The following is a 115343-nucleotide window of genomic DNA, read 5'->3' on the forward strand; positions in this document are numbered from 1 at the left end:
GGAGGCCCGATGAACCCCTATCTCTTCTCCACTTCCACGGAAGAGTTCGAGTCCCGGGTCAACGAGGTCATTAGGAACGTACGCTTCAAGATAAGAAGCAAGGCCGAGCTCCGAAGATGCGGCTGCCCCGTCTGCCAGGAAGCCCTCGAGAGGATGGTGGGCAAATGATCAACGACTCTCAAGCTCGAATCATGAAGAGGATCACCGACTTCAACGGCATCGGTCCCGTGGAGGCCTCCCGCATAGCCCTCGAGCTCAAGGATGACCCTACTATCGTAGAGGCTAGATGCAAGGCCATGGCAGACCTCGGCCTCCTGGAGATCTCGCAGAGCAACGGACATCAGTACTTCTCCGCCACCAAGCATGGTAGGGAAGTCCTCGAAGATCTTCACCAATGCGTCTGCGGCCGCTCCTTTGACAGCGAGCGCGGGCTCAACCGCCACAAGGCGTCCTGCCCCGAGCTCAAGGATGATCAAGACGAATCTCCACAGGAAGCGCCGCTTCAAGTGGAACCGGATCCTGTCCTTGAGCGTCCTCTCGCCGAGGCCTCCGGAGATCACTCCCTCGTCCGCATCGGACACCTCCTGGAGATCGCGAAGGAGCTCCATGAGGACCTGGGCTGCCGCATTGACCTGCACATCGACCTCCAGGACCTGAGCGTCTCCTATCTCAGGGAGGCCACCTCATGAGGTTCGAGGAGCTCATCGTCCGCGACAGGATCCTCCTACACCTCGGAAGGTTCTCCCATAAGCGGGACGAGTTCGTCGTCCCTGAGGATGTCACCCAGACTGGAATAGCCCGCACCGTCGGGAAGTCAAGGGCCCACGCGGCCCTGATGATCAAGGAGCTCAGGTCCATGGGGCTAGTCATGGAGCGCATGGCCCATGTCAAGGGCGGTAAGAGCCGCAGGAAGGCCTACTTCCCCACGATCAGGGGTGAGCAGCAGGTCAAGCTTCTCCAGGACAAGCTCACCGAGCCCGTCGAGTGGGGCATGATCTCCACCGTGATCGTCGCAAAGGACATCCTCACCAGCCGTCAGAGGCTCGAGCAGGTGGAGGAGGAGCTCAGGATCCTCAAGAGAAAGATCGCGATTCTGGAGGCTAGCAGCTAGAGGGGATGGGATGCACAATGACGACAGATACTTCTACGACGGACATCCTATTCGGGGGTGCTCCTGATGGCCTACCACAATCAGTGGCAGAGGGCCATGGGCGGCTACCTGAACGAGATGGCGCCATTCATCGGGGCCGAGACCAGGAGGCGTTACCGCATCTGGCTGAGCCAGGCCGGGGACCTCGTGGGATGGGTGAACCCGAAGCAGCTAACCCTCACGGACATGCGGAGGATAGAGTCGGAGATCCCTGGCACGCACAACACCAAGTCGGTGCGCTGTCATGTGGCCCGCAAGTTCCTCCGGTGGGCCGGGAACCTCGAAGCCCAGAAATGGAGGATCCTCTCCAAGCAGATGGCCAAGATGGACGGGGTCTTCCTGACCGAGCATCAGGTCGCCATGATCAGGGAGATCGCGAGAGGGTTGGGAACCCAGTTCGAGCTCATCTTCAGCCTGGGCGTGGACAACGGATTGAGGTCCGTGGACATGTCCCGTCTGAAGATCTCGAACGCCCAGCAGCTCCTCGCGAACGGATCCTCTATGATCATCGGGAAGGGGAGGAACGGCGGCAAACCGCGCCTCCTGACCCTGTCGGAGATGACATTCAGGCCCCTGACAGAATACATGAAGCACAGGGATCAGCTCCTGGACGCCTACCAGATGGAGTTCCAGGATCTCTTCTTGGACTTCAACCACATCACCAGGAGGGTCTACGCCCTGAAGCCGGAGAACATCCAGAGCAGGGTGATCATCATCTCCGAAGCCTCGGGGATCTACTTCAGGTCCCACGATCAGAGGAAGACCTTCGGGAACCGTCATTGGCGCATCGGGACGCCCCTCGAGACCATCGCGAGGATGATGGGGCACGAGTCGGTCGATCAGACCTTCAAGGCCTACATCGGAGTGCAGATCTCGGACATGCTCGAGGCGCAGAGAAAGTTGGCGAATCTTGCACCTCCTCGACCCGTCCAGATGTAGAGGATTGGGAAAAATCTTTTTCATAATTTCTGAAAACGATCAAGTCATTGGCGTTGTAAACTGGAGGTAGCAACTGATCTTATCTCATTTTGAAACTAACTGTGAGAGAGATGATACATAACAGTTTCAATCATCTCCCCACTGTATGTATTATATGGGTTTGGGAGATTTAGTATGGAAGGTGCACAAATGGCAGAGGAGAATCTGGAGGATCTGCCCGGTGTTGGGCCCGCGACCGCGGAGAAACTGAAGGAGGCTGGATATGATGACCTCATGGCACTTGCCGTGGAGTCTCCCAAGACCCTTGCCGAGGTCTGTGATATTGGTGAGAGTACAGCCGTCAAAATAATCGCCGCAGCGAAGAGGGCCGCGGATGTGGGCGGATTCGAGACCGGTGAGGAGATCATGGAGAGGAGGCAGAGCATCAATAAGCTCACCTCGGGTTCCAAGGCCTTTGACGAACTGATGGGAGGGGGATTCGAGACACAGTCCATCGTTGAGTTCTTCGGAGAGTTTGGCAGCGGAAAGACCCAGATATGCTTCCAGCTTGCTGTTAACGCCACCCTACCTGTGGAAAGGGGCGGGTTGGACGGTGAGGTCATTATAATCGATACGGAAAACACCTTCAGACCTGAGAGAATAGTTCAAATGTCTAGAGCCTTGGACGTCGACCCCCTTGAGACCCTCCAGAAGATACATGTTGCCAGAGCTTTCAATTCACATCACCAAACGCTGCTTGTGGATAAGGCCACGGAGCTTGCCAAGGAGAAGAACGTCCGCCTCCTGGTGGTTGACTCCCTGACTGCACACTTCAGGGCAGAGTATGTGGGGAGGGGTGCATTGGCCGAAAGGCAACAGAGCCTAAATAAGCACATGCATGATCTCCTGCGGTTCTCAGATCTAAATAACGCGGTGATAGCGGTAACGAATCAGGTGTCGGCAAAACCTGACGCTTTCTTTGGGGATCCAACTCGACCCATCGGTGGGCACGTGGTCGGACACACAGCGACATTCAGACTCTACCTTAGAAAGAGCAAGGCTGGCAAACGCATAGTCAGGCTCATCGACTCTCCTAACCTTCCAGAGGCTGAGGCAGTGATAACCGTTTTAGAAGATGGCGTGAGGGACTGAGATCGATCGATACCATGAGAAAGACCGTTTTCTTGTTTGAGTTGTCCGGTGAGCATCCTACACTGCCTACAGCTGAGGTGCTTGCCACAATAGGGACCGAGTGTAAGAAAAGTCGAAAAATATTGACTGCTCCAGGCCTGGTTGTCTCTGAATTCGACTCAGCTCGATTCCTCGATGTATCTAACCGTCTGGGACTTTGTCACCGAGCAGGAAGGTATTTGGGCTCCTGCAAGCCTGGAGAGGCTATCGAGTTCGCCACCAAGCTCGTATTGCCTGAGGGCTCCATATCTGTCAGGGCAAGGAATTTTCAAGGCAACATGAAATCATTGAGTCCCTCTGAACTCTCAAGAAAGGTCGGTGCGGTGCTAGCGAAGGAAAGGAAGGTGGACCTAATCAACCCAGATGTGGGGGTGAGAATGATCATCTCCGATGGAATCCACTTCTTCATCGAAGATCATGTGATAGACAGAACCCAGTTCGAGAGAAGAAAAGTGGGGTTGCGCCCTTTCTTCTCCCCAATCTCACTACATCCAAAATTTGCTAGGGCTCTGGTCAATCTAACTGGAGTAAGAAGGGGTGAAAGACTTCTGGATCCTTTCTGTGGCACTGGCGGGATACTAATTGAGGCTTCCTTGATAGGGGTCCGGGCCATAGGTTCCGACATATCTGAGGATATGGTAAGGGGATGTCAGGAGAACATGAAACACTTCGGAGCCGAATTCGAACGACTGGAGAGAGGGGATGTGGGCGACATCCATGAGATATTTGGGGAGGTGAAGTTCATAGCAACTGATCCGCCCTATGGAAGATCGACAACGACCATGAAGGAGGACATCGAGGATCTTTACCTCAGGATGATGGGGGCCTTCACCGAAGCCATGACACCATCTGGTGGATTGGGGCTGGTGCTTCCTAGAGCCTGCGTGGACCATCCTCCCGCACTCTTACTAGAGGAGAGTCACATGCAAAGGGTACATAGATCGCTTACCCGGCATTACTGCGTATTCAAACGAGTACCTCAATAGTGAAGAATTCTTGTTTAGATGTATCCTTAGTCTGGGATTCTAAAATGAGCGTGCGATTCGAAGGTGTAGCGTCAATGGCCACGTCAATGCGTAAAGTCACATTGGTATTGCCTTTATAGGGAAGATTGAAGTTCAATGCATTCGTTGCATTCTCAGCGCTACCATTGCTAAGGTAGACCACCGCACCCCAACCTGAGGGAACCTGTACAACGCTCATTGTGACATTAACATTAGTGTTTCCCGTGTTATTCACGCCCATATAGAAATAGACGCTATCTCCGGGATAAGCAGTGGTATTGTTTGCACCTTGGACGGATATATCGACCTGATAGTTTGGGGTGATCGTGAACATTGGCACTGGTACGAAAGATGTTAGCAGAATCACCAGTGCTATTGCGCCCACCACCTGACGCTTTGGTCCGATTTTGGAGATATCATTCAGAGGCGGGGGATGCCTCAACCCCAGGAACAGTATGATTATGGCAAAGAAGAGCCAACCGGGGAAGATAAGGCCCATAAGGAACAGGGCTCCGATGGTAATATAGCTCAAGTACCTGGCGTTGTCACCCAGAAGTGCCCTGGCGATGTGTCCTCCATCCAGCTGCCCTGATGGTAGCAGATTTATTGCGGTCACCAGGAAGCCGACCCAGGCAGCGAAACCGGTTGGATGGAGCGCAACATTGTCCGGAACGTGAATAAGATAGGTGAAGACCTCGAACAGCGGAGGGACCGAGAGTCCAATAGCCCCTAGTTCCCCAACCCCACCTATTTGGACATCTCCTTGGGCGGTGAGATAGAGGCCGATAATGGTCACGGGTATGGTCACTACTAGACCGGCAAGCGGTCCTGCTACTCCAATATCCAGAAGAGCTTTCCTATTGGGCATTGGATCCCTCATGGATATGAATGCCCCAAACGTGCCCAGCGGTGGGACTGATGGAATGAAGAAGGGCAGGGATGCATCTACCCCATGACGCTTGGACATGAGGTAGTGGGCCAACTCGTGGACCCCTAGTATCGCAAGGAGCGGAAATGCGAAGAACAGGGCTCCCCACGCAAAGGTTCCAGGATCGAAGAGCTCGACCTGCTGGTAATCAGACCACAGGAAAGCTCCGGCGAACACCGTAGAAGCGATCGTGGCGATCAACATTATCCAGTTCACCCATATGCTCCGGGTTCGCAATTCCGGGCGCTTTACTATCTGGATGACGTACTCCCCCGCAGTGCGATTCAGGACTGGGATGTACTTCTTCACCCCAAGCTCTTTCCTCATCTTCTCGAAGTCGCTGTCGAGAGTCTCCAAGACCGGGGATACGTAGAGCGTCATAGAATCGAAGCTTACCTTGACATCGTATATGGGGAAGTACTTCCCAACGACGCTCTTGATCACCTCGATCTCCTGTATATCACCGGGCTGGGCCATGCACGCCCCTATTGACCGTCTGTATTCTTAATGATTATGAATAAATTCTGGTCTTCCATGCGTAAAATGTAATAGGGAACATGTGAATCTGCGGGTGTGAATCCATACGTCCAGCTATTCCGCATCGGAAATTGCATCATAGGGGTCGTAGGACTCATTCTTGGGGCCTTCATAGCTGAGGGGCCCCAGTTCGTTGATCACGCTACGGAACTGGTACTGGCATCGGTAGTGGTTTTCACATTTATAGTTGGAGGAAACTCTCTAAACGACTATACGGATAGAGAGGTTGACAAGAAAGCGCATCCCGATCGCCCGATTCCCTCTGGCCGGATCTCTCCCCGAACCGCGCTGACGATTTCCGCTATCATGTTCACGATATCGTTCATATTCTCTCTTCCGCTGGACTGGATGTCCATATTGATTGTGTCATCAGCCATTGGGGTCATGATCCTGTACGAAACTTGGAGTAAGCGGGCGGGTCTTGCGGGGAATCTATCAATATCGTGGCTGACTGGCGCCCTCTTCTTGTTAGGAGGATCGGTCGTCGGAAGCCCTGAAAAGACCGTGATATTCGCCTCAATGGCCTTTCTAGCCACGCTGGGAAGGGAGATCGTCAAAGACATTGAGGATGTGGAAGCGGATTTCGACAGACGGACCCTACCCAAGCGGATCGGCAAGAAGTGGGCAGGGGCATTGGGCAGCCTGGCTTTCCTATTGGCGGTTGCCCTCAGCTTCGAACCTTTTATCTCGGGATATCTGAGCACTGGATATCTCACAATAGTTGTAATGGCAGATGCAATCTTTATATACTGCTCCATAGTTCATTTCCAGAACCCAACCAAGGGGCAAATGTGGGCTAAGTATGGAATGCTTGTCGCCCTAATTGCATTCCTCATCGGTAAGCTACACGTGATCTTAAGCGAGGGATTCGCATGAGAGTCAAGGAATACATCATGGACAGGATGGCCAAGGGTGCTCTGCATATGACGCTCATTGACCCCGCAAGCCAGCCACCAGAGAGATCAGGAGAAATCGCTAGAATTGCTGAGGACGTGGGAACCGATGCCATCATGGTTGGGGGATCCACTGGTGTGACTCAAGAAAACCTGGACAAGACCATTTTGGCCATCAAGAAAAAAGTCTCCATACCTGTCATTTACTTCCCTTCGGGAGCACACGCTATCTCACCTTACGCAGATGCGATTTACTTCATGAGCATACTCAACAGTCGCAATGTCAGGAACGTGATAAGGGAGCAGGTGGTCGGCGCACCAATTGTCAAGAAACTTGGACTGGAACCGATCTCCATGGGTTACCTGATCATAGAACCAGGCATGAAAGTGGGTGAAGTTGGAGATGCAGAGCTCATTCAAAGGAATGATATCGAGTCAGCGGTCGCCTATGGGCTTGCGACGCAATACCTGGGAATGGACCTGGTCTATCTGGAGGCGGGAAGCGGAGCTCCGGAGCCAGTCCCATTGGAGATGATTGCTGCATTGAAGGCTCAATTGTCAATCCCCTTGGTGGTCGGCGGAGGAATACGGCATCACACCACCGCTTCTGCGGTGAAGAAGGCTGGTGCGAATATTGTTGTCACAGGAACAGTCGTGGAGAACGGGGAGTTCAGGAAGTCCTTGGAGAAGATAGTGAAAGCTGTGAAGACCTGAGAACAATCCACATTTGTTCGATGACTCATATCATCTTCACCAGCATCTCGTGGATCCTGGTGTCCGCACAGAGTTCAGGATGAAAAGATAGCGCTAGAAGATTTTCTTGCCGGGACATGACAATTTTTCCGTTGTAGAAAGAATATGGTTCACAGCAACCCCATACACTCTCGATTGCTGGAGCCCTTATGAAGACAGCTGGGAAGGGGCTGTTCAGCCCCTTAACCTCCAGCATGGCCTCGAACGACTCTCTCTGCCGACCGAAGGCGTTCCTTGTGATCGACATATCCATCAGGCCAAGAAGCTGTGTACCGGTCTTTTCCACCAGTTCATCTCCTTTCCTCGAGAGAAGGACGCACCCAGCACATGTGCCCATTATTGGCACACCGGATTCACCCATCTCCACCAGTTCGTGGAAGAGTTCAAAGCGCTTAAGCAACTTAGATATTGTTGTGCTCTCTCCCCCAGGGAGGACGATGCATTCCACACCATTCAGGTCCTCTCTCTTTCGAACGGTTATGGCTTCGCCTACCAAACCGAGAGCGCTGAAGGCTCGGTTTAAAGCATCGACATGCTCCGGGAAAGCTCCCTGGACGGAGATGACTCCTGCCTTCATTGGACAACTGCAAAAGTGAACGCCATGAAGAACTTTTCGATGATATGGAGGAAAGGATAACTGTCAATCGTAGATTTCGCGCTTGTCCACGATCAGCTGTGATTTGGGCACATACTCCTCGCTACCAGGCTCGATCATCTCCACCACAGGCGCTTCAAGGAGATCATTCTCCAATCCAGATTGGATCTCATCCAAGGCCAAGATGGCCTCCTCAATCGAACGCTTTCCTTCCTCTAGGTCACCCAAGAACTCAATCCTGAATGTCAGCCTGTCTCGGAAATCGGCCTTCTCTATTATTGTCTGGTATCCCACCACACCAGAGACGCTGAGAATGGCCTCGTCGAAGAGCAGTGGATATACCTTCTCCCCGAATCCGATCTTGGTCTGCATGTCCCTCCTGCCCTGGACCTTTCCAATCTTGGCGATGGTCTCGAAACCGCACTCGCATGATGGTGGAATGAAACAGGAGATGTCATAGGTCCTGTAGCGTATGAGGGGAGTGGCTTGAGCATTGAGGCTGGTGAAGAGCAGTTCGCCCTCCTCTCGAGGAGCACAATGATCTCCTGTTTCTGGATCCACAATCTCGAAGAGGAGATCGGCCTCGTTCACGTGAAGACCGTCTTGGACGACGCATTCAATTGCGTTCGCTAAACCCATCTCAGTCATTCCATACTGGCTCAGCGCCTTGCATCCCCAGGCATGTTCGATCTCCCGCCTCATGCCCTCGGGTAGAGGCTCTGCCGATAGTATGATGGATTTGATACCCAGGGAACGAAGGTCATGATTATCCTTTGCTAGCATGGTAATTCTATAGATGAAGGAAGTAAGGCCGATCAGCATGGTCGTACCGTTCTCCCTCATCGTACTCATTTGCTCGTCGACATCGACCATGCTTGCTATTACTGATTTGAAGCCTGCGATCTTACATGCGGAGTCCAGCATGTATCCTGGATCCCATGATGCGATGGTCGGGAACATGATCTGGAGAGTATCCCTCTCGGTCATCCCGAAGGTCTTGAGAGCAGCAGAGATGGCATCTATTATCCTCAGCAGATCGTCCCTGGAGAAGAAAATTCTCTTCCTCTGGCCGGTGGTCCCTGTCGTTGTGAAAGGCCTGGCTACCTTCCCCTGGGGTATGCATAGAAAGTAAAATGGCTGTTCGGCAAGATCCTTGGGCTCCGTCATTGGTATCTTCTTCAGGTCCTCGAAGGTCCTGATCTCCTGGGGATCGATGGCGGCCTCCTTGAGCGTACGACCATAGTGAAGACTGTTCTCCCTCACATACTCCAATTGCTTTCTCAACCTGTAGAGCTGGTACTGCTCCAAATCATCCCGGGTAACTTTGTCCAGCTTCTTCTTGCCCAGAACATTGCGGAACTCAGAGGAGGAATTGAACTCCTTGATAACCTGCTGATGTATCCAGGCTTCAAGTGGGTTCTCTGATTCGCCGATCTTGCGGGAATCGAGTTTTCTCCTCGCTACCGCAATCTTGAGCTTCTTGATAGGTTGCAACTCTTTTCCGAACGCTAATCTGCCCTTTATGCTTTATTGAGAATCGATTAAACTCGGAAGAATTCTAGGATTTAAGCACCTTACCCATTTAAACAGACTAGAGTTCAATATGCATCGCAAGAGGAAGGTTCCTATTGCGAAGATTATTTCCCACGGTTTCGAATTCGGAGGATCATGGCAGAAACGGATTGGAAGGAGGTCTCCAACATGTTGAGGGACGCGGTGAGGATGGCAGCATGGCCCGTTGGAATAAAGATGCTCCCCGATGCGAAATCCCTGCATGATTTTCCCAATATCAAACTGCTCCAAAAGACTGCCCCCTGCCAGATGGCAGCCAGAGCCAGATATTATAGGGAGGATGGCATAGTTGCCGCTTCATCCAGAGCTATAAAATGTGTCTGGGGAGGTGCCTGCCTTGCACTCATCGATACACCAGAAAGGCTGAAGGATGGCCTACTATACCTCCCTTATGCCGATACCATGCAGGCTGCTCAGGAGCTTCATCGATCCATAGGCATGATGGGCGATGAGGGCAAGAAATACGGAAGCATGCTCATGGCTCCATTGGATCTCATGCCAGTCGATCCTGATGCCATAGTGATGTATATCACACCGGCACAGGCACTTCGTTTCATTGTGGCCTATCTCTACGAGACCGGGAAGGCGATAGAGCAGAAGATTACTGGGCAGGTTTCACTTTGCACCTCCATTGCGAAGGTCCTCAATGGATCAGAATTCTGTGTTGATATCCCTTGCATAGGAGACAGAGCCTACGGCGTCCTGCAGGAACAGGAGCTCGTCTTGACCATCTCTCCTCAGATAGTAGATCAATTGAAGATAGGCTTACTTGGCACCAAAATGTTAGGATCATATCCATTCAAGCCGTTTCTCAATTGGTCAGTAATACTGAGGCCAGATATGGAGACCATGGAGTTTGATTTCTAGCTCCTTTCGAGACGGAATGTGCGGTCTACGCAAGGATATAAATAGGTTGGTGCTTCTCAACGAATGGCAGGAAGGTAGGGCAATGGTATTGACACCCCACATGAAACAGGTTGGCGTTTCGAACAAACTCCTCAAGACGACAAAGAGGCTCGAGTGCCCCCGATGTGGAAGGGAATTTAGCCTTTTCCAGTCAAGAGCAATCGCCTGCAAGGGTTGTAAGTTTGCCACCACAAGCTGCAAGTTCGCCCGCTGCCCTCACTGCGATTACGAGTTCCCTCTGTCATCCTTATGGGTTGACTCCAAGGATAAGGAGAAGGTGCTCGCTAATTACATGAACACCGTCATCAAGAACTACCATGACAGCGTGGGGCAGAAGCCCTCACGATGATTTCTTAGCATATTTCTGAAATATCTCGTGGCGGTATAGGGTGTTCCCATTCCTAGAATTTATGTTGAACAAGCAGAATGGGATGAGCCTGCCATCAGGCGTCACGGTGTGTATACAGCACCTCTGAAGCCTCTCCGTTTCCACGTTCCAGACATCCTGGAAATGCATCATTGAGATAGTGAGATAATGAGTCTTAGCCCTCTTCAGGAAGCTCCCCCAGGAGTCGGGACCACCCTCGTCTCCCCCGCCGATTACCTCGTCCACGAACCTCCAGAGATCGGACATCTCCTCCCTTGTCTTTCGGGCGATCTTGTCAGTTGATGTTGGCGGGCCTAGAGCTTTACTTGTCATCGGGAATAGGGATCCGTCTTCCATCTGGAATGAGAGAGACTTTGAGTCACAGTGAACGTTGGCACATGAAGTTGGGATGAAGTTCTCTTTCCTGATCTCCCCTCCAGTCTGCTTCTCGATTTCCTCTACCAACTCGGGTATCAGGACATAGTCCTCGTCCCTTGGTGGGTGGGGATAACGCCCAAAGTAGCTGATGGGTTGGAAATGCACTCCCTTAATGGTTGGTATCCTTCCTTTTGCGAATTCGATGACTTCTCCAACCTTGTCGAGATTGAATTCGGGTGAGACCACTGTCACCAGGGTCACTCCCATATCCACCTTAGCGCAGTTGTCGAGGGCTTTTATCTTGATGTCCAGAAGGTCTTCGCCGCAAGTCTTCTGGTAAATCTCGGGGTCTAATCCATCGAACGAAAAGTAAAGGGCGTCTACTCCCGCGTCCTTTATCTCTTTCAGGAAATCGATATCATTTCCAATCCTCACCCCGTTGGTGTTGACCTCGATGTGATCGATCCCCATGTCCTTTGCCATTCGGACAATCTCAGGCAAATCATTCCTAATGGTAGGCTCTCCTCCACTTATCTGGATGCATATGGGATGATTCACTCGGTCAACGATTGTCTGACACATGCCCCTTATCTCATCCAAGGTTGGATGATAACGGTATCCCTCATTGGAGCGGGCGAAGCAGATCGGGCAGTTGAGGTTACAAGTGTTTGTAACCTCCAGAACAACCAAGCAGGTGTGCTGTTTGTGCATTCGACAGAGACCACATATCTGGGGACAATCGCCCTCTGCATCCACCGATATGCTCATTGGCTTCGAGGGGGTTCCCTCATATCGATAAAGATCCTTGTACTCCTCTACCCCTCTCCAGATAATGATCTTGAAGGTTCCGTGGTCTGGACATGTCTTGACCAGATACACCTTATCATCTTCCGCTATCTTCTCCGCCGGAATCGTTCTCAGGCACTCTGGACAGAGGCTCTTAGTCTCTCCGATGATCTCACTCATTGAACCCACCCGGATTTTCCCAAACAATCGTGTAGATGTAATTCAATGTTTCGCATGAACCATAGTTAGTAACGATGTATGATGACGCAATGAAAAAATTGGAGAAATGGCCGCTGAGCGGCCAAGTGTGTTTACGCCCTCTTCTTCTCGAATAGAGCCTCGACAACCGCCAAGGTGTTGGTGGCAAGGTACTCTTCAATAAAGACATCCTTACATTCTTTGCATATCAGCGCTGGTCCAACCCTACGAACGCCCATGTAGAACATCTCACAGTGCCCGTTCCAAGCAGTCTCTTTGCACTTGGCGCACTTGAATTCAGATTCATCCATGGTGTTGACGATTTTACCCATGTCCAATCGGGTACCATAGGCAGCCTGAAGAGCAGCGGCCCCATTGGAGACGGTGTAGACGGCGTAGATCGTAGACTCCCCGATCTTCTTTCTGGCCACGTTAATGCCAGCGCTGTTGACGAGCTTGTCATTGGAAGCCTCTGCCGAGGTGATTACCTCTGCTATTTCAGCCTCCTTGATGCCCCTTTGACCGAGGACTTCCTTCACTTCAGGAGATATTGCTACGTCCATCTTTTTCACCTCACCAGGTCCCGTAGGTTCCGTGGTCCCTCGCCGCCTGAACCATCGCATGCATGCACCCCGGTATTGTATATGGCGGACACTCGCAAGAATTGCCGAGTATGTATCCATTCGGGCTGTCACGCCCCTTTAGCAGTTGTGCCACTGATTGATCGTATACCGCCCTTGGGTTCGGGTTGATCATCAATTTGGTGTCAACCGACCCCATGACCGTCGCCCTTGTCCCGAATGTGTCCATCAGCAGGTCGGATGGGAAAACATCCTTACCCTTGTAGCCGATATGAACCACGGTAAAGGGAGACCAGACCAGCTCATCAGGGAAGACCTTGTAATCGGTCTCGTGGTTACCGCAGAAGTGATAGAACAACTGCGGACCCGCGCCTCCCCTGAACGACTTGTCCACGTAGTACCTCATTGTCTTAGCGGAGTACTTCCTCACGGACTCATCATCAAAGATGTCGTTGTTTGCTAGCACCGATCCTACGGTCAACATGGCAAACCCATACCTCTCGGCCATGGCTATTGCGCCATTCACCGACGTGTCGGCATAGATCTTGACCAGTTTCTCGGCCGCTTCGGGCTCGGTGAAGGTCCACATGATAAAGTTCTCCACACCACACAGTTCGCCAGGCGCTCCCACCATGTCGAACCCATATGAGATTGGGACAAGGGTTAACGGCAAGTTCTTCTGAACATAATCGTATATCTCGAAGAACATCGGAAGGGTCCATCCGTTCTTCAGATCATTTATGTCAGGAACCTCGAGCTTGTCAATCTCGGAAGGGTCTTTGATGATGGGTCCTGTCGAAATGGGCGGCAGAGTGTCCTTGTACTCAAGAGTAAGACCTAGCTCGGTAACCCACGGTAATGAGAAGAACCAGTGAGTAACGGGGAGTAGGTCGTACATCTGCGAGGCATACTGGACACAGTGGATTCCTAGCGTTGGCTTTTCGTAGAAGTCCCTTATCGTGTATCCCATTGACACGGCAGCGTGCGCAAGGATGATCGAGTCGACCGATATCCTATCGTAAGGACTGTCGACAAAGGGACTTGCGAATTGCTTGTTGGCCTTGGCGTGCCAGGCCATATCCATTCCTGGAAACAAGTCCGGATAGCCCATTATTTATCCCCATGCCTTACTGTCGTTAAATGTATATTAATTTTATTATTAGCAATTCGCAACATTGTTTCATATTGTAACAATAATTAACTTTATAATGAAAAATAATTGCATATATTTTTAATTCATTGAACAAAATAACTAAAAAATGTCAATTATAAATGTATAGCATATCCCTGTTAACTATAGTAAATATGGGTTATTTTCAGTAGTGTTAACATATGTTTAACATCCTTAACATTAACAAATGTTAGATGAGTATGAAAAAAAGTGAAAATGAGTTTTGAATAAGTGGTCAATCCTCTGATATGGGGTAACCGGCAGCCTCCCAGGCCTTTGTTCCTCCAAGGACTACATAGACGTCGACGCAGCCACTCATCTTCAGAATACTGGCAGCGAGAGTGCTCCTATATCCTACACTGCAGATGATTGCTATTGGATGATCCAAAGGTAGCTCATCAGATCTATCATTCAAATGTCCACAGTACAGATTGATGGCGCCTGGCACATGGCCCCCGGTGAAATCCTCTTCCGATCGCACATCGAGGACCTTGATATCTTCCTCTCTTTCGAGTTTAAATTTCAACTCACTGACGGTCAGCAGTCCGAGATGCTCCGTGGGGAAAGCACCTTCTACCCAGTTCTCGATTCCTTCTCTTAGGTATCCCTCGATATTGTCGAACCCCATCCTTCTAAAATAATCGATCACTCTTTCCAGATCGGTCCTTTCTTCAAGCACGAGTAGCAATTTTCGATCATAGGGGAGTATACATCCAGCGAATGAGGGAATACCTTCCCTCCACATACTATAAGATCCTTTGATATAGACACCTGAGAAGCTGGGCGGGGACCTGGTGTCTATGACAATCGCACCTTTGTTCATCTGTTCAAGGAACTCGACAGGGGAGAGTGGAACTAGATCAGGGAGAACGCTTACCAGTGAAGGGCCCTCGATGTTCATCTTCTCCATCATTCTGAAGTATTTGGGGTATTCGTGCCTCTCGTTCATCTTCATTTCAACGAAGGATCTGCGGTCCATCTGTAGAATGGGGTTTGTAGCTTTCTCAATACCCAGTGTGCTTATCTCCCTGGCACTGATGTTGCCACCACAGACTGAACCTGCTCCATGGGCGGGCGCCAGTATCACCCCATCCCCCAGAGGCAGCAGGCGGTCAAATACTGATTCATATAGAAGTGAGGCCATCTTCTCATCGTTTTCCTTTCCGTAGAAGTCTGTCCTCCCAGTATCACCAACGAATAATGCATCCCCCGAGAATAGAATCAAGGATTGGTCATTAATCCGGGGGTCCTTCACAAGATAAGACATGTGTTCAAGCGTGTGGCCGGGAGTATGGATGGCTTCCATTCTCAATGCCCCTAGTTTGAATTCCTGACCATCGGAGATTGGTTCACCAAATTTGAAATTGAGTTTGTCTCCGTGCAGTATCCGGGCACCACACTTGCTCGCCAGTTCTAACGATCCAGATACATAATCCTCGTTCCTATGGGTCTCGAAGATATACCTAATTCTCATCTCTTCCTTCTCGGAGATCTTGAGGTATGCATCGCAATCCCTTCTTGGATCAATGACCGCTGCTTCTCCTTTTGAGCCGATGAAATATGATAAGTGCGCTAATCCGTTGGATTTTATCTTTTCGAATATCAAGGGTAACCCTCAGCTGATAAAAAATGTGAGAAAAATGAATAATAAGTTTTCGCGTATCTCAAGACTCCCTGGGGTCAAGAACCCTGGAGCGTCCCTCCCCAGATTATCCATGCTAATGCTGATTTTGAGACCAGGCTGAGTATGATGTACCCTCGTTCACCGTATAGATAGTCTTTCCACTTTCCGACCTTCTTGTATTGGAGTATCATATTGAGAGGGAAAGTGCACCAGAAGATGAGCAGGACGATGATAAGGACATAAACGAAGGTGGGTATAGTGTCCAGGTTGACTGATATCGCTCCGATGAAATACATGATCACAATGATCCAGGGAATTGCTCCTGCAAAAGTTCCAAAGTAGAACGATGTCCAATCCGTCTTCTCTGTGGTCTGATTATGGAGTTCCATCAGTAGACCAAAGAGGTTCATGCTGGCATTAGCTGCTGCAATGGCAAGAAGGGCGGCAATATCGAATATCCCAGTTAACATGGCCAGTATCACTATCATCAGAGATGAAGTGAAAGCATACTCGTACCATCTTGCTGGGTTGATCCCACTGCTGACCTTGCGAACGTACCACTTGTATCCATAGGTCGCCACGGACAGGTGAGCGAAAGCAGTGATGAACAGAAACAACGCTATGGCCGGCCCAACTGGAATATTGACGATTGTCTCAGTTACCGGGGTTGCCCCCGTGAGTTCGTCAAATTTGAGAAAATTCGTCTGGATGGGCAAGGAGAAATCGTTGCTCAGAGCGAGCATCAACACTCCTTGTATCGCATGGATCACTCCCATAACGCCGTTGAAGTTCCTCAACTTCTTGTATTTGCGATCTTCATAATCCAATTCCGTTCTATCACCTTGTATTACTATATGGACCTTATTTGAGAGCTAATGGGACAAATATTTAACGCCCGGATTTTCTCAGTAATCATAGTAACATTTCTAAGAAAATATCTATTCTGGATGACCGAAAGCTCTGAAGAAAAAGACGATTCTTGACATTTTCCTATTCAAAGAATATTATCTAGGCTGAAATTATTCTTCATTGACCCTCCAATACGGGTTTTAGAAGGGTTTATTTTCGTTAGGATCCATATTGGGATATCATGTTCTTCTGGTACAAGGAAGCTGAAGAGGCAGAACCTGTGGCCGGGGTGAAAAGAAAGATGCTCTCATGTGGGGAGCGCGTCCAGATCATCGAATTCTTTCTCCCCAAAGGAGCGGCATTCCCCTTGCACACTCACCCTCATGAACAGACGGGATACATAGCTAGCGGAAAGCTCCATGTGAGGATAGGAAATGAGGAGGCTGACTTGGGTCCTGGAGACGGGTACTTCGTACCTTCCAATATGGAACACGGCACCATGGCAATAGAGAACTGCGTGAATATCGATGTGTTCTCTCCACCGCGTGATGAATATAGGGACAGGTAGTCTGTTTCAGGTCCATACGATCAAGGCCATCATCAGGAGAATTGTATGTGGGTAGGAGCCTCATGAGAGTTGAAACCAATCCTTGACAATCATTATTATCTAGTAAGATACTTGAATAATGGAGATTCGCAAATAGTTTGGTCAGATCCACATATAGCGTGGGGGATATACTTGGAAAAGATGGTCATAATAATCAATCATGCTGCTGACGACCCTGAGCAATGCATTCATCCTCTGATGATGGCGGTCAACGCCAGTTCAGCGGGTCTGCATCCAGTCGTAATTCTGCAATCAAATGCAGTTTCTTTGGCCAAGAGAGGCTTTGCCTCCACGATCGAAGAACCGGAATTCCCACCTGTGGATGCGCTGATGACCTCTTACATAACCAGCGGAGGCAGAATACTGGCATCAGGACCATCTCTGAAGAAGAGGAACATAATGACCGAGGAGCTTATTGATGGGGTCACGGTAACCAGCCCGGGAGCCATGGTCAGAGAAATTCAAGACGCCAAACATGTCCTGATATACTGATTAGTTCATTCTCCTAATCCGTCACTGGAGTGGTTAACGGACATCTTTTTACTATTCAAAACACCATTTTATAACTAATCCATTGGAGTCTTCCTCTTCAACTTGTACCCTACACCCTGGAAGATGGCAACTACCTTGTTTTCATCGTACACGATCACCTGGTAGACTGAGGTTGTATTGTTCTCCTCGATCCTTCTAGCAACTGCCTCCAGGCGACCTCTGGCAGGTTTCATATAATTGATGCTCGCCGATATCGCTACTTCGGGTTCTCCCGTCCTGTTAGCTGCAAGGGCAAATGCCTGATCTGCCAGTGAGAACAATGCCCCACCATGAGCGCTGCCCAGGGCATTCCTGTTACTCTCGGTATCCATCGCTATGCGGACCTCATTGTCGTCAATTGAAATCACCTCCATGTCCATCTTCTTCATGAACTGGCAGTTTAACATGGCGTGGAGTCTTTTATCGGGGTCCTCTGAAAAATCCCTGACTGCTGACATCATCTTCACCAAGCTGAGCTAGCTCTCATTAATCGGATAATATAAAGGATTTTCTCGAAAGAGGGTCGATTTAAATCTAAATGGCCTCCTAAGAATAGCGATTTAATTAAAAGATATGGATTCACTTCTGGAATGATCCCATTCCATCACTCGCGGATCATGGTCAGCAACATCTTGAATTTGGAAATAGCCTTGAGAGCATGGGGCTCATTCGCTGGCATGATAACCATTTCACCTTTCTCAAGCCTCATGGGATTACCTGAGATTGTGATCTCGACCTCACCATCCAGGATCTCTACCAGAGCATCGTATGGGGCGGTATGCTCGCTCAACCCTTGGCCCTCGTCGAAGGCAAAAGCAGTCACAGTTCCCACCTTCTTGTCTATGAGGGTTCGACTCACAACAGATGCTTTCTGGTACTCGACCAATTCCTCGAGAACCATCGCATTCCCCTTCATCTTCTCCTTTTCCTCATTCGCCATGTTGCATTCCTCATTGAATTGACCTTGCCACTCCTTGCAATAAAGATGACCAGTACCTTAGGTCATGATCTGGGAAATCAGCAGGGACAGATGGGAGCCCGGTTGAGAGTCTCAGTCCCCCAATGGTGTCTTCTACTACCCTTTGGTAAAATGCAGGACCTTGGGATATAATACTTGGTTTCGATGAGTGGGAACACTGAAGATGGTTGTATATGCAACGTTTATATACTAGTTGTATATACAACTATTCAAACCCTGGGTCGGTGTACGAGTGCAAGATATCGAGCTGTTAGGTAAGTATTTCTCAAGAATCTATAGATATTCTAAAAGCTACCAGGACAGGGAACTGCATCGCTTAGGAATAGGTAGCGGCCAGTTTGGTTTCATGATGGCCCTCCTACACACAGATGGAATCAGTCAGAGCAGGCTTTCGGTGATCTCTAAATTGGACAAGACCACCATAACAAGATCCATTAGGCCACTCATAGAAAATGGTTACGTGGTTAGGGAGAAGGACCCTGAGGACAGGAGGGGTTACAAGATCTTCCTTACGACGAAGGGCCGCTCAATTGCACCAGAGCTTATACAAATGCAATTGGATTTAGAAAGACAGTTGCTCAAGGACTTCACATCAGAGGATATTGAACTTCTTACTGGTTTCCTCAGAAGAATGAACGAGAATGCATTGATGCTCAAGTGAAAGAGGGATGGGGATAGTGGTCGATCGGCGCAACGGCAAGGCTGATAAAGGGAATAACACCAAAGGTATAGAGACCCTTCTTGGAGATCCAAAAAAGGCAGTCATCAAGCTTTCGATTCCAATGATCATTGCCATGTTGGTCCAGACCGCATACAACTTGGCCGACGCCATCTGGGTAGCAGGTTTGGGAGCCGATGCTCTAGCCGCAATCGGTTTTGTATTCCCCATATACTTCATGGCTATGGGACTGGCCAATGGTCTGGGAGTGGGAGGCGGATCGGCAATCTCACGGCGAATAGGTGCGGGGGACAAGAAGGGGGCGGATTCCACCGCGACCCATACAATCTTGATGATGCTGATAATGGCGGTCGCATTCACGATTCTCATGTTGATATTCTCTGATGATATCTACATCGCTATTGGCGCTGGAAGAACGGCAGGAATGGCTACCGAATACTCCAAGATATTGTTCGGTGGGAGCATAATAATATTCTTCAGCATCGTGGCCATGGCCATTCTTAGAAGCGAGGGAGACGCAAAGCGTCCCATGTACGCCATGGTCCTAGGTTCTGTATTGAACATCGTCCTAGACCCCATATTCATTTATGGTCTTGACATGGGAGTGGCAGGTGCGGCCTGGGCATCGGTGATATCGTTCGGAATCGCCTCATTGCTGCTTTTCTACTGGCTGATGATGGAGAGATCCACATTCGTTTCTTTCAGATTCAAAGGCTTCAGGTTCAAGGGCTTGGTGGTCAGGGATATTCTAAGAGTGGGGCTTCCGGCATCGGTACAGCAACTTTCAATGTCCGTGACCAGCTTCATCATGAACATAATCATACTTACTATAGCCACAACTGATGGTGTGGCCATCTACTCAACTGGATGGCGCATATTCTCAGTCGCGGTGGTCCCACTGATAGGTATCGCCTCCGCGGTCACTCCCATCAGTGGGGCGGCCTTCGGGGCCAAGACTTTCGAGAAGATCAGGACGACCCATATTTTCGCCACCAAGCTGGGCCTTCTAATCGAGGTGTGTACGGGAGCGATCATGTTCCTCTTCGCAGCTCAGATAGCCGCCGTCTTCACCCATTCTGAGAGCGCTGCTCATCTGGCACCGGACCTAATATTATTCATCCAGATATTGGCAATTTCAAACCCAACGGTAGCGTTGGGGATGCTCTCATCATCGGTGTTCCAAGGAGTAGGTAAAGGCACTTCATCACTGATCGCTACCGTGCTTCGCACTCTAATTCTAACGCTCCTGCTGGCATTCATTCTGGCGAATGTCCTTGGATTGGGACTGACGGGCATATGGCTTGGCATTGCTCTAGGTAACACCATCGGCTCGATCGTGGTGTTCACCTGGGTCCGCCATTACTACAACCACCTTATCAGGGATGGTGGCAAAGCTCGAGCTCTTGAAACGGCAGAGATATCTGACTAATGTATGAAGGGGGAACGTCGGGCAAACCCTATCTATCTAGGATTCGATAGTGGGGAGGATGATCACGATCAGGTATCAGGCCATTTTTCATCTGAACGAGGATGATATCGGGAAAGTCAATATGACCCTGTCTAACATAGAGAATCTCATTGATGATCTCGGGAGAACCAATGTAGAGGTGATCCTGGTGGCAAATGGAAACGGGGTCAAGGCATTCGCAAGAGAACCAGCCATCGCCCAACGGGTTGAGAAATTGAGAAAGCTTGGAGTCACATTCAAGGTCTGCGCGAACTCGTTAGCTGGCAGGGGGATGTCCAAGGATGATCTAATCGATCAGGTAGACATCGTCGGGTCTGGCATAGTGGAGATTGTCCGTAAACAGATAGAAGGTTGGGCGTACATCAAACCATGATGCGCTTCCATCGTGACTACTCCAGACTAATTGCCTCAGGGTCCTTTAGCCCCGATCCCGTTATCACTAACACCACTCTGTCATCAGCTCTCAGATTGATTTTTGGAAGCGCGGCGAGCGCGGCGGCCGATGATGGCTCGGCAAAAACACCCTCCTTACCCAGATCCTTCATGGCCTGGAGGATCTCATGATCATTAACCACGACGCCTCTTCCCTTTGAGGCCCTGATAGAATCTAGAGCAGTGTAGCCGTTGAAAGGAACCTTGACCTGGATGGCTGATGCAATCGTTTCCGGGTTCTCCGCTGGCACGATTTCTGATTCATTCTTCCATGCGTCCACAATGGGCGAGCAGGTACGAGCCTGCACGGCCACCATCCTAGGGAGATTTCCAATGACGCCCAGTTCTTTGAGCTCCCTGAACGCCTTGAAAATCGCTGTGAGATGTCCCCCGGTACCAGTTGGAACCACGATCCAATTGGGTACTCCCACCTGCTCGAATATCTCGAACCCTGTGGTCTTGAGCCCCTCGATGAAGTAGGGGTTGAGACCAGTGGAGGCAAGATAAGCTCCATTCTCCGTTTCCTCGATGGAACGATTGACTATATCCGAGAAATCACCCGGGATTCTGATAAGGTTCGCGTTGTACGCCTTCATCTGGAGTATCTTCTCGTTTGGAACATCATCAGGGATGAATATCTTGGCCTCCAGATTTGCGTAGGCGCTGTAGGCGGCGACGCTTGCCCCCATGTTGCCTGTTGACGCCACCGTGACGCTGCTGAATCCGTGTTTCACTGCGTCAGAGAGAACCACGGTCGTTCCCCGGTCCTTGAATGAACCAGTGGGGTTGTCTCCCTCTAGCTTCATGTAGATTGATTCCCGAACATCCCTTCTCCGGACCATTGGGGTATTCCCCTCGCCCATCGATACTGAACGCTTCACGGGAATCATGGACTGATATCTCCAGACTCCGTTACCCTCGGGTTCCCAGCTCCTGTCCTCGTAATCCACTAGAACCACACTGTCGCACTTTTCGCATTTATAACGGAAATCCCTGAAGACCTCTTCGCACCTGGGACAGTAGAACATGAAATCATCTCCCGATTTGTCCTAATGACAAGAGAGTATTGATTCAGCCTTTCATTATTTTGACTGTGCGACCTCAACTCTCGAAGCGGCTTTCTAATTTCGCTGCAGATTGTGACCGCCTAGCTGAATGTATGATGGGTTGTCATTGGACCCCAATAGAATCAAGGGATGATTGTTCACTCTACATATTCGGATGACCTTCTCCGATGGCGAACCTCATCTAGCGCTCTCGTCGTTCTCCATAAGGCCGAACACGTTGCCTTCGGGGTCCTGAAACATTGCTAACCATCCGACCCCGGGGATGGCCATCTTTGCCCGCAGTATCTTTCCCCCATTGGCCTCCACTCTCTCAATGAAGTCATCTATTCCAGGCACCTCAATGGTCAAGTAGATAGGGGGAAACATTTCACTCTTTCTGGAAAGGCCACCATCAATTCCTGATTCTCCTTCTCCCGTGGAGAACATCCAATAATCCATGGGTCCCTCCCACTTAACGAAGCTCCATCCGAATACCTTCTGGTAGAACTTTATGGCGCGATCAGGATCCTCAGCACTCATGTCGAAATGATTGACTCTTGCCATCTCGAACCCTCCAATTCTTCAATTCAAGACCAGGGGTAATAAGGATTATCACGGTCTGAGAATTGAACTTCACTTATCTTCTTGATCAATATTCTCGATGATTATTTCCGCAGTCCAGACGGCTGCTCTTCCCACGAGGACTGGGCATTTTTCCTTCTTATAGGCGATATCGTCAAAATCACAGTAGACCTCTCTGTCCCAAAGGTCATAATTCTTACCAAGGTGAGCTCTTTGAATCTCCCAGCAGACCACTGACCCATATTCTTCAACGAACCTTTCAGCAAGCTGCTTGCAGAGGCGGTAAGCGACCATCCTCTTTCTCCCTTTGTCCTTGAAATCACACCTTTCCCTACCAAAGAGCATCCCAATGGCCATTGAGCATCCGGTAAGAGCCCCGCAAGTACCCCAGGTGGTGAGACCAATCCCACCAGAAAGCCCACTAGCAGATCGAAAGGTAGCGTCATCCTTGATGTCAAAGACATCTTGAAGAGCCGCCAGAGTACTCTGTGCGCACCCTCTACATTCCTTCTCATATTCGAAAGCGAGCCGGTAAACTCTGTCCAAGATCTCGTCCTTTTCCATCAGTGGCCTTGAGTGCGAAACAGAAAGAAAAACCTATCGACCCTGCGAGATTTCCTGATTTATGAGATGTGATAATCGAGCGGAATGATATAATTAAAGATTCTTGCTTGGGTGAAATACCGGTGATGAATTTGGATGATTTTGAGAAGCTACTCAACTTGCCAGACGGGCAAATCCTCGGGAGATCGGGCAATTATGCGAAAATCGATAAGGTCAGATTCTACTACGAGATTCATGGTAACGGCGAGCCGCTCGTTCTGATGCACGGTGCATGGGCTACCATCGAATCGCTTGCTTTCCAGGTGGGCCCCCTTTCCGAGCGGTTCAAAGTCATACTGGTCGAGAGGAGGGGTCACGGAAGGACTCCCGACACTCCGGGTAAGTTCACATACATGCAGGGCGCTGAGGACATGAAGAGCGTCATGGAGCATCTAGGTGTCAGGCGCGCCCACATTGTTGGCTGGAGTGATGGAGGGGTGATAGGACTCCTTATGGCCCGTCATTACTCAAAGTGCGTGAGCAGATTTGTTTGTATAAGCGGCAGCTACCACTATAGAGGGTATACCCGAGCATTCGCCAGGAGTTTTGAAGACTCCACCTCAGAATCACTGGACCCAAGGATTGGCCAGGTCTACAGGTGGACGTCCCCCGATGGGCCGGAGCACTTTCCCATAGTGTTTGAGAAGATAAAGGGGATGTCGAGTTCGCATCCTCGGTACCCAAAGAGGGAACTGGAGACGATCCGGGTCCCCACTCTGATCATGTCAGGTGACGCTGATATTGTAAGTCTCGAGCACTCCGTGAATTTCTTCAAGGGGTTGCCTTGTGCTCAGCTTTCGATCGTGCCCGGCACAACACATATGCTTCCCATGGAGAGACCGGGTCTTGTCAATTCCCAGATCGCCCAGTTCTTGGAAGCTGAAAGCATTGAGAGGGCAAGTGGGGATATATTCATAAATTAAGATAAAAGGATGCGTTGGAGGTATCGGACTAGAACTTCTAATCGAGACCACCATACGATCTGACATGCTCCCATGCACTCTTGAGCCGTGGGGGTGTTCTCTCATCTTTATATATCGCGGGGTCAGATCTTCCGAAAAACTCTCGATCTTCGCCGATTGGACAGACCTTTATGCAAATGCCACATGGTGATGTGGACTTCTTGTGAAGGGAGTCGCTCCAAGCTGTGCATCTATCCTTAATGGTGAGAGCTTGAGGATAATACCCCTCGATGAGAGCTTTGGTAGGACATGACTCCACACACCTCATGCATCTGATGCAGAGTTCCTTCTCCATAATTGGATCAGAGGGAAGCTCTGCCGAGGTCAACACCGAGACAAACCTCACCCTTGGTCCATATTCCTTCGTGAGCAACATGTTGTTGATACCGAAAGTCCCGAGTCCGGCTAGAAGTGCAGCATGACGATGGGAAAAGAAAGCAATAGGATTATGCTTGAGAACCTCCAGACTACCGTATCCATCCCTTGGTATCCAGATTGAAGGATGTCCCCTTTCATTCAACATGTTGGATAGAAGGTAACCCTGTTGGTCAAGAATGGAGTTGACCGTCCTGTAGAGCTCGTGATAGTGTATGGATGGAGTGGTCTCCAGGATCGGAAGCGTTATGGGCAATCCTAGAACGATCACGGATCGAGCCTCAGGTAAGATGGATTCTGGATAGAATTCCTCCGGCATCCAGGGCAAGAATGGTGGGTCCTCCCAGCGATCGACCGAGGCGACACCCATAATAGGAATATCTAATCTAACGCACCTGGCCTTGATTTCGCTCTTGAGATGAGAATCCATTGTAATATGAGAATGTCACAGTGAATGATATATTTGTTGAGTTATGGATTCATGAATAACAGATCAGAACACTCAAGTCCTTGGCAATATTGATGATGTTGGAATTGACTCAAATACTAGCTAGATTGAAGAAGTATGTAATTTTATCAAATGAATTAATGGAGGTGCGGGGGGAGGGATTCGAACCCACGGACTCCTATGAGACAGGATGTCTCAGACGGAAAATGATCCGCTCTTAAGTCCTGCGCCTTTGGCCAAGCTTGGCTACCCCCGCAGTTTGTGCGATGATTGAAGGCAGGATATTTCACCTTTTCCGAAATCATTCTCTGCTACTACGCTTGGAAAGCAACTTATCTAGCCTCGAAGAGAGTACATCCTCTAGATTCGGGTGTCCAATCTCGCTGAGCTCGTACCTCACCCTGACAACGGGCTTGTTCACGTCGATCACCCTGCGGAGGTCAATAGGTGTTCCAGAGACCACCACATCACAATCGGCCCGGTTGATGGTTTCCTCCAGATCCTTCACCTGGTCCCTACCATAGCCCATCGCGGGAAGAACCTTTTCCATATGAGGATACTTTCTGAATGCGTTGAGTATGGAATCGACCGCGAAGGGACGAGGGTCGATTATCTCTGACGCACCGAAGTTCTCTGCCGCGAAGGTCCCCGCTCCATACTTCATCTCGCCATGGGTGACGGTCGGTCCGTCCTCTACAACGAGTACGCGCTTCCCCCGGATAAGCTCAGGTTCATCAACGTACATGGTGGATGCTGCCTCGATGACGATCGCAGAGGGATTCAAACTCTCGATGTTGTTCCAAACAGTCAGGATATTATGCCGGTCGGCTGTTTGGATCTTGTTGATTATGACCACATCGGCCATCCTGAGATTGGTCTCCCCTGGGTGATAATTCACCTCATGCCCTGGCCTGTGTGGGTCAGCCACCACGATGTGGAGATCTGATCTATAGAAGGGTGTGTCATTGTTCCCACCATCCCATATGATGATGTCAGCCTCCTTCTCCGCTTCCCGGAGTATCCTTTCATAGTCCACTCCAGCATAAACGATGATGCCCTTGTCAATGAGCGGTTCGTACTCCTCTCTCTCCTCTATGGTGCATTCGTGATAATCGAGGTCTTCAGGGCTTGCAAACCTCTGAACTGCCTGCTTCACCAGATTTCCATATGGCATCGGGTGCCTTACGGCTACTACCTTGAGACCTCGTTTTCCCAGGATATCGCTTATCTTCCTGGAGGTCTGGCTCTTCCCGCTTCCGGTTCTGACAGCACAAACAGATATCACCGGGACGCTCGACTTCAGTACGATCTTTGTATTGCCCATCAGCCTGAAATCCGCTCCACTGCAGAGGATCCAGGAAGCCTTGTGCATGAGCTCCAAATGAGAAATGTCGCTGTATGCGAAAACGACCTGCTCAACACGATGCTCCCTGATGAGACCAGGGAGATACTCCTCTGGAAATATCGGGATTCCCTTTGGATAGAGCCTTCCAGCAAGCTCTGCCGGATAGCATCGGCCCTCAATATTCGGTATTTGGGATGCGGTGAAGGCCACAACCTCATAGATCTCATTGTCCCTGAAGTAGGTGTTGAAGTTGTGAAAGTCCCTTCCTGCCGCCCCCATGATGATGACCTTGATCCTTACCATAGGTTCACCTCAATTCATTCGATGTCGATTTGGAGATTGAACTGTATTCTATTTCTCTTTTGGTACAGTCATGGGACTCGAATAGAACAATATTCTATTAAGGATGGATGACCATAGAATACGACTGACATCCGTGTCTATCGGCGAGATCATAGCTATTGAGAAGCTTACCTAGGCAACTGAACAGAATATGGAATATTGTCGACCTTTTTCCTAAAACGGCAGGAAGATTTGTTTACCCCGAAGACTATTCCCATGCCTATGAGCTACCGCATCCCCTCCGAAGAAGTACTGGCTGATGCGATAAGTGCTGTCCTTCGAAAGCGCCCGATGGTGGGCTCGCAGCGAAAACTCACCCGCCTTGTTATCAGGGAGCTGAAAAGCATCGATGAAGATTATACGGCTAGCGAGGAGAGGATCAGGAGGGTGGCGATAGACAGCGGAGCTGCCAAGATAGATATCCACTGCAGAGAAGGCGAGGAGAAGAGCAGGTATAGCAGATGTCCAGTATGCGGTTCTAAAATGCGGCGGATCAGGAACGAAACCATTTTCGGAGGGACGGTTACCCTTGGATACAAATGCACCCGATGCCCTTACTGGACGGGGCTGAAGCGCAGGGTTCCCGTGAGATATGTGTTCTATGGAGATGGTTACAAAAAGGTGGCGGAATACGAGAATACCGCCAAGATTGATGATTAAAGCTATTTCGCCCTCAATGCACCTCTTTTAAGAAGACAATCCCAGTTGTTAAATACAACGGCCAGGAATCTAATGTGCATGTGTGAATCAACAGTCTACCTCGATGAGGAAGGGGAGGTGACCGAGGTGATGCAGGACGTCACCCGGATAGTGATGGAGGGTTCCTCGGTCAGACTTACCAACATCATCGGTGAGCAGATTGTTCTGGAGAACATTCGCTTTAAGGAGGCAAACCTCCTGAGCCATGGCCTCGTTTTCGAGCGTGTGTAGATGGCTCTCAAGATCGCGGTATCTGGAAAAGGTGGGGTGGGTAAGACCACCGTTGCAGGGATCCTGGCGAGACTCATCGGTCGAGAAGGGAAGGACATTCTGGTCCTGGATGCGGATCCAGCATCGAACCTGGCCAGTGCTATTGGCATTCCCAACAGCGTGAGCTCCCAAATCACTCCTCTCTCCAAGATGCTAGATATGATCGAGGAGAGAACGGGTGTAAAGCCAGGCTCTGGATATGGAGGGATGTTCAAGATGAACCCAAAGGTGGATGACCTCGCTGAGAAATTCGCAATCGAGGGCAAGGACGGGGTTCAACTCCTTGTGTTAGGAACCATAAAGACCGGTGGTGAGGGTTGTTTCTGCCCTGAGAGCGCCCTCCTCAAGAGCCTCTTGAAACACCTTGTCCTGGAGGAGAATCAATATCTCATAATGGATATGGAGGCAGGGCTGGAGCATCTTGGAAGGGGAAGCTCCAAACACATGGATGTAATGATAATCGTGGTGGAGCCCGGAATGCGATCAGTGGATATCGCGGTCACCATCAAAGGTCTTGCCAAGGAGATAGGCATCAAGAATGTCCTGGCAGTCATCAATAAGGTTCACTCAAAGGAAGCATCAATCATAGTGAAGGAGCGACTCAGGGACAATGACATCCAGGTACTAGCAGTCATACCATTCAACACTGTGTTGGTGGAGGCTGATCTGAGAGGCATATCCCCCATGGATATCGAAGGAGCAGAGGATGTGGTCGCGGAGATATCGAAGATGCGAGGGACATTGGAGTCCCTTGAGGATTAAGCCTACCTGTTCAGAACACGCCTAGCCAAGAACCATCCTAGTAGGAGAAATGCTCCAGCAAAGACAACCAATCCCAGGATATCTACGGGCAGATCGTAGATGGGTTGAGGATCCTCAAACACCAGTTGCCGAATTCCATCCGCAGCCCAAGTAATTGGGTTCAGATTTGCCACGCTCCTCAACCAGTCGGGCATGAACGAGGTCGGGAAAAGTGCGGCTGACGCGAACATGATGGGCAGGTTGAGTAGATTTATCACGCCGATCAGAGTCTCCTGATTCTCGATGGTTAGAGCGATCGTGGTGAAGATGGCGGCGAACCCCAATGCGAGCAGAGCCAGTATCACGACCATCAATAGCAGTTCGATGATTCCAAAGCCAGAACCAAGTTCGAGCCCCACCAAACCGGGTATGAATGCAAAAGCCAAGGCGATTATGAAGATGATTAGCGACTGAATGAGCGCTCTTGTCACCGAAGACAGAACCCTTGACATTGGTATAATACCCCTCGGGATCGGGGCCACCTGAAGCTTGGTCAGGAAGCCGAACCTCCTATCCCATACCACAGACATACCGCTGAACATGCAGGTGAAGAGAACCATGACGCACAGCATGCCTATGGCCATGAACGAGAAGTAGTTGGGTGCGCCGGCAAAGAGATTCTGGACCATATCGGGAGGGATGCCCGGCCCCATCGCCAGCTCCTCCAACCTAAACGCTTGTCCGAACAGACCTAACCATACCAGAGGCATCATCATCGTCATGAAGACCTGTACCTTGACCCGATACCAGTGCTTTAGCTCCCTGACCGTCAAGGCCATGGTTTCTCTGAGCATCTCAGCGCCTCCTCCGAGACTGCATAGCTCTGGCCATTCTTTGACCGCGGTCCTGTACTGATGACTGCATGGCATCTCTTAGGGATCGGCCAGTGTACTCCATGAAGACCTGGTCCAGGTTGGGCTGGCTAATGTTCACGGACTTGACGGCCACTCCTTGATCCCATAGAATCTTGAGTACGCTGGGAGCCACGTTCTCTCCGCTTGTCACCTTTATCCTGTATTTCCCTTCCGAAAATTGGACCTCGATGACGCCCTCAAGACCAGAGATTGAGTCGGAGCCATCGACCTCGCTCTCGACACTGACCTCTATGACGTCACCACCCAGACTTGCCTTGAGTTGTCTAGGAGAATCCAGGGCCACGATCTTCCCGTGATCGATGATCGCTATCCGGTCGCAAAGGGAGTCCGCTTCCTCAAGATAGTGGGTGGTGAGGAAGATAGTCGTGTTGTGCTTTTTCTTTAGGTCCATGATGTGTTCCCACATAGCTGCTCGGGTCTGGACATCGAGCCCTAGTGTAGGTTCGTCCAGGAAGAGGACCTTGGGGTGATGTACCAATCCTTCTGCAAGTTCTAATCTCTTCCTCATCCCACCAGAGTAGGTCTTCACCATTCTATCCTCGGCGTCTGTAAGACCCACCAGGTCAAGGAGGCCTTCAACCCTCTTGATGAGTTCCTCTTTGGGAACCTTATAGAGATCGCCCTGGAGGATCATGTTTTCCCTCCCAGTGAGATCGTCGTCAACGGTGAGGTCCTGAGGTACAAGACCGATCACATTGCGGACATCGTGGGCTTCCTTCACTATGTCATGCCCTACCACCTTTGCGTTGCCAGAAGTTGGTTTGATCAAGGTCGTAAGCATGGAGATTGTTGTGGTCTTGCCCGCCCCGTTGGGCCCCAGGAAACCGAATATCTCGCCCTCATTCACTTCGAAGGAGATGTCATCGACCGCCCTTACGGAGCCGTTGTAGACCTTCACAAGATTCTTCACCTGGACTATTGCGACCATTTGACAATCTCCTTTAGGGGTGATGCGAAGGGAGAGTTTGCTTATAAGATTTTTCAGAGTGGGAATAAGCGAAAAGATAATTCCAATGAATGCTTAACGAAAACACACAAGCTTTATGGATGAGAACACCATTGAGCGAAAAGGTTGAAACATGAGGCTCTGGGACTTCGGTAGACTTCAGGGTAACAAGGTCAAGATCAGCGATAAGCTAGGGGGACCCCTGGGGCTGGTCGATGGAAGCCAGGTGTTCAGCACAGTTTTCAGGTACTCTTACAACGGATCGAAGAGTTATGAGATAGTATTATCCACATTCGGACCAGAGAACTATCGAACGATCTGCCAGGCTACATTCTACATGCTGGACGCCCCTGGAGCATGTGCCTCCATATCAAGATTCCTTGGAGAAAGGAACATCGACATACTTAACTCGGTATCGTTGAGCATGATCTCTGATGTCTGCATGGTATGGAAGATGCTTGTCGACCTCTCATATTACGGCGATGAGGAGGACCTCAAGGCCGAGTTCGAAAGATTGAAGGTGGAGGGCATTCCTCAACTCGAGAAGGTTGACGCCTTAGAGATAGAACCCTCTCGCATTTCTGACAGGTACACCAAGGGAGTCGCGCCTGCGAGCTCCTCAGTAAGAACGAAGGTGGTGCGCAAACTGACCAAGACCCCTTCGAGAATAAAGGACGGGTGGTACGAGATACCTCAAGACCATCTGGAGATGTTCGATGACCTTCGTGAAAACCAACCCCTGATGATGGTGGGCGATACGGATTCGTGGGTACTTTCAATTACATTTCTCAAGCCAGAGACCGAACTTGTCGAGATCGGTTTCGTTATACCGGACAGGCCAGGAGCCATTAATGAGATCACTGAGGAGTTGGCCAGACTTAATATCAATCTGGTTTCGGTGTATACCAAGGTGCTGGTCTACTACGAAAGAATGACGCTAGTGGTCGTCTCTGACATTAGTCGATGCCCCATGGAACTAGAGGATCTGAAGTCTTCCCTAGAGAGCTACATCTCCTCCCTGAGGGGCAGTTATGAACTCTCCTCCTTCGCAAAGATCGACTTCTAATATGAACTTCATAGACGATACTTCGCCATGTTAATTATTATTTATCGTCAAATGACGATTCCTGTTCTGTCAATTAGCACACCTGAAAATGTAAAAGTCATGCCTGGCAGGTTGAAATAAACCCTATGGGTAGGCCAGCTTTCAAGTTATTGGGCAGTTCATAGTATAATTCATACGAAGTTTCTATTAAATTTTCATGTTGCTTGAACAAGCATAATAATTCGAATACCTTTTTCGGAACCTACCAATCTTCGACAAAGAACGAGAGAGTTTAAGTATTACTCGCTCGATAGTCCTAAACGTGTTAAGTATTAACACACGTAAACATATTGCAGGCGAATCCCCATGAATGACGATGCCCCTGCCCCCGTTGATGAAGCACCCTTGCGAGAAGATCGGGTTTATTGGATTGATCCAGCTTACGGTAGGCAATCATGGTGTTTCGCCATTATAGATGGTGTCTTAGGGCCATTTGCTCATGTTTCCGATCGTGAAGTGTATATTTGGTGTGTATGAGGTATTCCCATGGAGGCTGAAGAGAAAGTTCGAACGAAGGATTTGGTGGGTAAAACCTGCGAGGAGAAGAGCTGTGATGAAGCGACCCAATCCGGATTGGCCATAGCCAAAGAGAAGGCCATAGAGACGGCATGGGACAGATTCGAGGAGATGCTCCCTCAGTGTGGTTTTGGGGAGCTTGGTATTTGTTGCCGCAACTGCCTGCAGGGTCCTTGCAGAATAGACCCCTTCGGAGGAAAGCCAGATAAAGGTATCTGCGGGGCGAGGGATTACACCATCGTTGCCAGGAATGTCATAAGGATGATTGCGGGGGGTGCAGCCGCTCACTCTGGTCACGGAAAGCACATAGCGGAGACCGTGGTCAAGATGCTGGAAGGAAGGGCACCAGCCTATAAGATCAAGGATGAGGAGAAGCTGATCAAGGTTGCCAAGAGGCTGGGAGTCGATACCGAAGGTAAGGATATCAACGATCTGGCATGGAAAGTGGTGGATCTTGCCCTTGAGGACTTTGGCCGGTACAAGCATGAGTACACCAAGTACACAATTTCAACTATCACAGAGGAAAGGATCAACCTTTGGAAGAGGTTGGGGGTAATGCCTGTGAATATTGAGCAGGCAATCAGCGACGTCATGCACCGCACGACCATGGGTTGCGATGCGGATCCCGTCCCAGTGCTTTTCGGGGGGATAAGGTGTGCGATAGCCGACCTGACAGGCGAGCAAATCTCAACGGACCTTTCAGACATTCTGTTCGGTACTCCCAGATTGGTGAAGACCTATGCAAATCTCGGTTGTTTAGACGCCAAGAAGATCAACATAGCCATCCATGGACACAACCCCGTTCTCAGCGATGTTCTCGTGGACGTCGCCAGAGAAATGGAAGATGAGGCAGTCAAATCTGGAGCCGAGGGGATCAACATAGTGGGGATCTGCTGCACTGGTAACGAGACCTTGATGAGAAAGGGAGTCCCCATGGCCTCCAACTTCGCTTCCCAGGAGCTGGTCCTTGCCACTGGAGTCGTCGATCTTATCGTTGCGGATTATCAGTGCATCATGCCATCATTATCGGAAATATGCTCCTGCATGCCCACCAGCGTGGTTACCACCATGTCCAACGTTCGCCTCCCTTACGACACGCACGTCCAGTTCCGGGAGGAGGATGCGGAGGTCAGCGCAAAGGCCATCATTAGACAGGCGATTAAAGCCTTCAAGGGAAGGGATCACAAACAGGTCAGCATACCGGATACAAAGAACGAGGTCATTGCCGGATTCAGCCTGGAGCAGATTGAAGAGCTATGCGGGAAATTCGATGAGGACGACCCACTGATGCACATCGTGGGCAAGATTAAAGATGGTACGATCAGAGGCATATGCCTGATGGCAGGATGCAACAACCAGACCGTGCAGCATGACTTTAACCATATCACAATCGCTGAGGAGCTTCTCAAGAACGATGTGTTGCTGATCGCCACCGGTTGTTCGGCCTCGGCATTCGCCAAGCGTGGACTGATGTCCTCTGATGCAACGGAAAGATACGCTGGTGAGGGGTTGAAATCCTTCATCAAGGAGCTTGGCGGGGCCAATGGAGTGGACCTTCCCCCAATCTGGCACATGGGATCCTGCGTTGACAACAGCAGAGCAGCAAATTTCGCAACCCAGCTGGCAAAGAGGCTTGGGGTGGACGTCCACGAGATCCCCTTCTCAGCATCCGCTCCTGAGGCTAACCACGAGAAGGCTGTGGCTATCGGTACATGGGCCGTGGCCATGGGATTGCCCGTTCATGTCGGGACCATCAATTACATCTACGGCTCATCGCTGGTCACCGAGGTTCTTGAGAACACCGCAAGGGATGTCTACGGAGGGTATTTCATCTTCGAGAGGAACCCCAAGAAAGCAGCGAAGAAGCTGCTCAACGTCCTCGAGTACAGAAGATGGATACTGGGCTTGGAGAACCACTACGTGAGGGAGACGAGACCCAAGATATCTCAGGAAAGGTTGTACGAGATGGCAATCGAGGGCGCCATCATTGCCGCGGGATATGCAGACCAACTGCTTGGCACGGCCATCGAGAAGTACGGTTACGATCAGGTCATCGAATACCCGGCCACCGGGTACGAGCTTCCTTCAATATATGCATGGGATGGAAGGGATGTTGGCACCCTGGGGGATCTGCCCGGAGCTCTAGGAGACGTTCGCAGCAAGGTGAAGAATGAGCCGTCATTCGAGAATGCGCTCATTGCTGGTGAGGTCACCATGATCTCTGCCGAGATCGTCGAGGCGCTCAAGTATATCGAGTCTGCCAATCCCTACGAGGGAACGCCATATTGCGGCTTCGTACCTGATCGCGTTCTCAGGGAGCTGGGAATAGCCTTTGTGGATGATACAATCCCGGGAGCTGCCGTGCTGGTAGGGACTGCCGAGGACCCAAAGGAACTGGTGAAAGTAGTTAGGGATTGTCAAAACAAGGGAATGCTGATAATCGCGACCTTCGACATCATCAGGCAGCTGAGGGACGAGAATATCCAGATGGGACTGGACATAATGCTTTACCCCGTTGGAGAGTTCACTCAGGCCATACACGGATTGAACTTCGCTATTAGGGCGGCACTATCCTTCGGCGGAGTGCAAAGAGGCGACAGAGAGAGGCTATATAAATACCTGTCAAAGAGGCCAAAGGTATTCGTGCTCCAGATGGGTCCCATGGACCACATCAAAGTTGCGGCGGAGTTCGCGGTGCTATTCAATGGTTCTCCCACTATCACCGACCAGGACATCGAGGAGATACCCGATAAGTTCGTGGTCGAAAAGGACTATGGGAAGCTCATCCAGAAGGCCATAGAGGTCAGAGACATTAAGGTCAAACTGTCCCCTGTTGACATTCCCGTAGCCTATGGACCTGCCTTCGAAGGCGAGACCGTTCGCCGACCCCAGACATATGTGGAGGCCGGAGGAGCGGCCAAGACATTGGCTTTCGAGCTGCTCAAGCTCCGCCCAGAAAGTGATGTGGAGGATGGACGAATCACCGTGATTGGGAAGGATGTCGATGAGATGGAAGAGGGATCCTCTACTCCGCTAGGCATTTTCGTGGAAGTCTACGGAAAGAAGATGCAGGAGGATTTCGAGTCAGTACTCGAGAGAAGGATCCATCAGTTCATCAATTTCGGAGAGGGTTGCTGGCACACGGGCCAGCGTAATATACTCTGGATAAGATTGAGCAAGAGTTCGGTGGCAGCTGGACTGAGGTTCAAGCATTTTGGTGATATCCTTATCACAAAGATCAAGGAGGATTTCGGTAACATCGTCTCCAGGGTGCAGGTGACCATAATCACCGAAGAGGAAGAGCTCAAGAAGAGACTCCCAGAGGCCTTGGAGACCTTCGAAGCTAGAGATGCCAGGATAGCGGGGCTTGTCGACGAATCGGTGGACATATTCTACACTTGCACGCTTTGTCAGAGCTTCGCTCCAGATCACGTCTGTGTGGTGACCCCTGAGAGGTTAGGATTATGCGGAGCCATAAACTGGATGGACGCCAAGGCCAGCAATGAGATCACTCCGACAGGGCCCAATCAGCCTATCATCAAGGGAGAGGTCATCGATGCGGAAAGGGGTCAGTGGAAGGGGGTCAACGATGCAGTGTTCGAGTTCTCCCACCACAAGCTCTCGGTGTTCAACGCCTACACCATGATGGAAGAGCCCATGACCTCCTGTGGTTGTTTCGAGTGCATAGTGGGCATGACGGCCGATATGCAGGGAGTCATAATCGTCAATAGGGAGTTCCCCGGAATGACCCCCATCGGAATGAAGTTCTCCACCCTCGCAGGTTCTGTTGGTGGAGGCAAGCAGACCCCAGGATTCATAGGGGTTGGAAGGAAATATATTACGAGCAAGAAGTTCATACCCGCGGATGGAGGCTTCTTCAGGATAGCCTGGATGCCCAAGGAACTCAAGGAGTCCCTCTTGAACGAACTCAAGGCCAGGGCGGAGGAGCTGGGAGCCCCAGACTTCGTAGACAAGATCGCGGACGAGACAATCTGTACGGATGCCGAGGGGCTCATGGAGTGGATGATGAAGGTAGATCACCCAGCACTCCAGATGCTTCCCCTCATCTCCTGAAAATCCTAAGGAGGATAGTTGATGGTAGTGCCCATACCCAAAGAGAAATGGTCAGGTAAAATCGGTGAGGTCAGGCTAGGCGCCACCGCCGAAGACGGAGGAAATAGGGAAAAGAACGCCATAGTGGGAGGGCAGACAGGGATGCCCTTCCTATCGTATGAGAATGAATATCCGAACCGCCCTGCTCTTGCAGGGGAGGTCGTCGACTCTCTCGAGCAATTCCCAGAGCTGGCGGTACAGGAGTTCGGAGATGCCGCGAAAGATCCAGTGGAGTGGGCAAAGAGATGGGTCGAGGAATACGGTGTGGACCTGATCTGTCTTCGACTTATCTCTACGAACCCCGAGGAAGAAGATACTTCGTCGGAGGAGGCGGCTCAACTCGTCAAGAGGATGCTTGAATCAGTACCGGTTCCTCTAGTAATCTATGGATGCGGCCATGAGGAGAAGGACGCCAAGACCATGGAATTGGTGAGCAACATCGGTGCTGGAGAGAGGTTGCTGTTGGGGCACGCCGAGGAGGATGCTTACAAATCCATATCCGCTGCGAGCATGGCCAATGGACACTCTATCATTGGCTTCTCGAATCTTGACATCAATCTGGCAAAGCAAATCAATATTCTACTCACTGATTTCGGCGTGAAGCTGGATGATATCGTAGCCGATCCATTGATGGCCGCACTGGGCATGGGTCTGGAGTATTCTTACTCCGTTAATGAGAGGATCCGATTGGCAGCCCTCATGGGCGATAACATGCTTCAGATCCCGATGATATGCGACGCCTCAGTGGCTTGGGAGGCAAGGGAAGCCACGGACGATAACCCAGCGTACGGGGATGTCAATGAAAGAGCGCTCTGGTGGGAGATCACCACTGGATTGGCAGCACTCATATCAGGCGCGGATATCCTCATATTGCGAAATCCAAGAGCGGTGGGGGTTATCAACGAACTGGTCGCCGATCTCATGGGAGGTGACTGAATTGCCGACGGCTATAGAGATATTCAAGCTGTTGCCCAAGACCAATTGTGGCGAATGTGGGTTCCCCACTTGCCTCGCCTTCGCCATGCAACTTGCAAACCAGAAGGTGAAGCTGGATGAATGCCCATATGTCTCAGATAACGCCAAAGCTTCCCTGGAGGCATCGGCGGCCCCCCCTATCAGATTGATCAAGATCGGAACAGGGGATGGTACCGTAGAGATCGGGGACGAGACCGAGCTGTTCAGGCACGAGAAGAAGTTCTTCCACCCTGTGGCCTATGCGCTCTCGGTTTCAGACTCACTCTCCGAGGATGATGTCAAGGCCAAGGTCGAGAAGGCCAATGCTCTGCAGTTCGAGAGGGTTGGCCAGATGATGATCATGGACATGGTGGCAATCAGAAATGACTCCGGAGATGCGGCCAAATTCGCTTCGGCAGTGGAGATTGCCTCATCTGCGACAGAGAAGCCGCTAATTCTGCTCTCCAATGATGCTGGAGCCATGAGTGATGCCGCCTCGAAGGTGGCTTCCAGGAAGCCGTTGCTCCACTGCGCGACTCATGAGAACGCTGAGGATATGGCCGCGGTGGCCAAGGAACTTACATGCCCCCTTGTGGTGAAGAGTGAGAACGGTCTGGATGGCCTTGCAGATCTTGTAGTAACTGTCAAAGGCTGCGGTGTGGAGGACATGGTACTGGACTTTTCCCCCAAATCGCTGAAAGATCTGCTTGAGAAGAACACCATCATCAGGAAGCACTCGGTCAAGAAGACGTTCAGAGGGTTGGGTTATCCCACGATGGTGGACACCTCAGGAAGCGATAAGGCACTGGCTATGGGGCTCATCGCCACCATGAAGTATGGGAGCATCGTGGTCTTCGACGAGCTTGCTCCGGAGCATGCTCTACCTCTGTACGTACTGAGGCAGAATATATTCACGGATCCGCAAGTACCAATTCAGGTGAAGCCAGATATCTACCCCATAAACAACCCGGGTGAGGACGCCCCGCTGATGTTCACCACGAACTTCTCACTGACATACTTCACTGTGATGGGCGACATAGAGAAGAGTAAGGTTCCAGTGTGGCTACAGGTCGTAGATACCGAAGGACTCTCGGTGATGACAGCCTTTGCGGCAGGCAAGCTCACTCCTGAGACCGTGGCTAAGGCATTGAGCGATTCGGACGCATATCAGAAATCCAAGAACGGAAAGATCATCATACCTGGAATGGTCACCAGAATGAGCGGGAAGCTTGAGGAGCTCACAGATCTCAAGGTGGTTGTTGGTCCGAGGGAGTCGAGCGGAATTCCCAAGCTGTTGAAATCGCTTTGATCCGGATCAGCGAAGCAGCAGTGCGAGTTCCCTAACGGCTCGCAGAGCCTTGCTGGTGCTATCGAGTGAGGTGAGGGGCTCACCTACAATGGTGAGTTCCTCCACCTGCCTATCGATAGGGATGTAGATAACATCACTGAAGCCCGCGGATCCGATGGCCTCCTTCAACGCCGGGGGGATATCCTTTGGAGCCCTGTTGACAATGAGGATATTCTTCCTTATCTCAATGTCCATGTTGGATGCCAGATCCCTGAGTCTCGCCGCTGTTTCGATGCCGATCTTTGTTGCGTCAGAGATCAACACCAGGGCATCCATTCTCCTCGTCGTTCTCCGTGAGAGATGTTCCATTCCAGCCTCGTTGTCGATGACCACGAGGCTGTAATCCTCCATCAGCTCATCCATGAATGTCCGAAGGATATTGTTGATATAGCAGTAGCAGCCAGGACCCTCAGAACGGCCCATGGTCAGAAGGTCGAAGCTATCTCCTTCTTGAAGAGCAAGCCCAATGTGATAGCGCACGTATTCCTGCTTGCTCATGCTGGCTGGAATCTCATCGGCGTTCTCCAACATCTTCTCGCGAAGGCCACCGATGGTGGTCCCAACATCTACCCCCAGCTTCTGTCCGAGGTTGGAATTAGGATCCGCATCCACCGCAAGGATCACCTCTCCAGAACGCTCATGGAGAACTCTCACCAACAAGGAAGATATGGTGGACTTTCCAACACCGCCCTTTCCCGCAATAGCGATGACGTAAGACACTACTGGCCCTCCAGTTTGAAGTGTTCCCTGAGGCGCTCAGAGACTTCGACCAGAGTGTGGAGCACCTTTTCTGATGTGTGCTCGTCCATTCCTCCCAACCCGCACTGTGGGGTAATCATCGAGCGGGTAACTAGAAGATCCTCGTCAATCCCTTTGTTCACAAGCGATTGAATGCACTGGATTCCAATTTGTGTGAGTGAATCTACCGTTTCCTCCAAGAAGGCCTCTTCCAGATTAGGAATCAACCCCCATGCCAATGCGCCTCCGCTGCTGAGAAATGAATCCACCTCCTTGGGGTAAAGAGATATTGTGTACCCGTACTCGTAGGCGTCAAGAGAGAGGATATCAACCTCTGTAGACATGATCGTTGGCCAGTCGGTGTTACCGCAGCAGTGGGTGGCCACTGTTCCTCTCAAGCCTTCGGCGACCTCGTCTATCCATCGTATGGCATCTTCTGGCTTGATGCTTGCGAAAGGGGTGCCCATGAGCGAGAGGGAGGGCTCATCTATGAAGATGATGGTCCTTTCACACTTCTCCCGAAGTTTCTCCTCCTGCCACCTGGCCATCATGTTCAAGCCTTTCCTAATGATCTCACAGTATGCGTCATCATAAAGTGCTGAGCGACCATCCTGATCGAATATCTGGAGTCCAGTGCTCACGGGTCCAGTCACCTGGCCTTTCAATGCCATTACGCCATCGGGGAGGTCCCTTGATAGGAGTTCAAAGAATCCAGCGAAGTAATCCCTGTTGTATGTGAATGCTTCGACGTTCTCGTTGATAACGTCTATGTAGAATGATTCGGGGTCATATTCTCTGAGATCAACAACGACCTTCTTCCGCTCGGAATCCACATTTACCCCTGGCAATGGATAGGCGTATTGGGCGTACATGTTCTCTTTGAATCCCCTTGCCGGTAGCTGAGGCCAGAAAGGAACTGCCCTTATCTCCTTGAGAATCAGGTCTACTGCCCTGGCTGGGTCAGAATGCGGTAATGAGCCTATACAGGTAGGAGTGAAATTCCAGGTCACGAGCTGCAACATCCGAATCTCGTCCTTTAAACCTTTTTGGAACTTTTGAAGACGATACATCGTACCAAAACGATGACTGATGGAAAAGTATTAATTCTCTATAACACGAGCGATTCTCTACTTAAGAGGGGGATAGAGGGGAAAGGAAATGCCTAGGTGCCCGTTCTGTGGGACCTTCATCTTCAAGGATGATTGGTCCGGCAGATGTCCGTGTGGGGAAGAACTTCCCGACAACATAAGCGAATATACGAGGGAGCGTTGCCCATTTTGGGCAACGTTCCCTTACCCAGTCAGTCCATCGGACTCGATTAACCTCGAAGAATGGGTCAGTACAAATATACATTGAATTCATCGATTGGCTGGGTCTTTTTCTAAATTGTTCGGATCATTATGATGGATAAACAAGTTATTATCGTCAATTGCCGTGTAACCTCGTCGATAGTCGTACGATAATTATTTAATCGATGCGGAACAGAAAGTCAGGTTTGTATGCCGAGATGTCCATTCTGCAAGGAATTCTCATACGGTGAAACCGGACCGTATATCTGCGGTTGTGGAGAGGCCCTCCCGGAGATGGTGTATAACTACCGGAGGGAGCGCTGTATCTGTGGAAAAACCGTCGAGTTCCAACCGATGGAGTTCAATCTCAACCAGATGTTTCCAGCATCTTTCTGACATTCGGAAACTTGCTGATGTCAGTGTGGGGAAGGAACAGCGAGGATGAGAACTCATCGAAGAAAGCTTGTGTCGTGCTCAGCTCGAAGTAGGTCATCCTCTCGTGTACCATGCTGGCTTCCCTCCTCTTCGTCTCTGAAAGAAGGGTAAGCCTGGCCCCAGCGAGGGCTCCATTACCCAGGAACACGAACTTGTCTTCTGGGAGATCGGGGAGCAATCCTATCACAGTTGCCTTCCCGATGTCCAAGTAATTTCCAAACCCACCGGCCACGAAGACCTGGCTAAGATCCTCGAAGGCAAGATCAACGCTCTTGAGGAGAACGCTGGCTGCGGCATAGACCGCGGCCTTGGTTCGGATGATGTTCTGAATGTCGTTGTCGGTGATTATGATGTCTCCTCTTCTTCCATCTGGGCAATCCGGGCTTCCGCCGTCAACCGCGGTCTCTTCTGCCCAGGCCACCACGAACTCAGAGCCTTCATCCCCCATTCGAACTCGAGGATTGTTCAGGTCCTGTATGCGTCCCTTCTTGTCAACCACTCTGTTCTTGAACATCTCAGCGATCAGGTCGATAAGCCCCGACCCGCAGATGCCGATAGGCTTTCCGCCTCCGATAGTGGTGTACTCAATTTCGCCTTGTTTGAGCTGAATGGAATCGATGGCTCCCATCATAGCTCTCATCCCATGAGCTACTTCTCCGCCTTCGAAAGCAGGCCCTGCGCTGCAGGAGCAGGCGACCATCCAATCTCTGTTTCCAAGAACGATCTCACCATTAGTACCCACGTCTATGAGCAAAGAGGTCTCCAGTGAAGTATGAAGTTCAGAAGCCAGAACGTCAGCTATTATGTCCCCTCCCACATAACTAGCCCTTCCGGGTACGAAGTAAACTGGGGCTTGAGGGAGTATCTCGATTCCAACATCGCCAGCTCGCAAGATCGGTGGAAGGTTGGTCAAAGGTACGTAGGGATCGTAGCGGATTCCTCGAGGGTCCAAACCAAGGAGTAGGTGGATCATTGTGGTATTCCCCGCCACAGAAATTGAGGAAATATCGTCCCCGGTCAGGTTGCATTCTTCTCGAGCTTTGATATCAACCTGGATCTTACTTATGAGTGCGTTTATTGTGTCCAGCACAAGGCGTTGGGGCCTTTCCACACTGCGATCTTCGCAGAAAGCGATTCGAGAAAGCACGTCCTCTCCGCAGACGATCTGCTTGTTGTAATCTGACGCCTGAGACAGAACCTCGCCATTGCGCATATCGATCAGAGCTGCCACGACTGTGGTGGTTCCTACGTCCACCGCAAGACCAAGTTCTCTCAGGCACTCACCGGGTCTGATGTCAATGAGATTGTGCTCCCCTTCTAGAACAACGGAGACATTCCAATCGGAGGACCTTATCACGTCTGGCAGCTTTCTCAGTACCTTCAGCTGGGCATCCAGTTCTCCATGGGCCAGCCCTAAAGATCGCTCGATTCTCTCCAGATCTCCAAGGTTGTCATCGAGAGTCGGACGAGGCAGATCTAGGTACTTCCAGCTCACTAGAGGAGAGAGGTCTGAAAGCTCGGCCACATGGAATGTTGTAAGAATCTTATGCTCCCCTACCTGGGCTTCATGGGGTACGAACACTATCAGATCACTCCTCACCTTGCTCTGGCAGGCGAGGCGGTAGCCGTTCTCCCAATCAAGGGGATTGATTAAGGAGGTGTCAGGGGAATCCACCGCTCCTTCAACGATGACCCGACATCTGCCACACTTTCCCTCGCCTCCGCAGACTGCGTTTATTGAAACCCCAGCCTTAACGGCCGAATCTAGCAATGTGGTCCCCTCCTCTACCTCGACCGTGGAGTTCTTGGGGAAGAAAGTAACTGAGTATAACATCCGGTTAAAATATGGATTCCTGAATATTGAATGTTGCCATTCAATTGACCGCTATTGAACGAACTGATTGAGGAGACTATTTATTCTAATTTAGTGAGAAGAACTCATGAGATTGGTCTTTCGATTTCGCAGACTTGGTCAGATCCTTCTCTTCCCTCATCTTCTTTTTTAGCTCAAATTTATTATCAAAGTGGTAAATGACAGGAGAGTAACAAACATTAAGAGATATGCAATCTCAAAGCCAGTATGATATGTGGGTCAAGTGGACTTGAGCTATGGATTGAGAAAGACTGACACGATTTGGAGGGCAGATGTGTGAAGGTGCTCCTGGTAGGATACAATGGTGCCAATAACACTGGTTCAGAAGCAAGACTCCTTGAGATAATCAAGGATGTGCAGGAAATCATGGGTCAAGATGTTCACATCACGGTCCCCACCCTGAACGAGGTGAACCTGAGAAGGTACTTGGAGGAAAAACCCGGCCTCAGTATCGAACCAGTGTCTCCAATTTACTTCTTCGATCTAAGAAGATTGGTCAAAGAGAATGATCTCATCATGCTGGTTGAGGGTAGCTGTTACATGGATACCTGGACATCTGTCTTGCTATGGGCATTCCTCTCAGCGTCCAAGTATGCCCACTCGTACGGAAAACCCTCGATGGCATATGCAGTTGATGCCGGAGAGTTATCAAAGGGAAACGAGAAAAGGGTAAAGAGGGATGCTAGCAAGACCTCGATGATAATAACCCGAACCAATGCGGCCGCACAGAGATTGCGGGATTGGGGGGTTACGGCCCCCATCGAGGCGACGGCCGATACTGCATTCTCTTTTCTTGTCGACGAGACCCCAAAGGATTATATCCCCTCGATCTGGCCGGAGGGAGAGACCGGAGCTGTAGGCATGTCCGTGGTTAATTTCTATCTCTGGCCAGTGGTGCTAAGACCGTACGGAAGGCGCCGTTTATGCTATCGCTGGCCGTATTACTACTCATACTCAAGAAAAAGACAGGAATCCACTGAAGCGCTGGCCAAAGGTTTCGCCAAGGAGGCAGACAGGGTCGTGGAGAGGTACGACAAATCGATAGCGCTAATAGCCATGGAGGCTCTGGACGAGCCACTGGCATTGGATGTTCATCGAAAAATGAAGAACCCAAAGCGGGCAAGGGTGTTCTCCTCTAACGGGTATGATTCATCAGAAATGACCTTTCTCCTCCGCAACCTCGACATGCTCATAACCTCCAGGTATCACGCGAGCGTGCTCTCATTGGCTTCCGGCGTTCCTCAGATCGCGGTTGGGCACGACCTAAGACTTTGGGACCTTTTCGGAGATCTGGGCATAAGGGAAAAGAGGTTTATTGGGAAGGATTCACCCAATCTCTGGCAATGGGTTTCAGAGAACGTTGATCATCTGATCTCCGACCCAGAAGAGGATGTCAGGGTTCTCCTATCTGGGAACAGGGAGCACCTGGAGAGGGCTAGAAAGAACAAGGAATTGCTCAGGGAATTCGCCATGAAGCATGGAATGGCGGTAAAATCATGAGTACAATCCTTCTGACCGGAGCATCCGGTTTCGTTGGAACCTGGATCACACGTTGGATCCTAGAGAACACTGACCATGACTTGATCGTACCGATAAGAGGAGAAGATCAGGGCCAAGCAACCGCCAGGCTTCGAAGGGCATGGTGGGATTGGCCGAATCTGAGAGAACGGCTGGCATCGAGGATCGAGATCATTCCTGGCGACATAACCAAGCGGGATCTCGGACTCTCCCCTCAGTATCTTACTCGCGCGAAGGAAGCGGATCGAGTGATTCACTGTGCGGCGACTGTTTGGTTCGATTGTCCTAGGGAAGAGATGGAAAGCACCAATGTATTGGGGACAAGAAATGTCATCGATCTGGCTAGAAAGATCCACTCAAAAGGAGGTCTGGAAAGATTCTCCCATGTTTCCACGGCTTACGTCGCCGGTAAGAGGATGGGTGATATTCTTGAAAAGGATCTCGACGATTCCCTGGGATTCAACAATGACTACGAGTGGAGCAAATTCCGAGCTGAGCAGATGGTGCATGACATCAGAGAGGAATTCCCAGTCACCATATTCCGTCCAGGAATGATTGTTGGCGATACGAAGAAGGGGATGATCAAGAACTTCAACACATTGTACATACCACTCAGACTTTATCTCAGTGGAAAGTTGAGGATACTGCCCGTTCGCAAGGGGCTGAGGGTCAACATGGTACCCGTCGACTACGTGGCAGATTCCATCGCCAGGATGACCTTCGATGCCGGGGCAGAGGGGGAGACCCTGCACCTCACACCCCCCACAAGTTCAATGCCCACTGCCCTGGAGTTCATAGAGGCGGTCCGGGAATGGGGAGAAGAGACCATCCATGAAAAGATGCCCGAGCCTGTTTTCCTCCGCATTCCCATGATCGGATGGAGCAGAGCGATGGGTACCTATCGATCACTCACGCCCTACCTGAACGAGAGAAGATCCTTCTTGAGGGACACGGCAGACCGATTGCTTGGGGGATACGATATCGAATGGAGGCCACTCCTGGAAAGGATGTTGGAGTACGCTACCTACTACGGATTCTTCCACCGCTCCGAGAGAACGGTGCACGAGCAGATCGTTTTCAGGATTGGCAGCCAATCAAGACCGGTGAGTTACCAGGACATAGAGAAAGGCAAGCCTATCCCCCGGGATACCATGCATCTCCGTTCCGATATCTTCAGGTGTGCTTCCGCAATCCGCTCATTGGGGATCGCTCCCGGCGATAAAGTGGCAATGGTCGGACTCAACAGCACTAGATTCCTGGTAGTAGATGCCGGAGTAGGCCTTACAGGAGCGGTCAGTGTTCCCTTGTACTATACTTCCCCAGCATCTGAGATCCAGGAGTTGCTTGAAGATAGTGGTGCGAAAATGATATTCGTTGGGGCGCCTCACCTCCTGAAGCAGGTGAAGGACTATGCTGGAGAACGGGATGTAATTAGTTTCGATGAGAGCCAACCGCCTATTGGTGTGAAGCCCTGGGATGATTTTCTAGCCCTAGGTTCCGAAGATTCAGTATCCTGTTTCGCGGGTCCAGACGATATTGCCACCCTTCGCTATACATCTAGCACAACAGGGAGGCCAAAAGGAGTGGAATTCACCCACTCTCAGCTCAGGTGGATGGCGGAGGCTGTGGTGTCCCTTTACTCATACCGAGACAGGATCAAACCTCTTTCCTATCTCTCATTCCTACCCATGAACCATGTCGTAGAGGGTGTATTGGGAAACTACTCTCCGTACTATGTACCCGCCCCATTGGAAATCTCGTTCCTGAGAGATTTCCACGACATTTCGAAAGCGCTTCCCATGGTCAGGCCCAGGATTTTCTTCTCAGTGCCAAGATTCTACGAGAAGGTCTTGGAGAGATTCGAGGAAAGCCCTCACGCCAGCAAATTCGCAGCTTCCAAAGGAATAATCAGGCGAATCAGAAAGAGGATGATCAGGCGAGCGCTCCTGCAAAGGGCGGGACTCGACCGAAGCGAACATCTGATAGTGGGGTCGGCTCCCACGAGCCGGGAGATGCTTATGAATTTCAGGGATCTAGGAATCGAAGTTCACGATGCCTACGGTCTAACCGAGGCGCCATTGATCACCATAAACAGAGAGGGGGCTAACAAGATTGGAACGGTAGGGCAGCCCATGCCCGAAACAGAGTTGAGGATCTCAGATGAAGGAGAGATCCAAGTTAAAGGACCACAGGTCATGGCGGGCTACCACGGGGAAGCCAAGAACCCGTTCATTGATGGATGGCTCAGGACTGGAGATCAGGGTTCAATTGACGAGGAGGGATATCTGAGGGTGACAGGAAGGCTGAAGGAGATCATGGTCACTTCTTACGGAAAGAACATCCAGCCACTGAAGGTAGAGACTATGCTGAAGTCGGTCTCTGGGGTTCGGGAAGCCCTTGTCATCGCCGATTCTAGACCGTTCTGCACTGCCCTTCTCTTTGTTGAGAATGCACCCGATGAGAAACTGAACTCGGAGATCGATGATCAGGTCAGAAGTATCAATACGAACCTCTCGCATCCTGAGAAGATCGTCAGATGGTCGATCCTGCCTTTCGACCTGTCTATAGACAACGGGGAGCTGACTGCCAATCTAAAGATGAAGAGGTCGGTCGTCGAGGAGAAATACAAGAACATCGTGAACTCCCTCTATTCTGGTGAGCCTGTTGGGAACATCCATGTGGGAGAAGCAGGTGGGATTGGATGATGCTGAGGTTGCTCTCCCTCTACGCTCCCAAACGAATTCTGTTGAGAGAGCTTAGGAAGGTGAGTGAGGCGACCTTAGGGGCTCTTGATTCCCTTGTCAAGGAAAATTGCCCTAATACGGCGGTCGAAGATCTTGAGACTTCGGGGATAGGACTCGAGTCCTTGAGAGAACAGATGGCGATCTTGCACGAGCAAAGGGTGAGCGAACTTTGCCACTGCATTGGGGAAGATGAGGGGGTGGCTCTTGGCAGGAGAGCCCTTTATCAGGTAGGGATTGGCCTTGGCGAAAAGGCGAGAAAACGACTTGGAGTGGGAGACTCTCTGAAAGACACTCTGCTAGCGGCAAGAATCATGTACAAGGTACTAGGCATAGAGTTCACCTTCAGACCCGAGGGGGATGGAGGTACCCTTTTTGTCAAGAGATGCGCACTATCGGACCATTACTCGGGACGCACTTGCCGTGTGCTAAGCGCAGCTGATGAGGGCGTGCTGAGAGGACTGAACCCACTATTGACCATGAGGTTTATGGAGACCATTCCAGATGGTGCAGAGGGATGCAAGGCAAAGATTATTATCGATGACTTGAGGTAATTGTGTCGATATGAGGGCAGTGGTTGTAGGCTCCGGCGCTGGAGGCGCTACGGCCGCCAGTGAACTAGCCAAAAATGGCATTGAGGTCGTTCTGCTAGAGGCAGGGAAACCATTCAAGCCCTTCACCAGAAAGGTCGGATGGTTCGACTCCATTAGGAGGGCGGGTCTTCTGGGCGGGGAGAGGTCATTTTCTAAATTGTTCCGATCTATGAACACCCAGAGGACCGAGAATGATATCCTCCTAGTCAGGGGGGTCACGCTGGGGGGATGCACCACCCTGTCGTGCGGCTGCATGGCAAGGGCAGAGAGGGGGCTGAAGGAGATCGGCCTGGACCTGACCCCAGAGTTCGAAGAGCTGGAATCAACGATGAATGTTACCACAATTCCTAGGGAGAGATGGAGTCCTGTCACTGGAGCGATGTACGATTCAGCAATGGACATGGGATTGGAACCGAACCTCACCCCGAAGGTGGTTGACCTGGGTAAGTGCGTGGCATGTGGGCTCTGCGAGATAGGATGTGCCTCGGGTGCTAAGTGGGATTCCCGTCGATTCCTGGAGGACATCGAGTCCAGAGGGGGAAGGATAATGACCGACATGCCCGTGAAGCGGTTGGTGATGGAGAATGAACGGGTCACAGGAGTGGAGGCGGGAAAGGGAAGATCCCAGTCTATTGTGAAGGGGGATGTGATCGTGCTGGCCGCTGGTGGAATAGGCACTGCACAGATCCTGGAGGCCTCCGGAATCCCCACCGAGGATAACCTATGGGTCGACTACGTGCTCACCCTTGGCGGGGTGCTGAAGAACGCCAATCAAATTAAGGAACAACCTATGGCCTGGTATCTTCAGAGGGACCGGTACATCTTGTCTCCTTACATGGACCTACTTTCACATTTCTACTATAAGTTGTGGAGACCGGTGCCCATAAGTGACAGGGTGGGCCTAATGATGAAGTTCGCAGACACCCCGGGAGGAAAGGTGCTCGCCGATGGTACGGTGCTGAAGGAGGTCATTGAGGAGGACAAGCTCATGATGGAAAGTGGAGTGGAGGAAGCCAGGGAAATCATGGAAAAGGCCGGGGTTTCGGGACCTTTCGTGGAAGGTCTTCTCAATGCTGGACACCTGGGAGGTACCGTTCCCCTGAGAAGGGATGATATCGATTTAATGAGACCTGGTCTTCTACCCGATGGGTTATGGATATCCGATCTATCTCTGGTCCCATCATCACAGGGCTTTCCAACAATGCTTACCACGGCGGCGATCTCCCTGAGGGTATCCAGGAAGATCCTGGCTCAGACGCTTCCTCGTTAGATCGGATGATCTCAGCCCAAGAATCTCCTGATACGTGCTGCGTCCAATACGCCCTCAGCGATACCTGATAGACTCCCAGCATTCAGCGAATCGAGGACCTTGCTGGTGATCATGGCGTGCTCATGGTCTACTGAGAATCTGTCCAACAACTCCCTCACTCTTGCTTGGAGATCTTCCGGGAGAATGTGGAGTGTGTTTGGATTGGCATAGCGCAACGCGTCCCCCAGGTCCTCATCGAAATGTACCCATGTATCATGAAGGAAATCCATGTCCTGTTGATTCAAAGCGTTGAGACCGAGTATTTCGGGAGGAATCCCTATGGAATAGAGGGCTGCGGTGAAGCGGATAGCTCTGGGAAGGGAGATTCCTCCGACGCTTCGGGAGTAACCGAATAGTCCGATGTGGAGCTTTCTTTTTCTCCGGCTTGGAATGAACTTGGCTACTTCATTGATAATGGGTGCCAACTGGATAATCTGCCTCTTGTACTCTTCTGAATACCTTTCTATGATGTTCAAACTTCTCTCTTCATCGATATCTGGCATTGGTCTTGTCCGGTGGTCAAGTATCTTGTCCACCGAACGCCGCACTTCTTCATGAGGATTGTCGTACTTGAATGCGGACTGCACGGTGAAGGTGTGGACGTAGGCGTACTCCTCCATGAGCCTGTCAACGGTCGAAGGGCGGAAGTTGCCTCTGAAAGGCGCCGACCCTATACCGATTATCGGAAGAATCTCTATTCCGGTCTCAAGGGACATCCTCTCCAGGCGCTTCAATGATATCCAATTCAGGAGAACGGCGCTGACCAGACCGTAATTCAGAGCCGGATCCGATCTTGCCAGGAACACGCGCTGATAATCGACATCCTTATCCTCCAGATATTTACGGGTGATCTCATGGGCGTTGAGCATGTTCTTCATGTCCTCGAAGAGCGGTATGACATTGATCTCCCCAGGACCGAATTTGCCTATCCACTCTGCGATAGTCATGCCACTGGGTTCGAATGATTTTGACTGCTTTCCTACCACGAAGTCGCGATAGTACTTGTAAACCCTGTCAATGCTCGGGGCAGAAGAGGCCATGGGCAGGATGACTTCGAATATAGGAGGCTCATCATCACCGTAAAAAGGCCGGGCAGTGTCGAAAGATCTTGGGATGCTCTCCAGTGTTTCAAGGAGGATCTTAGCCTCCCCCTTCTCCACCTCTGGATTTGGCACCCTTAGGGTGATGAAGACTTCCTTTCCGATCCTGTGCTCGGCGAAGAAATGTCCATACTTCGTGAGCAGCTTCTTTACCACGAAGTTGTCAACTTCCTTCCCTTCGCAATCCCACATCTGCTCGTCACAACCCAGATGGGAAAATGCATAGTAGGCTTCCTGGATCTCATCCTCCCCACCCAACTCCTGGCTCTCGGCGAAGAAAGGGGGTGCGACGTTATCCGGATGCTGTGTGCTCATGCATTTTGGAACCTTGCTCGTTTCAATGAACATCTGACCTCTCCTTCAAGATCAATTTTCATGATTCGTGAGATATACTATGAGAAATGATAAAGAAAAGGGTTTCTGAATCTGAACCCATCTCAATAGATTCGGAATTCAGATATTTGACTAGTGTCTGAACACCCTTGAACCGGTGAAGACCATTGCCATGCCGTGCTCGTTGGCGGCCTCTATGACCTCCTCGTCCCTTATGGATCCGCCAGGTTGGATGATGGCTGTGACACCAGCTTTGGCTGCCTCGTCAACTCCATCCCGGAAGGGGAAGAAGGCATCAGAAGCCATTACACTGCCTTTCGCCTCCCCTTTGGACTTGATTCCCGCAATCATGGATGAGTCCACTCGGCTCATCTGGCCCGCACCGATGCCCACCGCCCTCTCATCCTTGCAGAACACGATGGCGTTGGACCAGACGTGCTTGACGACCTTCCAGGCGAACAACATGGCCTTGATCTCTTCTTCAGTCGGCTTCCTATTGGTAACTACCTTCAGATTTTCCGGGGTGAGGTCCACATAGGATTTGGTCTGCATCAGCAGCCCTCCCTTCACACCCTTCATGGCAATGCCCGCAGAAGCCTCCTTGGCAATGGGAGCCATTGTCCGAAGCAAGCGTATGTTCTTCTTCTTGGTAAGTATCTCGAGAGCTTCATCCTCGTAGTTGGGGGCGACGACTGCCTCCACGAAATACTTAGAGATCTCCTTGGCCGTGGCAACATCTATGTCACGGTTGGTGCTGATCACACAACCGAAGGCTGCAACCGGGTCCACAGCGTAGGCGGTGACGAATGCATCGCTGATCTTGTCAGAGCTGGCGACGCCGCACGGATTGGTATGTTTCATGACCACCGCGGTGGGGCGGTCGAACTCCCGGGCGATGTCCATTGCTGCGTCCAAGTCGAGAATGTTGTTGTATGATAGTTCCTTTCCATGCAGTTTCTCCGCCCTGGAAACGCAGGTTCCAGAGCAGAATGGATCGGCATAGAAGGCCGCTTGTTGGTTGGGATTCTCTCCATACCTAAGTTCCTGGACCTTCTCGAAACCCAGTGAAATTGTGGAAGGAAATATCTGATCCGAGAAGTTCCTTTGCAGATACGTGGTTATCATCGCGTCGTAAAAGGCAGTTGTCTGGAACGCCTCCAGGAGCAGAGCCTGATGAGTCTCATTGCTGAGAGCCCCTCCAGATCTCTTCATCTCGTCCAAGATAGCTTCGTATTTTGATGGGTTGGTGACGACAGCCACTGATTGATAGTTCTTGGCGGCTGACCGTATCATGGTCGGCCCTCCGATATCTATGTTCTCGATGATGTCCTCAAAGGTGCTCCCTTCCTTCAGGACTGTCTCCTTGAAAGGGTAGAGGTTGATCACCACCATGTCTATGGTCTTTATATCCATAACAGCCAGAGCCTGCATGTGATCCGGAACATCCCTCCTGGCAAGCAGGCCTGCATGGACCTTCGGGTGCAGAGTCTTGACCCTTCCATCGAGCATCTCCGGAAATCCAGTGACCTCCGAGATTCCAATTGTACCAATCCCGCTCTGGTTGAGGAGCCTTGCTGTTCCCCCCGTGGAGATGATCTCCACTCCAAGCTCGTCCAAACCCTTAGCAAATTCGACTATTCCAAATTTGTCTGACACACTGATCAAGGCACGTTCAATTTTGCCCACAAACTTTCCCCCGAAATATTTGAAGAGGCATACAGATTAGAACAGTATACCGGTGCTATATGGGATAGCTGCAAATAAAGCTAATTGATTTTTTGGACATGGTTTCCATACCAATCCTGCGTCATTCAAGAAGAGAGCTTCGATATTCGGCATTTGTCGTTTACAATCGGTAATCAAGACATCTGGGAAGTGCAACAACCTTTTATTCGAGTTGGTTCCTTTCAGAGTTCAGGGAGATTATGCTTATCGTGAGCGAGAGGATTAACGGGCAGTTCGCCTCGGTGGGCCAGGCCATTGATCGAAGGGATGCGAAGATAATACAGGACCTTGCCCTCAAGCAGGTTGAGTGCGGGGCAAACTACCTCGACATCAACACGGGTCCTGGGAGGGACGATGCACCAGCCTGCATGGAATGGCTGGTGAAGACGGTCCAAGAGGTGGTGGACACACCTCTCTGCCTCGATTCCCCCGGTCCAAAGACAATGGAAGCTGGCCTCAAGGCCTGCGAGGGAAAGCCCATCATGAACAGCACCACTGCTGAAGTGAAGAAGATGGAGAGATTCTTCCCCCTGGCGGTTGAGTACGATGCTGATATTGTCTGTCTTACAATCAGTGAGAAGGGCATACCGAATGATTCTGACTCCAGGACCGAGCTGGCAATGCTGTTGATGACCACCGCAATGGAATATGGAGTGATGCCGGAGAAGATATTCCTCGATCCAGTCATACTACCGGTAGGCGCTGCTCAGGATCAGGGCAAGGTCGTCATCAGATCCATCCAGCAATTCCAGATTCTAAACGACCCCGCCCCCAGGACCATTGTGGGATTAAGCAACATCTCAAATATGGCGAAGGAGAGAAGTCTTCTCAACCGGAGCTTCCTTGCCATGCTTATGGGGACCGGATTGACTGCAGCCATAATGGACCCAGAGGACCGGGAACTGATGAAAATAGTCAAGGCGGGAGAGATCCTGCTGAATGAGAAGCTATACTGCGACGATTTCCTGATGAATCTGAGGGATTGAGATGGTTGAGTGTCCCAATGTGGATATAAATATGGGACAGTGCAACTGCAGCTATCCCTACTGCGACAGAAAGGGAAAGTGCTGCGAGTGCATCAGGTACCACCGCTCTCGCGGGGAGCTACCCGGATGCTACTTTCCGGATGATGTGGAGAGAACCTACGACAGGTCTATTGAGAGGTTCATAGAGTTGAATTCATGATCATTCGAGGATTACAACACGGGTCTGGGAAGCAGTCCCGCCCTTTCCACAATCTCCGGTAGCTTCTTCTCCCAAGCCACGGGCATGATGTGTACGCCGTGTACCCCCTCGATGGTCAGAAGATGATGTATCTGCTCCACACAGATACTTATGCCCTCCTCCTTGGGATCCTCGGCGCCCTTCATCCGATCGATCAGCTGGTCAGGGACGATCATTCCTGAGACTTTATTCTTCATGTAACGGGCAGCTCCCAGGGATTTCAGTGGGACCACTCCGGCCATGATGTGCACCTCTTCATGAAGCCCCCTGGACCTTGCCTCCTTCATATAGCGCTCGAACCGTTCCATATCAAATATGGCTTGAGTCTGTATGAAGTCAGCACCGGCCTTGACCTTCTTTGCGAGCCTGGTCACTCGGAATTCGAAAGGATCGGCAAAGGGATTGGCGGCGGCCCCTAGATACACCCTTGGAGCCTCTTTGATATCGGTATCGCCCCAGACCTTTGATTCATCCCTCATCCTTCTAAGCATCATCAATTGTTGGATTGAGTCCAGATCGTAAACGTTCTTTGATTCCGCCTGATTCCCGAATGTCTGATGATCCCCACTCAAACACAGCAGGTTTCGAACACCCAGTGCCGAAGCGCCCAATAGATCTGATTGCATGGCAATTCTATTGCGATCTCTGCATGTCATCTGCATAATGGGTTCCACACCTTCCTGAAGGCAGATCACGGATGATGCGAGAGAGCTCATTCGAACGATTGCGGTCTGGTTGTCAGTCAGATTAAAGGCATCGGCGAATCCCTTCAGGTGTCGGGCGTGCTCCTGAATGGAAGACGGGTTGCTGGACATGGGGGGGCCTATCTCTCCAGTCACCACGAACTCCCCTTTGTCGAAGAGCCTCTCGATGTTGCTTCCCGCCTTCATTCCAGACCCTCCTTCGCCCGCTTCTCATCTTCCGTAAGTAGAGCGTCCTCCCTCATGATCCGCCTTGGACCGCCGCTGCGACTGGGTATCCAGCTCTTGGGCGGTATGACATCCTCCATTAGCTTCAAACGATCCAGCCTCTTCAGGCTCTGATAAATCTGATCCCAGGCACAGGGTGTATCGGGATCCACCTCGCATCGGCCCTCTTGAGAACCTCCGCAAGGTCCATTCAGAAGGCTCTTGGCACATCTGGCAATGGGGCACACCCCGCCCGTGAGATGCAGGACACAGTCACCACAACCGCCGCATTTCTCGTTCCAGAGACCCTGTTCCTCTGGAGCTCCCATATTCGATGTGTTCAGCCCGGGAACGACCCTGGTATCCGGAAAGAGTTCCTGGACCGTCTGAGCGCCCACACCGCAGGCGAGTGAAAGAACGCAGTCCACTTCAGCAACAAGGGGTGCTATCTCCCTTACCCATTCCTTCTCGCACTGTCTCTCCAGGGTGACCTCGCCCACGGTCCAATTCAGCCCCTCGAGATCGGAGTGGATGCGGAGCGCCTCGCTCAGCACGCCGACTTCTTTCTCCCCTCCTGCCAGACAGATTGCCACGCAGGACCTGCAGCCAGCGACCAGTATTGAGCCATGTCCAGATAGGTTGTCCATTATCTCCTTCAGAGTCTTCTGTTCACCGATTATCATTGATCTCACCTTTCAGAGGGTTTGGTCCTAGTTCATTCACGCGTGCCGTCATCTCCTCCACGATGCGGGGGAATCGCCATCCTTGGTTTGAGGCGATGTTGAACATCTCAACCCTTCGTCCTTCAAGACCAAGAGCATCAAGAATATCCTTTGCCTGCTTCACCCGCTTGCGAGCCTCGTGGTTGCCGTTCACGAAGTTGCAGTTTCCCTCGAGGCATCCTGCCACGAAAACCGCGTCGGCTCCCTGTCTGAATGCTCTCAATATGTGCAGGACGTCGATCCTGCCTGAGCAGGGCAACCTTATGATCATCACTTGCGGCGAATAGCTTCTCCCTTGTCTTCCTGCTAGATCGGCCGAGGCATAGCCACAGTAGGAGCAGCAGAAGCCGACTATCCTGGCTTCTATCACCTTATCGCCCCCCCAGCCAGCACCTTTGTCTGGGAGGATAGTTGATCATCGGTGAAGCAGAAGAGCTGAATGGCCTTGCTGGGGCAAATGGCTACGCAGATTCCGCATCCTTGGCACTTGGGAACATCCACCTCTGCCTTGCCCGATTCGCCAATGAACGGGGCCGTATAAGGGCAGCTCCTGACGCAAGTAAGGCAGGCTGAGCATTTCTCTGGATCGATATCTGCTACTTCCCCCCCTCTCTGGATCCAATTGGACAACATGGCCACCGCACGGGACGCGGCGCTCCTGGCTTCAAGAACAACCTCCGATGGGAGCTTGTTGGAGATGCCCGAGCCACAAAGGAAGACCCCTTCCCTTATGCTGGCAGCCGGCTTCAGCTTGACCTGGGTGGGGATGAAGAACCCCTCTTGGTCAACGGGAGTACCGAACACCTTGGCTATCCTCGGAGTGGCCAATGGCCGGGTCACGGTATTGACGACTACCACATCCGCCTCCAGCGAGATTTTATCACCAAGATGCATGTCGTACACGGTGACCTTGCCAGGTCTATCTGGATCTACAAGTGGTTGATCATCTGTCCTGACGAACCTTACCCCCGCGGCCTGAGCTTTGATATAATCCAATTCCAAGAATCCAAAGGCAAGGATATCCCTTGCGATGATGGTGATCTCCGCTTCTGGCATGGCTTCCTTGATCTTTAAGGCGTTCTGGATGGCCTCTTTGTGAGTTATCCTTCCGGAGCTGGGTTTCTTGCCCTCATCCAAGGTGATCATTATGGTTCTCTCCGGGATGACACCTCGGTCCAAGAAGGTCTCTAGATCCCCCTGTGTGATCAATACATACCCGTTGACGATCGATGGAGGCTCCTCGTTGGCCTCCCACGCAATTATCGCCGCACCAAAGGAGATCTCCTCCATACCCTCAGGAGATCTGATTAGGGCACGGAATTCGCCAGGACTGCCCTGAAAAGCCTCTACTGATGCCTGAGGGTGAATGTTAACTAGTTGGCTTTCAAGGATCTTGTTCCTCATATCCTCCAGGCGGAATGGGTTGATCCCGTGGTAATTGAATGTGAGCCTCTCTGGTGGAAAGGGTGAGATGAAATGGATCCTGATACCCTCAGATATCAATTCGTCCGTCGCGACTATCGCGGACATGCCGTTTCCATACACCAATATCTCTTTACTCGGCGCCTTGATCCTCTCGTAAGGCGCTGGCACAAGGAGCGAACACTTGGCCACCGCTGCCTCGACCAGTTTGGCGGCTTTTTCTGTGGCCTCATCGTATCCATGTACCAAAGAGCATTGCTCCCTGATGTTGGCAATCTCCACCATATAGGGATTTATCCCCGCCCCCATGGCGATCGCCCTGAAGTGGTCCTCGACGACCTTGGGGCTGCAACCCGCGATGACGAACCTGTCAAGGTCCGCCTCGATGATCGTTCTTGAAATCGATTCATGACCTTCCCTTGAACACGAGAATTTCAGCGTCTGGCATTTTTCCACGGATGCAAGGCTGGATGTTCTTTTCTCGATCGATTCGATATCCAGCCTTCCTTGTATGGATCCTCCGCAGTGGCAGAGGAACACTCCCATCCTCCCTGTGGGCTCCTTCTCCTTCTTGGAGCGAGCCGATCTTGTCCTGGCCGATCTCCCGCTGCTAGACAATGTCACCAGCTCAAGGCTCGAATTGGAGGTCATTTCAATCCCTCCAGGAAGCTTGCCGCTTCCCCAGCGGCGGCCGTCCCCTCCATAGCGCTTTCCTCGATGTCCTTGGGTCCAGTGCAGCATCCTGAAGCGAAGATACCTAGCCTTGAGGTGAGGGATGGCCTCTCGCTGGAAGTCCAAAGGAAACCCGTGGGGGTTATGTCCAGGCCTAGCAATCCCGCCATTCTGTCAAGGCCATATGGAGGCCTTATGCCGATCGAGAGTATCACCAGGTCGAACTCCTCCTCTATCATATTCTCCGAGGGAAAAACGTACCTCACCTGGGGCTTGGCAGAATCTGATGAAATGATCTCTGCAGGCCTGGCCCTTACGACCCTCACCTTTTCGTCAATGGCCTCCCATGCAAAAATATCGTCCTCAACCAGCTCATAGGGCCGCCAGTCCATGATGAAGAAGGTGATCTCAGCCTGAGGATCGATCTCCCGGAGATTGGCGGCAATTCCTCTACTGTACTTGCAGCAGACCTTGGAGCAGTATTCAGCACCCAACCTCTGATCCCTGGAACCAACGCACTGGATGAAAGCCACTGTCCTCGGATTCTCACCATCAGCTGAAGGCAGCTTCCCCTCGAGGTTCATAAGCCTCTCCGCATCGAGGGATGTGATCACACCCGGCAGTTCGTCATATCTGTAGCGGGGTTCAAGGATTGGATCGAACGGTTCAAATCCCGTTGCAACAATAATTGTGCCCACTTCCATTCGTTTGGTCGATGGTTTCATACTGAGGTCGACTGCCCCATTTGAACAGGCGTCGAAGCATGCTGAGCAATCCTGATCGTTAAGACTCAGACAACGAGTGGGATCTATCATGTAGGTAAGCGGTACGCCCATGTCAGGGGGGCGTATCGCACTGCCATCCACCGGACAGCTTCCTATGCAGGCTCCGCAAGCGGTGCATTTGGCCTCGTCGATATATCTTGGCCTTCTATCGATGGTCACCCTGAACCGCCCTGGTTCGCCCGAGACATTCTTCAGGGTGGAATTTGGAAAAATCCTTATCCTCTGAGATTTGCCGACATTGTAGAGACTGTCAGTAACGAGGCAAACATCGCATCGGACGCATTTGTCGACGCCCTTGCAGGCCAGTTCTCTAGCCCTTCCACCAATTGCACCTTCACTATCGATGATGTTAACGAATATTCCTCTATCAGCAAGGCTTAGGGCTGCAGAAATGCCCGCAATCCCCGCTCCAATTACCAGAGCCTGTCTCAGTAGTAGTCTCCCCCCTCTTCCCGTCCATTGCCGCCTTAGAGTTCCCTGAGAGGTTAGAGATTGACAGGCGGTCAGGCGGGATACCTCAGGAGTATTAAATTCAATATCCAGCTCAGTATACAAATAGCTTATGAGAATCCAGGTCCGATATTTTGACTTCTTGTCTCAAGTGAAGCCGTTAATGGTTTAATGTCCTTTGTCCATGAATGGTTCAATGACCTATGTCGCCTTCACCGTGGATGTCGACCGGGATGCCAACATACCCTTACAAGGTAAGTTTGGGGGCGTCTCGAGACCGATCGGGGGAGATCACACCCCCAGGTTCTCGTCGTCAGCACGAGGTCTTGAACTCCTTGTCGATCTGTTGGACGAGATAGGGGTACGAGGGACGTTCTTCCTTGAGGCGAAGGCGGCATCCGAGATCTCCAAGGAGTTATCAATCAGGGATCTGCTGGCCAAACACGAGATTGCCTGCCATGGATTCGAGCATGAGGATCTTACGGGGAAGGATACGGGAATACCACTATCCAAGGATGATATCTATTTCATTTTGGAGAACGCGAACGACACCTTGGAGCAACTGACCGGTAGGAAGCCCATTGGGTTCAGAGCCCCATACCTGAATGTGGGTGAGGATGTCCTTGATGTGGTTCATGAGGTCGGATTCGAATACGACTCCTCCCTCACCAAGGATCTCTCGGATCATCCGGTCTCGCCTTGGCTTCTACCTAACGAACTGATTGAGGTGCCACTTGCCATCGGCAAGGATGTGCAAGGGAAGCGCATCTACTCATACCTCTGGGCCATGCACGAGGAAAAGAGGGTTCCGGGCGACTATATACGAATGATGGAGAGAGCTGGAGGAGGTTTTCTTGTCCTGGCAACCCACTCCTGGCATCTGGTGGAGACCTTCTTGAGAGGAAAGTTGGACTCCGAGCAGGTGAAGAGAGCCCTTGTTTCAGTCCGATCCGTGCTGGAAGGGGCTTTGGACCTAGAGTTGGAGTTCCTTTCGATTGAGGATTTCCTGATACGGCATATGGGGAGGGATTGATTTGACCGCCAAGAGAGGACTGACACCTATAAGTTACGGGACAGCTCTGAAAAAAGCGTGGGATAACATATGCCATCGCGATCCTTCCTTGATCTCGGAGATGGCGGATGCACCTCTTATCAAAGAAGACATTATCGTCCCTTTCCTCGGCAATAATTATCTCGTAAACTTGAAGAAAAGGAGAATAAACAGGGAGGGGAAACCGGTTCCACCATTCATCGCCGTGCTCATTCTGCACTATCTGGTAAGTTGTGGACCACAGACGCCTTCCGGGGAGTTCCTCACATTCAGGGAGATCCCCGGAGGTGAATTGTACTACCCAGCCTTCAAGAAAAGGGCAATCGATAGGATAACCGAGACATTCGGCAGCGAACCCCAAGAATTGTTGAAGGCCGGTGTGATCCTGGATGCCAGAAGACTGAGAATGGGGGATGCCTCCATTGAGGTTCGCGCCTTCCCAAAGATCTCGATCGCCATCGTGGTCTGGGAAGGTGATGAGGAGGTGTCATCCTCCGCCAACATTCTGTTCGACTCGATCGCTCTGGACATTCTACCTATGGAGGACCTGTCAGTGGTGGGAAATCTGGTCGCATCAATACTAGTGAAACAAATAGAAAGGGGTGAGACCCCTCCTGATGAGAGACCTGAGGTCCAGGGGAGGGGTTGAAAGATGGCCCCTGTGGGGAAGATGTTTAGAAGAGCCCCGTTATGTTGCCATTCTCATCGATGTCGATGTTCATGAAGGCGGGCTTTGTAGCTAGTCCAGGCATTGTGCTCATCTTGCCCAGCAAGGGATAGATGAATCCCGCTCCCACACTGGCCCGCACCTCTCTTATGGGCACGGTGAATCCCTTGGGCACTCCCTTCAGGTCAGGGTCATGACTTAGGCTTAGATGGGTCTTGGCCATGCACATGGGAAGTTTCCCGAACCCTGCCTTCTCGTAGGCGGAAATCTGCTTCTCGGCGAGCGGTTCGTAAGTCACCCCATCCGCCCCGTAGATCTCCGTGACTATGGTCTCTATCTTCTCCTTGATGGACAGATCCAATGGATACAGGAATTCGAAGTTGGAGGGCTTCTCGCACGCTTCGACCACTTTCTCCGCAAGGGCTCTAGCGCCCTTCCCCCCATCGGCCCAATGGGAGCTCTTAACAGCGTCCTCAGCCCCTTGTGATTGGGCGTATTTCCTGACCAGTTCCAGTTCTGCGTCGGTATCCGTCGCGAAGGCGTTGACTGCCACGACCACGGGAACGCCGAACTTCAGCGCATTGCGAATGTGGACTCCAAGGTTGCCCAGTCCCTTCTCCAGGAGATCCAGGTCCTCCTCGATATAGGCCTTGTCCAGGGGCATTCCTGGTTTGACCTGTGGACCGCCTCCGTGCATCTTCAATGCCCTCACGGTCGCAACCAGAACCACGCAGTTGGGAATGAGTCCAGAGTAGCGACACTTGATGTCAAAGAACTTCTCCATGCCGATGTCAGCACCGAACCCGCTCTCGGTGACGACGTAGTCACCCATCTTAAGCGCGATCTGGTCGGCAACGATGCTGCTGTTTCCATGTGCAATATTTGCGAATGGTCCAGCGTGAACGAAGGCTGGCTGTCCCTCCAGTGTCTGCATGAGGTTGGGCTTTATTGCATCTCTCAGTAGAACGGTCACCGCTCCGGCAACACCGATCCTCTCCAAGTTCACTGGATTGCCCTGCTTGTCCATTCCGATGACCACCCTGCCGATGCGCTGCCTCATGTCCTGAAGGCCAGTGGTAAGGGCTAGGATGGCCATTAGCTCACTGGCCACGGAGATGTCGAATCCGGTCTTCCTTGGGAAGACAGGGCTTGGCGAGCCGTCCTTGAGCTTGTCATCATTGAAGCCGACCTTGATCTCCCTTAGGCTTCGATCACAGACATCGACCACCCTGTTCCAAGTGATGGTGTCGACATCGATGTCTATGCGGTCCAATCCCCTCTTCTTGAGCTGCTCATCGGTCTGCCGGCTCTCATGAAAGAGTCGGGTGTCGATTGCAGCTGCAACAAGATTATGAGCCACGGTAATGGCGTGTATGTCGCCGGTCAGGTGGAGATTGAAGTCCTCCATTGATATTACCTGGCTGTATCCTCCTCCAGCGGCGCCTCCTTTGATATTGAAGGTTGGACCCATGCTGGGCTGCCTTATGCATAAGATCACATTCTTGCCCAGTTCGCTGCCCATGGCCTGCACCAGCCCGCAGGCTGTGGTGGTCTTCCCTTCGCCGAGCGGCGTGGGGGTGATCGCCGTAACGTCAATGTACTTGCCTTGAGGCCTGTCAGAGAATTTCTTCAGGACCTCCAGGGGCACCTTGGCCTTGTACCTCCCATAGTACTCCAGATCGTCCTCGGTCAGTCCTATCTTCTCAGCAATCTCAATTATTGGTCTAAGGTCCGCCTCTTGGGCTATCTCGAGATCCGATTTCATTGAAACCCCTTACCTGTTTGGACTCGACGAAAATGGACCTGCCAACCGGCCCGAGAGAATTGGTACCGGCTTTGGCCGCATCTTCAAATGGAATAACCTTTTCGTCCGTCCCTTGAGGGTGTTTAGAATACCCCGACCTATAAAATCATTATGCAATACAAATGCCACTCTGAATGCTGGAAAAAACGAAAAACATCCTCACAGCATCGAAGTCATTATTCTTAGTTACGAACCCTATCGATTTCCGCTTTAAATGGGTGAGAATACACCGATATCGGCAAAGGGTTAATAAAGGCGTGTTAATTATTGGCAATCTGGTGAATTGATGGTTGCGGAAATCATCAGTGGAAAGGATGTTTCCAGTGAGATCAAAGAGGAACTCAAGGGGCGAATAGCCTCTCTCAAGGAAAAAGGAGTCACCCCGGGACTAGTCGTGATCCTGGTAGGTGAGGATCCAGCTTCCCAGGTCTATGTGAGGATGAAGGGAAAGGCCTGTGAGGAGTTGGGCCTGTACTCAGACACCAAGCGGTTCCCGGAGGATCTGCCCGAGGATGAACTTCTAAAGCTCATTGACGAGTTGAACGAGGACCCAAGGGTACATGGAATCCTAGTGCAGCTTCCCCTTCCAAAGCATATCGACGAGAACAAGGTTCTTTTGAGGATCAAACCTGAGAAGGATGTGGACGGTTTCCATCCGGTGAATGTTGGAAAGATGCTCATAGGCGAGCCAGGCTTCCTTCCATGCACGCCCCATGGTGTGCAGGAACTTCTTACGCGAAGCGGGAATGATCCTGAGGGAAAACATGTGGTCATCGTGGGAAGAAGCAACATAGTTGGCAAGCCGGTTGCAGCCATTCTCATGCAGAAGAAGAAGGGAGCCAACGCTACCATCACTGTATGCCACTCCCGGACCAAGGACCTGCCAGCCATGTGCAGGCAGGCTGATATCCTGATTGCGGCCATGGGAGTTCCAAAGTTCATAAAGGAGAATATGGTCAAGGAAGGCGCAGTCGTCATCGATGTCGGCGTGAACCGTGTCGATGACCCTGAGGCAAAGAGGGGTTATCGACTTGTGGGTGACGTGGACTTCGAGCCCGTGGCAGCGAAGGCTTCTGCCATCACTCCTGTTCCAGGGGGTGTCGGTCCAATGACCATCGTGATGCTGATGATGAACACCATCATCTCAGCGGAGAACACTCTATCAGCCTGATATTGAAGGGATTCAGGAAGAGCTCTCGTGAGTGATTAAGGAGTGGTAACTATAACCAATAAACCATGTGATATAGTAGACCTTGCTGGTAAGGCCGGAGTGTACAAGTCGAAGCTAGGTCCAGGTAACTTGCTCCTCAGAGGTTTCATGGCTGGCCTATACATAGCAGTGGGCGGAGCTTTGGCCACGATTTGCTCTACAGGGGTTGCGGATTACCTTGGCCCGGGCATGGCAAAGGTCATCGCCGGTGCTGTCTTCCCCGTAGGGCTTATCGCCATCGTCCTCACTGGAATGGAATTGTTCACGGGTGACGCCATGCTGGTGCCCATGGCGGCCATGATGAAGAAAGTGAGCTGGAAGAAGGTTGGCTACATCTGGGGAATCGTATACGTGGGCAACTTCGTAGGATCCTTGTTCTGGGCCCTTATAATGGTCGTGGGTCCCCTACAAACCGGAACACTGCCCGAGGTGAGCGGGGCTGCGGTTTCCGACAGCGGCTTCGTTCTGAACGCCTTCGGCGTGAATGCGGTGAACATTGCGGCAGCAAAGACGCTCACCTACAAGGCTGCAGGTGGCATCATGGGGATGTCCTCCGTGCTCTTCGCGGCCATAGCCTGTAATCTGCTAGTGAACGTGGCCATATTGCTGGCCTTCTCCGCCAAGAACATGATCGGAAAGTTCTTTGGCATATGGTTTCCCATATTCGCATTCGTCGCCAGCGGATTCGAACACTGCGTCGCCAACATGTACTTCATACCAACTGGCATGATGGCACTGGGCCTTCATCCAGAGTACGTTCCACCTGCAGGTTCCCTGCTGGCCTATTACGGAGGCATCACGATGAGCGATTTCCTGGTGTGGAATCTGATACCAGTTACAATAGGGAACATCATAGGGGGACTGATCTTTGTAGGCGTGATCTACTTCTACTCGTTCAAAGGGGAACTGCCGACAACTTGCCCGGACGATTTACCGGGAGGTCCACCTGCCAACGGGAGCATCTGAATGGCTCAAGTCTCCTACCTTGCGATATTCACGGCGATCTTCTGGATCGCCCTTATCATCCTTATTTTCGCATTGGGAGGAGATCTGGCCTTCGTCCTCATGGCAGGTGGGATGCTGGCCATCCTGATCGCTCTTCCCTTCGGCATGTCGGCCCTGAACCGCTCGACCTTTCGCAAGGCGGCTGAGGAATATGGACCCTCTGCTGTTGATATACCAATCTCATCCATTGGTCAGACATTCAGTGGGAAAGTGGTACGGATAAAGGGAACCGTCAGTGGCATAGGAAGGCTCTGGCTCGCGAAGCCAAGGTACACGATCTCGGATGGCGAGAGGGATATCGAGGCAACCGCCATGTTCATGCCAAAGGCGAGTCTGAGGAAAGGTGACAAGGTGGAGGTCCTGGGAGTGATCAATCAGGGTCTTGTAGGCAAGGGAGAACTCACCATCTCAGTTCTCTCAATTGAAAAGAGCTGAGTGCCCTTAAAGTGGGTTCCAGCGCCACACCTTATATATATTTAATTCCTATTGCGACAATATGCAATACCAAAGGGGACGAAGGAGAGGAGCCCGCTGGATATCCCATATACCTATAGTGAGAGCCTTCGGGCCCCTAGATCAGCCACCAAGAGGAAGCGTTCAGCTCAAGTTCGAGGAGCTTGAGGCTCTTCGATTGGTGGACCTAGAGGGCATGGACCAGGAGCAAGCGGCGGTCACTATGGGCATCTCACGCAAGTCGCTGTGGCTTGATTTGAAGCGGGCTAGAGGTAAAGTGACTGAGGCCTTGGTCACGGGAATGATTATCCAGGTCGAGGGTGGAACTTACATGGTCCGAGGAAATCAAGCCTCAGGGCCAGAGCGAATGAGGATGCCGGGAAGAGTAAGAGGACCTCCAGCAGAGCAGAGATTTCCAGAGCAGAGGTGAGTTATCGCCCTTATATACCAAAGTGATACAGTGATAGGCGACTCTTTCATCCTCATATCTTTCTTCATGGATTGACTTGATCATTGGATCGATCGAACGATTTTCAAAATCCTGGGAGACATTACTCAACTCCTGATTCGTTCAGAAAAGCATTTATGGTGATTGCATAGTTCACCTGTTAGCAATGCTCCGCGAATGCAATACCCATGGCTACTTCAGAGGCGACACCTGCCCAATCTGTGGAGACAAAGGCAAGTTCCTCATGAACGAAGATGAGCTGGAAAGGATAGGGAGGACTATGGCCGGAGCCCTCAGACACTTCCCTGAGAACTTCGGTCTAGAGATGGATGACCAGGGCTTCGTCAATCTGAGAGACTTCGTTCGAGCGCTGCAGAGGCATCAGAGGAGATTCCATTGGGTCAGACCGCACCACATCATAGCGGTGATCGAGACCGACCCCAAGGGAAGATACCAAGTTAGCAACGAATCCATACGGGCAACCTATGGGCACTCGATCGAGCTGGATCTGAGGCTTCCCACGGACAACATCCCAGAGGAGCTTTACTATCCTACCACGCCAGAAGAGGCGGATATCATTCTGGAGACAGGTCTCAAGCCCTCAGACAGGAAGATGGTCCATCTTTCCAAGACCTATGGGGACGCGATGAACGCCGGCCGAGTGAGAACAGATGAACCCATAATATTGACAATCGACGTGGAAAGCGCAATGGCTGATGGTTACACTGTGGGAAGAGCTGGAAGGACCGTCTACCTTGCCAAGGAGATACCCGCCGAGTACCTGAGGAAGGCAGAGGAACCGGAAGAGGAAGAGATCATCTGAGGGATCAATTTCGATCATCCGGGCGATAGGTACTTTAAAACATAGGATGAGTTCTCACAGATGTTCGTAAGGGCAGACAGGCTCCTTGATGAATGGGACGATCAGGGAATCCATATAATCGGATACGCGTGGAGAGGTTTTGAACCAGTGGTGAGTCTGTACGAGCCAGGATCCGATAGGATTCTGGAAATGAAGCTGGACTCCTTGGATCTGATCCTTTCGAAGAAGAAGACCTGTGTTGGACGCTTCGAAGGGGGCACATATCATCCATGCCCTCAGAAAGCCGAGGTCAAGAACTTCAGCCAGTGCCGGAAATGTGCCTCATCGTGGATACCCATTCAGGAATGTGTTTTCGAGCCACGGTGTAGAGGTGAGCGCTGCGACTGCGACTTCTGCAGCAGGGGACATGTGGTCTACGCCGCTTTTATAGGAACGTCGATAAAGGTGGGTATGACAGGAGGTATGCGCCTGGAGATCAGGGGAATAGAACAGGGGGCCGATGCCATCGTGCCTTTGGTGGAATGCGAAAGCAGACTCGACGCCAGGAATATGGAGAACGAACTGGCCAAGAGGCTGGGGCTTACTCAGAGAGTACCCCAAAGATCGGCCTTGAAGGCTATTGCCATTCCAGCTGATAAGGCTCATGTCATCCGCAAGTATCGGGAGATCTTGGAAAAGGCTGGCAATTTCTGCCAGCCACTGAGGGAGGAGATCTCATTCCTGGATGACTATCCAATTGGAGGGTTGGACAACGCTCCAATCCTCGCCTCAACGGAAGGATCTCACAAGGGGGAACTTCTTGGTCTCAAGGGGAAGTTCGCGATCTACAGGGAATCGAATGGATCCACCAAAGCGCTCAACCTCTCAGACTGTGTGGCCAGAAGATTAAGAACTTTAGATTAAGTCCAGAGGTCATTCCAAAAAGCTATTTCCTATTTCCACTATACACCGGTAAACTGGTGATCAAATGACGGTTATAATGACCCCCGACCAGGTGGAGGAGCGTTTTGGTAAGCTGTTCTGCAAGGGGTTTTACACCCTGGTTGATGAGAGGAACGGCCTGGCGCAGGTCATAGATGAGTGCATAGCCCGAGGACCCGTAGAGTGGGATGCTGTCAACAGAAAGAGAGCTGGCGGGGTCATCACGAATGTGAAGGTGGACGGTTCGACCCTCATCATGGACGCAGTTATCGGGGAGAAAGAGGTCAACTTCGGACCGGCCTCAACCGAAACTGGAGGTCAGGGACTCAAATCACTCATAGTGGACGGAGATGAGGTCAGAACCACCTGGGTTGGCCTTGCAGGAGCATCGATAGGAGTGGGCGCATGCATCCCTCAGGGCCCTGGAACGGTGAGAACTGAGTATCCGGATGATCTCAAGATCGGCGGAGCCCACAGGGTGGAGGTGACCATTATCACCAGGAAGATGGTGAGAGTTGTATTCTCGGTGGATGACACTGATACCAAGGAGAAAGGCGCTACCTGGGCAATGATGCTCAAGGCTGGTCGATCCTGCCCGATAGGTAGGTTCCTGGAGCATAAAATAATTCAGCTGAACCCAAAAGTACCGAACAAGACGACAAACTGCGTCTCGGTCGGCATCTCCTTCGCCGTGGAGGAGAAGGATGTGGAAATGTTGATCGATTGGATCACAGACTATGTCCGGGAGAACACCTACTCTGATGACACGACCTTGGCTATATTCAAGGGTCTCAAGATCCCTGAGGAATTGGAATCTTACGGGCTCGACGCCAAGAGAAAGATACTCACCAAGCAGGAAGCCATGGACGTAGCAGCCCGTAACGGCGTTCAGCTCGTGGAGATAACCGGAGGTATCGGGATGATAGGCGCGGTGGCGGGTATAGGCTGCTTTGACATGGGACTCAAGTCCGCGGCGTTGATAGAGGATTTCGACTCCCTTTGATTTGGCCATTCATTTGAGCCCGATCCGCATGGTGAGGATTTCGACTCATACTTCAGAAGGTTGAGGAGGAAATAACTCAGGGGAGTTGAGAAGAAAGTGAACCAATGGAAAAAATGAACTCCCAAACGGATCAGACGCCAGCTCAATTCCTTTGATTCCAACAACTGGCTTTCTGATGCTTGTATCTAAAAGTATTTAAGCGATTTAGGAGTTGGTGCCAATAACCTGACCTTGGGAGGGCATGATTATTAGAAGCGAAATCACCCAGGTCATAGCGAATACCGCATATCAGACCTACGAGAAGAGGATCCTTAAAGAGGTTCTTGAGAACCAGATCCCAAGGCATGTCGCCATCATCATGGATGGCAATCGCCGATTCGCCAGAGAATTCGGTCTTGCCCAGAATGAGGGACATGAGAAGGGGAAGGACAAGCTAGAGGAGCTGATGGAATGGTGCCTTGAACTTGGCATCAAGGTGCTCACGGTATATGCCTTCTCAACCGAGAACATAACCCGGGATGAGGAGGAGGTCAGATACCTAATGGACCTGTTCGAGGAGAATTTCCTGAAACTGGGTGATGATGAGAGGATACACAAACACAAGATCAAGGTCAGTGTTCTGGGTCAAAGAGACATGCTACCTGATAGGGTGAACCAGGCCATCAAGTACGCTGAGGAAAGGACAATCGGCTACGATAGGTACTTCTACAATATCGCTGTGGCCTACGGGAGCAGGGAGGAGATCGTCCAGGCCATAAAGCAGGTAGCCCAGGAGGTCAAAGATGGTCGCCTTGCTGTAGAGGACATTAATGAACAGGAATTCTCAAGATTCCTCTACACCGCCGACTTTCCGGACCCCGATCTAGTTCTCAGGACATCCGGCGAGGAGAGGGTATCGAACTTCCTTCTCTGGCAGCTGGCGTACTCCGAGCTGTACTTCACTGATGTCTACTGGCCGGGTTTTCGAAAGATCGATTTCCTCAGGGCCATAAGGTCCTATCAGATGAGGCGACGCAGGTTTGGGAAGTGACCCCGGAATGCGAGCTTGATTATTGAGTGGGTGTGAACGATGTCCAAGTATGACCTGGTCCTGCTTCATCCTCCAGCGGTTTACGATTTCAGGAAACGATCAATATTCTATGGGCCTGTGAGCGATGTGGTACCCTCAACCCCCATTTTCGAGATGTACCCATTTGGATTTACGACCATGGCCAACCATCTTCATAAGGAGGGGTACAAGGTCAGGATCGCGAACCTGGCTAGCATGATGCTCAACGATCGCAACTTCGATGTCGAGCGGTTCCTCAAGAAAATGGATTCCGAGGCTTTTGGTATTGATCTCCACTGGCTACCTCATGCTCACGGTTCTTTGGAGATAGCAAAGCTTGTAAAGAACCTCCACCCGAACTCCAAAGTGGTGATGGGAGGCTTCTCCTCCACTTATTATTACGAAGAACTTATTCAATATCCCCAAGTGGATTTCATCCTGAGGGGGGACTCCACAGAGATCCCAATCTGCGACCTCATGAACTCGTTGGATAAAGGAGATCCATTGGAGAGGGTTCCCAATCTCTCTTGGAAAGATGATGGTCGAAGCAAGCATAATCCCATGTCCTTTGTTCCGGAGGACTTGGACTACATGGATATTGATTATGGCTGGATGATTAAATCTGTCATTCGATACCGTGACATGGAGGGATTCAAACCCTGGAAGAATTGGGATCAGAACCCATTGACGGTGATCATCCCCGTGAAGGGATGCTCTCTCAACTGCGTGGAGTGCGGAGGCTCCTGCTACGCCATGCAGAGATTCCTGGGAAGGGACAGACCCGCTTTCAGGAGCCCAGAGAAGGTGGCCGAGGACCTCTACAACATTCAGTGTTACCTGAAGGCCCCCACATTCATCGTTGGAGACATTAGGATGGCTGGGGACAAATGGGCTGAGAGGCTCCTAGAGGAAGCAAAGCGAATCGGGGTGACGAACCACATTGCTTTCGAGCTATTCCGTCCCGCGGGAGAGGAGCTGTTTCGCAAGATGGATAGCTCATTGGAAGGCTACTCCCTTGAGATCTCTCCTGACTCACATGACGAGAATGTGAGGAAGATGCTGGGAAGGAACTACTCCAATCAGGCCATGGAAGTCACGATCATGAAGGCTTTGGAGAACGGATGCGAGCGCTTTGATCTCTTCTTCATGATCGGTTTGCCTGGTCAGGATCCAGACAATGCGATGGCATCATCCGAGTATTGCAGGCATCTCTTCTCAATCGTGGGCAACGACAGAAGGCTTGTTCCTTACACGGCCCCACTGGCCCCCTTCCTTGACCCAGGGAGCCTCGCATTTGAGAACCCAGACAAGTATGGATATCGAGTGCTTGCCAGGACGCTAGAGGAACATCGGGTCCTTCTCACCGACCCATCGTGGAAGAGGGTCCTATCATACGAGACCATCTGGATGTCAAGGGATCAAATTGCGGAGACATCCTATGACGCTGCAGATCTCCTCAACCAGATCAGGTTCGATTGTGGTCAGATAAACCGCGATGAATTTGAGGGAAGGGCTGAGAGGACATCAAATGCCAGGGACCTCATGGAGAGACTTGACCTCGTTCTCGAGATCAAAGACGGGGATGAAAGGGAGAGCAGACTGTCTCAGCTCAGGGAAGAGGGCTATGCCCTCATGGAGTCCACTATTTGCCAGAAAAGAGAGCTTGAATGGAGGACGAGGGGAGCCTTCATGAATGCCCCAAGGGTTTTTCTTGGATTGATTCGTCCCAAGCGCCGCCGTGCCTGAATTTGGCTGAAAGGTAAGTGGCAAAATATTGTAAGTTGAAAAGATCAGAAATATAGAAAGGAAGGGTTGAGCGGGTAAAGTCTGTTATCAGCCTTTCTCGCCAAGCTCTTTTGACCGCCTCGCAGCTGCGTCAACAGCTTCCATGAGGGCTCCTCGAACTCCCGCGCTCTCAATGATCTGAAGGCCCTCGATGGTCGTGCCCGCTGGAGAGGCAACCATGTCCTTGAGCGCTCCAGGATGCTTCTTGGTATCAAGAACGGATTTCGCTGCTCCAAGAACGGTCTGGGCAGCAAGGCTGATCGCTACATCGCGAGGCAAACCTGCCAACACCCCACCGTCTGCTAACGCTTCTATGATGACATATACGAAGGCAGGACCACTTCCGCTAAGACCTGTTACCGCATCCAGCAGGTGTTCTGGTAGGCCATATGCGATTCCGTTGGAGTCAAGTATCTCCTGAACGGTCCCAGCATCTTCCTTTGTGGCATGGGTGCCCAAAGCGTAGCCTGCAGCCGTAGCTCCTACCATCAGGGGTTGGTTGGGCATGACTCTGATTACTCTAACTCCTGGCTTCAGACAGGACTCTATGAAATCGATCCTGATGCCCGCGGCTATGGATATGACTAGATGATTCTCATTAAGGTGCGGCCTCAATCCCGCAAGGACCTGCGGGAGATACTGAGGTTTCACCCCCAGGACTATGAGGTCGGCGGACCTTGCCACCAGGATATTGTCTGCTGTGGTCTCCACACCAATGGTCTGCGTGATGTAATCCCTGCGCTCCGGAATGATCTCTCCGGCAATGATCTCCCCGGGTTCCACTAGGCCACTGTCAATGATGCCCTTCATGAGCGCCTCCGACATGTTGCCGGCCCCGATGAAGCCAATCCTCTTTTCCATCTCATACACCCCTATCCAAGGAGGATAGCGACAACGCTACAACAGATGACGTATTTAATACCTGTGAGCTACTCCGTACCATCCAGTACTTTGAACTTGCGGGCAGTCAGTCACTTCTTGAGAGCCTTGATGATCTCACGCATGAAGGCTGGGAGGTCCGCAGGTGTTCTGGAAGTAATTATGTTTCCGTCACAAATGACCTCGGTATCGATGAACCTAGCTCCGGCATTGATCATGTCATCCTTTATGGCCATAACCGCGGTAGCTCTCTTTCCTTTGAGTATTCCAGCTGAGATGAGAACTGATCCTCCGTGGCATATTGAGGCCACAAGCTTGCCATTGTCGAATAACTTCCTAACGAAGTCATTTACAGCTGGGTATCTTCGAAGCCTATCTGGTGCCCATCCCCCAGGAACTATCACTCCATCGTACTTATTGGGGTCCACCTCGTCGATGGCGGCGTCCGCCACGACTTCGTACCCGTGCTTGCTGTAGTACACATCACAATCGACTCCAATGACTGTCACATTGAAGCCTTCTTCCCTGAGGCGAAGAAGCGGGTACCAGAGTTCTAAATCCTCGTAGTCGTCCTCCGCAAGTATAGCAATATCCTTGGCCATACGGTCACCCCGCCTAATATTGTTGGAAAAGGGATATATGCTTTGGTCCAAAGTGAAGCCCGAACTCGATCCTGATCCAAAACGATCTTCATTGATCGTACAAGAATGGCCTATTAAAAACGAAAGAATCTCACGAATAGCGTAATTAAATAATGGGACAATAGAGGTAAACGTCCTTAATCCATGGATTTGCTCCAATTCTTGGCTTCGGAGAGGAAGAGAACCTCCAAAGGTGACGAGGAAAGATACGCCATCATTCTTCAGATAAGAGGAAGCGTGGAGCGTATCATATCCAGAAAAGGATGTCTTGGGCAATAGAATGGGTCATAACTCCCAATAATAATGACCTTTTTCCGACGAAATAACTCTAAGATTAACCTGAACAAACACCTAGAAGGTTTAAATAAAGAGACTTTATTGCCCCTTCGATGCTCGTAGAGGAATATCTCCCATTGGCGATTTTTGCCCTCATTGCGGTGGTCTTCCCAGCACTCAGTTTTTGGGCATCAAGGTTCTTCAGGCCTACGAAAAAGGGAGCCATGAGGAGCACCACGTATGAGTGCGGAGAAGTGCCCATCGGAGAGGCGCAGATCCAGTTTCATGTCCAATTCTACATCTTCGCTATCATCTTCGTTATTTTCGATGTCGTGATCGTATTCTTGATGATCTGGGCTCTTGTGTTCTCCGGGCTGCCCGACCTGGCGAAGATCTATATGGCCATCTTCCTTGCGATCCTTCTCGTGGGTGTTGGCTATGCACTGAAGAAAGAGAAGGTGATTTGGATATGAACGACAACCCGAACGCTGTTGCAATGAATTCCAAGGACTTCATGGACTGGTCCAACAATGTCATAGATGACATACTGAGGGCCACTCAGGCAAAGAAGGCTCTGGACAAGCTCATGCTTCCATTCTGGAACTGGTCCCAGAGGAATTCTATGTACCCACTTCACTTTGGCCTCGCATGCTGCGCATTGGAGATGGCTGCATCATCAGGTCCAAGATGGGACGCGGAACGTCTCGGTATCATATACAGGTCCTCGCCAAGACAGTGCGATGTGCTCCTGCTTAATGGATGGATATCGAAGAAAGTGAGACCGGCACTCCGCAGGCTATACGAGCAGATGCCAGCCCCCAAGTGGGTAATTGCCATGGGTGAGTGCTCGATCTCTGGTGGACCATGGTACGATTGCTACAATGTGGTTCAGGGAGCGGATACCTTCCTCCCTGTGGATATCTACATACCTGGATGCCCCCCGAGACCTGAAGCGCTCATCGACGGTTTCCTCAAATTGCAGCAGAAGATTAAGGCAGAGGCAAAAGGGCCGTTCCTAGAGGACTGAGGTGATCACTTGGCGGAGATAACAGCATGCAGTGGAAATTTGACAGGATTAGAGATTGCTGATGCACTGTCCAAGAAGTTCGCGGAGGGTGTCACCATTAATTCCGCTTCTCCCAGGAGAGTATACTCCCAGGTGAACAAGGAGGTCTTCCTGGAGGTGTGCAAGTTCATGAAGGACGAGCTCCTCTTCGATCATGCCTCCCTGGTTTCAGGAGTGGACAGAATTGACAGAATTCAGGCAATTTATCATATTACATCTTACATCAATAATTGCTGCCTCATGGAAATCGTGGTGGACCTAGATCATGAGGCCCCCGAAATTGATTCTGTAACCCCGCTTTGGGAGGGTGCGAATTACCACGAGAGGGAGACCTACGACATGATGGGTATAGTCTTCAAGGGACACCCAGATATGAGGAGGATCTTCCTCCCCGATGATACCAAATTCTATCCCCAAAGAAAGGACTTCAAGCTGAAGGAGGTGCCCTGAAATGGCAGAGATGTGGGTGAACATGGGTCCACAGCATCCATTCAACCATGGTTTGTGGAACCTCAGGGTCCTGATGGACGGAGAGACGATCAAGTATGCTGAACCCATCCTGGGCTACCTTCACAGGGGATGGGAGAAGAGTATGGAAAATAGGACTTATCCCCAGATCATACCTCTCTCTGACCGTCTCTGCTATGGTTCGTCCATGTCCTGGAGTCACCTCTACTGCATGACCATGGAGGAGCTTTTTGACATCGAGGTTCCTGAAAGAGGGGAGTATATCAGGGTGATAGTCCTCGAGCTCCAGAGGATAGTCTCACATCTTCTTTGGCTCATGGCCTTCGGCGTGGACCTGGGTAATCTTACCGTGATGCTCTACGTGATAAGAGAGAGGGAGATGTTCCTAGATCTCCTTCAGAGCATCACCGGAGCCAGGATGACATACAACTATCCTAGGATAGGTGGCGTGAGGAACGATCTTCCCCCCGATTTCGAGAGGGACTGCATCAGGGCTATGGATTACTTTCAGGGAAAGATTGACGATTACGAGAAGCTCTGTGACGGGAGCAAGATATTCAGGATGAGAACCGAGGGACTCGGTGTGGTGAAACCAGCCGATGCGATTAACCTCGGGCTGACTGGACCCAATCTGAGGGCAAGCAGCGTTGATGTGGACATCAGGAGGGACGATCCCTATTCTGTCTACGAAGAGTTCGACTTCGATGTCTGTACCCATGATGCCTGCGACACCTATGCCCGTTACCGTGTGAGAATGGACGAGATGAGAGTCTCCTGTGATATCGTAAAACAGGCGTTAGAGAAGATCCCCGATGGGCCCGTTAGAGTGAAGGTCCCCAAGAACGCACCCAATAAGACAGCGGTGGCGAGGGTCGAGGACCCGCGGGGTGAGGGGATGATGTATGTGGTGGGCGATGGCACTGACAAACCATACAGGTTGAGCGTGCGCAGCCCGGTCTTCGTGTACGTATCCGCCGCGAACCACATGCTGAAGGGACACAAGATAGCGGATGTCCCATCGGTCATGGGCTCCATCGACATGTGCCTAGGCGAAACAGACAGGTGATCGCATGGAACTATACACTTTTATAGAAGGCATCGTGGTCTGGCTGGTTAGCATCGTTCAATACATACTCAATGTGATCGGTCTCCACGGCCTGGCTGACTGGCTCGGCGGTGCGGAGATCGTCAATATATTGACATACCTTGGCCAGGCTTTGATCGTCTTCCTCGTTGGCTTCGTCATCTGTCTGACAATGATATGGCAAGAAAGGAAGACCCTGGGCAGGCTCATGGATCGGAGGGGGACCAGAATCGGTCCCCTTGGCTATGCTCAGCAACTTGCAGATGGATTCAAGACCTTCCTAAAGGAGATCATCGTCCCTGACAAGGCTTGGGTATCTGGTTACAACTGGGCCCTCATTATTCTGATCGCCTCTTCGGTTATCTTAGTGGGAATCATACCGCTCAGCGATGGTTGGTTCCTCTCCAGCACCCCTGCGGGACTGCTGCTTCTGTTTGCGGTATTCAGCCTTGCACCATTCGCCATCCTTATCGGCGGATGGGCGTCGAACAACAAGTACACCCTCATTGGGGGAATGAGATCCGCCGCTCAACTGATATCATACGAGGTCCCACTCCTGCTGTCCACAGTGGGCGTGATACTTCTCGCCGGGTCTCTCAGCTTCGGCGACATCGTTGCGGCGCAGGATACCATATGGTTCGTCATCCCCCAGATCATCGGTTTCATTATCTTCATGATCGCCATGAACGCGGAGGTCGAGAGGATACCTTTCGATCTTCCTGAGGCGGAGGCGGAACTGGTCGAGGGGTGGGGTACGGAGTACGGCGGCCTTAGATTTGGACTAATCATGTTCGCCGAGTATCTCAGGGGATATGCCGGTGCTGCTATCGCTGCCATCCTTTTCCTTGGCGGCTGGAATGGCCCCTACCTGCCCCCGGAGCTCTGGTTGCTCATTAAGGTATTCATCATATTCTTTGTCTTCATCTGGATTAGGGGCTCCTTCCCAAGAGTCAGGACCGATCAGATCCTGAACATTGGATGGAAGTGGCTGATGCCCCTAGCGATGATCAACCTGGCCATCGCTGTGGCCTTCAAGATGCTGGGGTGGTTCTAATGACAGAGGCAAAGCGATACAAGAGAAGAGAACCGCCGAAGCCTACGGGATATATAACCAAACCTCTGGGCGTCACTCTGAGACAAACCATCAAATCCACCATAAACAGGCCCAATACAGTCCTGTATCCATGGGAGAAGCTCCAGCTTCCTGACTGCTTCAGAGGGAGACCGGGTCTGGTTATCCAGGAGTGTATTGGCTGCGGTATGTGCATGCGTATCTGTCCCAACAAGTGCATCGAGCTTGTTGAGGTCGATGTCCCTGAGAGGGGCAAGTGTAAACGCCCCCAGGTGGACCTAGGAAGATGCATGATGTGTGGCTACTGTGCAGAGTACTGCCCCACCGATGCAATGATCGTCACTCCAGAATACGAGCTAGCTGCTACCAGCCGGAGAGAACTGATACTGGATCCCTTCGAGCTGATCCACGAGCACAAACCCGGCTACGAGGTTCACCGCGTCGAGGTCCTTCAGTCGGAGGCATCCAAGGGAAAGGACGCCGTGGAGTACCGCTTCATGGACGAGAAAGATGCACCAATACTGGACAATGACGCATGCATAGGTTGCGGTCGTTGCATGAAAGCTTGCCCCTCCGATTGCATCGAGATGGTCGAGGTGGGCAAGAACGAGAAAGGAAAGCCCATTAAACGGCCGAAATTCGATTTCACCAATTGCGTGAGCTGCGAGAACTGCGTGCTCACGTGTCCCAAGGACGCACTCAAGATGAAGGAGGTTGTCTGAATGGACTGGGAACTTCTATTCTTCCTGATATTCGCGGCGATCACTATCGCTGCAGCGGTATCCATCATGTTCTCAAAAGACGTGGTCCGCTCTGTAATGTACCTAGCACTGACATTCATCGGGGTTGCGGTCATATTCTTCTTCCTGGAGGCCGAGTATGTCGCGCTTATCCAGATATTGATCTATGTGGGCGCGGTCACCGTTTTGATACTGTTCGGTATAATGCTGACCAAAAGAAGACTGCTGGGTGGTGAGCGCGATGAATAGGCAACAGTACCTGGCTGGAATGTCGGTCCTGCTGCTTTCTATGCTCATCATAGGCTCTCTGATAGTCTCGAGTTGGCCCGCGGGCGAGATAACCAACATCGGATTGGATGCCCTGGGAAAAGGGACGTTCGAGACCTATGGCGTCACATTCCTCGTAGTAGGGTTGGTCATGTTCACATCCATGCTAGGTGGCGTTTTTCTGGCCAAGGAGGATGATGAAGAATGATCCCCATGGAGTATTTCCTGGCCCTAAGCGCCATCCTGTTCGTCATTGGTGCCTACGGTGTGCTCACCAAGCGTAACGCTATCATCGTTCTCATGAGTATAGAGATCATGCTAAATGCAGCGAACATCAACTTCGTGACCTTTTCGTCGTACTTCGACGACGTCGCGGGACAGGTGTTCGCTTTATTCTCGATAGCTGTGGCGGCCGCGGAAGTCGCGGTTGGATTGGCCATCCTTCTGAACCTGAACAGGGTCAGAGGAACGATCAATCTGGACGAGATACATCTGCTGAGGTGGTGACATGGACATCATAGATTTCGCATGGCTAATACCGGTACTTCCACTCATCTCGTTTCTGATCGTAGGCCTGTTCGGGAAGAAAATGCCCGAGGGTGGCGGATACGTCGCAATCATCTTCTCCCTGGCTTCAATGGTACTGTCACTCCTGATCGCCATTCCGGTACTGAACGGTACATACGGAGGAGTGTACGAGCAGAGTGTAACCTGGCTCGTACTATCTGACGAGTACAAGCTTGATATTGGCATATACATCGACCAGCTGACAGCGCTGATGCTCATCGTTGTCTCTGTGATCAGCACCCTCGTGGTGATCTACTCCATAGGGTACATGCACAAGGAGGGGGAGCGGAAGCCAAGGTACTACGCCGAGATCTCCCTGTTCATCGGGGTAATGCTTGGACTGATCCTGGCGAACAACTATCTCTGGCTGTTCATCTTCTGGGAGCTTGTCGGCCTATGCTCATATCTACTAATAGGATTCTGGAACCACAAGCCATCCGCGGCTTCGGCTGCCAAGAAGGCGTTCCTGGTGACGAGGGTCGGAGACATCATGTTCATGATCGGTATCATCATCCTCTTCACCACATTCAAAACGCTGAACTTCAGCGATCTCTTTGCCATTGAGGCGACGGGGACGAATCTCGAACTCCTGACGCTCGCCACCTTCTTCATCTTTGGCGGTGCAATAGGAAAGAGCGCCCAGTTCCCGCTGCATGATTGGTTGCCCGATGCGATGGAGGGCCCCACCACAGTGTCGGCTCTAATCCACGCAGCAACCATGGTCAAGGCGGGTGTGTACCTGGTGGCGAGGTCATATCCACTGTTCGTACAGTGCCCTGAGACACTGCTCATTGTAGCGATAATCGGTGGCGTGACCGCGATATTCGCGGCATCCATGGCGCTTAACAATCCCAATATCAAACGGGTGCTCGCATACTCGACCATCTCTCAATTGGGATACATGATCCTAGCCCTTGGAGCAGGAGGCTACTTCTTCTACTATGGGAACCCGGCTGACGGTTACACGGCGGGCATGTTCCACCTAATGAACCATGCGTTCTTCAAGGCCTTGCTCTTCCTTTGCGCCGGGTCCGTAATACACGCTGTGGGAACAGAGGACATGCGACTGATGGGTGGTTTGCACAAGAAAATGAAGATCACATCATTTGCCATGCTCATAGGCGCCCTATCCATCTCTGGGATACCGATATTAAGCGGTTTCTGGAGCAAGGATGAGATATTAGCGGCAGTCTTCGAAACAGGAGAAGTCAATTCCATATTCCTTCTGCTCTGGCTAATGGGCATCGTGACCGCGTTCATGACCGCATTCTACATGTTCAGACTGTGGTTCATGACATTCGCAGGAAAGGAGGGCGAGGTGTCAAAGCACGCTCACGAGTCCCCGAAGGTAATGACCGGACCCCTCGTGACTCTCGCTATCTTCGCTGCGTTCTCTGGACTGGCTGTGCTCTTTGGTTTCGGACAGGTCATCTACTTCGGCCACCCCCATCACGCCGATGCGATAGAGATACTAACCGAGGTCTTCACCTCCCCGCTCACATACCTATCGATATTACTGGCAGTGCTAGGAGTTGTGCTTGCTTACCTAGTGTATTGCAAGAAGATCATCTCTTCAGATTTCTTCGTCTCCTCACCCGGAACGAAGAGGATGCACAAGCTGCTACTGGACAGATACGGCTTTACTTGGGGATACAACGCCTTCGCGGAGAAGGTAGTTTACGGATTCGCCAAGGTTGTAGACAAATTCGACCAGAAGGGCATTGACGGCGTGGTCAACGGAATCAGCAATGTAATCGTTGGATTCGGACAGCGCTTCAGAAAAGTTCAGAGCGGAATGGTACAAGGATACGCCACGGTGGTGGTGGCAGGTATCGTGGCAATATTGCTGATACTATACATCACAGGAGTACTGGGGTGATACCATGTTCGATGACATACCAATACTATCAATCATCGTCTTTCTTCCACTGATAGGCGCAGTGATCGCCTTCGCCCTAGGCAACAACAAGAGGATGGCAAAGCTCATCGCCCTGATATTCTCGGCGATTACGCTTCTTCTCTCGCTCCTGCTACTCACTGAGTTTAACATGAGCACCGGGACTTTCCAATTCACGGAAAGCTATACCTGGATAGAGACGCTCGGAATCAGTTACAGCTTGGGTGTTGATGGAATAGGCCTGCTGATGGTCATTCTGACAACACTACTCTGTTTCCTGGCCATCCTATTCTCATGGGATGTAGAAAAGAGGACCCACGAGTACATGGGCCTCATGCTGGTGTTGGAAGTAGGAGTGCTGGGCGTATTCATGTCCCTGGATTACTTCCTCTTCTACATCTTCTGGGAGGTCGTCCTCATCCCGATGTTCTTCCTGATAGGCATCTGGGGAGGACCCAGGAAGGAATACGCAGCCATCAAGTTCTTCATCTATACACATGTGGCGAGTCTGGCCATGCTCATAGCAATACTGGCCATGTACTTCGAGGCCAAACCCATGCTGGAGTCGCTGATAGGCCATGCAAGCTTTGGGATGCTCGACATCGCCTTGGTAAGCGGAAACTTCAGCTACATATTCCAGGTAGCCGTGTTCGGCGCGCTCTTCTTCGGTTTCGGAGTCAAGATGCCAATCGTGCCTTTCCATACTTGGCTACCAGACGCTCATGTGGAGGCACCAACTGCGGGATCGGTGCTTCTAGCCGGTCTCCTCCTTAAGATGGGAGCATACGGTCTGGTTAGAATTGCACTGCCGACACTTCCTGAAGGCGCAGAAGCTTTCGTTCCCATTATGCTGGCTATAGCGATATTATCCATATTGTACGGAGCGTTCGCCTCTCTAGCTCAAAGGGATCTGAAGAAGATGGTTGCGTTCTCTTCAATCAGTCACATGGGCATCGTACTGTTAGGATTCGCTACTCTATCTGAGATTGGAATCGCAGCAGGTGTGTTCCAGATGTTCGCCCACGGTCTCATCACAGCTGTACTGTTCATGATGTGCGGTGTCGTGCAGCATAAAGCGGGCACGAGGGAGATACCACTTCTCGGTGGCCTTGCTCCAAAGATCCCAATCGCGGCTACTTTCATGACTATTGGGTTCTTGGCATCGCTCGGCCTACCGGGAATGGTTGGTTTCATCGCCGAGTTCTCGGTTTTCGCGGCAACATTCGATGCCTTCGGATGGTTGCTGATCCTGCCGATCATTAGCGTTGCTATCACTGCTGGTTATTATCTTTGGGCGCTGCAGAGGACTATGTTCGGACCACTCACGGATAAGATAAATCTGTCTCATTTGAAGGATGTCAGCTGGTACGAAGCTGCCCCGTTGGCGGTTCTTTGCATCCTGATCGTGGTCTTCGGACTCCTTCCGGGATTGGCGTTCGACATGATCAGACCAGCGACTGAGATCGTGACAGGTCTACTGGGGGTGATCTGAGATGGATCTAACGGCTGTACTTCCTGAGATCATCATGATCATCTTCGCAGCGGTCCTTCCAGCGGTATACCTGGGAACCAAGAACGACAAGATGGTCGCTGGCATATCAATTGCAGGCATCTTGATAGCAATGGCCACTGTGGGCCAGTTCCTCTGGAACGGCGCTTCCCCGGTGGTGTTCGAGAATCTGCTGCAGCTGGACGCGTTCTCTGCACTCTTCATGCTAGTGTTCCTGATCGTTGCCCTTTACGTGGTGATAGCGTCTGTCAGATACATTGAGAAAGAGAGGCACCTAGCCGAGTACTACACGCTGATCATGTTCGCAACGGTCGGTATGATGGTGGTGGCCTCCGCCACTGATCTCATCACCCTGTTCGTTGGAATAGAGCTCACTAGTCTCTCTTCATTCGCTCTTGTGGGATTCCGCAAGAAGGACAAGCGCGGAGCGGAGGCGGCGACCAAGTACTTCGTGATCGGTGGTCTTTCCTCTGCGATCTCCCTGTACGGCATTTCACTGCTGTACGGAGTGACCCATACGACCAACATCGCAGAGATTGGGGCGGTCGTTGGAGACATCACTGGATTGGGACCCGCATTGTACATTTCATTGGTGATGCTTATCGCCGGATTCGGGTTCAAGGTCGCGATCGTACCCTTCCACATGTGGGCACCTGATGTGTACGAGGGCGCTCCTACCCCAATAGCCTCGTTCCTGGCAGCAGGTTCCAAGAAGATGGGTCTTGTAGCGCTGTTCAAGATCTTCCTGATAGGGCTCTTTGCCATCAAGGCCGATTGGGAAATAGCGGTGGCAGTCATTGCCATTGCCACCATGACCCTTGGTAATATCATGGCCGTGAACCAGACCAGCATCAAGAGGATGTTGGCCTACTCAAGTATCGCTCAGGCAGGATACATACTAATCGTGCTTCCCATAGGCACTGACTACGCCCTGATGGGTGGGATATTCCACATCATCACCCATGCCTTCATGAAGGGAGGCGCCTTCCTCATCGTGGCCGGTCTTTCGATGTCCGCTCTTGGGGAGAATATCGCTGATTACAAGGGACTGGCAAAGCGCACTCCCTTGCTGGCTCTGGGCATGGCGATACTTCTGTTCGCTCTTGCTGGAATACCCCCATTATCGGGATTCGCCAGTAAGGTCGTACTGTTCTCCAGTGCAGTGGACGCCTCGATGATACCTGCTGACAATTGGATGATCTGGCTAGCCATCGCTGGTGTGCTCAACAGTGCCTTGTCCTTGTACTACTACGCTCGAGTGGTCAAGTACATGTATGTTGAGAAGGGTCCGGAAAGCAAGATCAGGATTCCAACAACTGTGGCCATAGCCATATTCATCTGCGTGGTGGCGACTGTGATTATTGGAATATATCCCGAACCCATCGTCGATGCCTGCCAGGCAGCGGCAACAGCGTTCTTCGCTTGAATAAACCCCTTTTCCTCTTTTCTAATTATTTCATTTCTTACATCATCAGGACAAAACATCCCTCAATACAGCGGATTACTGGCTTCACTTTCTCCTCATACGGCTGATAGTACTCTAGTAACGGTTAAGTACGGATTCATCATTAGGCGAAATGATGCCCCTTAGCTGGGATGAACCAATCTCAGAAGAACTGCTGATGGTGGAGAATGAGATCCGCCGGAACGTGCAGTCTCAACAGGAGATGCTCACCGAAATCTCCATGCACATCATAGGCTCAGGTGGCAAGAGAATCAGGCCTGGAGTATCCCTTTTGGCATATCACGCTGTAGGGGGGCAGAAACCAGACGAGATCATAGGTATCGCGGCCGCCTTCGAGATTATTCACTCCGCCACGCTCATCCATGACGACATCAACGATGGAGGGCATACCAGACGAGGTGTGGTAACCGCTTACAGGAAGTATGGTGTCCAGCAAGCCCTGATAGCGGGCGATTTCCTTTTCGTGAAAGGGTTCAGACTCGGAGGAAGTCTAGGCCAGGAACTTGTGGACGTGATAGCCGACGCCTGCACTGGAATGGCGGAGAGCGAGATATTACAAGGCCAATACGAGAAGAACCCTTCGACATCGTTGGATGTTTATATCAAGATAATCAAAGGGAAAACTGCGAAGCCGTTCGAAGCGGGTGCCCGAACCGGGGCAACACTAGGTGGGGGTTCATCTGAGCAGGTGAATGCCTTGGGATTGTTCGGTCTCAACCTGGGGATCGCATTTCAGATCATCGATGATATCCTAGATATTACGGGTGACGCGTCGGTTCTTGGAAAGCCCAGGGGAATGGACTTCTTGGAGGGAAAGCCGACCCTGCCTCTGATACTCGCACTGAACAACGGCTGCAATGGTCTGAGACTCAAGGAGCTTTTCGTCAAGAAAGAGAAGGATACTGAAGAGATAGAAGAGGTGCTTGAGTACCTCTCCCATTCTGACGTCTTGGAGGAAGCCAGGAGATACGCTCGTACCTACGCTTCGAATGCGGTTGACTCGCTTGATATCATCGCCGAGTCGGAATATAAGGAAGCACTCATCAAACTGGCCGATAAAGTTGTAAAAAGGAATTTCTAATCTGGATTTGCTCAATATTCCCAAGAGGATGACGATGCTTGATCCTTGTTAGGATGGATTGGATCATGGAGATTCGGATATGATAGAGGATGCCGATGTTGTGGTTGTGGGAGCGGGACCAGCGGGAAGCACTGCGGCTGAGCATGCGGCCCTCAACGGTGCCGAGGTTGTCCTTCTCGAAAGACGAGAGGAAATCGGCTTACCGGTCAAGTGCGGCGAGTTCATGCCCTCTGTGAGTGAGATAAAGGGCATCTTTCCCATGGCTGATGAATTGGAGTCTCTTTTCGATTTGCCAAACGACCTAATCTCTCTTGAGACCCGTTTGATAAGAATCTGGTCGCCCAAGCAGAAGAGTTTTGAGATACCGTTCTCAGGCTATACCACAGACCGGGATAGGTTCGATCAGTTTCTTGCTAGAAAGGCTGAGGATGCTGGAGTCAGAATAATCAGAGGATGTTCTTGTCAATCTGTAGAAGGTAATACGGTTATGACAGATAATGGACCGATCAGAGCAAAGGTCATAATTGGGGCGGATGGTCCACTATCCCGGGTAGCTCGTTCGGTGGGGATTCCAAAGGCAAAGGACCTTTGCCCTGCAGTTACTGCCCAGACCAAGGGTGATTTCGAGGACGTATGCGAGATGTTCTTCGGTAGCATCGCCCCAGGTGCTTACGCCTGGATAATACCCAAGAAGAATGGTGCAAATGTGGGTCTTGGCATATCGCCCAGATTCGCCAAGAAGAGTGTCAAGGAGTATTTCTGGTCCTTCGTGGAGGAAAGGGGATTAGAAGTGGATCGGGTGAAGGGTAAGCACGTCCCAATGTCCGGACCGGTGAAACGATCTGTAGTTGGAAATACCTTGGTGGTGGGTGACGCCGCCGGGCATGTCATGGCAGTTAACGGGGGAGGAATTCCCATAGCGATGATCTGTGGGAGGATAGCGGGCAAGTCAGCCGCCAAGACTGCTCTGAAAGGAGCATCGCTTGAACTCTACGAATCGATTTGGAAGAGGCAGGTGGAGAAACCATTGAGGACTGCGGTTAGGTCCAAACGATGGGCGGACATATGCTGGGGGAGCCCTTTAAGGTTGGAGATGGCAATGACTTTTCTAGGCAAGCGGAGAATGGGCAACATGATCCGCTGCAAGTCCGTCTTCCCCTAGGATCATCGGGATTATGGCATTGCCTAACTCAATTGACTCAAGGATTATCACCATGGAATCAACTACAAGGAAATCAGAGCTTCTCGAACAAAGGATAGGTTATTCATTCGAGGATCAGTCGCTCCTGGATAGGGCTTTGACCACCGTCTCGAAGGCCAACGAGATGCGAAAGGATGGGGAACAACTGCCTTATGATGAGAAGCAGGAAGCCCTCGCAACGCTCGGTGATGGGGTTCTAAGGTTACTGGTAGTGGAATGGCTCATCCTGGAAAAGCATATGAACAAGAAAGGACCAATTTCCAAGTTGACGGGAGATCTGGTGAGCCGGACGCACCTGGGGCTCTTGGCGGAGAAGCTAGCGCTTGAGGAGTTCGTTGTCTGGGGTGAAGGGGAGTTCAGAAGAGAGGAATGGCACCGTTCCACTAGGATGCTGGCAGAATGTCTTGAAGCCCTGGTTGGAGCCGTTTTTCTTGATGGGGGAATAAACAGCTGCAGAGAGATGCTGCTCCATGTGGGCTTCTTGAAGATGATTGACCCATGAAGCTACTTCTTTGACCTGAAGGACCTAAGGGGCGCTCCGCAGATCGGGCAGTCCTTATGGAGATCTCTCCATATTCGTCCACAACCAGTGCACTTGTACCGCCATCTTAACTTCTTGCTTATTCCCTTCTTGCCTGCGGGTACGAACGCGATCCCCATATGTGATGCTAGATTCTGGATGGAGTAATCATCAGACATCAGGGTTGCTTCCAGCTCGAACGCCAATGCTAACAATTCGAGATCTACCGGGGAGAGTCTAGCATCATCCCCGGTTTCTATTGCAGCTACCCCCACCGCATCGAGACTCTCCTTGGATGGGGTCAATATATTAAGTAGCTCAGAAAGGAAAGGAATCCTATTGTCGTTATGTGCCTCCAGCTCTCTCAAAACACCTGGTGATGTATACACCTCACCGATTGGCATCTCCTGAAGTAGGAAAAGTGCGGATGCATCAAGTACCCATCTCACGACCCAGGATAGTAAGTGTCCCCACTTATCATTTACTTCGAAAAGGATGCCTTCAATTCAAATAGCGTTAAATATGGGTAGTCCATAGCCAGGCGAGATGAAGGACATCGCGATCGAGCCTGAGGTCGTCGATTACATTACTCATCACGGAAGGGATTTCCGTCTCTCGACCTCATGTTATGGTCCAGTAATAGTTCCTCTGGAGGTAAAGCCTCCCAAGGAGACAGACCTTAGAATCCAGGTGAATGGTAATATTCTATACGTATCTAGGGTACAAGCAAGATACATAGATCGAATTACCAAGAGAATGCTATGCGATGTAGCCTATCTGAGGAGTTGTTCCGTCTTTAAGGATTGACCTTTTCGATTCCGTTAAGTAAGGATTCGAGGGTTCCCTGAGGATCTAGGTTTGATTCCTCCCTGTTAATAGCCCTTATTTCGGCGGATGTCTGAGGTTTCTGGGGAACAAAGGGGCAGGAGGGAGTCTTCCTAATGGATTGTTCGTATGTGCCTACATCTCTTCCCACAGCCTCAATCTCGAGTTTATCCAAGCCGATAAGGGGCCTTAAAACGGGAAATTCAAGCCCTCGTTGCTCAACCAGTATATTCTGCAAGGTCTGGGATGCTACTTGGCCCAGGGAGTCTCCAGTTATGATGGCCTCTGCACCCTCCCTCAGTGCAAAATCCCTGGCCGTCCTCAACATGTATCTCTTGCAAAGCACGCATTGAAAGCTACTTCCACATCGCTCCCTTATTCTTTGCTGCATTCTGAAATAAGGGGCGGTATAAAGCGGCATACTGGTTTCTGTCACCTTTCTGAGAACATCAGCAAGATCCTTGACTATCTCCAAAATCCTATGATCACTAGAACCAAAGTTGTCCATGTGAAGGAGCAGTATCTCTGCTCCTCTAGAGGCCATTAGATAGGCGGCTACTGGAGAGTCAATCCCGCTTGACAGCAGACATACGGCCTTCATTCTACCTTCCTAAGGAGCAAGATATGAGATGGTCAATGTAAAAACCTTGCACTGAGTGGCCTATCTTAAACTTGCATCAATAATACTTTATCAGCCATATTCAACAGTATCAGAATAAATGGTGCCCTCTTTTTCAGAATATTAAGGGTGAACCCTTCTCGTGCCTGGATTAGGCTATTAGTTGAAAGAAAAAGTTTCAGGTATTGAACCGGGGAGTCTCGCCGGATCCCAACTCAGGGAATCCTAGGAAGTCCTCCTCATCATCGGTTTCAGAGTCGACAACCATGTTGAATAACATGCCGACGATCTCCTTCATCTGCCGTAGTTCACTCTTGAGTTCGTCAATCTCGCGAACCAGGTCTTCTGTGGATTTCTTCATCGAGTTTACCCTATCCTGCCTAATCGCTATGGGGGTCATATACTTTTGCCTTTAACTACCGCGTGGTATTTGCGACACCGATTCGGAGAGTGATGTATTGGGAATAGCCAGCATCCATTTTCAATCGGATTTCACCATCTATTTATACTAGTTCCTTCTCACTCGCTCGTGTCTTTCTGTTTGTAAAACTCGGTAAAGTCAACGTCGCTGTAGTCATCGGCATATTTGCGGTATTCCGTCCTCTCACAAGCATCACAATACAGAGAGTTACCCTTTCTCTTCAGGGGCGCACGACACCTTCTACACAGAGCCTTTATGACGCCTAGATGGGGGCTTACCGTTGTTAGCTGGATGGAAGGCTTGACCTGAATCACCCTCGCCCTCACGATATCACTGGGTCTAAACTCCTTCCCGACCTCTGAGGTATAACCAGATGATACCTTGGAAATATGGATGGTTCCGTTTGTGTCTCCAGTAATATTACGGTCTTCTCCCTCTACCGAAATGACTTCACAAATGGCCATGCTGATCTTGACATCAGTAATCTCTCCAAACACGGTATCCCCAGGCTTCAGTTTTACTGGGGGGTGCTCTGCCTTAACCATGGCAGTCTTTTCCTCGTGATCGAGCTCCAAATCCCCGAACACCGCGGCATACACCTTGCCGTTCTCCTCGTAAGTACCATTGGCCGCTATGAACTCCTCAACCACGGCCACCTCCTCTCCGGGGAGCACCTTCTTCTTCTTCATAATCTCTCACCTTCGAATGAGCAGTAGCACGATGTCAACGCTCTTCTTTTCCTTCTTGTGGAACCCGAACATATGCGGTATATTAAACTTATAGCTTTTCCGGTACTCGATATGGGCTCCCAGGTCCGATATCTCTCTTTGAAGAAAGGGTTCCGTCTGCTCCATATGGAGTGAGTAGACAGTCTCGGCACATTCGATGGCCTTCTTAATGAAAGGCCTATCGGCACCTTTCCTCTGTGACCCAAAGGGCGGATTCTGAATAACAGTATCGCCCCTACCCTGGAATGAAGCGATATCGGACTCCACTAAATCGATCTCAGCACCTAGATTCTTGGCATTCGAGCTAGCGACATCCAGTGCTTTGGGGTCGACGTCCACACCTATTACCTTTTTAGCGCCAAGAAGACTGGAGCCTATCGAGAAGATGCCACTTCCACAACCTAGATCAATGACAACCTTTCCCTGGATGTCTCCCAGAGAATACATAGTGAATAGAATATCTGCTGCCAAGGGTGCGGGTGTAGAGTACTGCTCCAGGTTTGCGCTCGGTTCTGGGAGCGGGGCAATCTTCTGGAGTATCATCTCGAGCTCTCTCTTCTTCAATCAACTCACCCGTATATGACTCAGATCTGGATTATCCATCCTTTCAATAACGGAGCCCAAGGTCAAGGAAATCAGCACTCGTTAGGATTCCCACTATTACGCCCTTCCTTGAAACCAAAACTGCTTCCTCACGTTGAAGATGCAGAGAGGCCAGTTCAATAGAGGTGTCGTCGTTCAAAATGGAGAATGGCGGTTCCATGATTTCGCTGATGGGAGTCTCCATGACCTCATCGTAGGTCTTGCTACCGCTCCGGGTCTCATCTATGGTGTAGCCTCGTATCCTGTCGTCTGTGATGGCTCCTACTACCCTTTCACCATCCATTACGGGAAGCTGGGTGAACCGCCCCTTCACCATTCTGTCCACCACCTCTCCAATGGTTTGGTTTGGGGATACGCTAATCACTCCCTTGGTGGCCAGATCATAGACCGTGAGTTGTTCTCCAAGCCCTTTCCCCTCTACCTTCTGACGCCGTATCTCTTCCTCAAAGGCATCGAAGATCTGTTTGACCTTGATAAATGAAGGATCGATACTCCCGCTCTCAATTTTCGCGATTAATGACTGAGAGACACCAGCCTTAGATGCTAGCTCTCTTTGTGAAAGATTCAATTTCTTCCTAATCTCCCGGATTTTACTCAGCTCTGGAAGCTGGGGGAGGAACGATATCTTGGAAAATGCCGTAGACAAACACCCCCGAATTATCTTGCTCTAACCTCCATGAAGTTTATCAGATATGAATCTTATTGGAATCAAAAGAAATCGTTCGAAAATTACATACATCTTGTTTTCAAGGTCGGCTGTTGTACAAGGAAGAAATATTGGGTCGTGAAACGGTAATAGCATCTGGTTACGAAATTCAAATCAAATGAGTCTAATAAGAATCTGTTGCTCAATAATATATTAATAGGCAATCAATCGTGGAGTTCTATGAGGGTGTGAATTAACTTGAAGTTCAATGAGTTTGAAACTAGTGTTCCCGATTGTACTTCTTACAATGAAGACCACCAGGCCAGCACAAGATCCATTCATTCGATTCAAGTGCGTTTTCGATTCAATAATTCACTAACAACACCCCATTTGACAGGCAGGGAGAAACCATTCTCCCATTTACACCTAGTGATTACTTAAAAGAATCATTCAAGGAATGATTTGACCGCTGATGGAGGCGGGAACTTGTTGAAGAGCAGAGTAAATCGTATCGAGAAGTGTGGAGTTGACCTTGCTAAGATTTATCACAGTCCCAGGAATCAAGACAATTATTTGGCTTCGCGCCCCCCGGGGATGGAGAGACAACCTGGAGGATGTGGGATTGCGGGGTGCATCGATGTCAGGGGAGGTAAGATCTCCGGCGACACGATAGCCAAGATGATTACGACAATGGGTGAGAGGGAGAACGGTCTTGGCGCAGGATATGTTGGGTATGGCATCTTTCCCGATAGAAGAGACGAGTACTGCCTTCAATTTCTCTTCGATAATGAAGATGCAAAGACCAGAACTGAAGAGTTCCTCAAGGACAATGTTTACATCACTGGTGACGAAAGGGTCTACACAAGGAAGGTCTCTACATTGGACCCGCCATATCCTCTTGTCTGGCGCTTTTTCGCCATTGCCAAGGAGAAACTGGACTGGCCCAGAGGACCCATCTTTGACCCTGATGACCGAATCGTTGAGTTGGCTATGCAGATCAACACCGAGGTGGATGGTGCATTCTGCGTCTCAAGCGGAAAGGATATGGCTGTGTTCAAGGGGTGTGGCTACTCCCATGAAATTGCCGAGTTCTTTGACATATCAAGATATGAGGGGTCCATGTGGCTCTCTCATTCGCGTTTCCCCACGAACTCCCCCGGGTGGTGGGCTGGAGCCCACCCCATCAGTATACTAGACTGGTCCGTATGTCACAACGGAGAGATCACCTCCTACGGTGTGAATAAGAAGCTCGTCGAGATGGAGGGATACAAGTGTAGCCTGCTCACTGACACAGAAGTGATAATCTATATCTGGGACATGCTCGTGAGAAGGCACGGCCTGCCAATTCCCACCGCTGCCTTTGCCATGGCGCCCTGGTACTATCCTCTAATAGAAGGCATGGATGAGAAGAGCAAGAAGTTGGCTACCTGGCTTAGGATTGTTTACAAGGAGGCTTTCCTAAATGGGCCTTTCAGCATTCTTGTAGGTAGAAGGGAACCAGAAACGACCATGATCGCAATGGCAGACAGGAAGAAACTCCGACCCCTTATAGCGGGAACATCGGAGAAAAAAGACGTCATCTTCGCCGCAAGCGAGGAGTGTGCGATTCGCGCAGTTGACACTAAGGCGTGGACCTGGACTGCTGATGCAGGGAGCCCTGTCATAGCCCAAAGGGGAAAGGGGCTCATTAGGTCAGGTCTTGAACACCCGTTCAAGGGGGTGATGGAGTGACCTCAGGAGGATCCACCAAGCAAAGGGATAGGCACCTCTGGGAGAGATTCCGTCCCATTATCGACGAGGAACTTTGCATTAATTGTGGAAAATGCGCAAAGGAGTGCAGTTTCGGTGCTTTAGATTTCAAGGAGAAGAAGGTCAGATACCAGGGAGGATGTGTAGCCTGCGGAAGGTGTATGTCATTCTGCCCAACCAGCGCTATAATGGTGAACGATGTACCAAACATATTCCCACATCATCCCTGGTTCACAGAGCGTGACAGGAGAGCGATCGCAGCCCAGGCCCGGAGTGGTGGCGTACTTCTTTCTTCCTGCGGAACCGACCTTCCTTACAGATCGATTTATGATGACCTCCTACTGGACGCGGCCCAGGTGACCAATCCATCGATCGACCCATTGAGGGAGCCAATCGAGACCAGGACATACCTGGGAAGACGGTCGGGGAAGCTCTGCATCGAGAAGCGCGGGAAGAAGTATGAACTTGTCTCGGGGGATGGAGCGATAGTCTCTATGGACATGCCAATAATGATAGGTCACATATCTCTTGGGTCAGTGAGCTACAATACCCAAAAGGCTCTTTTCACCGCTGCAGAGCATTTGAACATCGTGGCAGGTTCTGGAGAAGGAGGGCTTCATCCAGACTTCTTTAATTTCGCACACAGAATCAACAGTGAAGTAGCAAGTGGTCGATTTGGAGTCACCCCCGAGTACTTGAAACGTGTGGCCGCCGTAGAGATAAAGATCGGGCAAGGTGCCAAGCCAGGTCACGGAGGACATTTACCCGGCGAGAAGGTCACAGAGATGATCTCCCAGACACGGATGATCCCCGAGGGTACGGATGCTCTATCGCCCTATCCACATCACGACATCTACAGCATAGAGGATCTCCAGCAGCTTATTTCAGTACTGAAGGAGGCCACTGATTATCAGATGCCTGTGGGTGTCAAGGTAGCGGCTGTACACAATATCGGGGCAATCGCATCAGGTATAGTCAGGGCTGGGGCGGACTTCATGACCATCGATGGTTTTCGGGGTGGAACTGGTTCCGCTCCAAGGGTTATTAGGGACCATGCTGGCATTCCTATCGAGGTGGCGATTGCCACTGTTGACCAGAAGCTTACAGAAGAAGGACTTAGGAACAAGGTTACTCTCTGTGCAAGCGGTTCAGTAAGATCCTCAGCGGACATGATCAAGATAATAGCACTGGGAGCAGACGTGGCCAGTGTTTGCACGGCGGCCATGGTTGCCATGGGATGCAGGGTTTGCCAACACTGCCATATGGGCATCTGTGCATGGGGAATTGCGACTCAGAAGGTCGAGCTAGCTTCTAGGTTGGATCCCAAGATCGCCGCAATGAGCGTGGTGAACCTGTTCAGGGCCTGGAACGAGGAACTGAGGGAGGTCTTGGGAGCGATGGGTATCGATTCTGTTGAGAGCCTTGTAGGAAACCGAGATCGCCTCAGATATGTCGGTCCCAATCCCAAAATGGCGGAAGTGATGGATGTTAAGCATGTGGGTGAGGGCTGGGGGTGATCTCGTGAACCACAATCTTGCCAAGAATAGACACAACGGTCCCAAGGTAGTGACAAAGGAGGAGGTGACCATAAGAGCTGATGGTAGGGATGGCCTCGGTCATCCCCTAGATTATCACGTCCTCAACCAGATGATCAAGGATGAGATGGCAGCTGGGAGGAAGCTCATCCGTGTGGAGGGTGTCCTTGGACAACGTTACATCGGTGCAACGGCATCCAGAAATGACCTCAGAATCGAGGTATATGGGACACCTGGTAACAACCTGGGAGCTCTTCTGAACGGCACCAATATCGAGGTCTTTGGTAATGGCCAGGACCTTACAGGTAACACCATGAATTCTGGGAGAATCATCGTCCATGGTAGTGTAAGCGATGTTACCGGGCTCGCTGCTAGGGGTGGTGAGATCCTCATCAAAGACAGCGCAGGATACCGTACTGGAATCCATATGAAGGAATTCAAGGGTTCTGGTCCCTCAATTATCATTGGCGGTAGAGTTGGGGATTACCTAGGGGAATACATGGCCGGAGGTACCGTGCTGGTACTCGGTTTAGAGATAACTGACAGGCCCATAATAGGTCAGCACATCGGCGCAGGAATGCACGGCGGGAGGATGTACATAATGGGCGATGTGAGAATCCAGCAGCTTGCACCAGGGGCCTCGCTTAAGGATATCAACCTTAGCGATAGGAAGGAGATCGAAAGGCTGCTGGTCAACTATGAAGACACATTCGGTGTGACGGTGAATGTTGATTGGCGCAAATTCAGAAAAATAGTCCCCACTAGCAGCAGACCTTTTGGAGGCTATTACGACAAGACCATGATCTAATCAGCAAACCCTACATCAGGAAAACGCATCACCGATTCCAGAACGACCTTGAGGTCAATGTCTCTCAGGCCAATCGGTACGATCTTCTTGGTAATGGTCTCGTCAAGTGTTCGGTTGTCAGGAGCTTGAATCCTGATCATGACATTCTTGTCCCCGGTGATAAAAAGGACTTCGAGGATGCCATTCACCTTCTTCAATTCTATAAGATCCCTGAAACGGACGTGGCCTTCCATATTTGCCAGTAAGATGGCTTCGGTGTGAATTCCCATCTGCTCGGCGTTGATGAGGGCCACGTAGCCCAGTATTACCCCATCGTTTTCCATGCGTCCGATCCTATCCCTCACGGTAGATGGGGAGCGTTTCAGCTTCTGAGCTACCTCACGATAGCTCATCTTGCCATCGGTCCTCAGTAACCGAAGTATCTTCCTGTTCATCTCGTCCATTGAACCCTTTACCTCTCCCTTAGACAAGGATATAATCAAGTTTAATAGAATATAACTATTTCCTAGAATTACGCCGTTTCAGCGGTCTTGCTGAGCAATTTCGGGGAAACTGCATATTTATTAATATACTTCATTGCCTGCTATCAGATGTTCTTGAAGAAGTATGAAGGTGCTTCTGGTTTTGGTTTGAAGCACCTCTCATTGATATCGGATATCTTGAGATCAAAGTCAGTACCAAGCGTTTCCACCGCATCTCTGAAAACCTGGCTCAATTTCTCAGGAGGAGAGATCACCCGTGCGTTTAACACAAGCTCAGCCTCCCCATTGAGATACCTAGACCCCTTAAGACCATCTACCTGCATCGAATCTCCCACAAGGCTGACCTTCACAGCAACCTGTGGCGAGTGGATCACCACCTTGACATGGGCGATATCTAGAGGATCAAAAGCTGAGGTTGTATGCTTCATAATGGAGGTGACGATGTCATAGATGTCCGCCTTTCCTTTTGGTTCAACCCTGGAAACGCTGCTGTACCATCCAAGGCTCGCCTTTTCCCCAGCAAATTGACTGTTCTCCACACCTGTAGGGAGTTTGGTGCTCTTTCTCTCGGACAGGATAAGATCGGCAATTCGCTCTAAATTCTCACCTGTGATGGATGAATAGGGGATCAAATCCACACCGTCAAGATGCTGATCAAGTGATTCGAGCACGGATTCCTCTGAACCATCCGGGACCTTATCCATCTTAGAAATGATCACGACCTCTGCTTCCTTGACCTGATGCGAGGGGATTAGAGTTACTTTCTCCCCAGGTCGCCCTCCGTTCAGGAGGCCGAGTGCCTGGTTCCCATCTACCACGACCATCAGGGGTGCCACCTCGAACTCATCTGGGTAGAGTGTTCGCAGAGGAGCGACCACTGTGGCAAGGATATTGGTCGATGTCCCGATGGGCTCAGCGATTATCACATCAGGACGGCTCATCTGTACGAGTTTTCTTGCGTTCTTCACGAACTCGTCGAAGTTGGCGCAGAAACAACCACCCAGTACTTCCTTGACATCGAAACCTGCGTCCTTGGTGAACTCTGTGTCCACCAGTACATCTCCTTGATCATTGGTGATTATGGCCACTGATCTGTCGTACTTCTCCCTCAGGTATCTTCCCAGGTTGACGGCCAAGGTAGTCTTTCCTGCTCCCAGGAATCCTCCCAAGATTATGAAACGGGTGGGTGAAGTTGGATGAGATGCTCCTGTGTCTCGGACGCTCATGAGCAGTGGAAGAAGAGAAGGATGATATATGATTTACCCTCGAACAATCACGCTAATTGAAGGCTACTCGATGCCCTCTATCTGAATCGTCCTTCGCAGGAAAGCGCAGCTGGCGCACGGGATGCTCAGCTGGAATCGTTGGTCAGATGCTATGCCTCTCAACGCGGCAAGCATCGCCAGGTCCAATGGCCTGAATGGGGGTTTTCTACCGTTCGTTTCCAGAAGGGCACTGTCGCTCTCCTCGATCTCAAAATCGAACTGTGGGTTTTCTACTAGAAATCTCAAACAGTTGTCCGCCTCATCTCTTGAACAAGTGTCGCACCTGACACCCACTTCACTCAAGGAACCGAAGAGATTGGCTATTGGGTCAACCATATGGATGCTTCTCTCCCGACCAAGAGTGATGTAGACGGCATGCCTATTAGCAGGCTTGATTAGCTCTTTTCTGGTGCCCCTCACCTTCTGTTCCTCGGCCACACACCAGAAGTCGGTGAGGTGGTTGTTGAGCTGGTAGACCAGCTGATGGTATCCAAGCCCGATATTGTCTGCAAGCTGCTGCTTGGAGATGGGGCCATAGAGTGTTAGACTGTAGAGTGTCTTGAGTATTTGCTTGCGCAGATCGTGATTTACCAGGGAGGTGTAGGTTTCTGGATCGATGTATGAGATCTCAATTCGACAGTCCAGCTTCACAGAGTCAATCATCACTTCTCCAATATTTAACCCTATAGTCAAATATATGAGGCATTGAATCCAGATTTCCGAAGACGCTCTCTGAATTCATTGTTTTCTATTGCTATTGGGATTCAAACCCCACATCCTATTGAGTTCGATCCAGTAAATGCTCCCTTCAAAGATCCTGGAAATCGGAGGTTATTTCCTTGAGGAAAATTCACTGAGCCTGTTTCATTGCAGGGACTTGATTGCCTCCTTCACCTCGTCAATTGCAGTGGGATCCTCAATGGTGGTATGATCTCCCAGGGGCTTGTCAGCCATTAACGATCTGAGGATCCTTCTCATGATCTTGCCACTCCTGGTCTTGGGAACCTTGCTCACGAAGTACAGGTGACCAACGATGACTATTGGCCCCAGCGTATCCCTGACCAACTTCCTCAATTCCTGGGCCAGTTCGTCACTACCACTCTCACCTGGATTTAGCACGACAAAGGCAGCAGCGACCTCTCCCCTCAGCTCATCCGGTTCGCCGACAACTGCAGTCTCGGCGACCTTCGGGTGGGCCAATAGGGCGCTTTCGATCTCAATTGTCCCTATTCTATGGGCGGATATCTTGATCACCTCGTCTGCCCTCCCCTGGAACCATACATAGCCGTCCTCATCGATGATGGCACTGTCCCCAGTGTAATAGACACCAGGAATGGTGTTCCAGTAGAATGCCAAGTATCTCTCGTGATCTCTCCAAAGAGTTGGAGTTAAACCTGGGAAGGGCCTACGGACCACAAAGTTACCCTTGCTCCCGGGTGGGAGGGATTTTCCCTCCCCGTCCACCACATCAGCATCGATGCCTGGTAGTGGTATTGTCGCTGCTCCTGATTTGATGGGGAGCATGCATATCCCATATGGGTTTCCTACCATTGGACCACTGCTTTCTGTCTGCCACATATGATCTATCACAGGTACTCGACCATCGAGTACGTCCTTGTGAAGCCACTCGTAAGCGGGAGGGTTGAGCACTTCCCCCGCACAGAGCACCAGACGCAAGGAGGAAAGATCGTGTCTCCTTGGGTATTCTATTCCCTCCTGCATCAGCGCCCTAACACCAGTTGGCGAGATCCACAGTTGGGTCACTCGGTTCCTCTCTATAATGTCCCACCATATGTCAGGAGATGGATGGATGGGTACCCCCTCGAACATTATGGTGGAGCAACCGATGAGCAATGGTGCATAGACAACATAGGAGTGGCCTACGATCCATCCTACATCCGAGGTCGACCACCAGACATCCTCTGGCTTCATGTCGTAAACCCATTTGGCCATGGCGGTTATCCAGACCTGATATGAACCGTGGGGTTGGACAGTCCCCTTTGGTTTGGACATGGTTCCAGAGGTGTAAAGGATGAAGGCCAGGTCGTTAGCGTCGACGGGTATAGCCTTACCCGACTCTCCACGGCCGAGATCAAGTGCCTGACCCCAGGTGATATCCCTTCCCTCGACCATTCCAGCGCTGCCTTCTCTCTCCAGGACAACGACCTTCTCAACGCACTTGGCAACCTCCAGAGCTCTATCTACTGTGTCCTTCAGGGAAACAGCCTTTCCCCTTCTGTATCCCACATCGGCGGTGATCACGATCCGAGATTCCGCGTCAACTATCCTGTCCGCCAGGGCACCGAACCCGAAGCCACCGAATACCACGGAATGCACAGCTCCGATCCTCGTGGTAGCTAACATAGCGACGGCCGCTTCCGGGACCATCGGCATGTAGATGGTCACCCGGTCACCCTTCTCAACCCCCAAAGCACGAAGAGCGGCAGCAAATCTCTCCACCTGGTGATGGAGCTGGTTGTAGGTTATCACCCGACTCTTCTCTCCTTCTCCACTCTCCCAGATGATCGCTGCTCGATTGCCCCTCCCTTTTAACAGATGGTAATCCAGACAGTTGTAGGAAATGTTTGTCTCCGCTCCTGGAAACCACTTGAATTCAGGGTATTCCCATTCGAGAACCTTATCCCATGGTTTGAACCAGTGTATATCCTCAGCAACTTTTCCCCAGAATTCTTCTGGATCCTCCAACGCCCGCCTCCTCATCCACTCCAAGTGGGAGGGAAGCTCCAAACCCGTTCCGGAAGTCATGTGCCACCCTGAAACTATCATTTGGAAGTATGTTATTAATGATTTTTTCTATCAGTTTCTTATATAATTCAAGTAGGATAAAGAAAAAATCCCTAATTCGTAGAAGTGGGCTCACCCGGATTCGAACCGGGGAGCTTCGCCGTTCCCAATCGCCTAGGCGATGTGTGAGGGCGACGTCATAACCACTAGACCATGAGCCCTTGCCTGTAAGCCGAGAATGACTAGCGTATATTAATCTTTTCGGGAATCTGGGAGTCTCAAATCACTTGGGTCAGAGATTATCAATATCCATTTCCAGGTGATGGTTATCGACCTAGAATTTTCATTGGGCAAAGCTAAAATCAGAGGTTTGTGGTAGGGGTTTTGTTGCTCATCTTTTGCCATCTCTTCGTAGGTCTGGCGATCGGCCTGGTACTATACGCATGGTTAAGGGACGAGTGGTTGATCTTCGCTGTGGCCTTCGGTTCCGTCATTCCCGATATTATTGACAAGCCCCTTGGTCATTTACTTCTAAGTGGTTCCATCGATAATGGGCGGATTTTCTTCCATGGGATATTCGTAGTAGGAATTTGGCTAGTAGGCGCTCTCGCCCTGTGCCGAAGTCGTTACGGTATTCTGTTCGCAGGAATAGCTACTGGCATACTGTCACACCAGCTTCTGGATGCAATGTGGCTGGATCAGGTCTCCTGGTTCTTCCCGCTTATGGGGCCATACGTTCCAGATCACTATGTAAACTACTTTGCATTCGGTTTCTGGGCAGAGATCACCTCCCCTACCGAATGGATCTTTCTTTTCCTTTCGGGGTCTATGATCTTCGTCTTTCAGGGGGGAAAATGGGGCTGGTTATCTGAATCAACAAGATCAAACTTGGAAAGATTTGCAAGGTTGATTCTTAAGGGAGGTCCGTGGTTGCTTGCCATCTTTGGGTTATTGATACTCATCAACGCTTCCTTCACTGTACACCAGAATCTTGAAGAATTAACTGAGACGATTGTGCTGGGCATCGCCTGCCTCTTGGGCACTTCCTTTCTTTGTGGTTGGTACCCTGGTGGCAGATGGATTGGTCTAGAGGTTTAGCTGGACGAGGTCAAAATGGCTTCACTCACTCGGTAATAACCTGGGTTGCGCTGAACTTGCCGTCGTTGAACAACAGCGAGAAATATCCGGTCTTATGGTTGGTGCTCCTAAGCTTGACCGCTCTGATTCTGCGCTGGATGTCAGTCTCCCCGATCTCTTGCAGCTTGAGGCTGACCACCCCATCAGCGAGATATCCCTCATCGTACTTCTGCTCGAACATCCTATCGGGCTGATTCTCGGAGACAAGGAGGGAAGTAACCCCTAGATTCCTTAGCCACTCAAAGAGATAGAACAGCTCTGATCTCCGGTTCTCGTTCATCTGGGCAGCCATTTCCAGTACGTCGAGTGAATCGACGACCAGGATCTCGTACCCCAGGCTGTGTCTTAGGCTGTCGGCATACATCTTGAAAACCTGGAGCCAGGTACCCTTGGCACTCAGCTGTGTCAGGCTCTTCCTGATGAGCCCAAGGTCTAAGACATGGACGTATTCCTTTGCCCTCTCGTCATCCATTCCCATGGCCGCCATCTGCTGAAGCAGGTTCTCCCTTGACTGCTCAAGTGTCATGTAAACGCTAGGTATGCGATTCTCAAGTGCATTCTGATAGAGTATACTGTAGGCAAGGGACGACTTCATGGTGCCTGGAGTGCCTGTAAGCAGCACAACCTGCCCCTTTGGAATGCCTCCCTGCAGATTCTCATCAAAATTCTGTATGTAGGTTCGAAGCCTTTCAATCTGCAGATCCATCTCCTCCCAAGTACTAATGTTGAGTGGCTGAGCTGTTAAGAGGCTTGTAGCTACTTAATTCTTTCTTAAAGGACTGGCCCTGAGGAAAAGGACCCTATTCAAAGGTCGATGCAAGCGGTAAATGAAGCTGGAAGGTCCTCCCATCAAACAAGAAAGAGAAGTAGCGCGGGTCTATATCAACACTCCTCATTTTGGGTATTCTAATCCAACGCTGGACCTTATCTCTGTTCTCATGCATCAGGAGCTCTATTGCCCCATCAGAAAGATAGAGTTCTCCCTGACTGCTCTCGAGTAGTTCCTGAGGAGACTTTTCGGATACCAGGAATGTGGTTATTTCCATATCACGGAACCATTCGAACAATTCTGCAAGATCTTCCCGAGAAAAGACGAACTCTGACATGGCCTTGAACGACTCGAGCGAATCTAGTACGAAAATATCGAAATCTTTGGCTTTCTTGACATTCTCGACATATCTCATCAGTATGCTCCGCCAGTCGCCTTCCTCACCGGCCATTGCCTTGCGGAGGTCTACCATATCCACCAAAATCAAATTCTCCCTTGACTCATCTCGTGAAAGGCCAAGTCGTTCCATCTGCCTTAGGATTGAAGCCCGGTTCTGCTCAAGCGAAAAATACATTCCACGAATTCCCTGCTTGGCTGCACAGTGGTGCAGGATGTGGTAGGCTAGTGAGGATTTCATCGAGCCGACTGATCCGTTCACGAGGATGACATGTCCTCTTGGTATCCCACCCTTGAGAATACGATCAAGCCGCTCAATATGAGTGGGAATCAACTCCCCATTTACCTCGCCCTGGATTCCAATGCCAATCTGTTTGTCGATTTCGCTGAAAGCCTCCTGCTTCAGCTCATCAATTTGCTTCTGATCGCTGAGATCTTCCTCTTTCCGCTGCCCCTCCAACGCTCGATCTCTAATCATATTGCGGAGCTCGATCGTCTTCTTCATCAATTCTGATTCGGTCACGCGGAACTGCTCCTCCTTGAGGGCTAGGTTCTCCATTTCATCAGAGAGTGCCTCCTTCAACTCCAATTTGAGCCGATCTCGTTCCTTATCTAGAACCTGCTGGAAGTTCTCCTGTATCTGGAGGAGTTTCTCAAGATCCCCAGGTGTCAACTCATCCCCCTCCTTCACCATGTCGAAACGAGTCATTACCTGTTTCCACTGTGAAAGGGTGTTCGAAATCTGTTCTAGGTCACACTCACGCTCTCTAAGGGCCTTCTCCTTCTCGGTTAGAGACGCTTCCTCATTCTGCAGTTGCTCCATGGTCTTCTCTAGGGCCAATGTATCATTCTCAATTTCTTCCAAGGACCCGAGTAGTTCGTTCTCGCGATCATTGAGTTCCTTCTCACGGCGGAGGAGATCTTGTTCCCTTCGTTCGAGTAACTTTCGCATCCTCGAGACAGTGACATACTCCGAATCGTTAAGACGGACAGAGGTTTCCCTCTGGCTAAAAACGCTTTCCAGTGTAATCTTTGGTGCCTCTCCATATTCACCTTGGGCTTCCTTCTCTCTTAGTACCTCTCCACATCTACCACACTGGATATCGTTGGGTCTGACGCCCGCCCCGCACCTAGGACACTCAAATCGAGACATCTCAACACCAGGGTCACTCGCTGATTACCTTGGTCACCTGGAACTTTCCTCCGTTGAAGAGCAAGGAGAAGAAGGAGGGATCATGATTTGTCTCTCTCATCTTCACACAGCGGATCCTCCGCTGAGTCTCCACCTCTCTGACCTCCTGCATCTTCAAAGCGATTACTCCGTCTGAGAGATATCCTTCATCGTAGGATCCCTCAAGAATCCTTTCTGGGGATGCTTCAGAGATGAGAAACGCCGTTGATTCCAGACCTCTCAGCCACTCGAAGAAATAGAAGAGTTCGGTCCTCTTGACCCCCATGTCTGCCATGGTTTCAAGCACATTAAGGGAATCAATGACTATGAGCTCATACTCGAGGCTTTCGCTGAGGTTGGACAGATAGGATTTGAATACCTCCATCCAGGAACCTCCTGCCGATATCTCCTTCAGCTTCTTCCTGATCAGTGAGAGATCCAGGACATGAAGCTTGTCCTTGACCTCCTCCGTGGACATTCCCATCTTCTCCATCTGGCGTAGCAGGCTGTTTCGGGACTGCTCCAGAGTCACGTAGATGCCGACTTTGTTCTCCCTTATTGCCTGGTTGTGAAGAATGTAGTATGATATCGATGATTTCATAGTTCCTGGAGTGCCAGACACCAAAACGATGTGGCCCCGTGGGATTCCGCCCTCCAAGACCTTATCGAAGCCCTCGATGTACGTCTTGAACCGTTGCTCCTCGCTCAATTCAAACCACTTCCATTAATGTATAGCAGTTCCCCGCTTGTGCCAATTCATGTTATGGAGGTACAAAAAGATATGGTGCGGGTTCTCAACGAGTGATACTAACCCTATATGTCTCCCCTTATCACTACCCGGCGGACATATTGTTTAGCAAGCTCCGCCATGTTATGGATCCGTTCTATGGGATAGGGGTCGATCTTGGAGAGCCTGCCGTCAAGGGTGGTACCCGGCCGGAACTGCTGCAGGGCGTACTTCCTCGCCCCGCCGATGAAGGCGGCGATGGACTCTACATCCTTCTCCTTGATAATATGAGGCACAATGGTGGTCCTGAACTCATGCTCAATTTCCGAATCCATAAGAATGGAAATGGAACGCTTGATGTCCTCAAGCGGAGCCTGCACCCCACATGCATCGTCGTACCGGTCATCAAGAGGTCCTTTTATGTCCATGGCAACGCTCTCCAACAGGCCTGAATCGATTAGATCTAAGAGCATTGAGGGATTGGATCCATTGGTATCCAGCTTGACCCTCAATCCAAGGGCAGATAGGTCTCCAATGAGATCAGGCAGATCGGAGTGAATTGTGGGCTCCCCTCCTGTAATCACCACCCCATCCAAGAAGTCGGAGTTCTCTTCCAGATAGAGCATCATAGAACCATGATCGACCTCGGGAACGCTTCCTGGCGACAGTACCAGTTCCCGGTTGTGGCAGAAAGGGCACCGAAAGTTGCATCCAGGAAGGAATATGACAGAAGAAACACGACCGTCCCAATCCACCAGTGAGGTCTTTATGAAGCCCACGATCCTCATAATCAACCTTGAGGGTGTCACCCCGTATTAATCATGTTCCTTGCGAGGATGTAACATCGAGATGTGAGCCAGTGAACTGTGGCGGAACAAACTTTTTCAGTGAGTAAACCCGTTGCAGCTGGAAAGGGTTCGAGGGCGGTTTGATGTCTGAAGAGGTGGCGGTCATCGGTGGTGGCATTTCGGGTGTCCAAGCTGCACTGGACTTGGCCAAAGCTGGAGTCTTGGTCCACCTCATCGAAAGGGGGCCAAGCCTCGGGGGGCATATGGCTCAGCTGGACAAGACATTTCCAACCAACGACTGCTCCGCATGCATACTATCCCCCAAGCTTGTCGAGGCACATCGTCACCCCTTGATCAGGGTTTGGACCCTGACAGAGGCAGTTGACCTGCAAGGCAGCCCCCCAGATCTCACTCTCAGGGTTAGGGTCAAACCTCGTTTTGTCAGAGAGGACAGGTGTGTTGGATGTGGAGAATGTGCGAACAAGTGTCCCTCATCTGTGAAGAGCGAGTTCGAGCTTGGTCTATGCAGAAGAAAGGCCATATACATACCCTTCGCGCAGGCCGTTCCATTGAAGTATACCATCGATCCTGAGCACTGCCTCAAGATCAATGAAAACAAGTGTGGAAACTGCCAGAAGACATGTCCAGCTGACGCAGTAGACTTCGGCATGGAGGAGAGGGAAGAGAAGTTAGAAGTTGGTGCGGTCATCGTATCCACAGGCTTCGATCAGTTCGACCCAGAGAAAATATCTCCATATCACTACGGCGAGAATCCGAATGTGATGACAGCACTGGAGTTCGAGAGGATCCTCAGCCCCTCGGGCCCCACAGGCGGTCACCTCGTGACGAATGATGGGTCCACTCCTAGGAGGCTCGTCTTCGTCCAGTGCGTGGGTTCCAGGGATAGGAACTACTGCGAACACTGCTCGAGGTTCTGTTGTATGGCTTCCCTCAAGCAGGCGATGATTGCCCTTGAACACGAGCCATCGATCGAGGAGGTGACCGTGTGCTATATGGACCTGAGGAGCTATGGCAAGGACTTCGACAGGTACCGGGACCATGTCATGGGAAAGGGCATAAGGTTGATCAGGGGTAGGCCATCTGAGGTTAATTTAGATCCCCTGGGAGTAAGGATAGAGGACGTGGAGGGAGCTTCGATCAAGGATATCGAAGCAGATATGGTTGTTTTGGCCATGGCAGCAATACCTTCGAGGGGAATTGGTGAACTGGCGGATGCCCTTAATATCGAACTGGACGATGGCGGCTTTATTAAGACCATGGCATCTAGCGACGGACCCCTGGCCACCTCTAGAAGGGGCGTGTTTGCTGCAGGATGCTGCACCGGTCCAAAAGACATACCGGATAGCGTCTGTGAAGCCTCAGCGGCGGCTTCCTTGTCGCTCACTCTTTTACCTAATAGAAAACCAAAGACCTTGAAGAAGCCCAAAGTCCGTGATGTGTCTGGCGAGATCCCAAGGACAGGTGTGTTTGTATGCAGATGCGGGACGAATATCGCCTCGACAATTGATGTTCCGGCGGTTGTGGAGGCCGCTTTAAAACTAGAGGGTGTGGCCTATGCTGAGGAGAACCTCTTCACATGCTCCGAGGCAGCTCTGGATGAGATGGCCACCAGGATACGAGACGAAGGTATCAACAGAGTCGTGATAGCTGCCTGCACACCTCGTACCCACGAGCCGATCTTCAAGGACACCTTGGAGAAAGCAGGCATTAACCCTTATCTGCTCGAGATGGCCAACATCAGAGATCAGTGCTCATGGGTTCACCAGGGGCAACCAATTGAGGCGACAAGGAAGGCCATAGACCTTGTCAAGAGCGCAGTGGCCAAGGCAAACCAGCTTGAGCCATTGCAGACCCAGACCGCAGAAATCATCAGGGAGGCAGTTGTTGTGGGAGGTGGACCGGCAGGTCTCTCCGCCGCGAGGGATATGTCCAAGCAGGGTTTCCGAGTGCACTTGATCGAATCGCAAAACGAGCTTGGAGGAAGGATGGATGAGATCCACACGTCGAGTGAATTCGGGATCGATCGTATATCAGCTACATCCCTCCTTGAAGGTCTTGACGTTGATATTTCAAGAAACATCAAGATCGAATCAATCTCTGGATCCGTAGGGGACTTCAATATCGTCCTTAATGATGGTCGAGAGATCAAAGCAGGTGCAATAATCTTGGCCCCCGGGGCGGATCTGCCTGACTGCAGCGATAAAGAGGACAGAACGATAACCAGTCTCGAACTGGATAGGATGCTTAGAGAAGGAACACCTCTGCCCAAGAGCGTTGCTTTCGTGCAGTGCGTTGGAGTGCGTAATGAGAGATTTGGCTGTTCCCGATTCTGCTGCAAGAAGATGTTGGAACAGGCCAAGACGCTCGTCTCTATGGGAATGACGGTGAGCGTGCTACATAAGGATATCATGGCATTTCAGAAGGAAGGCGAGGCACTCTACAGGGATGTCTCAGAAAAGGGTGTGAGATTCTACAGGATAGACGGTGAGCCTGACATCTCATCAGAAAATATATCTTTCCAATCTGTCACCGATGGCAACATCACCATTCCAGTGGAGATGGTAATAGAATCTATTGGGATGATTCCCTCTGAATCCAACAGGGATCTCAGCCTCCAGCTCAAAGTCCCGTTGAGCAGGGAAGGGTTCTTCCTGGAGAAGCATCAAAAGCTAGCACCTGTGGAGTTCGCGGTTGACGGGATATTTATGGCTGGATGCGCCCAATATCCTAAGGATCTTTTTGAGAGCATGGTTCAGGGATCGGCTGCAGCGGCCAAAGCAGCAGGTCTTCTTTCAATGAAAGTTATAACGACCCCGGGCCAGATTTGCGTCGTCGATGAGGAGAGGTGTAGAGGTTGCGGCGAGTGTGAATCACTTTGCAGCTACGGAGCTGCCCGATTGAGAGAGATCTCTGGAAAACAGGTATCCCATATAGAGGAGAAAATGTGCAAGGGATGTGGTCTCTGTGCGGTTTCATGCCCAAGCAACGCCATCGAAGCCCGAGGGTTCACGATCGAGCAGATCGACGCCCAAATCGATGCACTTCTGGGGGCTGAGCGATGAACTTCGTCCCAAGAGTGGTGGCATTCTGCTGCAATTGGTGTGCCTATGCTGGAGCTGACCTGGCAGGGGTTTCAAGGTGCCAATACACCCCGGAGACAAGGATTATCCGGGTGATGTGTTCAAGTCGGGTGGATCCTGCCATGGTTCTTAGATGCTTCGAACTGGGGGCAGATGGGGTAATGGTACTTGGGTGCCACATCGGTGACTGTCATTACTTAAAGGGGAACGAGGAGGCCGAGAAGAGAATGGAGAGGACCCGGGAGATTATGGAGCTTCTTGGTATCGATGAACGGCGCTTGCTGCTTCGTTGGATCTCAGCTTCCGAGGGTGAAAGATTCGCCCAGACTGCCGATATGTTCGTTTCCACTCTGAAGGAATTGGGACCACTGAAGGAGGAACAGAATGAGGATTGATGACAGAGCTAGGCAGCTGGGCGTTTCCGGATGCGTCACCTGTGGCCGTTGCACATGGTCATGCCCGATCTCGAGAAGACCGGGAGATTTCTCACCTCGAACCCTGGTGGAAAGATTTCTCCGAGAGGGACAGGTGCCTGAGGACAAGGGCATCTGGAGCTGTACCAACTGCGCCATGTGCAGTGAGGTCTGCGATTCGGGCGTGCGATTTCATGAGTTTATCAGGGATCTGAGGACTGAGATTGTCAATGATGTTCCTCCTGAGATGACGCATGGAGGCATCATTCCCTATGTCAGGAGGCTGACCTCCATGCCTCATATCTCACCAAGGAAGAATACATGGATAACTGATTCCATGGAACTGGATCCTGAATCTGGAACGATGTTATTCGTTGGTTGTATTCCCTACTTCGATGTAATGTTCAGAGATTTCCGTGCGGATCTCCTCGAAATACCACGAGCCGCAGTATCACTCCTGAATGCCATGGAGGTGAGACCAGCCTTGATGGAGGAGGAGAGATGCTGTGGACATGATGCCTATTGGATAGGTGATATGATAACATTCGAAAGCCTTGCTAGACTCAACATAGAGGCGATCGAGGAAAGGGGAATTGAAAGGGTTGTATTCACCTGTCCAGAAGGATATTGGACCTTCAAGGAGCTGTACCCACGTCTAAATGGCCCCCTGGGATTTGAAGTCAAGAGCCTCACGGAACTTCTAGCAAATGCCATCGAAGATGGATCGGTCGTCCTTGAGAGAAGTGAGAAGAAGATAACATTCCAGGACCCTTGCCGCCTAGGCAGGTACTCCAGCATAATTGACGAGCCTAGGTCGATAATCGATGCCCTGGGAAGGAGAATGGAAATGGGTCGGACAGGACGACTGTCCGCCTGCTGTGGCCACTCAAACTGGGTGAATTGTGACACATATACCAGGGATTGGCAGCTGGAAAGGTTGGGGGAGGCAGAGTCTACGGGCGCTGAGGTTCTGGCCACCGCCTGCCCGAAATGCCTGATACATCTGACCTGCGCCCAGCGCAACTTGTCCGAAAAAGGAATCAAGATCGAGGACATCCATGTGATGGCCGCGTCTGCTCTAAAACTCTGATCTCATCACTTCTCGTCTTCTATTATCACGATGGACTTCCCTTCGACTTTCCTCTTCATGTGACCACCAGGGCCGCCCCTCTCAGCACGGGCTTTTTCCATACATTTCTCATCATCGCAGACGAATGCTGCGAAAGCGAAGTGTACTGCCCGTCTCCCGCAGAACTGACATTTCTGCTCCTCAATCTCCATCAGACCTTCATGGAAGCGGTCGCATATCTTCTTTCCCCCTGTGGCAATCTTTATCTATATCGCCCTTGTACCCCTGGGGCAATGGCTAACCTCAATGTAACGGTGGTCGGACCACCAGGTTACGGAAGGGACATAGGGAAGAAGGGTACCGACAGCGACATCACATTCTACAATCTTAAGAGGGGGGAAGATACAGTCACGCTGATGGAGCCAATACGGTATCCAGAGAGGTTAGCTCCGTTGTTCTATTCGGCTTCCATGGCCCACTTCGCCATCATTGTCGTGGAGAAGATCGACCACATCTTTGGCGAAGCTGTTCTAATGCTCGATAGCTGTGGAGTAGGGAAGGGGATCATCGTCCTCCGAAACTTCATCGTTCCGGAACAGGTTGCTCCCTTGATCGTCGGGACTGTCGCTGAGAACTATGCTTTCGTCGAGGACGATCCAATAGAGATAAGGGGAAGGTTGATCCAGGAGGTATCTTCCTTCCTTCCCTCGAAGCCAGAGGAATCTGAAGAAGGAAGTGTTCCGGTTGACCATCACTTCAATGTGAAAGGTGTGGGCACGGTCGTCCTTGGCTCTGTTTCCCAGGGAACGATAAGGAAGCACGATAAATTGAGGGTGTTGCCCGGTGAGGATATAGCAATCGTACGCTCCATTCAGAAACACGATGATAACTTTGATTGGGCTGTCAAGGGAGAAAGGGTCGGGATGGCCTTGAAGGGATTGGACGCAGATACGCTGGACAGGGGTTATGTCCTGTCTAGTGATGGATCTCTGAGGGTCGACCAACACCTGGAAGTCAATGCTGAGCTCATACGTTTCTGGCCAGATCCAATCAAGGAGGGGATGGTTCTCCACATAGGTCACTGGATGCAGTTCGTTCCATGCAAAGTTGCATCAGTCCACATCGATGACAACTGGAGACGGCCAAGGCTATCGCTGACTCTGGAAAAACCGCTTATTCACCCCCAACAATCAAGGATTGTGCTTACCTATCTGGACGGGGGTAAGCTCAGAGTCGTTGGTACCGCCAAGCCACTTTAATCTAGGAATTTCTGAGAGTGCGCTAGCCACCTGTCAGCGTTGTCGGACAGAAACTGGTATAAGTACAGCGGATGATTTCATCCAGTCGTGAAGATATCTTCTATTGACACAGCGCTCAAGGAACTGCTTGACTCCATTGACTCGACTGGGGAGCTGGAAAAATGCCATCAGTGCGGCCAGTGCTCCTCCATTTGCCCCAGCTATAGGAATGGCGGGATTAGACCCCGTGAGATTATGGAACTTGTCGTTATTGGTGCCATTGACCCCGCCAGTGATGAATCGATCTGGCAATGCACAATGTGTAACAGCTGCACCGAGAGGTGTCAGCTTGGCGTTGATCCTGCCAGCATCATCAATGTGCTGAGAAACCTTGCCGCTGCTAGAGGTAATGTTCCGGAACACTTCGTGCAAGAGGCTAGATTGTTCAAGAACACTGGGCGCTCGTTTCCCATTACAGTCCTCACAAAGAAGATGAGGGAAGAGATGGGACTCGAGAGTCTGGAGATCACAGGTTCGGCCAAGGATGACCTTGCTAAGCTCATTGCTGCAACTAGTTTGGGGGGCCTGGACCTTGAATAAGCATTACTTGTTCAGAGGATGTCTGATACCCACGAGACTGCCGTTCCTTGAGAAGGCATCGATTATGGCTCTGGAGAGGATGGGTTTCGAATTCGACCTACTTCCCGATGCCACCTGCTGCATGGAGCCGATCGGGCTCAGATCGATGGCCCTCGACACCTGGAAGGTCATCGCGGCCAGGATGTTGGCAGTGGCGGAAGCAGATGGACGGGATGTCGTTACTCTGTGCAATGGGTGCTTCATGTCATTGAAGGAGGCGGCCTATCTGCTTTCCAAGGAAGATGAAAGGGATGAGGTTAACCAGATCCTAGCAGAAATCGGTATGAAATACAATGGTACCACCAATGTGAAACACCTTCTAGAGGTAGTGGTCGAAATTGGAGAGGACCGCCTCAGGTCGATGGTCACTTCTCCTTTGGAGGGGATGAGGGTAGCGATTCACCCCGGATGTCACCTAGTGAGGCCATCAAGTGTTCTGGGTGTCGAAAATCCGTTCTCTCCTGAATCGCTCTTAAGTGTGACCGAGTGGCTGGGAGCAGAGGTGGTTTATGCTCAGGATTGGCCAGGTTGCTGCGGCGGAGGACTCACAGGAGTCAACGAAAACGTTTCCAGCGGGATATTGAGAGAAACGGTTGAAGAGTTCAAACTGATGGGGGCGAATTACATTGTCACTCCTTGCCCATTCTGTTTCATTCAATTCGACCTGAAGCAGAAGGAAGGTCTTCCAGTAATCTATCTCGGAGAACTTCTCGCACTAGCACTTGGGGCATCAACCGAGGATATTGGAATCAAACATCACCGTATGAGATTGGATCTCTAGGGTTCCTCCAAGGACTTCACCATAGTTATGTCCAGGCTGAAGTGGGCGGCCCTTGCCGAGTGGGTTATCCAACCCATGGAAATAATATCTGCATTCTTTGCAAACTCAGGTGCGGTTTCCTGTGTTATGCCTCCGGAAACCTCCACTAGAACATTCTCATTGAGCTTCTTGACCGCAAGATAGGCCAGCTCGACCTTCTCTGCAGGCATGTTGTCCAGCATCACAATGTCGGCACCAGCCTTCGCGGCCTCCAACGCTTGTTCGACTGCTTCTACCTCCACCTCGATCTTCTTGGAGAATGAAGCCTTCTTCGCCATGGCAACCGCCTGTGTTATTGATCCCACGACCTTCAAATGATTATCCTTGATCATGATGGCATCGTCCAGACGGAACCGGTGCGGGTCCCCTCCACCCATTATGACCGCTTTCTTCTCAAAGAAACGGAAACCTGGAGTGGTCTTTCGAGTGGCGGCGATTCTGACGTCCTTATTCACCTTCTTGCAGACCTTATCAATCTTATTCGTGGCGGTCGCTATACCGCTCATCCGCATCAAGAAATTCAGGGCGAGACGCTCACCGAGCAGGATCTTCTTCAAAGGGCCATCTAAAACCAGGATATGCTCCCCCTTGGATATCTCGTCGCCATCCCTAGCCATCGGAAAAGTGGATACACCCAAGAGGTTGAAGATCTCGATCGCCTCTTCAAGCCCAGCCAGGATGCAATCCTCGTTCGATTGGATGCGGGCACTACCCACCTCGTCTCGGACAAGCAAATCGCTGGTGATGTCACCGAAACCAACATCCTCTTCGAGATAGTCCGCTATCCTGCTCATATTTACCAAAATACCTGTTACTGAATATAAAGTTAATCAAAATCTGGCTTCTTCAGGGAAAGCTCATTATCATTACAGATTCACAAAATTGATACCATCTGGAAGGGTCTTTCGAGCAGTGAAATGCTGCAATAGGCAATGTGAACACCCCCTCCGCTCAATCGCGGGCTATTTACATATACTTGGCTGATATATCCAACTAGAATTCATAAATGGGGATATCCAAGGTATGAAGGCGGCAATCCTCAGGGCACCCGGAGACATCGTTGTTGAGGACATAAAAGAGCCTGAACTTCCCAAGGAAGGGTTGATAATAAGAGTTGAAGCTTGCTCAATATGCGGAACTGATACCAAAATGTGGACGAATGGACATAGAGACCTCACGTACCCACGGGTGCTTGGTCACGAGTTCGTCGGGATAGTGGAGAGTATCTCTTCCGATGATTCCGTATTCGAGATCGGTGATAGTGTTCAGGTCTGGCCGGGAATTGCCTGTGGAAAATGTGAACCATGTCAAAGAGGACGTGACAACCAGTGCGTGCGTCAGCGAATTATCGGATATAATGTGGATGGCGGTTTCGCAGAGCTCGTTGCCCTACCAAAAGAGAATGTTAAAAGCGGGGGCGTCAATCTTATTCCAAAGGGTCTGAGCAAAATCGAGGCTACCTTGGCTGAACCCTTGGCCTGCTGCATCAATGGGCAGGATGCCTGCGGATTGGGTCCTGGAGATGAAGTCCTGATCATCGGGGCTGGTCCAATAGGATTGCTCCATGCAATGCTGGCACGAATGCGAGGTGCGGAAACCGTAATACTTGCAGAACGGGAGAGAAACCGGGCAGTTTTGGCATTCAATGCCAAACCCGATCACGTAATTACGGGTGATCTCTCGAAGGAGGTGTCAGCCATCACCGATGGAAAGGGGGTCGACGTCCTCCTCGTCGCGACTCCTGGTGTTGTGGTCAACATGGACCTCATTGGCCTATTGAATTCTGGCGGAAGACTCAACGTATTCTCTGGTTTGCCCAAGTCAATTTCTACCGTTCCCATCGACCTTAACCATATCCACTACCGTGAGATCACAATCACCGGATCCTATGGCTGTCGGAGCAATGGGTGCAAACGGGCTCTAGAAATACTGGGTGAAAATGATTTCAATTGCGACTGGATATTCACCAAACGTGTGCCTCTAACCCAAATTGAGGATGGGTTGAGACATTCACTCGAACGTGTCGGACTCAAAGCCGTGGTGACTGAATATTGAAGGTGATATTTTGGAGCAGAAACTCAAGCAATTCGGACTGAAAGTAGATGCGCTTCTGAAAGGAAAGGATCTCACAAGGGAGGAGACCACTGAGATGTTCAGGGAAGTTCTACTTGATGAACAGCCAGACCTCCAACAGGGTGCGTTCCTGGCGGCCATTACCGCCAAGATGATGACCCCTGAGGAATTGGCTGGTGCGTGGGAGGCCATTTACGAATATGATACAGTTAAGGTCAAACCCGAGGTAAACGGTCCGCTAGTGGACAATTGCGGCACTGGCATGGATACCCTTAAGACCTTCAACATTAGCACAGCTGCCTCGTTGATCGCCGCGGCCGACGGAGTATATCTGGCCAAGCATGGAGCAAGGGCAATAACATCCCGATGTGGAGTGGTGGACATCCTGGAGGAGCTAGGTGTCGATGTTGATTGCGATATGGAGATTGTCAAGAAGAGCATAGAATCGGCTGGAATTGGAATATTCAACGGCAATAGCCCGAAGGTGCATCCTACAGCGCTCTTCCGCATCCTGTCCAAGATCAGATTCGGAACCATATTGAATATGGCAGGATCGCTGGCAAACCCCGCGGCCCCTTCATATGGGGTGAGGGGAGTGTACTCGCCCGAATTGATCATTCCTGTTATCGAGACCATGAAGGAGATTGGTTACGAGAGGGCAATCGTTTTCCATGGATTGAACCACAATGGGGCCCTTGGCATGGACGAGGTGTCCATCCTGGGTCAAACGAAGGTGGCGGAGCTCTTACCCGATGGTGAGATCGAGTCCTACAACCTCTTTCCAGAAGATTTTGATATTGTGGACGCTCGTGAGGAGGAGTTGCTCTGCTCATTCGAGAGGTCGGAAGAAGCCTTTCATTTCATTAGGATACTCGGGGGGCATTCTAAAGGTTCGCGAAGGGACATCGTCTGCCTGAACACCGCTCCCATCCTATATATGATGGGAAAGTCAAAGAGCTGGGAGGATGGTTTCCAAAGGGCCAATGAGATTATAGACGGTGGTGTGGTGATCGATAAGCTCAAAGAATGGGTAAGGACTCAGAACGCGGCTCCGGAAAAGGGAGAAGAGAAGCTGGAAAAATTGATCGACAGGGCAATAGAGTAGTCTGTACGATGGGGAATGTCCTCGTACCTCATGATCTAAAATTCGATCCGGTTCATAAGATCGTTGGTTTTCAGATCTAAGGGTCTTTCCATTCAATCCGAGATCTTTGATCCTTTCTGAGCCTGAAAGAAGACTCTTCCCGTTTATCCCTAAAGCTCGTACCAGGTATCCAGATCAGGAAGAATTACACTGCAATCGAGATCTGTTGCCAGGGATTCCCGATCCTCTCCGTGACAGAGTACCACATTCTCTGGATCACAAGCCCTAACGAAGTCGACAAGGGCATCGTGGTCGCAATGGGCTGAGAAGTCGAATCTATGCACCTCGCACTTGACCTTGATTTCTACTCCTCGGTCATAGATTACCCCGCGGTCCAGTAGCATTCGGCCGTTGGACCCTTCCGCCTGGAATCCAGTGATCAGCAGTGCGCTCTTGGGGTCATCCTTGATTGATTGGAGATAGCCCAGAACTGGCCCTCCATCCAACATGCCGCCAGTGGTCACTATGACATCTCCTTTTAGCGCCATTCCTCTCTGAGAAGGAGAACGGACCTCCTTGAATCGTCTCTTTGCCCGCCTCAGATCCTTCTCATTCCTAAGATACTCTGGATGGTCCAGATAAAGCCTGTTGACGGTCTTACCCATCCCATCTACCCACATATCGTATTTCAGCTCCTTGAGGATCAGCATCATCTCCTGTGTCCTGCCGACGGCGAAACACGCAATCACAGCCTTGCCGCCACGTTCGACAACCTCCTTCACTTTCTCAAGGAACAGGTATTCGGTCTTGAGTCGATCCGGCTGGCTCCTACCTGCGTAGGTTGATTCCATTATGAGGTTATCGCATCGAACGGGATGCGCTCCCCAGACTAGACGGGTGTTGATGGTGTTCAGGTCACCGGTGAAAAGTGTGGTCTCATCGCCACGCATCTCGTACATGGTGGCACCTGGTACGTGTCCAGCGCTGTGGAGCTCGACCTCCAACCCCGCAACATCGATGGTCTCACCAAAATCCATGGGAATGAAGTTCCTCATGGTGGTCCGAATATCATGGGGGTCAAAGGGCTTGGGAAACCCCTCAAGATCTGCTACCTTCAAGCTGTCCTCGAGGAGAAGCCTTGTGATTGATATTGTGCAAGGCGTTGCCACAATCTCGGTATCGTACTTCCTGCACAGCCACGGTATCATCCCACTGTGATCGAGGTGCGAATGAGTGAGGAAACCAAAATCGACGGGGGGGGCAGGGATGGGATAAGTGGGCGGTTTGGCCACATTCATACCATATTCAAAGATCAGGCTGGCACCCCTGTTCTCTATCAGCAGACCCATCCTGCCCACTATGTCGGCTCCGCCAAGGAACTTGAATCTCATAATGAATACCTCTCTATTCCCCCATGACTTGAACGATCACGCGTCTTGTCCTTGATCTCACATCCAGCTCTATCAGGACCACTTGCTGCCATGTCCCAAGGTCAGCGACTCCATGCTGAAAGGGTATTGTCAACGATGGTGAGAGGAATGATGCTCGTATATGCGAGTGGCCGTTTCCATCACCCCATCGACGATGGTGATCGTACTCGATCTCCTTTGGTATCAAACGCTCGAGTGCATCTCTCAGGTCTGATTCCAAACCGGGTTCGAACTCTATGGTCACAATTGCCGCGGTTGAGCCGGGAACGAAGGCGCAGGCCAGACCATCAGAGATATCAGATTCGGAAATTGCATCTCTGACCCCATCGGAGATGTCAACTATGTCTCCCTCTCCTTGGGTTCTTACCTCTAGCACCTTCCTGTATGTGCTCATGATATTTCCGCTACCCTGAAGTGCATATAAACCTTTTGTGGTTTCGAATCGGAAGCCCATCGGTGGTATTCGCACTCTTTTTTGATTTTTAGTCCTTTTTCCTTCTTCGCTTATTACCGTCTTTCGAAAATAGTTAATATTTCGGAATAAAATTATCATTTGTGTCTGAGTTTGGAAAGGGGGGCAATTTCTCCCTTAGAAATGAAAGTAGGCGCATTCAAAAAGTATGGCTCAATTCTTCATTTAGGGTCCCCCTTATTAAGAAGGGAATAGAGAAGGCAGGGAGCATTAACAAACTCGGACGTGTTCTGGGTTATCGCAGCAGAGTCCACCCTGGTTGGAGCATAAGGCAGATACTCTTAGGCAAGCAAGCATTTCCTTTAGAACGCCTCAAGAAGCTGTCAGAATTCCTCGATTATCCCATTGATGATATCATGCGGCACCTGTCGGAA

General features: G+C 51.0%; 117 protein-coding genes, 2 tRNA genes and 1 pseudogene. 70 read left to right on the forward strand and 50 right to left on the reverse strand.

All coding sequences use genetic code 11. From position 1 onward, the window contains the following. The first annotated feature begins 9 nt into the window (after window positions 1-9). The 6 genes from GKC03_00005 to GKC03_00030 all read left to right on the forward strand — a co-directional run bounded on the left by GKC03_00005 (window position 10) and on the right by GKC03_00030 (window position 4245). Window positions 10-168 (forward strand): hypothetical protein, encoded by a 159-nt coding sequence (locus GKC03_00005; GenBank protein ID NYT10917.1) that lies wholly within the window; start codon window positions 10-12, stop codon window positions 166-168. Next, window positions 165-689, forward strand: a complete 525-nt coding sequence (locus tag GKC03_00010; protein ID NYT10918.1) for a hypothetical protein — start codon at window positions 165-167, stop codon at window positions 687-689. Before GKC03_00005 ends, GKC03_00010 begins: the two co-directional genes overlap by 4 nt. Beyond that, the gene (locus GKC03_00015; GenBank protein ID NYT10919.1) at window positions 686-1111 is read left to right on the forward strand and encodes a hypothetical protein; all 426 of its coding nucleotides are present in this window, start codon (window positions 686-688) and stop codon (window positions 1109-1111) included. Before GKC03_00010 ends, GKC03_00015 begins: the two co-directional genes overlap by 4 nt. 66 nt (window positions 1112-1177) lie before the next feature. Next, window positions 1178-2089, forward strand: a complete 912-nt coding sequence (locus GKC03_00020) for a site-specific integrase (GenBank protein ID NYT10920.1) — start codon at window positions 1178-1180, stop codon at window positions 2087-2089. A gap of 189 nt (window positions 2090-2278) precedes the next feature. Continuing rightward, on the forward strand, window positions 2279-3220 hold the full coding sequence (radA, locus tag GKC03_00025; GenBank protein NYT10921.1) for a DNA repair and recombination protein RadA: 942 nt from the start codon (window positions 2279-2281) through the stop codon (window positions 3218-3220). A gap of 218 nt (window positions 3221-3438) precedes the next feature. Next, window positions 3439-4245 carry a methyltransferase domain-containing protein gene (locus GKC03_00030; GenBank protein NYT10922.1) on the forward strand — a complete coding sequence of 269 codons (807 nt, stop codon included), beginning with the start codon at window positions 3439-3441 and terminating at the stop codon, window positions 4243-4245. On the opposite strand, the gene GKC03_00035 is transcribed toward GKC03_00030, so the two are convergent. Continuing rightward, the gene (locus GKC03_00035; GenBank protein NYT10923.1) at window positions 4226-5668 is read right to left on the reverse strand and encodes a site-2 protease family protein; all 1443 of its coding nucleotides are present in this window, start codon (window positions 5666-5668) and stop codon (window positions 4226-4228) included. The genes GKC03_00030 and GKC03_00035 overlap by 20 nt on opposite strands. A 96-nt stretch (window positions 5669-5764) precedes the next feature. Between GKC03_00035 and ubiA the strand changes: the two genes are divergently transcribed. Continuing rightward, a complete protein-coding gene (ubiA, locus tag GKC03_00040) occupies window positions 5765-6604 on the forward strand; it encodes a UbiA family prenyltransferase (protein ID NYT10924.1) in 840 nt (279 codons plus the stop codon). After that, on the forward strand, window positions 6601-7335 hold the full coding sequence (locus GKC03_00045; protein NYT10925.1) for a geranylgeranylglyceryl/heptaprenylglyceryl phosphate synthase: 735 nt from the start codon (window positions 6601-6603) through the stop codon (window positions 7333-7335). Before ubiA ends, GKC03_00045 begins: the two co-directional genes overlap by 4 nt. Window positions 7336-7360: 25 nt before the next feature. Here GKC03_00045 and pdxT read toward each other — a convergent pair whose 3' ends face one another. Further along, window positions 7361-7951 (reverse strand): pyridoxal 5'-phosphate synthase glutaminase subunit PdxT, encoded by a 591-nt coding sequence (gene pdxT, locus GKC03_00050; GenBank protein NYT10926.1) that lies wholly within the window; start codon window positions 7949-7951, stop codon window positions 7361-7363. 63 nt (window positions 7952-8014) lie between these two features. Next, window positions 8015-9463, reverse strand: a complete 1449-nt coding sequence (locus tag GKC03_00055; protein ID NYT10927.1) for a phenylacetate--CoA ligase — start codon at window positions 9461-9463, stop codon at window positions 8015-8017. 174 nt (window positions 9464-9637) lie between these two features. Here GKC03_00055 and GKC03_00060 point away from each other — a divergent pair, with 174 nt between their 5' ends. Together GKC03_00060 and GKC03_00065 are read left to right on the forward strand one after the other, a co-directional pair. Beyond that, on the forward strand, window positions 9638-10408 hold the full coding sequence (locus GKC03_00060; GenBank protein NYT10928.1) for a DUF169 domain-containing protein: 771 nt from the start codon (window positions 9638-9640) through the stop codon (window positions 10406-10408). A 49-nt stretch (window positions 10409-10457) separates the two neighbouring features. Beyond that, window positions 10458-10796, forward strand: coding sequence for a hypothetical protein (locus tag GKC03_00065; protein ID NYT10929.1), 339 nt, complete (start codon window positions 10458-10460; stop codon window positions 10794-10796). Here GKC03_00065 and GKC03_00070 read toward each other — a convergent pair. The 5 genes from GKC03_00070 to GKC03_00090 form a co-directional block, all read right to left on the reverse strand. Then, window positions 10788-12158: a radical SAM protein gene (locus tag GKC03_00070; protein NYT10930.1), complete on the reverse strand. Its 1371-nt coding sequence runs from the start codon at window positions 12156-12158 to the stop codon at window positions 10788-10790. The two genes, GKC03_00065 and GKC03_00070, sit on opposite strands and share 9 nt — an antisense overlap. Window positions 12159-12289: 131 nt before the next feature. Beyond that, window positions 12290-12739 (reverse strand): hypothetical protein, encoded by a 450-nt coding sequence (locus GKC03_00075; GenBank protein NYT10931.1) that lies wholly within the window; start codon window positions 12737-12739, stop codon window positions 12290-12292. Between the two features lie 10 nt (window positions 12740-12749). After that, on the reverse strand, window positions 12750-13751 hold the full coding sequence (locus tag GKC03_00080; protein NYT10932.1) for a hypothetical protein: 1002 nt from the start codon (window positions 13749-13751) through the stop codon (window positions 12750-12752). 412 nt (window positions 13752-14163) lie between these two features. Continuing rightward, window positions 14164-15534, reverse strand: coding sequence for an MBL fold metallo-hydrolase (locus GKC03_00085; protein ID NYT10933.1), 1371 nt, complete (start codon window positions 15532-15534; stop codon window positions 14164-14166). Window positions 15535-15608: 74 nt separating this feature from the next. Next, complete coding sequence (locus GKC03_00090; protein NYT10934.1) at window positions 15609-16328, reverse strand: hypothetical protein; 720 nt, start codon at window positions 16326-16328, stop codon at window positions 15609-15611. A gap of 314 nt (window positions 16329-16642) precedes the next feature. Between GKC03_00090 and GKC03_00095 the strand changes: the two genes are divergently transcribed. Then, on the forward strand, window positions 16643-16969 hold the full coding sequence (locus tag GKC03_00095; GenBank protein ID NYT10935.1) for a cupin domain-containing protein: 327 nt from the start codon (window positions 16643-16645) through the stop codon (window positions 16967-16969). Window positions 16970-17140: 171 nt separating this feature from the next. Further along, window positions 17141-17500 carry a hypothetical protein gene (locus tag GKC03_00100; GenBank protein ID NYT10936.1) on the forward strand — a complete coding sequence of 120 codons (360 nt, stop codon included), beginning with the start codon at window positions 17141-17143 and terminating at the stop codon, window positions 17498-17500. A 74-nt stretch (window positions 17501-17574) separates the two neighbouring features. On the opposite strand, the gene GKC03_00105 is transcribed toward GKC03_00100, so the two are convergent. Both GKC03_00105 and GKC03_00110 read right to left on the reverse strand, forming a co-directional pair. Next, window positions 17575-18009: a PaaI family thioesterase gene (locus GKC03_00105; protein ID NYT10937.1), complete on the reverse strand. Its 435-nt coding sequence runs from the start codon at window positions 18007-18009 to the stop codon at window positions 17575-17577. A 134-nt stretch (window positions 18010-18143) separates the two neighbouring features. Next, window positions 18144-18479 carry a cupin domain-containing protein gene (locus GKC03_00110; GenBank protein NYT10938.1) on the reverse strand — a complete coding sequence of 112 codons (336 nt, stop codon included), beginning with the start codon at window positions 18477-18479 and terminating at the stop codon, window positions 18144-18146. Window positions 18480-18750: 271 nt separating this feature from the next. Between GKC03_00110 and GKC03_00115 the strand changes: the two genes are divergently transcribed. Genes GKC03_00115 through GKC03_00125 form a run of 3 tightly spaced genes read left to right on the forward strand, consistent with a single transcriptional unit; the run spans window position 18751 to window position 21038 of the window. Continuing rightward, the gene (locus GKC03_00115) at window positions 18751-19179 is read left to right on the forward strand and encodes a MarR family transcriptional regulator (protein ID NYT10939.1); all 429 of its coding nucleotides are present in this window, start codon (window positions 18751-18753) and stop codon (window positions 19177-19179) included. Window positions 19180-19186: 7 nt separating this feature from the next. After that, window positions 19187-20626: an MATE family efflux transporter gene (locus GKC03_00120; GenBank protein ID NYT10940.1), complete on the forward strand. Its 1440-nt coding sequence runs from the start codon at window positions 19187-19189 to the stop codon at window positions 20624-20626. A gap of 58 nt (window positions 20627-20684) precedes the next feature. Further along, window positions 20685-21038 (forward strand): hypothetical protein, encoded by a 354-nt coding sequence (locus GKC03_00125; protein ID NYT10941.1) that lies wholly within the window; start codon window positions 20685-20687, stop codon window positions 21036-21038. Between the two features lie 16 nt (window positions 21039-21054). Here the strand turns inward: GKC03_00125 and thrC are convergent, their stop codons facing one another. The 3 genes from thrC to GKC03_00140 form a co-directional block, all read right to left on the reverse strand. Continuing rightward, window positions 21055-22125, reverse strand: a complete 1071-nt coding sequence (thrC, locus tag GKC03_00130) for a threonine synthase (protein NYT10942.1) — start codon at window positions 22123-22125, stop codon at window positions 21055-21057. 216 nt (window positions 22126-22341) lie between these two features. Beyond that, window positions 22342-22707, reverse strand: coding sequence for a VOC family protein (locus GKC03_00135; GenBank protein ID NYT10943.1), 366 nt, complete (start codon window positions 22705-22707; stop codon window positions 22342-22344). Window positions 22708-22776: 69 nt separating this feature from the next. Beyond that, the gene (locus GKC03_00140) at window positions 22777-23289 is read right to left on the reverse strand and encodes a C_GCAxxG_C_C family protein (protein ID NYT10944.1); all 513 of its coding nucleotides are present in this window, start codon (window positions 23287-23289) and stop codon (window positions 22777-22779) included. A gap of 125 nt (window positions 23290-23414) precedes the next feature. Between GKC03_00140 and GKC03_00145 the strand changes: the two genes are divergently transcribed. Continuing rightward, a complete protein-coding gene (locus GKC03_00145) occupies window positions 23415-24251 on the forward strand; it encodes an alpha/beta hydrolase (GenBank protein NYT10945.1) in 837 nt (278 codons plus the stop codon). Between the two features lie 37 nt (window positions 24252-24288). Here the strand turns inward: GKC03_00145 and GKC03_00150 are convergent, their stop codons facing one another. From GKC03_00150 to GKC03_00160, 3 genes are all read right to left on the reverse strand, one after another. Continuing rightward, complete coding sequence (locus GKC03_00150) at window positions 24289-25095, reverse strand: epoxyqueuosine reductase (GenBank protein NYT10946.1); 807 nt, start codon at window positions 25093-25095, stop codon at window positions 24289-24291. Window positions 25096-25260: 165 nt separating this feature from the next. Next, window positions 25261-25369 (reverse strand) — tRNA-Leu (locus GKC03_00155). A 45-nt stretch (window positions 25370-25414) separates the two neighbouring features. Continuing rightward, window positions 25415-26761 carry a GTPase gene (locus GKC03_00160; protein ID NYT10947.1) on the reverse strand — a complete coding sequence of 449 codons (1347 nt, stop codon included), beginning with the start codon at window positions 26759-26761 and terminating at the stop codon, window positions 25415-25417. 261 nt (window positions 26762-27022) lie between these two features. Here GKC03_00160 and GKC03_00165 point away from each other — a divergent pair, with 261 nt between their 5' ends. From GKC03_00165 to GKC03_00175, 3 genes are all read left to right on the forward strand, one after another. After that, window positions 27023-27460, forward strand: a complete 438-nt coding sequence (locus GKC03_00165) for a hypothetical protein (GenBank protein ID NYT10948.1) — start codon at window positions 27023-27025, stop codon at window positions 27458-27460. 78 nt (window positions 27461-27538) lie between these two features. Further along, window positions 27539-27730: a CooT family nickel-binding protein gene (locus tag GKC03_00170; protein NYT10949.1), complete on the forward strand. Its 192-nt coding sequence runs from the start codon at window positions 27539-27541 to the stop codon at window positions 27728-27730. Continuing rightward, window positions 27731-28531 (forward strand): AAA family ATPase, encoded by an 801-nt coding sequence (locus GKC03_00175; protein NYT10950.1) that lies wholly within the window; start codon window positions 27731-27733, stop codon window positions 28529-28531. 2 nt (window positions 28532-28533) lie between these two features. Here the strand turns inward: GKC03_00175 and GKC03_00180 are convergent, their stop codons facing one another. Both GKC03_00180 and GKC03_00185 read right to left on the reverse strand, forming a co-directional pair. Next, window positions 28534-29364 carry an ABC transporter permease gene (locus tag GKC03_00180; protein ID NYT10951.1) on the reverse strand — a complete coding sequence of 277 codons (831 nt, stop codon included), beginning with the start codon at window positions 29362-29364 and terminating at the stop codon, window positions 28534-28536. Between the two features lies 1 nt (window position 29365). Further along, window positions 29366-30373, reverse strand: a complete 1008-nt coding sequence (locus GKC03_00185) for an ATP-binding cassette domain-containing protein (protein ID NYT10952.1) — start codon at window positions 30371-30373, stop codon at window positions 29366-29368. A gap of 151 nt (window positions 30374-30524) precedes the next feature. Between GKC03_00185 and GKC03_00190 the strand changes: the two genes are divergently transcribed. The 5 genes and pseudogenes from GKC03_00190 (at window position 30525) to GKC03_00210 (ending at window position 38388) form a co-directional block, all read left to right on the forward strand. Continuing rightward, window positions 30525-31457, forward strand: a complete 933-nt coding sequence (locus tag GKC03_00190) for an ACT domain-containing protein (GenBank protein ID NYT10953.1) — start codon at window positions 30525-30527, stop codon at window positions 31455-31457. 525 nt (window positions 31458-31982) lie between these two features. After that, window positions 31983-33920: pseudogene (gene cooS, locus GKC03_00195) on the forward strand (anaerobic carbon-monoxide dehydrogenase catalytic subunit). A 57-nt stretch (window positions 33921-33977) separates the two neighbouring features. Continuing rightward, window positions 33978-36086 (forward strand): CO dehydrogenase/CO-methylating acetyl-CoA synthase complex subunit beta, encoded by a 2109-nt coding sequence (gene cdhC, locus GKC03_00200; GenBank protein ID NYT10954.1) that lies wholly within the window; start codon window positions 33978-33980, stop codon window positions 36084-36086. A gap of 21 nt (window positions 36087-36107) precedes the next feature. Next, window positions 36108-37061 carry an acetyl-CoA decarbonylase/synthase complex subunit delta gene (locus tag GKC03_00205; protein NYT10955.1) on the forward strand — a complete coding sequence of 318 codons (954 nt, stop codon included), beginning with the start codon at window positions 36108-36110 and terminating at the stop codon, window positions 37059-37061. 1 nt (window position 37062) lies between these two features. Next, window positions 37063-38388 carry an acetyl-CoA decarbonylase/synthase complex subunit gamma gene (locus GKC03_00210; protein ID NYT10956.1) on the forward strand — a complete coding sequence of 442 codons (1326 nt, stop codon included), beginning with the start codon at window positions 37063-37065 and terminating at the stop codon, window positions 38386-38388. A gap of 6 nt (window positions 38389-38394) precedes the next feature. Here GKC03_00210 and GKC03_00215 read toward each other — a convergent pair whose 3' ends face one another. Together GKC03_00215 and GKC03_00220 are read right to left on the reverse strand one after the other, a co-directional pair. Then, complete coding sequence (locus GKC03_00215) at window positions 38395-39147, reverse strand: AAA family ATPase (GenBank protein NYT10957.1); 753 nt, start codon at window positions 39145-39147, stop codon at window positions 38395-38397. Beyond that, window positions 39147-40175 carry a hypothetical protein gene (locus tag GKC03_00220; protein NYT10958.1) on the reverse strand — a complete coding sequence of 343 codons (1029 nt, stop codon included), beginning with the start codon at window positions 40173-40175 and terminating at the stop codon, window positions 39147-39149. The genes GKC03_00215 and GKC03_00220 overlap by 1 nt, the downstream gene beginning before the upstream one ends. A 489-nt stretch (window positions 40176-40664) precedes the next feature. Between GKC03_00220 and GKC03_00225 the strand changes: the two genes are divergently transcribed. Next, the gene (locus GKC03_00225; protein ID NYT10959.1) at window positions 40665-40850 is read left to right on the forward strand and encodes a hypothetical protein; all 186 of its coding nucleotides are present in this window, start codon (window positions 40665-40667) and stop codon (window positions 40848-40850) included. On the opposite strand, the gene GKC03_00230 is transcribed toward GKC03_00225, so the two are convergent. After that, entirely contained in the window at window positions 40822-42723 is a 1902-nt protein-coding gene (locus GKC03_00230) for a DUF4445 domain-containing protein (GenBank protein NYT10960.1), read from the reverse strand. The genes GKC03_00225 and GKC03_00230 overlap by 29 nt on opposite strands. 300 nt (window positions 42724-43023) lie before the next feature. Here GKC03_00230 and GKC03_00235 point away from each other — a divergent pair, with 300 nt between their 5' ends. The 4 genes from GKC03_00235 to GKC03_00250 are packed head-to-tail and all read left to right on the forward strand — an operon-like array spanning window position 43024 to window position 48884. After that, window positions 43024-44262 (forward strand): polysaccharide pyruvyl transferase family protein, encoded by a 1239-nt coding sequence (locus GKC03_00235; protein NYT10961.1) that lies wholly within the window; start codon window positions 43024-43026, stop codon window positions 44260-44262. Further along, window positions 44259-46985 carry an AMP-binding protein gene (locus GKC03_00240; protein NYT10962.1) on the forward strand — a complete coding sequence of 909 codons (2727 nt, stop codon included), beginning with the start codon at window positions 44259-44261 and terminating at the stop codon, window positions 46983-46985. The genes GKC03_00235 and GKC03_00240 overlap by 4 nt, the downstream gene beginning before the upstream one ends. Beyond that, complete coding sequence (locus tag GKC03_00245) at window positions 46982-47575, forward strand: L-2-amino-thiazoline-4-carboxylic acid hydrolase (GenBank protein ID NYT10963.1); 594 nt, start codon at window positions 46982-46984, stop codon at window positions 47573-47575. The genes GKC03_00240 and GKC03_00245 overlap by 4 nt, the downstream gene beginning before the upstream one ends. Window positions 47576-47585: 10 nt before the next feature. Next, complete coding sequence (locus GKC03_00250) at window positions 47586-48884, forward strand: GMC family oxidoreductase (GenBank protein NYT10964.1); 1299 nt, start codon at window positions 47586-47588, stop codon at window positions 48882-48884. An 11-nt stretch (window positions 48885-48895) separates the two neighbouring features. Here GKC03_00250 and GKC03_00255 read toward each other — a convergent pair whose 3' ends face one another. Both GKC03_00255 and purH read right to left on the reverse strand, forming a co-directional pair. Next, window positions 48896-50371, reverse strand: a complete 1476-nt coding sequence (locus tag GKC03_00255) for a phosphoenolpyruvate carboxylase (protein NYT10965.1) — start codon at window positions 50369-50371, stop codon at window positions 48896-48898. A gap of 117 nt (window positions 50372-50488) precedes the next feature. After that, a complete protein-coding gene (gene purH / locus GKC03_00260) occupies window positions 50489-52042 on the reverse strand; it encodes a bifunctional phosphoribosylaminoimidazolecarboxamide formyltransferase/IMP cyclohydrolase (GenBank protein ID NYT10966.1) in 1554 nt (517 codons plus the stop codon). A 239-nt stretch (window positions 52043-52281) separates the two neighbouring features. Between purH and GKC03_00265 the strand changes: the two genes are divergently transcribed. Further along, complete coding sequence (locus tag GKC03_00265; GenBank protein ID NYT10967.1) at window positions 52282-53067, forward strand: dihydropteroate synthase; 786 nt, start codon at window positions 52282-52284, stop codon at window positions 53065-53067. Window position 53068: 1 nt separating this feature from the next. Next, window positions 53069-53266: a hypothetical protein gene (locus GKC03_00270; protein ID NYT10968.1), complete on the forward strand. Its 198-nt coding sequence runs from the start codon at window positions 53069-53071 to the stop codon at window positions 53264-53266. An 11-nt stretch (window positions 53267-53277) separates the two neighbouring features. Here the strand turns inward: GKC03_00270 and GKC03_00275 are convergent, their stop codons facing one another. From GKC03_00275 to GKC03_00295, 5 genes are read right to left on the reverse strand one after another with little or no spacing between them, the layout of a single operon-like run. Further along, window positions 53278-54195 carry a methylenetetrahydrofolate reductase gene (locus GKC03_00275; GenBank protein ID NYT10969.1) on the reverse strand — a complete coding sequence of 306 codons (918 nt, stop codon included), beginning with the start codon at window positions 54193-54195 and terminating at the stop codon, window positions 53278-53280. Next, window positions 54192-54896 carry a hypothetical protein gene (locus tag GKC03_00280; protein NYT10970.1) on the reverse strand — a complete coding sequence of 235 codons (705 nt, stop codon included), beginning with the start codon at window positions 54894-54896 and terminating at the stop codon, window positions 54192-54194. Before GKC03_00280 ends, GKC03_00275 begins: the two co-directional genes overlap by 4 nt. Next, window positions 54883-55305: a hydrogenase iron-sulfur subunit gene (locus GKC03_00285; GenBank protein NYT10971.1), complete on the reverse strand. Its 423-nt coding sequence runs from the start codon at window positions 55303-55305 to the stop codon at window positions 54883-54885. Before GKC03_00285 ends, GKC03_00280 begins: the two co-directional genes overlap by 14 nt. Next, on the reverse strand, window positions 55302-57008 hold the full coding sequence (locus GKC03_00290) for a CoB--CoM heterodisulfide reductase iron-sulfur subunit A family protein (GenBank protein ID NYT10972.1): 1707 nt from the start codon (window positions 57006-57008) through the stop codon (window positions 55302-55304). Before GKC03_00290 ends, GKC03_00285 begins: the two co-directional genes overlap by 4 nt. Continuing rightward, complete coding sequence (locus tag GKC03_00295; protein ID NYT10973.1) at window positions 57005-58369, reverse strand: CoB--CoM heterodisulfide reductase iron-sulfur subunit A family protein; 1365 nt, start codon at window positions 58367-58369, stop codon at window positions 57005-57007. Before GKC03_00295 ends, GKC03_00290 begins: the two co-directional genes overlap by 4 nt. Window positions 58370-58460: 91 nt before the next feature. Here GKC03_00295 and GKC03_00300 point away from each other — a divergent pair, with 91 nt between their 5' ends. Beyond that, window positions 58461-59297: a polysaccharide deacetylase family protein gene (locus GKC03_00300; GenBank protein NYT10974.1), complete on the forward strand. Its 837-nt coding sequence runs from the start codon at window positions 58461-58463 to the stop codon at window positions 59295-59297. Window position 59298: 1 nt separating this feature from the next. Beyond that, the gene (locus tag GKC03_00305) at window positions 59299-59964 is read left to right on the forward strand and encodes a DUF3786 domain-containing protein (protein NYT10975.1); all 666 of its coding nucleotides are present in this window, start codon (window positions 59299-59301) and stop codon (window positions 59962-59964) included. Between the two features lie 25 nt (window positions 59965-59989). Here GKC03_00305 and GKC03_00310 read toward each other — a convergent pair whose 3' ends face one another. Then, window positions 59990-61747: a formate--tetrahydrofolate ligase gene (locus GKC03_00310; protein NYT10976.1), complete on the reverse strand. Its 1758-nt coding sequence runs from the start codon at window positions 61745-61747 to the stop codon at window positions 59990-59992. 325 nt (window positions 61748-62072) lie between these two features. Between GKC03_00310 and folD the strand changes: the two genes are divergently transcribed. The 9 genes from folD (at window position 62073) to GKC03_00355 (ending at window position 70443) form a co-directional block, all read left to right on the forward strand. Next, window positions 62073-62957 (forward strand): bifunctional methylenetetrahydrofolate dehydrogenase/methenyltetrahydrofolate cyclohydrolase FolD, encoded by an 885-nt coding sequence (gene folD / locus GKC03_00315; GenBank protein ID NYT10977.1) that lies wholly within the window; start codon window positions 62073-62075, stop codon window positions 62955-62957. 51 nt (window positions 62958-63008) lie between these two features. Then, window positions 63009-63962, forward strand: a complete 954-nt coding sequence (locus GKC03_00320) for a formate/nitrite transporter family protein (GenBank protein ID NYT10978.1) — start codon at window positions 63009-63011, stop codon at window positions 63960-63962. Then, the gene (locus GKC03_00325; protein ID NYT10979.1) at window positions 63963-64436 is read left to right on the forward strand and encodes a hypothetical protein; all 474 of its coding nucleotides are present in this window, start codon (window positions 63963-63965) and stop codon (window positions 64434-64436) included. A gap of 61 nt (window positions 64437-64497) precedes the next feature. After that, complete coding sequence (locus tag GKC03_00330) at window positions 64498-64884, forward strand: DUF134 domain-containing protein (GenBank protein ID NYT10980.1); 387 nt, start codon at window positions 64498-64500, stop codon at window positions 64882-64884. 262 nt (window positions 64885-65146) lie between these two features. After that, window positions 65147-65725: an RNA 2'-phosphotransferase gene (locus GKC03_00335; protein NYT10981.1), complete on the forward strand. Its 579-nt coding sequence runs from the start codon at window positions 65147-65149 to the stop codon at window positions 65723-65725. A 60-nt stretch (window positions 65726-65785) separates the two neighbouring features. Continuing rightward, window positions 65786-66628 (forward strand): DUF2797 domain-containing protein, encoded by an 843-nt coding sequence (locus GKC03_00340; GenBank protein NYT10982.1) that lies wholly within the window; start codon window positions 65786-65788, stop codon window positions 66626-66628. Between the two features lie 64 nt (window positions 66629-66692). Next, on the forward strand, window positions 66693-67649 hold the full coding sequence (locus GKC03_00345; GenBank protein NYT10983.1) for a DUF1743 domain-containing protein: 957 nt from the start codon (window positions 66693-66695) through the stop codon (window positions 67647-67649). Between the two features lie 241 nt (window positions 67650-67890). Then, window positions 67891-68679 carry a di-trans,poly-cis-decaprenylcistransferase gene (gene uppS, locus GKC03_00350; protein ID NYT10984.1) on the forward strand — a complete coding sequence of 263 codons (789 nt, stop codon included), beginning with the start codon at window positions 67891-67893 and terminating at the stop codon, window positions 68677-68679. Window positions 68680-68718: 39 nt separating this feature from the next. After that, the gene (locus GKC03_00355) at window positions 68719-70443 is read left to right on the forward strand and encodes a TIGR04190 family B12-binding domain/radical SAM domain protein (GenBank protein NYT10985.1); all 1725 of its coding nucleotides are present in this window, start codon (window positions 68719-68721) and stop codon (window positions 70441-70443) included. Between the two features lie 87 nt (window positions 70444-70530). Here the strand turns inward: GKC03_00355 and proC are convergent, their stop codons facing one another. Both proC and GKC03_00365 read right to left on the reverse strand, forming a co-directional pair. Continuing rightward, a complete protein-coding gene (gene proC, locus GKC03_00360; protein ID NYT10986.1) occupies window positions 70531-71343 on the reverse strand; it encodes a pyrroline-5-carboxylate reductase in 813 nt (270 codons plus the stop codon). A 110-nt stretch (window positions 71344-71453) separates the two neighbouring features. Beyond that, window positions 71454-71963 (reverse strand): type 1 glutamine amidotransferase, encoded by a 510-nt coding sequence (locus GKC03_00365; GenBank protein NYT10987.1) that lies wholly within the window; start codon window positions 71961-71963, stop codon window positions 71454-71456. Between the two features lie 428 nt (window positions 71964-72391). Here GKC03_00365 and ndhC point away from each other — a divergent pair, with 428 nt between their 5' ends. From ndhC to GKC03_00440, 15 genes are all read left to right on the forward strand, one after another. Next, a complete protein-coding gene (ndhC, locus tag GKC03_00370) occupies window positions 72392-72751 on the forward strand; it encodes an NAD(P)H-quinone oxidoreductase subunit 3 (protein ID NYT10988.1) in 360 nt (119 codons plus the stop codon). 41 nt (window positions 72752-72792) lie between these two features. Continuing rightward, window positions 72793-73305: an NADH-quinone oxidoreductase subunit B gene (locus tag GKC03_00375; GenBank protein ID NYT10989.1), complete on the forward strand. Its 513-nt coding sequence runs from the start codon at window positions 72793-72795 to the stop codon at window positions 73303-73305. 9 nt (window positions 73306-73314) lie between these two features. Further along, window positions 73315-73794 (forward strand): NADH-quinone oxidoreductase subunit C, encoded by a 480-nt coding sequence (locus GKC03_00380; GenBank protein ID NYT10990.1) that lies wholly within the window; start codon window positions 73315-73317, stop codon window positions 73792-73794. A gap of 1 nt (window position 73795) precedes the next feature. Then, window positions 73796-74878 (forward strand): NADH-quinone oxidoreductase subunit D, encoded by a 1083-nt coding sequence (locus GKC03_00385; GenBank protein NYT10991.1) that lies wholly within the window; start codon window positions 73796-73798, stop codon window positions 74876-74878. A 4-nt stretch (window positions 74879-74882) separates the two neighbouring features. Beyond that, window positions 74883-75950, forward strand: a complete 1068-nt coding sequence (nuoH, locus tag GKC03_00390; protein ID NYT10992.1) for an NADH-quinone oxidoreductase subunit NuoH — start codon at window positions 74883-74885, stop codon at window positions 75948-75950. Beyond that, window positions 75950-76690, forward strand: a complete 741-nt coding sequence (locus GKC03_00395; protein ID NYT10993.1) for a 4Fe-4S dicluster domain-containing protein — start codon at window positions 75950-75952, stop codon at window positions 76688-76690. Before nuoH ends, GKC03_00395 begins: the two co-directional genes overlap by 1 nt. Continuing rightward, window positions 76691-76957 (forward strand): short chain dehydrogenase, encoded by a 267-nt coding sequence (locus GKC03_00400; protein ID NYT10994.1) that lies wholly within the window; start codon window positions 76691-76693, stop codon window positions 76955-76957. Continuing rightward, window positions 76950-77183: a hypothetical protein gene (locus GKC03_00405; protein NYT10995.1), complete on the forward strand. Its 234-nt coding sequence runs from the start codon at window positions 76950-76952 to the stop codon at window positions 77181-77183. The genes GKC03_00400 and GKC03_00405 overlap by 8 nt, the downstream gene beginning before the upstream one ends. Beyond that, window positions 77180-77482 (forward strand): NADH-quinone oxidoreductase subunit NuoK, encoded by a 303-nt coding sequence (gene nuoK / locus GKC03_00410; protein NYT10996.1) that lies wholly within the window; start codon window positions 77180-77182, stop codon window positions 77480-77482. Before GKC03_00405 ends, nuoK begins: the two co-directional genes overlap by 4 nt. Window position 77483: 1 nt before the next feature. Further along, window positions 77484-79421, forward strand: a complete 1938-nt coding sequence (gene nuoL, locus GKC03_00415; protein NYT10997.1) for an NADH-quinone oxidoreductase subunit L — start codon at window positions 77484-77486, stop codon at window positions 79419-79421. 4 nt (window positions 79422-79425) lie between these two features. Continuing rightward, window positions 79426-80931, forward strand: a complete 1506-nt coding sequence (locus GKC03_00420; GenBank protein NYT10998.1) for an NADH-quinone oxidoreductase subunit M — start codon at window positions 79426-79428, stop codon at window positions 80929-80931. 1 nt (window position 80932) lies between these two features. Further along, entirely contained in the window at window positions 80933-82375 is a 1443-nt protein-coding gene (locus tag GKC03_00425; GenBank protein NYT10999.1) for an NADH-quinone oxidoreductase subunit N, read from the forward strand. A gap of 154 nt (window positions 82376-82529) precedes the next feature. Next, a complete protein-coding gene (locus GKC03_00430) occupies window positions 82530-83495 on the forward strand; it encodes a polyprenyl synthetase family protein (protein ID NYT11000.1) in 966 nt (321 codons plus the stop codon). Window positions 83496-83574: 79 nt separating this feature from the next. After that, a complete protein-coding gene (locus tag GKC03_00435; protein NYT11001.1) occupies window positions 83575-84657 on the forward strand; it encodes an NAD(P)/FAD-dependent oxidoreductase in 1083 nt (360 codons plus the stop codon). Window positions 84658-84709: 52 nt separating this feature from the next. Further along, a complete protein-coding gene (locus GKC03_00440; GenBank protein ID NYT11002.1) occupies window positions 84710-85198 on the forward strand; it encodes a ribonuclease III in 489 nt (162 codons plus the stop codon). Window positions 85199-85200: 2 nt separating this feature from the next. Here the strand turns inward: GKC03_00440 and GKC03_00445 are convergent, their stop codons facing one another. Beyond that, window positions 85201-85665, reverse strand: a complete 465-nt coding sequence (locus tag GKC03_00445) for a nucleic acid-binding protein (protein NYT11003.1) — start codon at window positions 85663-85665, stop codon at window positions 85201-85203. A 97-nt stretch (window positions 85666-85762) separates the two neighbouring features. On the opposite strand from GKC03_00445, the gene GKC03_00450 reads away from it, so the two are divergent. Continuing rightward, window positions 85763-86023 (forward strand): hypothetical protein, encoded by a 261-nt coding sequence (locus GKC03_00450; GenBank protein NYT11004.1) that lies wholly within the window; start codon window positions 85763-85765, stop codon window positions 86021-86023. Here GKC03_00450 and GKC03_00455 read toward each other — a convergent pair. The 5 genes from GKC03_00455 to GKC03_00475 all read right to left on the reverse strand — a co-directional run bounded on the left by GKC03_00455 (window position 86013) and on the right by GKC03_00475 (window position 89058). Further along, window positions 86013-86642: a tRNA 4-thiouridine(8) synthase ThiI gene (locus tag GKC03_00455; GenBank protein NYT11005.1), complete on the reverse strand. Its 630-nt coding sequence runs from the start codon at window positions 86640-86642 to the stop codon at window positions 86013-86015. The two genes, GKC03_00450 and GKC03_00455, sit on opposite strands and share 11 nt — an antisense overlap. Before the next feature lie 196 nt (window positions 86643-86838). Then, window positions 86839-87021 (reverse strand): hypothetical protein, encoded by a 183-nt coding sequence (locus GKC03_00460; protein ID NYT11006.1) that lies wholly within the window; start codon window positions 87019-87021, stop codon window positions 86839-86841. 158 nt (window positions 87022-87179) lie between these two features. Further along, the gene (locus tag GKC03_00465) at window positions 87180-87770 is read right to left on the reverse strand and encodes an RNA-binding protein (GenBank protein ID NYT11007.1); all 591 of its coding nucleotides are present in this window, start codon (window positions 87768-87770) and stop codon (window positions 87180-87182) included. Between the two features lie 6 nt (window positions 87771-87776). Next, the gene (locus tag GKC03_00470; protein ID NYT11008.1) at window positions 87777-88352 is read right to left on the reverse strand and encodes a methyltransferase; all 576 of its coding nucleotides are present in this window, start codon (window positions 88350-88352) and stop codon (window positions 87777-87779) included. Window positions 88353-88416: 64 nt separating this feature from the next. Further along, on the reverse strand, window positions 88417-89058 hold the full coding sequence (locus GKC03_00475; protein NYT11009.1) for a helix-turn-helix domain-containing protein: 642 nt from the start codon (window positions 89056-89058) through the stop codon (window positions 88417-88419). Between the two features lie 573 nt (window positions 89059-89631). Between GKC03_00475 and GKC03_00480 the strand changes: the two genes are divergently transcribed. The 3 genes from GKC03_00480 to GKC03_00490 are packed head-to-tail and all read left to right on the forward strand — an operon-like array spanning window position 89632 to window position 93150. Then, window positions 89632-90789: a glutamine amidotransferase family protein gene (locus GKC03_00480; GenBank protein ID NYT11010.1), complete on the forward strand. Its 1158-nt coding sequence runs from the start codon at window positions 89632-89634 to the stop codon at window positions 90787-90789. A 56-nt stretch (window positions 90790-90845) separates the two neighbouring features. Next, complete coding sequence (locus GKC03_00485) at window positions 90846-92324, forward strand: FMN-binding glutamate synthase family protein (GenBank protein ID NYT11011.1); 1479 nt, start codon at window positions 90846-90848, stop codon at window positions 92322-92324. A 4-nt stretch (window positions 92325-92328) separates the two neighbouring features. Beyond that, window positions 92329-93150: a hypothetical protein gene (locus GKC03_00490; GenBank protein ID NYT11012.1), complete on the forward strand. Its 822-nt coding sequence runs from the start codon at window positions 92329-92331 to the stop codon at window positions 93148-93150. Here GKC03_00490 and GKC03_00495 read toward each other — a convergent pair. The 5 genes from GKC03_00495 to GKC03_00515 all read right to left on the reverse strand — a co-directional run bounded on the left by GKC03_00495 (window position 93147) and on the right by GKC03_00515 (window position 97863). Continuing rightward, window positions 93147-93620: an Lrp/AsnC family transcriptional regulator gene (locus tag GKC03_00495; protein ID NYT11013.1), complete on the reverse strand. Its 474-nt coding sequence runs from the start codon at window positions 93618-93620 to the stop codon at window positions 93147-93149. The two genes, GKC03_00490 and GKC03_00495, sit on opposite strands and share 4 nt — an antisense overlap. Before the next feature lie 116 nt (window positions 93621-93736). After that, window positions 93737-94858: a hypothetical protein gene (locus GKC03_00500; GenBank protein ID NYT11014.1), complete on the reverse strand. Its 1122-nt coding sequence runs from the start codon at window positions 94856-94858 to the stop codon at window positions 93737-93739. Between the two features lie 63 nt (window positions 94859-94921). Then, complete coding sequence (locus tag GKC03_00505; GenBank protein NYT11015.1) at window positions 94922-95560, reverse strand: hypothetical protein; 639 nt, start codon at window positions 95558-95560, stop codon at window positions 94922-94924. Window positions 95561-95761: 201 nt separating this feature from the next. Next, entirely contained in the window at window positions 95762-97663 is a 1902-nt protein-coding gene (acs, locus tag GKC03_00510; protein ID NYT11016.1) for an acetate--CoA ligase, read from the reverse strand. Between the two features lie 106 nt (window positions 97664-97769). Beyond that, window positions 97770-97863, reverse strand: a tRNA-Val gene (locus GKC03_00515). A gap of 166 nt (window positions 97864-98029) precedes the next feature. Between GKC03_00515 and GKC03_00520 the strand changes: the two genes are divergently transcribed. After that, complete coding sequence (locus GKC03_00520) at window positions 98030-98740, forward strand: metal-dependent hydrolase (GenBank protein ID NYT11017.1); 711 nt, start codon at window positions 98030-98032, stop codon at window positions 98738-98740. 25 nt (window positions 98741-98765) lie between these two features. On the opposite strand, the gene GKC03_00525 is transcribed toward GKC03_00520, so the two are convergent. The 4 genes from GKC03_00525 to GKC03_00540 form a co-directional block, all read right to left on the reverse strand. Then, window positions 98766-99485: an AAA family ATPase gene (locus tag GKC03_00525; GenBank protein ID NYT11018.1), complete on the reverse strand. Its 720-nt coding sequence runs from the start codon at window positions 99483-99485 to the stop codon at window positions 98766-98768. Between the two features lie 94 nt (window positions 99486-99579). Further along, window positions 99580-101097, reverse strand: coding sequence for an AAA family ATPase (locus GKC03_00530; protein ID NYT11019.1), 1518 nt, complete (start codon window positions 101095-101097; stop codon window positions 99580-99582). A gap of 13 nt (window positions 101098-101110) precedes the next feature. Then, the gene (locus GKC03_00535) at window positions 101111-101824 is read right to left on the reverse strand and encodes a hypothetical protein (GenBank protein ID NYT11020.1); all 714 of its coding nucleotides are present in this window, start codon (window positions 101822-101824) and stop codon (window positions 101111-101113) included. A gap of 104 nt (window positions 101825-101928) precedes the next feature. Continuing rightward, window positions 101929-102630 (reverse strand): anaerobic ribonucleoside-triphosphate reductase activating protein, encoded by a 702-nt coding sequence (locus tag GKC03_00540; GenBank protein ID NYT11021.1) that lies wholly within the window; start codon window positions 102628-102630, stop codon window positions 101929-101931. A gap of 143 nt (window positions 102631-102773) precedes the next feature. On the opposite strand from GKC03_00540, the gene GKC03_00545 reads away from it, so the two are divergent. The 3 genes from GKC03_00545 to GKC03_00555 are packed head-to-tail and all read left to right on the forward strand — an operon-like array spanning window position 102774 to window position 107234. Continuing rightward, the gene (locus GKC03_00545; GenBank protein NYT11022.1) at window positions 102774-105713 is read left to right on the forward strand and encodes a CoB--CoM heterodisulfide reductase iron-sulfur subunit A family protein; all 2940 of its coding nucleotides are present in this window, start codon (window positions 102774-102776) and stop codon (window positions 105711-105713) included. After that, window positions 105710-106126, forward strand: a complete 417-nt coding sequence (locus tag GKC03_00550) for a hydrogenase iron-sulfur subunit (GenBank protein ID NYT11023.1) — start codon at window positions 105710-105712, stop codon at window positions 106124-106126. Before GKC03_00545 ends, GKC03_00550 begins: the two co-directional genes overlap by 4 nt. Beyond that, window positions 106116-107234 carry a (Fe-S)-binding protein gene (locus GKC03_00555; protein NYT11024.1) on the forward strand — a complete coding sequence of 373 codons (1119 nt, stop codon included), beginning with the start codon at window positions 106116-106118 and terminating at the stop codon, window positions 107232-107234. Before GKC03_00550 ends, GKC03_00555 begins: the two co-directional genes overlap by 11 nt. 5 nt (window positions 107235-107239) lie before the next feature. On the opposite strand, the gene GKC03_00560 is transcribed toward GKC03_00555, so the two are convergent. After that, window positions 107240-107425: a hypothetical protein gene (locus GKC03_00560; GenBank protein ID NYT11025.1), complete on the reverse strand. Its 186-nt coding sequence runs from the start codon at window positions 107423-107425 to the stop codon at window positions 107240-107242. An 81-nt stretch (window positions 107426-107506) separates the two neighbouring features. On the opposite strand from GKC03_00560, the gene GKC03_00565 reads away from it, so the two are divergent. From GKC03_00565 to GKC03_00575, 3 genes are all read left to right on the forward strand, one after another. After that, window positions 107507-108472 carry an elongation factor Tu gene (locus GKC03_00565; protein NYT11026.1) on the forward strand — a complete coding sequence of 322 codons (966 nt, stop codon included), beginning with the start codon at window positions 107507-107509 and terminating at the stop codon, window positions 108470-108472. An 87-nt stretch (window positions 108473-108559) separates the two neighbouring features. Next, window positions 108560-109051 carry a 4Fe-4S dicluster domain-containing protein gene (locus GKC03_00570; GenBank protein NYT11027.1) on the forward strand — a complete coding sequence of 164 codons (492 nt, stop codon included), beginning with the start codon at window positions 108560-108562 and terminating at the stop codon, window positions 109049-109051. Then, window positions 109044-109871, forward strand: a complete 828-nt coding sequence (locus tag GKC03_00575) for a hypothetical protein (GenBank protein ID NYT11028.1) — start codon at window positions 109044-109046, stop codon at window positions 109869-109871. The genes GKC03_00570 and GKC03_00575 overlap by 8 nt, the downstream gene beginning before the upstream one ends. Here the strand turns inward: GKC03_00575 and nadC are convergent. After that, window positions 109868-110704 carry a carboxylating nicotinate-nucleotide diphosphorylase gene (nadC, locus tag GKC03_00580; GenBank protein NYT11029.1) on the reverse strand — a complete coding sequence of 279 codons (837 nt, stop codon included), beginning with the start codon at window positions 110702-110704 and terminating at the stop codon, window positions 109868-109870. The two genes, GKC03_00575 and nadC, sit on opposite strands and share 4 nt — an antisense overlap. Window positions 110705-110933: 229 nt before the next feature. Here nadC and GKC03_00585 point away from each other — a divergent pair, with 229 nt between their 5' ends. Then, on the forward strand, window positions 110934-111965 hold the full coding sequence (locus tag GKC03_00585; protein NYT11030.1) for an alcohol dehydrogenase catalytic domain-containing protein: 1032 nt from the start codon (window positions 110934-110936) through the stop codon (window positions 111963-111965). Between the two features lie 7 nt (window positions 111966-111972). Further along, complete coding sequence (gene trpD, locus GKC03_00590; GenBank protein ID NYT11031.1) at window positions 111973-113088, forward strand: anthranilate phosphoribosyltransferase; 1116 nt, start codon at window positions 111973-111975, stop codon at window positions 113086-113088. A 149-nt stretch (window positions 113089-113237) separates the two neighbouring features. On the opposite strand, the gene GKC03_00595 is transcribed toward trpD, so the two are convergent. After that, entirely contained in the window at window positions 113238-114461 is a 1224-nt protein-coding gene (locus tag GKC03_00595; protein NYT11032.1) for an MBL fold metallo-hydrolase, read from the reverse strand. Between the two features lie 10 nt (window positions 114462-114471). Beyond that, window positions 114472-114891 carry a YjbQ family protein gene (locus GKC03_00600; GenBank protein ID NYT11033.1) on the reverse strand — a complete coding sequence of 140 codons (420 nt, stop codon included), beginning with the start codon at window positions 114889-114891 and terminating at the stop codon, window positions 114472-114474. Between the last annotated feature and the right edge of the window lie 452 nt (window positions 114892-115343).

This window comes from Methanomassiliicoccales archaeon, from assembly GCA_013415695.1.
Classification (GTDB): Archaea; Thermoplasmatota; Thermoplasmata; order Methanomassiliicoccales; family JAAEEP01; genus JAAEEP01.

Bases quoted from the DNA above. Each gene is read 5' to 3' on its own strand.
- radA (NYT10921.1), top strand. From the start codon at position 2,279: ATGGCAGAGGAGAATCTGGAGGATCTGCCCGGTGTTGGGCCCGCGACC.
- GKC03_00560 (NYT11025.1), bottom strand. From the start codon at position 107,425: ATGGAGATTGAGGAGCAGAAATGTCAGTTCTGCGGGAGACGGGCAGTA.
- GKC03_00375 (NYT10989.1), top strand. From the start codon at position 72,793: ATGGACTGGTCCAACAATGTCATAGATGACATACTGAGGGCCACTCAG.
- GKC03_00205 (NYT10955.1), top strand. From the start codon at position 36,108: ATGGTAGTGCCCATACCCAAAGAGAAATGGTCAGGTAAAATCGGTGAG.
- GKC03_00280 (NYT10970.1), bottom strand. From the start codon at position 54,896: ATGATAATCGGTGAACAGAAGACTCTGAAGGAGATAATGGACAACCTA.
- GKC03_00310 (NYT10976.1), bottom strand. From the start codon at position 61,747: ATGAAATCGGATCTCGAGATAGCCCAAGAGGCGGACCTTAGACCAATA.
- GKC03_00470 (NYT11008.1), bottom strand. From the start codon at position 88,352: ATGATACTCCAGAAGATTGCCCCGCTCCCAGAACCGAGCGCAAACCTG.
- GKC03_00185 (NYT10952.1), bottom strand. From the start codon at position 30,373: ATGGTCGCAATAGTCCAGGTGAAGAATCTTGTGAAGGTCTACAACGGC.
- folD (NYT10977.1), top strand. From the start codon at position 62,073: ATGGTTGCGGAAATCATCAGTGGAAAGGATGTTTCCAGTGAGATCAAA.
- GKC03_00430 (NYT11000.1), top strand. From the start codon at position 82,530: ATGCCCCTTAGCTGGGATGAACCAATCTCAGAAGAACTGCTGATGGTG.
- GKC03_00600 (NYT11033.1), bottom strand. From the start codon at position 114,891: ATGAGCACATACAGGAAGGTGCTAGAGGTAAGAACCCAAGGAGAGGGA.
- GKC03_00365 (NYT10987.1), bottom strand. From the start codon at position 71,963: ATGGCCAAGGATATTGCTATACTTGCGGAGGACGACTACGAGGATTTA.
- GKC03_00230 (NYT10960.1), bottom strand. From the start codon at position 42,723: ATGTTATACTCAGTTACTTTCTTCCCCAAGAACTCCACGGTCGAGGTA.
- GKC03_00145 (NYT10945.1), top strand. From the start codon at position 23,415: ATGAATTTGGATGATTTTGAGAAGCTACTCAACTTGCCAGACGGGCAA.
- GKC03_00245 (NYT10963.1), top strand. From the start codon at position 46,982: ATGATGCTGAGGTTGCTCTCCCTCTACGCTCCCAAACGAATTCTGTTG.
- GKC03_00330 (NYT10980.1), top strand. From the start codon at position 64,498: ATGCAATACCAAAGGGGACGAAGGAGAGGAGCCCGCTGGATATCCCAT.
- GKC03_00465 (NYT11007.1), bottom strand. From the start codon at position 87,770: ATGAAGAAGAAGAAGGTGCTCCCCGGAGAGGAGGTGGCCGTGGTTGAG.
- GKC03_00255 (NYT10965.1), bottom strand. From the start codon at position 50,371: ATGTTCATTGAAACGAGCAAGGTTCCAAAATGCATGAGCACACAGCAT.
- GKC03_00095 (NYT10935.1), top strand. From the start codon at position 16,643: ATGTTCTTCTGGTACAAGGAAGCTGAAGAGGCAGAACCTGTGGCCGGG.
- cdhC (NYT10954.1), top strand. From the start codon at position 33,978: ATGGCAATCGAGGGCGCCATCATTGCCGCGGGATATGCAGACCAACTG.
- GKC03_00160 (NYT10947.1), bottom strand. From the start codon at position 26,761: ATGGTAAGGATCAAGGTCATCATCATGGGGGCGGCAGGAAGGGACTTT.
- GKC03_00270 (NYT10968.1), top strand. From the start codon at position 53,069: ATGGTTGAGTGTCCCAATGTGGATATAAATATGGGACAGTGCAACTGC.
- GKC03_00140 (NYT10944.1), bottom strand. From the start codon at position 23,289: ATGGAAAAGGACGAGATCTTGGACAGAGTTTACCGGCTCGCTTTCGAA.
- GKC03_00355 (NYT10985.1), top strand. From the start codon at position 68,719: ATGTCCAAGTATGACCTGGTCCTGCTTCATCCTCCAGCGGTTTACGAT.
- GKC03_00170 (NYT10949.1), top strand. From the start codon at position 27,539: ATGTGTGAATCAACAGTCTACCTCGATGAGGAAGGGGAGGTGACCGAG.
- pdxT (NYT10926.1), bottom strand. From the start codon at position 7,951: ATGAAGGCAGGAGTCATCTCCGTCCAGGGAGCTTTCCCGGAGCATGTC.
- GKC03_00565 (NYT11026.1), top strand. From the start codon at position 107,507: ATGGCTAACCTCAATGTAACGGTGGTCGGACCACCAGGTTACGGAAGG.
- GKC03_00325 (NYT10979.1), top strand. From the start codon at position 63,963: ATGGCTCAAGTCTCCTACCTTGCGATATTCACGGCGATCTTCTGGATC.
- uppS (NYT10984.1), top strand. From the start codon at position 67,891: ATGATTATTAGAAGCGAAATCACCCAGGTCATAGCGAATACCGCATAT.
- GKC03_00395 (NYT10993.1), top strand. From the start codon at position 75,950: ATGACAGAGGCAAAGCGATACAAGAGAAGAGAACCGCCGAAGCCTACG.
- GKC03_00500 (NYT11014.1), bottom strand. From the start codon at position 94,858: ATGAGCGTCCGAGACACAGGAGCATCTCATCCAACTTCACCCACCCGT.
- GKC03_00090 (NYT10934.1), bottom strand. From the start codon at position 16,328: ATGGGAGTGATCCATGCGATACAAGGAGTGTTGATGCTCGCTCTGAGC.
- GKC03_00435 (NYT11001.1), top strand. From the start codon at position 83,575: ATGATAGAGGATGCCGATGTTGTGGTTGTGGGAGCGGGACCAGCGGGA.
- GKC03_00555 (NYT11024.1), top strand. From the start codon at position 106,116: ATGAGGATTGATGACAGAGCTAGGCAGCTGGGCGTTTCCGGATGCGTC.
- nadC (NYT11029.1), bottom strand. From the start codon at position 110,704: ATGAGCAGGATAGCGGACTATCTCGAAGAGGATGTTGGTTTCGGTGAC.
- GKC03_00150 (NYT10946.1), bottom strand. From the start codon at position 25,095: ATGGATTCTCATCTCAAGAGCGAAATCAAGGCCAGGTGCGTTAGATTA.
- GKC03_00250 (NYT10964.1), top strand. From the start codon at position 47,586: ATGAGGGCAGTGGTTGTAGGCTCCGGCGCTGGAGGCGCTACGGCCGCC.
- GKC03_00070 (NYT10930.1), bottom strand. From the start codon at position 12,158: ATGAGTGAGATCATCGGAGAGACTAAGAGCCTCTGTCCAGAGTGCCTG.
- GKC03_00125 (NYT10941.1), top strand. From the start codon at position 20,685: ATGATCACGATCAGGTATCAGGCCATTTTTCATCTGAACGAGGATGAT.
- GKC03_00120 (NYT10940.1), top strand. From the start codon at position 19,187: ATGGGGATAGTGGTCGATCGGCGCAACGGCAAGGCTGATAAAGGGAAT.
- GKC03_00345 (NYT10983.1), top strand. From the start codon at position 66,693: ATGACGGTTATAATGACCCCCGACCAGGTGGAGGAGCGTTTTGGTAAG.
- GKC03_00455 (NYT11005.1), bottom strand. From the start codon at position 86,642: ATGAAGGCCGTATGTCTGCTGTCAAGCGGGATTGACTCTCCAGTAGCC.
- GKC03_00075 (NYT10931.1), bottom strand. From the start codon at position 12,739: ATGGACGTAGCAATATCTCCTGAAGTGAAGGAAGTCCTCGGTCAAAGG.
- GKC03_00450 (NYT11004.1), top strand. From the start codon at position 85,763: ATGAAGGACATCGCGATCGAGCCTGAGGTCGTCGATTACATTACTCAT.
- nuoL (NYT10997.1), top strand. From the start codon at position 77,484: ATGGACATCATAGATTTCGCATGGCTAATACCGGTACTTCCACTCATC.
- GKC03_00275 (NYT10969.1), bottom strand. From the start codon at position 54,195: ATGAAGGCGGGAAGCAACATCGAGAGGCTCTTCGACAAAGGGGAGTTC.
- GKC03_00015 (NYT10919.1), top strand. From the start codon at position 686: ATGAGGTTCGAGGAGCTCATCGTCCGCGACAGGATCCTCCTACACCTC.
- GKC03_00505 (NYT11015.1), bottom strand. From the start codon at position 95,560: ATGATTGACTCTGTGAAGCTGGACTGTCGAATTGAGATCTCATACATC.
- GKC03_00265 (NYT10967.1), top strand. From the start codon at position 52,282: ATGCTTATCGTGAGCGAGAGGATTAACGGGCAGTTCGCCTCGGTGGGC.
- GKC03_00540 (NYT11021.1), bottom strand. From the start codon at position 102,630: ATGAGGATCGTGGGCTTCATAAAGACCTCACTGGTGGATTGGGACGGT.
- GKC03_00240 (NYT10962.1), top strand. From the start codon at position 44,259: ATGAGTACAATCCTTCTGACCGGAGCATCCGGTTTCGTTGGAACCTGG.
- GKC03_00300 (NYT10974.1), top strand. From the start codon at position 58,461: ATGACCTATGTCGCCTTCACCGTGGATGTCGACCGGGATGCCAACATA.
- GKC03_00440 (NYT11002.1), top strand. From the start codon at position 84,710: ATGGAATCAACTACAAGGAAATCAGAGCTTCTCGAACAAAGGATAGGT.
- proC (NYT10986.1), bottom strand. From the start codon at position 71,343: ATGGAAAAGAGGATTGGCTTCATCGGGGCCGGCAACATGTCGGAGGCG.
- GKC03_00335 (NYT10981.1), top strand. From the start codon at position 65,147: ATGAACGAAGATGAGCTGGAAAGGATAGGGAGGACTATGGCCGGAGCC.
- GKC03_00385 (NYT10991.1), top strand. From the start codon at position 73,796: ATGGCAGAGATGTGGGTGAACATGGGTCCACAGCATCCATTCAACCAT.
- GKC03_00340 (NYT10982.1), top strand. From the start codon at position 65,786: ATGTTCGTAAGGGCAGACAGGCTCCTTGATGAATGGGACGATCAGGGA.
- GKC03_00405 (NYT10995.1), top strand. From the start codon at position 76,950: ATGAATAGGCAACAGTACCTGGCTGGAATGTCGGTCCTGCTGCTTTCT.
- thrC (NYT10942.1), bottom strand. From the start codon at position 22,125: ATGTTCTACTGTCCCAGGTGCGAAGAGGTCTTCAGGGATTTCCGTTAT.
- GKC03_00190 (NYT10953.1), top strand. From the start codon at position 30,525: ATGAGGCTCTGGGACTTCGGTAGACTTCAGGGTAACAAGGTCAAGATC.
- GKC03_00135 (NYT10943.1), bottom strand. From the start codon at position 22,707: ATGGCAAGAGTCAATCATTTCGACATGAGTGCTGAGGATCCTGATCGC.
- GKC03_00225 (NYT10959.1), top strand. From the start codon at position 40,665: ATGCCGAGATGTCCATTCTGCAAGGAATTCTCATACGGTGAAACCGGA.
- acs (NYT11016.1), bottom strand. From the start codon at position 97,663: ATGACTTCCGGAACGGGTTTGGAGCTTCCCTCCCACTTGGAGTGGATG.
- GKC03_00400 (NYT10994.1), top strand. From the start codon at position 76,691: ATGGACTGGGAACTTCTATTCTTCCTGATATTCGCGGCGATCACTATC.
- GKC03_00035 (NYT10923.1), bottom strand. From the start codon at position 5,668: ATGGCCCAGCCCGGTGATATACAGGAGATCGAGGTGATCAAGAGCGTC.
- GKC03_00545 (NYT11022.1), top strand. From the start codon at position 102,774: ATGTCTGAAGAGGTGGCGGTCATCGGTGGTGGCATTTCGGGTGTCCAA.
- GKC03_00060 (NYT10928.1), top strand. From the start codon at position 9,638: ATGGCAGAAACGGATTGGAAGGAGGTCTCCAACATGTTGAGGGACGCG.
- GKC03_00460 (NYT11006.1), bottom strand. From the start codon at position 87,021: ATGAAGAAATCCACAGAAGACCTGGTTCGCGAGATTGACGAACTCAAG.
- GKC03_00020 (NYT10920.1), top strand. From the start codon at position 1,178: ATGGCCTACCACAATCAGTGGCAGAGGGCCATGGGCGGCTACCTGAAC.
- GKC03_00425 (NYT10999.1), top strand. From the start codon at position 80,933: ATGGATCTAACGGCTGTACTTCCTGAGATCATCATGATCATCTTCGCA.
- ndhC (NYT10988.1), top strand. From the start codon at position 72,392: ATGCTCGTAGAGGAATATCTCCCATTGGCGATTTTTGCCCTCATTGCG.
- GKC03_00010 (NYT10918.1), top strand. From the start codon at position 165: ATGATCAACGACTCTCAAGCTCGAATCATGAAGAGGATCACCGACTTC.
- GKC03_00585 (NYT11030.1), top strand. From the start codon at position 110,934: ATGAAGGCGGCAATCCTCAGGGCACCCGGAGACATCGTTGTTGAGGAC.
- GKC03_00530 (NYT11019.1), bottom strand. From the start codon at position 101,097: ATGTCTCGATTTGAGTGTCCTAGGTGCGGGGCGGGCGTCAGACCCAAC.
- GKC03_00110 (NYT10938.1), bottom strand. From the start codon at position 18,479: ATGGCGAATGAGGAAAAGGAGAAGATGAAGGGGAATGCGATGGTTCTC.
- GKC03_00045 (NYT10925.1), top strand. From the start codon at position 6,601: ATGAGAGTCAAGGAATACATCATGGACAGGATGGCCAAGGGTGCTCTG.
- nuoH (NYT10992.1), top strand. From the start codon at position 74,883: ATGGAACTATACACTTTTATAGAAGGCATCGTGGTCTGGCTGGTTAGC.
- GKC03_00175 (NYT10950.1), top strand. From the start codon at position 27,731: ATGGCTCTCAAGATCGCGGTATCTGGAAAAGGTGGGGTGGGTAAGACC.
- GKC03_00290 (NYT10972.1), bottom strand. From the start codon at position 57,008: ATGACCTCCAATTCGAGCCTTGAGCTGGTGACATTGTCTAGCAGCGGG.
- GKC03_00420 (NYT10998.1), top strand. From the start codon at position 79,426: ATGTTCGATGACATACCAATACTATCAATCATCGTCTTTCTTCCACTG.
- GKC03_00165 (NYT10948.1), top strand. From the start codon at position 27,023: ATGAGCTACCGCATCCCCTCCGAAGAAGTACTGGCTGATGCGATAAGT.
- nuoK (NYT10996.1), top strand. From the start codon at position 77,180: ATGATCCCCATGGAGTATTTCCTGGCCCTAAGCGCCATCCTGTTCGTC.
- GKC03_00180 (NYT10951.1), bottom strand. From the start codon at position 29,364: ATGCTCAGAGAAACCATGGCCTTGACGGTCAGGGAGCTAAAGCACTGG.
- GKC03_00525 (NYT11018.1), bottom strand. From the start codon at position 99,485: ATGGATCTGCAGATTGAAAGGCTTCGAACCTACATACAGAATTTTGAT.
- GKC03_00550 (NYT11023.1), top strand. From the start codon at position 105,710: ATGAACTTCGTCCCAAGAGTGGTGGCATTCTGCTGCAATTGGTGTGCC.
- GKC03_00005 (NYT10917.1), top strand. From the start codon at position 10: ATGAACCCCTATCTCTTCTCCACTTCCACGGAAGAGTTCGAGTCCCGG.